Source organism: Variovorax sp. PCZ-1 (assembly GCF_018413605.1).
Lineage (GTDB): Bacteria > Pseudomonadota > Gammaproteobacteria > Burkholderiales > Burkholderiaceae_C > JANMDU01.
This window is the reverse complement of record NZ_JAHCDN010000001.1, coordinates 224,906-338,315: the sequence shown is the minus strand read 5'-3', so window position 1 is coordinate 338,315 and position 113,410 is coordinate 224,906. Positions and strand designations below refer to the sequence as shown.

116 protein-coding genes (2 of these 116 cut by a window edge) are annotated in these 113,410 nt (G+C 55.1%); 39 read left to right on the top strand and 77 right to left on the bottom strand.

Features of this window, described 5'->3' with window-relative positions:
- The 3 genes from KIH26_RS01730 to KIH26_RS01720 all read left to right on the top strand — a co-directional run.
- Positions 1–656 carry the 3' portion of a mandelate racemase/muconate lactonizing enzyme family protein gene (locus KIH26_RS01730; protein ID WP_213441834.1) on the top strand. It extends 541 nt beyond the left edge of the window, so 656 of the gene's 1,197 nt are visible here — the last part of the coding sequence; its start codon lies off the left edge, out of view; it ends in the stop codon at positions 654–656.
- A 15-nt stretch (positions 657–671) separates the two neighbouring features.
- Positions 672–1,832, top strand: a complete 1,161-nt coding sequence (locus tag KIH26_RS01725) for a fumarylacetoacetate hydrolase family protein (protein ID WP_213441832.1) — start codon at positions 672–674, stop codon at positions 1,830–1,832.
- A gap of 98 nt (positions 1,833–1,930) precedes the next feature.
- Positions 1,931–2,398, top strand: a complete 468-nt coding sequence (locus KIH26_RS01720; RefSeq protein ID WP_213441830.1) for an Mpo1 family 2-hydroxy fatty acid dioxygenase — start codon at positions 1,931–1,933, stop codon at positions 2,396–2,398.
- Here KIH26_RS01720 and KIH26_RS01715 read toward each other — a convergent pair whose 3' ends face one another.
- Both KIH26_RS01715 and KIH26_RS01710 read right to left on the bottom strand, forming a co-directional pair.
- Positions 2,399–3,376, bottom strand: coding sequence for a Bug family tripartite tricarboxylate transporter substrate binding protein (locus tag KIH26_RS01715; RefSeq protein WP_213441828.1), 978 nt, complete (start codon positions 3,374–3,376; stop codon positions 2,399–2,401).
- A 19-nt stretch (positions 3,377–3,395) separates the two neighbouring features.
- Positions 3,396–4,484 carry a CaiB/BaiF CoA transferase family protein gene (locus tag KIH26_RS01710; RefSeq protein WP_213441826.1) on the bottom strand — a complete coding sequence of 363 codons (1,089 nt, stop codon included), beginning with the start codon at positions 4,482–4,484 and terminating at the stop codon, positions 3,396–3,398.
- Positions 4,485–4,564: 80 nt separating this feature from the next.
- Here KIH26_RS01710 and KIH26_RS01705 point away from each other — a divergent pair, with 80 nt between their 5' ends.
- The gene (locus KIH26_RS01705; RefSeq protein ID WP_213441824.1) at positions 4,565–5,515 is read left to right on the top strand and encodes a LysR family transcriptional regulator; all 951 of its coding nucleotides are present in this window, start codon (positions 4,565–4,567) and stop codon (positions 5,513–5,515) included.
- Here the strand turns inward: KIH26_RS01705 and KIH26_RS01700 are convergent.
- Positions 5,512–6,294, bottom strand: coding sequence for a sulfite exporter TauE/SafE family protein (locus KIH26_RS01700; RefSeq protein WP_213441822.1), 783 nt, complete (start codon positions 6,292–6,294; stop codon positions 5,512–5,514). The two genes, KIH26_RS01705 and KIH26_RS01700, sit on opposite strands and share 4 nt — an antisense overlap.
- A gap of 12 nt (positions 6,295–6,306) precedes the next feature.
- Positions 6,307–7,194, bottom strand: a complete 888-nt coding sequence (locus KIH26_RS01695; RefSeq protein ID WP_213441820.1) for an alpha/beta hydrolase — start codon at positions 7,192–7,194, stop codon at positions 6,307–6,309.
- Between the two features lie 18 nt (positions 7,195–7,212).
- Between KIH26_RS01695 and nudB the strand changes: the two genes are divergently transcribed.
- Positions 7,213–7,674: a dihydroneopterin triphosphate diphosphatase gene (gene nudB, locus KIH26_RS01690; RefSeq protein WP_213441818.1), complete on the top strand. Its 462-nt coding sequence runs from the start codon at positions 7,213–7,215 to the stop codon at positions 7,672–7,674.
- Between the two features lie 65 nt (positions 7,675–7,739).
- Here nudB and serB read toward each other — a convergent pair whose 3' ends face one another.
- The 5 genes from serB to KIH26_RS01665 form a co-directional block, all read right to left on the bottom strand.
- Positions 7,740–8,462, bottom strand: coding sequence for a phosphoserine phosphatase SerB (gene serB / locus KIH26_RS01685; RefSeq protein WP_213441815.1), 723 nt, complete (start codon positions 8,460–8,462; stop codon positions 7,740–7,742).
- Between the two features lie 66 nt (positions 8,463–8,528).
- Positions 8,529–11,243, bottom strand: a complete 2,715-nt coding sequence (locus KIH26_RS01680; protein WP_213441813.1) for a DEAD/DEAH box helicase — start codon at positions 11,241–11,243, stop codon at positions 8,529–8,531.
- Positions 11,240–13,270: a site-specific DNA-methyltransferase gene (locus KIH26_RS01675; protein WP_213441811.1), complete on the bottom strand. Its 2,031-nt coding sequence runs from the start codon at positions 13,268–13,270 to the stop codon at positions 11,240–11,242. The genes KIH26_RS01680 and KIH26_RS01675 overlap by 4 nt, the downstream gene beginning before the upstream one ends.
- A gap of 104 nt (positions 13,271–13,374) precedes the next feature.
- Positions 13,375–13,770: a type II toxin-antitoxin system VapC family toxin gene (locus KIH26_RS01670; RefSeq protein WP_213441809.1), complete on the bottom strand. Its 396-nt coding sequence runs from the start codon at positions 13,768–13,770 to the stop codon at positions 13,375–13,377.
- Between the two features lie 9 nt (positions 13,771–13,779).
- Positions 13,780–14,034, bottom strand: a complete 255-nt coding sequence (locus KIH26_RS01665; RefSeq protein WP_213441807.1) for a hypothetical protein — start codon at positions 14,032–14,034, stop codon at positions 13,780–13,782.
- A gap of 193 nt (positions 14,035–14,227) precedes the next feature.
- Here KIH26_RS01665 and rpsT point away from each other — a divergent pair, with 193 nt between their 5' ends.
- A complete protein-coding gene (rpsT, locus tag KIH26_RS01660) occupies positions 14,228–14,527 on the top strand; it encodes a 30S ribosomal protein S20 (protein WP_213441805.1) in 300 nt (99 codons plus the stop codon).
- 185 nt (positions 14,528–14,712) lie between these two features.
- On the opposite strand, the gene KIH26_RS01655 is transcribed toward rpsT, so the two are convergent.
- On the bottom strand, positions 14,713–15,027 hold the full coding sequence (locus tag KIH26_RS01655) for a DUF3579 domain-containing protein (protein ID WP_213441803.1): 315 nt from the start codon (positions 15,025–15,027) through the stop codon (positions 14,713–14,715).
- Between the two features lie 221 nt (positions 15,028–15,248).
- Between KIH26_RS01655 and KIH26_RS01650 the strand changes: the two genes are divergently transcribed.
- The 4 genes from KIH26_RS01650 to KIH26_RS01635 all read left to right on the top strand — a co-directional run bounded on the left by KIH26_RS01650 (position 15,249) and on the right by KIH26_RS01635 (position 19,091).
- Positions 15,249–16,448, top strand: a complete 1,200-nt coding sequence (locus KIH26_RS01650; protein WP_213441801.1) for an aspartate aminotransferase family protein — start codon at positions 15,249–15,251, stop codon at positions 16,446–16,448.
- A 145-nt stretch (positions 16,449–16,593) separates the two neighbouring features.
- Entirely contained in the window at positions 16,594–17,526 is a 933-nt protein-coding gene (gene argF / locus KIH26_RS01645) for an ornithine carbamoyltransferase (RefSeq protein WP_213441799.1), read from the top strand.
- Positions 17,527–17,542: 16 nt separating this feature from the next.
- Positions 17,543–17,863: a YkgJ family cysteine cluster protein gene (locus KIH26_RS01640; RefSeq protein ID WP_213441797.1), complete on the top strand. Its 321-nt coding sequence runs from the start codon at positions 17,543–17,545 to the stop codon at positions 17,861–17,863.
- A gap of 91 nt (positions 17,864–17,954) precedes the next feature.
- Entirely contained in the window at positions 17,955–19,091 is a 1,137-nt protein-coding gene (locus KIH26_RS01635; RefSeq protein ID WP_213441794.1) for a GGDEF domain-containing protein, read from the top strand.
- Here KIH26_RS01635 and KIH26_RS01630 read toward each other — a convergent pair.
- On the bottom strand, positions 19,088–20,287 hold the full coding sequence (locus KIH26_RS01630) for an FAD-dependent monooxygenase (RefSeq protein WP_213441793.1): 1,200 nt from the start codon (positions 20,285–20,287) through the stop codon (positions 19,088–19,090). The genes KIH26_RS01635 and KIH26_RS01630 overlap by 4 nt on opposite strands.
- An 18-nt stretch (positions 20,288–20,305) precedes the next feature.
- A complete protein-coding gene (locus KIH26_RS01625; RefSeq protein WP_213441791.1) occupies positions 20,306–20,740 on the bottom strand; it encodes a DUF1841 family protein in 435 nt (144 codons plus the stop codon).
- Between the two features lie 20 nt (positions 20,741–20,760).
- Between KIH26_RS01625 and KIH26_RS01620 the strand changes: the two genes are divergently transcribed.
- Positions 20,761–21,519, top strand: a complete 759-nt coding sequence (locus KIH26_RS01620) for a sulfite exporter TauE/SafE family protein (RefSeq protein ID WP_213441789.1) — start codon at positions 20,761–20,763, stop codon at positions 21,517–21,519.
- A 9-nt stretch (positions 21,520–21,528) separates the two neighbouring features.
- Here KIH26_RS01620 and KIH26_RS01615 read toward each other — a convergent pair whose 3' ends face one another.
- From KIH26_RS01615 to KIH26_RS01600, 4 genes are read right to left on the bottom strand one after another with little or no spacing between them, the layout of a single operon-like run.
- Positions 21,529–21,831: a YbeD family protein gene (locus tag KIH26_RS01615; RefSeq protein ID WP_213441787.1), complete on the bottom strand. Its 303-nt coding sequence runs from the start codon at positions 21,829–21,831 to the stop codon at positions 21,529–21,531.
- Positions 21,828–22,757: an aminotransferase class IV gene (locus KIH26_RS01610; RefSeq protein WP_213441785.1), complete on the bottom strand. Its 930-nt coding sequence runs from the start codon at positions 22,755–22,757 to the stop codon at positions 21,828–21,830. The genes KIH26_RS01615 and KIH26_RS01610 overlap by 4 nt, the downstream gene beginning before the upstream one ends.
- A gap of 38 nt (positions 22,758–22,795) precedes the next feature.
- Positions 22,796–24,253, bottom strand: a complete 1,458-nt coding sequence (locus KIH26_RS01605; RefSeq protein WP_213441783.1) for an N-acyl-D-amino-acid deacylase family protein — start codon at positions 24,251–24,253, stop codon at positions 22,796–22,798.
- Between the two features lie 6 nt (positions 24,254–24,259).
- On the bottom strand, positions 24,260–25,243 hold the full coding sequence (locus KIH26_RS01600) for a Bug family tripartite tricarboxylate transporter substrate binding protein (protein WP_213441781.1): 984 nt from the start codon (positions 25,241–25,243) through the stop codon (positions 24,260–24,262).
- 133 nt (positions 25,244–25,376) lie between these two features.
- Here KIH26_RS01600 and KIH26_RS01595 point away from each other — a divergent pair, with 133 nt between their 5' ends.
- Positions 25,377–26,276, top strand: coding sequence for a LysR family transcriptional regulator (locus KIH26_RS01595; RefSeq protein ID WP_213441779.1), 900 nt, complete (start codon positions 25,377–25,379; stop codon positions 26,274–26,276).
- On the opposite strand, the gene KIH26_RS01590 is transcribed toward KIH26_RS01595, so the two are convergent.
- The 7 genes from KIH26_RS01590 to KIH26_RS01560 form a co-directional block, all read right to left on the bottom strand.
- Positions 26,260–26,850, bottom strand: coding sequence for a DUF2062 domain-containing protein (locus KIH26_RS01590; protein WP_213441777.1), 591 nt, complete (start codon positions 26,848–26,850; stop codon positions 26,260–26,262). The genes KIH26_RS01595 and KIH26_RS01590 overlap by 17 nt on opposite strands.
- Positions 26,851–26,978: 128 nt before the next feature.
- Complete coding sequence (locus tag KIH26_RS01585; RefSeq protein ID WP_213441775.1) at positions 26,979–29,744, bottom strand: PAS domain-containing hybrid sensor histidine kinase/response regulator; 2,766 nt, start codon at positions 29,742–29,744, stop codon at positions 26,979–26,981.
- A gap of 124 nt (positions 29,745–29,868) precedes the next feature.
- On the bottom strand, positions 29,869–31,605 hold the full coding sequence (gene ptsP, locus KIH26_RS01580; protein WP_213441773.1) for a phosphoenolpyruvate--protein phosphotransferase: 1,737 nt from the start codon (positions 31,603–31,605) through the stop codon (positions 29,869–29,871).
- Positions 31,606–31,720: 115 nt separating this feature from the next.
- On the bottom strand, positions 31,721–31,990 hold the full coding sequence (locus tag KIH26_RS01575; RefSeq protein ID WP_213441771.1) for an HPr family phosphocarrier protein: 270 nt from the start codon (positions 31,988–31,990) through the stop codon (positions 31,721–31,723).
- Positions 31,959–32,399 carry a PTS sugar transporter subunit IIA gene (locus tag KIH26_RS01570; protein ID WP_213441769.1) on the bottom strand — a complete coding sequence of 147 codons (441 nt, stop codon included), beginning with the start codon at positions 32,397–32,399 and terminating at the stop codon, positions 31,959–31,961. Before KIH26_RS01570 ends, KIH26_RS01575 begins: the two co-directional genes overlap by 32 nt.
- Positions 32,396–33,616 carry an MFS transporter gene (locus KIH26_RS01565; RefSeq protein WP_213444587.1) on the bottom strand — a complete coding sequence of 407 codons (1,221 nt, stop codon included), beginning with the start codon at positions 33,614–33,616 and terminating at the stop codon, positions 32,396–32,398. The genes KIH26_RS01570 and KIH26_RS01565 overlap by 4 nt, the downstream gene beginning before the upstream one ends.
- Positions 33,617–33,678: 62 nt before the next feature.
- Positions 33,679–34,095, bottom strand: a complete 417-nt coding sequence (locus tag KIH26_RS01560; RefSeq protein WP_213441767.1) for a hypothetical protein — start codon at positions 34,093–34,095, stop codon at positions 33,679–33,681.
- A 106-nt stretch (positions 34,096–34,201) separates the two neighbouring features.
- Here KIH26_RS01560 and KIH26_RS01555 point away from each other — a divergent pair, with 106 nt between their 5' ends.
- From KIH26_RS01555 to KIH26_RS01545, 3 genes are all read left to right on the top strand, one after another.
- Positions 34,202–34,945: an alpha/beta fold hydrolase gene (locus tag KIH26_RS01555; protein ID WP_213441765.1), complete on the top strand. Its 744-nt coding sequence runs from the start codon at positions 34,202–34,204 to the stop codon at positions 34,943–34,945.
- 98 nt (positions 34,946–35,043) lie between these two features.
- On the top strand, positions 35,044–35,436 hold the full coding sequence (locus KIH26_RS01550) for a thioredoxin family protein (protein ID WP_213441763.1): 393 nt from the start codon (positions 35,044–35,046) through the stop codon (positions 35,434–35,436).
- 68 nt (positions 35,437–35,504) lie between these two features.
- Positions 35,505–36,656 carry an aminotransferase class V-fold PLP-dependent enzyme gene (locus KIH26_RS01545; RefSeq protein WP_213441761.1) on the top strand — a complete coding sequence of 384 codons (1,152 nt, stop codon included), beginning with the start codon at positions 35,505–35,507 and terminating at the stop codon, positions 36,654–36,656.
- Positions 36,657–37,012: 356 nt separating this feature from the next.
- On the opposite strand, the gene KIH26_RS01540 is transcribed toward KIH26_RS01545, so the two are convergent.
- Together KIH26_RS01540 and KIH26_RS01535 are read right to left on the bottom strand one after the other, a co-directional pair.
- Entirely contained in the window at positions 37,013–38,506 is a 1,494-nt protein-coding gene (locus KIH26_RS01540) for an FAD-linked oxidase C-terminal domain-containing protein (protein ID WP_213441759.1), read from the bottom strand.
- 3 nt (positions 38,507–38,509) lie between these two features.
- A complete protein-coding gene (locus tag KIH26_RS01535) occupies positions 38,510–39,580 on the bottom strand; it encodes an enolase C-terminal domain-like protein (RefSeq protein WP_213441757.1) in 1,071 nt (356 codons plus the stop codon).
- A 141-nt stretch (positions 39,581–39,721) separates the two neighbouring features.
- Here KIH26_RS01535 and KIH26_RS01530 point away from each other — a divergent pair, with 141 nt between their 5' ends.
- Positions 39,722–40,183: a PaaI family thioesterase gene (locus tag KIH26_RS01530; RefSeq protein ID WP_213441755.1), complete on the top strand. Its 462-nt coding sequence runs from the start codon at positions 39,722–39,724 to the stop codon at positions 40,181–40,183.
- Between the two features lie 92 nt (positions 40,184–40,275).
- Here KIH26_RS01530 and KIH26_RS01525 read toward each other — a convergent pair whose 3' ends face one another.
- The 11 genes from KIH26_RS01525 to KIH26_RS01475 form a co-directional block, all read right to left on the bottom strand.
- Positions 40,276–41,148, bottom strand: coding sequence for a LysR substrate-binding domain-containing protein (locus tag KIH26_RS01525; protein ID WP_213441753.1), 873 nt, complete (start codon positions 41,146–41,148; stop codon positions 40,276–40,278).
- Positions 41,149–41,159: 11 nt separating this feature from the next.
- Complete coding sequence (locus tag KIH26_RS01520; protein ID WP_213441751.1) at positions 41,160–41,831, bottom strand: cyclic nucleotide-binding domain-containing protein; 672 nt, start codon at positions 41,829–41,831, stop codon at positions 41,160–41,162.
- A gap of 102 nt (positions 41,832–41,933) precedes the next feature.
- The gene (locus tag KIH26_RS01515; RefSeq protein ID WP_213441749.1) at positions 41,934–42,350 is read right to left on the bottom strand and encodes a F0F1 ATP synthase subunit epsilon; all 417 of its coding nucleotides are present in this window, start codon (positions 42,348–42,350) and stop codon (positions 41,934–41,936) included.
- A 13-nt stretch (positions 42,351–42,363) separates the two neighbouring features.
- A complete protein-coding gene (gene atpD / locus KIH26_RS01510) occupies positions 42,364–43,797 on the bottom strand; it encodes a F0F1 ATP synthase subunit beta (protein ID WP_213441747.1) in 1,434 nt (477 codons plus the stop codon).
- A 59-nt stretch (positions 43,798–43,856) separates the two neighbouring features.
- A complete protein-coding gene (gene atpG / locus KIH26_RS01505) occupies positions 43,857–44,741 on the bottom strand; it encodes a F0F1 ATP synthase subunit gamma (RefSeq protein WP_213441746.1) in 885 nt (294 codons plus the stop codon).
- 32 nt (positions 44,742–44,773) lie between these two features.
- A complete protein-coding gene (atpA, locus tag KIH26_RS01500; RefSeq protein WP_213441744.1) occupies positions 44,774–46,327 on the bottom strand; it encodes a F0F1 ATP synthase subunit alpha in 1,554 nt (517 codons plus the stop codon).
- Between the two features lie 48 nt (positions 46,328–46,375).
- The gene (locus tag KIH26_RS01495; RefSeq protein ID WP_213441742.1) at positions 46,376–46,906 is read right to left on the bottom strand and encodes a F0F1 ATP synthase subunit delta; all 531 of its coding nucleotides are present in this window, start codon (positions 46,904–46,906) and stop codon (positions 46,376–46,378) included.
- Positions 46,907–46,918: 12 nt separating this feature from the next.
- Positions 46,919–47,389, bottom strand: a complete 471-nt coding sequence (locus KIH26_RS01490; protein ID WP_213441740.1) for a F0F1 ATP synthase subunit B — start codon at positions 47,387–47,389, stop codon at positions 46,919–46,921.
- Positions 47,390–47,469: 80 nt separating this feature from the next.
- Entirely contained in the window at positions 47,470–47,718 is a 249-nt protein-coding gene (gene atpE, locus KIH26_RS01485) for a F0F1 ATP synthase subunit C (protein WP_213441738.1), read from the bottom strand.
- A 57-nt stretch (positions 47,719–47,775) separates the two neighbouring features.
- Complete coding sequence (gene atpB / locus KIH26_RS01480) at positions 47,776–48,657, bottom strand: F0F1 ATP synthase subunit A (protein WP_213441736.1); 882 nt, start codon at positions 48,655–48,657, stop codon at positions 47,776–47,778.
- 18 nt (positions 48,658–48,675) lie between these two features.
- Positions 48,676–49,179 (bottom strand): ATP synthase subunit I, encoded by a 504-nt coding sequence (locus KIH26_RS01475; protein ID WP_213441733.1) that lies wholly within the window; start codon positions 49,177–49,179, stop codon positions 48,676–48,678.
- A 107-nt stretch (positions 49,180–49,286) separates the two neighbouring features.
- Here KIH26_RS01475 and KIH26_RS01470 point away from each other — a divergent pair, with 107 nt between their 5' ends.
- Entirely contained in the window at positions 49,287–49,742 is a 456-nt protein-coding gene (locus KIH26_RS01470) for a CopD family protein (RefSeq protein ID WP_213441731.1), read from the top strand.
- An 84-nt stretch (positions 49,743–49,826) separates the two neighbouring features.
- Entirely contained in the window at positions 49,827–50,924 is a 1,098-nt protein-coding gene (locus KIH26_RS01465; RefSeq protein ID WP_249660906.1) for an MBL fold metallo-hydrolase, read from the top strand.
- 240 nt (positions 50,925–51,164) lie between these two features.
- On the opposite strand, the gene KIH26_RS01460 is transcribed toward KIH26_RS01465, so the two are convergent.
- From KIH26_RS01460 to KIH26_RS01375, 18 genes are all read right to left on the bottom strand, one after another.
- Complete coding sequence (locus KIH26_RS01460) at positions 51,165–52,763, bottom strand: GMC family oxidoreductase (protein WP_213441727.1); 1,599 nt, start codon at positions 52,761–52,763, stop codon at positions 51,165–51,167.
- Positions 52,764–53,115: 352 nt separating this feature from the next.
- Positions 53,116–54,240, bottom strand: a complete 1,125-nt coding sequence (locus KIH26_RS01455; RefSeq protein WP_213441725.1) for a 3-deoxy-7-phosphoheptulonate synthase — start codon at positions 54,238–54,240, stop codon at positions 53,116–53,118.
- 187 nt (positions 54,241–54,427) lie between these two features.
- Positions 54,428–55,009 (bottom strand): hypothetical protein, encoded by a 582-nt coding sequence (locus KIH26_RS01450; protein ID WP_213441723.1) that lies wholly within the window; start codon positions 55,007–55,009, stop codon positions 54,428–54,430.
- Between the two features lie 115 nt (positions 55,010–55,124).
- A complete protein-coding gene (gene tldD / locus KIH26_RS01445) occupies positions 55,125–56,597 on the bottom strand; it encodes a metalloprotease TldD (RefSeq protein WP_213441721.1) in 1,473 nt (490 codons plus the stop codon).
- Positions 56,598–56,634: 37 nt separating this feature from the next.
- Positions 56,635–57,282 carry a hypothetical protein gene (locus tag KIH26_RS01440; RefSeq protein ID WP_213441719.1) on the bottom strand — a complete coding sequence of 216 codons (648 nt, stop codon included), beginning with the start codon at positions 57,280–57,282 and terminating at the stop codon, positions 56,635–56,637.
- A 54-nt stretch (positions 57,283–57,336) separates the two neighbouring features.
- Positions 57,337–58,137 carry a hypothetical protein gene (locus KIH26_RS01435; protein WP_213441717.1) on the bottom strand — a complete coding sequence of 267 codons (801 nt, stop codon included), beginning with the start codon at positions 58,135–58,137 and terminating at the stop codon, positions 57,337–57,339.
- Positions 58,134–58,640, bottom strand: coding sequence for a BLUF domain-containing protein (locus KIH26_RS01430; protein WP_213441715.1), 507 nt, complete (start codon positions 58,638–58,640; stop codon positions 58,134–58,136). Before KIH26_RS01430 ends, KIH26_RS01435 begins: the two co-directional genes overlap by 4 nt.
- Before the next feature lie 89 nt (positions 58,641–58,729).
- Complete coding sequence (locus KIH26_RS01425) at positions 58,730–59,455, bottom strand: Crp/Fnr family transcriptional regulator (RefSeq protein ID WP_213441713.1); 726 nt, start codon at positions 59,453–59,455, stop codon at positions 58,730–58,732.
- A 252-nt stretch (positions 59,456–59,707) separates the two neighbouring features.
- A complete protein-coding gene (locus KIH26_RS01420) occupies positions 59,708–60,982 on the bottom strand; it encodes a multifunctional CCA addition/repair protein (protein ID WP_213441711.1) in 1,275 nt (424 codons plus the stop codon).
- Positions 60,983–60,998: 16 nt separating this feature from the next.
- On the bottom strand, positions 60,999–62,231 hold the full coding sequence (locus tag KIH26_RS01415) for a class I SAM-dependent rRNA methyltransferase (protein WP_213441710.1): 1,233 nt from the start codon (positions 62,229–62,231) through the stop codon (positions 60,999–61,001).
- Between the two features lie 50 nt (positions 62,232–62,281).
- Positions 62,282–62,833 (bottom strand): BLUF domain-containing protein, encoded by a 552-nt coding sequence (locus KIH26_RS01410; RefSeq protein ID WP_213441709.1) that lies wholly within the window; start codon positions 62,831–62,833, stop codon positions 62,282–62,284.
- A 144-nt stretch (positions 62,834–62,977) separates the two neighbouring features.
- Positions 62,978–63,964, bottom strand: a complete 987-nt coding sequence (locus KIH26_RS01405) for a tyrosine recombinase XerC (protein WP_213441708.1) — start codon at positions 63,962–63,964, stop codon at positions 62,978–62,980.
- A gap of 14 nt (positions 63,965–63,978) precedes the next feature.
- Positions 63,979–64,656: a DUF484 family protein gene (locus KIH26_RS01400; RefSeq protein ID WP_213441707.1), complete on the bottom strand. Its 678-nt coding sequence runs from the start codon at positions 64,654–64,656 to the stop codon at positions 63,979–63,981.
- Positions 64,657–64,699: 43 nt separating this feature from the next.
- On the bottom strand, positions 64,700–65,599 hold the full coding sequence (gene dapF / locus KIH26_RS01395) for a diaminopimelate epimerase (RefSeq protein ID WP_213441706.1): 900 nt from the start codon (positions 65,597–65,599) through the stop codon (positions 64,700–64,702).
- 7 nt (positions 65,600–65,606) lie between these two features.
- On the bottom strand, positions 65,607–66,149 hold the full coding sequence (locus KIH26_RS01390; RefSeq protein ID WP_213441705.1) for an NAD(P)H-dependent oxidoreductase: 543 nt from the start codon (positions 66,147–66,149) through the stop codon (positions 65,607–65,609).
- 7 nt (positions 66,150–66,156) lie between these two features.
- The gene (locus tag KIH26_RS01385; protein ID WP_213441704.1) at positions 66,157–67,095 is read right to left on the bottom strand and encodes an SDR family oxidoreductase; all 939 of its coding nucleotides are present in this window, start codon (positions 67,093–67,095) and stop codon (positions 66,157–66,159) included.
- Positions 67,092–67,586, bottom strand: a complete 495-nt coding sequence (locus KIH26_RS01380) for a HugZ family pyridoxamine 5'-phosphate oxidase (RefSeq protein WP_213441703.1) — start codon at positions 67,584–67,586, stop codon at positions 67,092–67,094. The genes KIH26_RS01385 and KIH26_RS01380 overlap by 4 nt, the downstream gene beginning before the upstream one ends.
- A complete protein-coding gene (locus tag KIH26_RS01375; RefSeq protein ID WP_213441702.1) occupies positions 67,570–68,595 on the bottom strand; it encodes a putative transporter in 1,026 nt (341 codons plus the stop codon). The genes KIH26_RS01380 and KIH26_RS01375 overlap by 17 nt, the downstream gene beginning before the upstream one ends.
- A 49-nt stretch (positions 68,596–68,644) precedes the next feature.
- Here KIH26_RS01375 and KIH26_RS01370 point away from each other — a divergent pair, with 49 nt between their 5' ends.
- The gene (locus tag KIH26_RS01370) at positions 68,645–70,444 is read left to right on the top strand and encodes an MBL fold metallo-hydrolase (protein ID WP_213441701.1); all 1,800 of its coding nucleotides are present in this window, start codon (positions 68,645–68,647) and stop codon (positions 70,442–70,444) included.
- Here KIH26_RS01370 and KIH26_RS01365 read toward each other — a convergent pair.
- A complete protein-coding gene (locus KIH26_RS01365) occupies positions 70,430–71,419 on the bottom strand; it encodes an alpha/beta hydrolase (RefSeq protein ID WP_213441700.1) in 990 nt (329 codons plus the stop codon). The genes KIH26_RS01370 and KIH26_RS01365 overlap by 15 nt on opposite strands.
- 126 nt (positions 71,420–71,545) lie before the next feature.
- Between KIH26_RS01365 and KIH26_RS01360 the strand changes: the two genes are divergently transcribed.
- Positions 71,546–72,598, top strand: a complete 1,053-nt coding sequence (locus tag KIH26_RS01360) for a YeiH family protein (RefSeq protein WP_213441699.1) — start codon at positions 71,546–71,548, stop codon at positions 72,596–72,598.
- 8 nt (positions 72,599–72,606) lie between these two features.
- Here KIH26_RS01360 and KIH26_RS01355 read toward each other — a convergent pair whose 3' ends face one another.
- From KIH26_RS01355 to KIH26_RS01340, 4 genes are all read right to left on the bottom strand, one after another.
- Positions 72,607–74,673 carry a hypothetical protein gene (locus tag KIH26_RS01355; RefSeq protein ID WP_213441698.1) on the bottom strand — a complete coding sequence of 689 codons (2,067 nt, stop codon included), beginning with the start codon at positions 74,671–74,673 and terminating at the stop codon, positions 72,607–72,609.
- Positions 74,674–74,836: 163 nt separating this feature from the next.
- Positions 74,837–75,190 carry a BTH_I0359 family protein gene (locus KIH26_RS01350; RefSeq protein ID WP_213441697.1) on the bottom strand — a complete coding sequence of 118 codons (354 nt, stop codon included), beginning with the start codon at positions 75,188–75,190 and terminating at the stop codon, positions 74,837–74,839.
- 110 nt (positions 75,191–75,300) lie between these two features.
- Positions 75,301–76,443 (bottom strand): DUF3108 domain-containing protein, encoded by a 1,143-nt coding sequence (locus tag KIH26_RS01345; protein ID WP_213441696.1) that lies wholly within the window; start codon positions 76,441–76,443, stop codon positions 75,301–75,303.
- Positions 76,440–77,246, bottom strand: coding sequence for an IclR family transcriptional regulator (locus KIH26_RS01340; RefSeq protein ID WP_213441695.1), 807 nt, complete (start codon positions 77,244–77,246; stop codon positions 76,440–76,442). Before KIH26_RS01340 ends, KIH26_RS01345 begins: the two co-directional genes overlap by 4 nt.
- A gap of 88 nt (positions 77,247–77,334) precedes the next feature.
- Between KIH26_RS01340 and KIH26_RS01335 the strand changes: the two genes are divergently transcribed.
- The 5 genes from KIH26_RS01335 to KIH26_RS01315 all read left to right on the top strand — a co-directional run bounded on the left by KIH26_RS01335 (position 77,335) and on the right by KIH26_RS01315 (position 81,930).
- The gene (locus KIH26_RS01335; protein ID WP_213441694.1) at positions 77,335–78,342 is read left to right on the top strand and encodes a fumarylacetoacetate hydrolase family protein; all 1,008 of its coding nucleotides are present in this window, start codon (positions 77,335–77,337) and stop codon (positions 78,340–78,342) included.
- Between the two features lie 170 nt (positions 78,343–78,512).
- On the top strand, positions 78,513–78,749 hold the full coding sequence (locus KIH26_RS01330) for a hypothetical protein (protein ID WP_213441693.1): 237 nt from the start codon (positions 78,513–78,515) through the stop codon (positions 78,747–78,749).
- Between the two features lie 44 nt (positions 78,750–78,793).
- The gene (locus KIH26_RS01325) at positions 78,794–79,732 is read left to right on the top strand and encodes a HAMP domain-containing protein (RefSeq protein ID WP_213441692.1); all 939 of its coding nucleotides are present in this window, start codon (positions 78,794–78,796) and stop codon (positions 79,730–79,732) included.
- 69 nt (positions 79,733–79,801) lie between these two features.
- Complete coding sequence (locus tag KIH26_RS01320) at positions 79,802–80,704, top strand: class I SAM-dependent methyltransferase (protein WP_213441691.1); 903 nt, start codon at positions 79,802–79,804, stop codon at positions 80,702–80,704.
- A complete protein-coding gene (locus tag KIH26_RS01315) occupies positions 80,701–81,930 on the top strand; it encodes a TIGR03862 family flavoprotein (protein WP_213441690.1) in 1,230 nt (409 codons plus the stop codon). Before KIH26_RS01320 ends, KIH26_RS01315 begins: the two co-directional genes overlap by 4 nt.
- A gap of 81 nt (positions 81,931–82,011) precedes the next feature.
- On the opposite strand, the gene KIH26_RS01310 is transcribed toward KIH26_RS01315, so the two are convergent.
- Positions 82,012–82,773: a Nif3-like dinuclear metal center hexameric protein gene (locus KIH26_RS01310; RefSeq protein WP_213441689.1), complete on the bottom strand. Its 762-nt coding sequence runs from the start codon at positions 82,771–82,773 to the stop codon at positions 82,012–82,014.
- Positions 82,774–82,839: 66 nt separating this feature from the next.
- On the opposite strand from KIH26_RS01310, the gene KIH26_RS01305 reads away from it, so the two are divergent.
- Both KIH26_RS01305 and KIH26_RS01300 read left to right on the top strand, forming a co-directional pair.
- Positions 82,840–84,153, top strand: coding sequence for a sulfatase family protein (locus KIH26_RS01305; RefSeq protein ID WP_213441688.1), 1,314 nt, complete (start codon positions 82,840–82,842; stop codon positions 84,151–84,153).
- A 178-nt stretch (positions 84,154–84,331) separates the two neighbouring features.
- Positions 84,332–85,510 carry a trypsin-like peptidase domain-containing protein gene (locus KIH26_RS01300; RefSeq protein WP_213441686.1) on the top strand — a complete coding sequence of 393 codons (1,179 nt, stop codon included), beginning with the start codon at positions 84,332–84,334 and terminating at the stop codon, positions 85,508–85,510.
- A 2-nt stretch (positions 85,511–85,512) separates the two neighbouring features.
- Here KIH26_RS01300 and KIH26_RS01295 read toward each other — a convergent pair whose 3' ends face one another.
- The 8 genes from KIH26_RS01295 to KIH26_RS01260 form a co-directional block, all read right to left on the bottom strand.
- A complete protein-coding gene (locus tag KIH26_RS01295; RefSeq protein ID WP_213441684.1) occupies positions 85,513–86,340 on the bottom strand; it encodes a D-hexose-6-phosphate mutarotase in 828 nt (275 codons plus the stop codon).
- A gap of 75 nt (positions 86,341–86,415) precedes the next feature.
- Entirely contained in the window at positions 86,416–86,844 is a 429-nt protein-coding gene (locus KIH26_RS01290; RefSeq protein ID WP_213441682.1) for a hypothetical protein, read from the bottom strand.
- A gap of 4 nt (positions 86,845–86,848) precedes the next feature.
- Entirely contained in the window at positions 86,849–87,607 is a 759-nt protein-coding gene (hisA, locus tag KIH26_RS01285) for a 1-(5-phosphoribosyl)-5-[(5-phosphoribosylamino)methylideneamino]imidazole-4-carboxamide isomerase (protein ID WP_213441680.1), read from the bottom strand.
- A gap of 45 nt (positions 87,608–87,652) precedes the next feature.
- Positions 87,653–88,312, bottom strand: coding sequence for an imidazole glycerol phosphate synthase subunit HisH (gene hisH, locus KIH26_RS01280; protein ID WP_213441678.1), 660 nt, complete (start codon positions 88,310–88,312; stop codon positions 87,653–87,655).
- Between the two features lie 69 nt (positions 88,313–88,381).
- Complete coding sequence (gene hisB / locus KIH26_RS01275; RefSeq protein ID WP_213441676.1) at positions 88,382–88,972, bottom strand: imidazoleglycerol-phosphate dehydratase HisB; 591 nt, start codon at positions 88,970–88,972, stop codon at positions 88,382–88,384.
- A gap of 26 nt (positions 88,973–88,998) precedes the next feature.
- The gene (gene hisC / locus KIH26_RS01270; protein WP_213441674.1) at positions 88,999–90,081 is read right to left on the bottom strand and encodes a histidinol-phosphate transaminase; all 1,083 of its coding nucleotides are present in this window, start codon (positions 90,079–90,081) and stop codon (positions 88,999–89,001) included.
- Positions 90,078–90,530 carry a PIN domain-containing protein gene (locus KIH26_RS01265; RefSeq protein WP_213441672.1) on the bottom strand — a complete coding sequence of 151 codons (453 nt, stop codon included), beginning with the start codon at positions 90,528–90,530 and terminating at the stop codon, positions 90,078–90,080. The genes hisC and KIH26_RS01265 overlap by 4 nt, the downstream gene beginning before the upstream one ends.
- Positions 90,502–90,747, bottom strand: coding sequence for a CopG family transcriptional regulator (locus KIH26_RS01260; RefSeq protein ID WP_213441670.1), 246 nt, complete (start codon positions 90,745–90,747; stop codon positions 90,502–90,504). The genes KIH26_RS01265 and KIH26_RS01260 overlap by 29 nt, the downstream gene beginning before the upstream one ends.
- Before the next feature lie 162 nt (positions 90,748–90,909).
- On the opposite strand from KIH26_RS01260, the gene KIH26_RS01255 reads away from it, so the two are divergent.
- Positions 90,910–91,407: a DinB family protein gene (locus KIH26_RS01255; protein ID WP_213441668.1), complete on the top strand. Its 498-nt coding sequence runs from the start codon at positions 90,910–90,912 to the stop codon at positions 91,405–91,407.
- A gap of 34 nt (positions 91,408–91,441) precedes the next feature.
- Here the strand turns inward: KIH26_RS01255 and KIH26_RS01250 are convergent, their stop codons facing one another.
- From KIH26_RS01250 to KIH26_RS01215, 8 genes are all read right to left on the bottom strand, one after another.
- Positions 91,442–91,927: a hypothetical protein gene (locus KIH26_RS01250; protein WP_249660904.1), complete on the bottom strand. Its 486-nt coding sequence runs from the start codon at positions 91,925–91,927 to the stop codon at positions 91,442–91,444.
- Positions 91,928–92,112: 185 nt separating this feature from the next.
- Entirely contained in the window at positions 92,113–94,284 is a 2,172-nt protein-coding gene (locus KIH26_RS01245) for a DEAD/DEAH box helicase (protein ID WP_213441666.1), read from the bottom strand.
- Between the two features lie 245 nt (positions 94,285–94,529).
- Positions 94,530–95,159: an HAD-IA family hydrolase gene (locus tag KIH26_RS01240; protein WP_213441664.1), complete on the bottom strand. Its 630-nt coding sequence runs from the start codon at positions 95,157–95,159 to the stop codon at positions 94,530–94,532.
- Positions 95,156–96,724 carry a glucose-6-phosphate isomerase gene (pgi, locus tag KIH26_RS01235; RefSeq protein WP_213441662.1) on the bottom strand — a complete coding sequence of 523 codons (1,569 nt, stop codon included), beginning with the start codon at positions 96,722–96,724 and terminating at the stop codon, positions 95,156–95,158. Before pgi ends, KIH26_RS01240 begins: the two co-directional genes overlap by 4 nt.
- 1 nt (position 96,725) lies before the next feature.
- Positions 96,726–97,685: a transaldolase gene (gene tal / locus KIH26_RS01230; RefSeq protein WP_213441661.1), complete on the bottom strand. Its 960-nt coding sequence runs from the start codon at positions 97,683–97,685 to the stop codon at positions 96,726–96,728.
- A gap of 34 nt (positions 97,686–97,719) precedes the next feature.
- Positions 97,720–98,766, bottom strand: coding sequence for an ABC transporter ATP-binding protein (locus KIH26_RS01225; protein WP_213441659.1), 1,047 nt, complete (start codon positions 98,764–98,766; stop codon positions 97,720–97,722).
- A gap of 46 nt (positions 98,767–98,812) precedes the next feature.
- The gene (locus KIH26_RS01220) at positions 98,813–101,047 is read right to left on the bottom strand and encodes an ABC transporter permease (protein ID WP_213441657.1); all 2,235 of its coding nucleotides are present in this window, start codon (positions 101,045–101,047) and stop codon (positions 98,813–98,815) included.
- 93 nt (positions 101,048–101,140) lie between these two features.
- Positions 101,141–102,151, bottom strand: coding sequence for an ABC transporter substrate-binding protein (locus KIH26_RS01215; protein ID WP_213441655.1), 1,011 nt, complete (start codon positions 102,149–102,151; stop codon positions 101,141–101,143).
- Between the two features lie 207 nt (positions 102,152–102,358).
- On the opposite strand from KIH26_RS01215, the gene zwf reads away from it, so the two are divergent.
- The 5 genes from zwf (at position 102,359) to gph (ending at position 107,223) form a co-directional block, all read left to right on the top strand.
- The gene (gene zwf / locus KIH26_RS01210) at positions 102,359–103,813 is read left to right on the top strand and encodes a glucose-6-phosphate dehydrogenase (RefSeq protein WP_213441653.1); all 1,455 of its coding nucleotides are present in this window, start codon (positions 102,359–102,361) and stop codon (positions 103,811–103,813) included.
- Positions 103,814–103,821: 8 nt separating this feature from the next.
- A complete protein-coding gene (locus KIH26_RS01205; RefSeq protein WP_213444583.1) occupies positions 103,822–104,670 on the top strand; it encodes a MurR/RpiR family transcriptional regulator in 849 nt (282 codons plus the stop codon).
- A gap of 101 nt (positions 104,671–104,771) precedes the next feature.
- A complete protein-coding gene (locus tag KIH26_RS01200) occupies positions 104,772–105,830 on the top strand; it encodes a PLP-dependent cysteine synthase family protein (RefSeq protein WP_213441651.1) in 1,059 nt (352 codons plus the stop codon).
- 13 nt (positions 105,831–105,843) lie between these two features.
- Entirely contained in the window at positions 105,844–106,524 is a 681-nt protein-coding gene (gene rpe, locus KIH26_RS01195) for a ribulose-phosphate 3-epimerase (protein ID WP_213441649.1), read from the top strand.
- A complete protein-coding gene (gene gph, locus KIH26_RS01190; RefSeq protein ID WP_213441647.1) occupies positions 106,525–107,223 on the top strand; it encodes a phosphoglycolate phosphatase in 699 nt (232 codons plus the stop codon). It begins immediately after the preceding gene.
- 51 nt (positions 107,224–107,274) lie between these two features.
- Here gph and KIH26_RS01185 read toward each other — a convergent pair whose 3' ends face one another.
- Entirely contained in the window at positions 107,275–107,895 is a 621-nt protein-coding gene (locus KIH26_RS01185) for a chalcone isomerase family protein (protein WP_213441645.1), read from the bottom strand.
- A 382-nt stretch (positions 107,896–108,277) separates the two neighbouring features.
- Here KIH26_RS01185 and trpE point away from each other — a divergent pair, with 382 nt between their 5' ends.
- From trpE to KIH26_RS01155, 6 genes are all read left to right on the top strand, one after another.
- Positions 108,278–109,777: an anthranilate synthase component I gene (trpE, locus tag KIH26_RS01180; RefSeq protein WP_213441643.1), complete on the top strand. Its 1,500-nt coding sequence runs from the start codon at positions 108,278–108,280 to the stop codon at positions 109,775–109,777.
- On the top strand, positions 109,774–110,235 hold the full coding sequence (locus KIH26_RS01175; RefSeq protein WP_213441641.1) for a GxxExxY protein: 462 nt from the start codon (positions 109,774–109,776) through the stop codon (positions 110,233–110,235). The genes trpE and KIH26_RS01175 overlap by 4 nt, the downstream gene beginning before the upstream one ends.
- 62 nt (positions 110,236–110,297) lie before the next feature.
- Positions 110,298–110,885 carry an anthranilate synthase component II gene (locus KIH26_RS01170; protein ID WP_213441638.1) on the top strand — a complete coding sequence of 196 codons (588 nt, stop codon included), beginning with the start codon at positions 110,298–110,300 and terminating at the stop codon, positions 110,883–110,885.
- A 60-nt stretch (positions 110,886–110,945) separates the two neighbouring features.
- The gene (locus tag KIH26_RS01165; protein ID WP_213441636.1) at positions 110,946–112,025 is read left to right on the top strand and encodes a GntG family PLP-dependent aldolase; all 1,080 of its coding nucleotides are present in this window, start codon (positions 110,946–110,948) and stop codon (positions 112,023–112,025) included.
- Positions 112,026–112,043: 18 nt separating this feature from the next.
- On the top strand, positions 112,044–113,066 hold the full coding sequence (gene trpD / locus KIH26_RS01160) for an anthranilate phosphoribosyltransferase (protein ID WP_213441634.1): 1,023 nt from the start codon (positions 112,044–112,046) through the stop codon (positions 113,064–113,066).
- A 10-nt stretch (positions 113,067–113,076) separates the two neighbouring features.
- On the top strand, positions 113,077–113,410 hold the 5' portion of the coding sequence (locus KIH26_RS01155; protein WP_213441632.1) for a hypothetical protein. The gene runs 113 nt beyond the window's last position; 334 of the gene's 447 nt are visible here — the first part of the coding sequence; the start codon lies at positions 113,077–113,079; its stop codon lies off the right edge, out of view.

Below are 113,410 nucleotides of genomic sequence, written 5' to 3'. Positions count from 1 at the left end.
CAGAAGCCAGCGATGGCCAATACATCAGTGATCGTGATCTGGACAAAGCGCTTGAGCCTTTCCGCAAAATTCGCTCAGCCGTGGGCAACTGCATGGACATCATGGTGGAGTTTCATAGCCTCTGGCGGCTGCCGATGGCGCAAAAGATTGCACGCGCTTTGAAAGAGTTCAACACCTTCTGGCATGAAGATGCGATTCGCATGGATTCACTCGATCTTCTGAAGCAATACGCGCCCCACACCGATGCACTCATCTGCGCCAGCGAAACGCTGGCCTATAAATTCGGCTTCAAAGATTATTTGCAAACTGGCGTGGCAGGTATCGTGATGCTGGATTTGAGCTGGTGTGGTGGATTGAGCGAAGCGCGCAAAATCGCCGCAATGGCCGATGCTTGGCAATTGCCCGTAGCGCCGCATGATTGCACTGGCCCCGTGGTGTGGGCAGCTTCTACTCAGCTTTCTTTGCACGCACCCAATGCACTGATTCAAGAAAGCGTTCGCGCGTTTTACAGCGGTTGGTACAAAGAACTGGTCACAGAATTGCCCATGGTCAACAAAGGCATGATTTCGCTCAACAACAAGCCTGGCCTTGGGCTAGAGCTGCTGCCCGATTTGCATCTGCGCAAGGATGCGACTGTGCGCGTTGCTAAACTTTAACGAGACAAGCATTTCATGACCTCCCCTTTCCCGCAAGACGCAGACCGTGCAGTGTTGATCGCTCGCGTTCATACGCCCAGCTTAGGCGCAGTACTCGCGCTAGCAACACCAGAGGCTTTGTACGATCTGAGCAGTATCGCGCCCACAAGTGCTGATTTACTGGCAATGAATGATCCAGCAGCCCAGATCGCGGCAAAGCGTTCGCAATTGCCCAAGCTAGCTGATATGCAAGCCGTGCTAGGCAACTCTCAACTCGCAGAGCCAGATCATTCCATTGCGCACTTGCTCGCCCCTTGCGATTTGCAGCCCATCAAAGCAGCTGGCGTAACTTTTGTTGCGAGCATGCTGGAGCGTGTGATTGAAGAGCAGGCGCGAGGCGATGCTTCCAAGGCTCTGGCCGTGCGTGAGAAAATATCCAAGGTGATTGGCGATAACCTTCGAGCCATCGTTCCCGGCTCAGACAAAGCCATGCAGGTCAAAGCGCTGCTGATGGAGATGGGCTTGTGGAGCCAGTACCTCGAAGTCGGCATTGGCAAAGATGCAGAGGTGTTCACCAAATCACAAGCCATGAGCGCGGTGGGCTATGGCGCTCAGATTGGCATTCATCCTGAGAGCCATTGGAACAATCCTGAGCCAGAGGTGGTGCTTGCTGTCTCGCCGCAAGGCATCGTGCAAGGCGTGGCGTTGGGCAATGATGTGAATCTGCGCGATGTGGAAGGTCGTAGCGCTTTGCTATTGGGCAAGGCCAAAGACAACAACGCATCTTGCGCGATTGGACCTTTCATTCGCTTGTTTGATGCGAATTTCACGATTGACGATGCGCGTCAAGCTGAGGTTCGGCTGGTGGTGACTGATGACAAAGGCTTCATGATGGAGGGATCAAGCTCCATGCAACAAATCAGCCGTGATCCTTTGAATCTGGTGGCGCAGACTCTGAATGCCAATCACCAATACCCTGATGGCTTCATGCTGTTTTGCGGTACGATGTTTGCACCCACACAAGATCGCTTCGCCAAAGGACAAGGCTTCACGCATGCAGTGGGAGATTGCGTCACCGTGAGTAGCCCACGCCTAGGTGAATTGACCAATTGGGTGAACACTTGCGATCAAATCACCCCCTGGACTTATGGCTCACGCGCACTGATGCGTGATTTGGCAAGGCGTGGCTTGTTATGAATTTGTGAAATCGTCTTGCCTGCTTAGAGACGAAAAATAAGCTGATTTTCTCAATTTCTCTTAGCATTTAGAATATTGGTTGTTTTTGAGAAACAGCCATGAACAACACCACAACACCGCTCCAGGAAGATGGCCTGCCGCAACGCAAAGTTGATCAGTTGCTTGCGCATTACGGCAGCAGTCACACGCACCCTACGAATGAGGTCATCCATTTCCTAGCGATTCCACTCATTATGCTGAGCCTCTATGGCCTCATGTTTGCGTTACACCCTTGGGTGGCCTATATCTTCGTCGCAGCAAGTATGGTTTATTACGCTCGATTGTCTGCCGTCTTCTTTATCAGCATGGTGATTTGGTCTTTGGTCATCGTTGCACTCGTACAAGCCATGGGTTCACATGTGTTGATTGCCTCATTAGCAATCTTTATCGGCTCTTGGGTGCTTCAATTCATAGGCCACAAGATCGAAGGCAAGAAGCCCAGCTTCTTTGAAGACATCCAATACCTGTGGGTTGGCCCGATATTTGTGCTCTCCAAGCTATTCCTCAAGCTTGGCATCAAATGGTGATCACTCTGGTTTGATGCCCGCGGCAATCACGATACCGCCGTATTTGCCACCATCAGTAGACATCAGTGTTTTCAATGCGGCAGATGCGCCGCCAACGGGTGTTGCACCATCCGCATAGACTGTGGTGCGTACGTCTTGTAATTTCAGGACTTCGTTAAACGCCTGGTTGATCACTTCAGCATGCGTCTTTGCCAAGTTCGATGCGATGAACACGCCTTGCCAATTGTCCAAATCCAAGTTGTATGGCGCACCCCCCATCAAAGGTGTAGTGGCTAAATCTGGTAGCGGGCGCTTACCAGCAACCGCCACCGCGCGAAGCTGCTGATTCTTGATAAATGGCAACACGGCTACCGCGGCCATCAGCGCAAAATCAATCTCGCCAGCAATCAGTGCATTGACCGCTGGGCCAGCACCGCGGTAGGCCACATGGCTGGCGGGCATTTTGAGTTGTTTGCTCATCAAAAAGCCGCCTAGGTGGCTGGTGGTGCCTACACCAGGCGAGGCGTAATTGAGACCACCAGATTTGGCGGCAGCAGCTTTCGGTAAATCTTCAATCGCCTTGATCGGCGAGTTGGCCCGGACCACCAGCACCAGCGGCGAAGAAGACACCTGAATCACGGGTGTCAGGTCTTTGGTTAGGTTATAGCCGGGTTTGCTGAACAGGAAAGGGCTCACGACGATCGAGGCTGTGGTGAAAAGCAATTGGTGCGGATCGTTGGCTTTGGCCACTTGCGCTGCACCAATATTGCCGCCTGCGCCTGGGCGGTTTTCCACCACAAAGGATTTTCCCGTTTTCTCAGACAAACGCTGCCCCATCAGGCGCGCCAAGCGATCCGTGCCGCCGCCAGCGGCAAAGGGTACGATGAGCTTGACGTTTTCTTTCGGCCATACCGAGCTTTGCGCCATCGCGGGCAAAGCTAGGCTGGCGCTCCAAGCTGCGCTGGCTTGCAAAGCAGTGCGGCGGGTGATGATGATCATTCGAGTCTCCTGAAAAAAATTAAACAGCTGTCTTATAGGGAACTGCAGCCTTTAGAGCTTTTGGCGATACACGCCCGCGCTCCATGCCAAATAAATCGGGATCATGCTGCGCGCCCAGGTGCTCAATGGATTGCGCGAGCGTGCGAACTGCAGCGGCAGCCACACCCGCCTCGCAAAGCTTGGCCTCCCAAGCCAGCGCAGCATCGGCCAGCAGACACTGCTCGACCAAAGCTTGCAACTCGTTTGCGTGCTGGCGGCGCATTTTGCTTGTGGCAAAGCGCTCATCACTCAACCATTGGGTTTGCCCGAGCACCAAGCATAGTTTTGCAAATTGATGCGGCTCATTCACGGCCAAAGCTAGAGAGCCTTGACCCGTTTCAAACACCCGAGAGAGGGGCTCGCCACTGTTGGCCGCATTCCCTTTGTAATGTGGCTCCTTGCCGGTGGCAGCAAGATCAAACCGCTGCGCCGTCATCAACTGATGCGCCACACTGAGCATGCTGATATGCACATGTTGTCCTTGGCCGCTCTTGGTGCGCTCAAACAAAGCAGCAAGTATGGCTGAGAGTGCTGCCATGCCGCATGCGTAATCAATGATCGGCGCACCGACTCGCGCGCCAACCTCGCCTTGACCATTCAGTGGCATCAAGCCACTGGCTGCTTGAATGGTGTTGTCATAAGCTGGCCAATCGGCGCAGCTATCGCTTTCTGCGGCATAGCCTGACAAGGTGCAGACGACCAGCTGAGGAAACAGATCACGCAAAGTCTCCACAGCCAAGCCCATGCGCGGCAACACATGCGCGCGCAGATTGCATACAAACACATCGGCTTGAGCAAGTAGCGCAATCAGCTCTTGCTGGCCGCTTTCGGTATTCCAATCCAGATTCACCACCGAGCGCCCACGCGCATGCGCTGCGTAATGGGTAGAGCAACCCACAGATGCTGCCCGCGTATCGCTGCCGCCACGCCAGCGCATCGGATCGCCGCTGGGTGCTTCCACCTTGGTGACATGCGCGCCCAATTGCGCCAATTGCATGGCGCAATAAGGGCCAGCGATCACTTGCGTGAGATCAACCACGCGCAGATCTTGTAGGCAAAGGGGATTCATGAATTAACTTTAGAGCTTATTTAAATACAAGTAAATTTGATTTTTATTGCATATCTTCAATTTTTACTTGAAGATAAGGTATGCCCGCTAATATCACTCCCGACATACTTTTCAAAGCCAATACCCATCGTTTGAGCCAACTGCGTATTCGCCAGCTGCGGCTACTGGTGTGGCTGAGTGATGGATTGACGCTCAGCGCTGCAGCTGCGCAACTTCATATCACGGCAGCGGCAGCTTCCCTGATGCTGCAAGAACTCGAGTCGAGTGTTGGCGCGGTCTTGTTCACGCGCGACAGGCGTGGCGCTCAGCCGACCGAGGCTGGCTTGAAGTTGGCGCAACGCAGCGCCGTCGTACTGCGAGAGTTTGAACAGTTTGAAATGAGCGTGCATACACTGAGCACCGAGCCCTTGACCATGAAGCTTGGCGTCATTCCACAAGCCATGATCGAGCGCGTCCCTGCCATCGCTTCACGCTTGGCGCGACAGTATCCGGGAAGCTTGCATGTGAGTGAAGGCACATCGCAAGCCTTGGTGGAAGCTGTGAAGTCAGGCACGCTGACCGCTGCCATCACACGCATGGGGCAAGTGCCTGACGCTCGCAATCAATGGGATGGTCTGCATATTGACTTGCTCGGCACAGAGCAAGCCGCCATGGCCGTGCCGACTTCGCACGCACTGGCACGCAAGCGACGCATCACGGCTCAAGAGCTTGCCCAGCTGTCGTGGGTGTTGCCAGAGCCTGGCTCCTACATCCGCAATCTGCTCGAGCAGCATTTCCAATTTCACAGGCTGGGCACACCGCATATGGCTTTGCAAGCCGGCACGACCGTACAAGCATTGTGGTGTGCCTCGCGAATGGGTTTGGCGGCGGCTGGGCCACTCTCCCTGATCAAGCGCTTTGCTTCAGATTGGGGCCTGAAGGCCTTGCCACTTGCGCTGGGTGAGCCGATGCAACTGGGCTTGTTCTATCGCCCCTCGCAGCTTGCCTTGCCACAATTTATGGCGCTACGCGAGGCCATCCTAGCGGCTTAGGAAGCAGCAGAGGTGAGCAAACCAAATGCCAGCACACACAAAGCCAGCATGGCCAACACAGCGACCAAATGCGTGAGCGCTTGGGAAGAGACGCGTTTAAAAATCAAACGCCCCAGAGGCATGGCCAGCAGCGAGCCTCCTGTCATCCACAGTGCCATCGCCAAATTCAAGCTGCCAGCAGCGCCGTAAAACAGCGCCGTGACAGACGACAAAATCAGCCCAATAATGAGCGACGTGCCGATGATGCGCTGCGTGCTTTCGCTACCTTCAGCCATGAGCGCTGGTACAACGAGCACACCGCCGCCTGTTCCTGTTGCGCCCACGAGCGCGCCTGTGACCAGAGCTGTGGTGCGGATCCGCAAACGCATCAGCGCTTGCTTGACTTGCGGCGTGTAAATTGAGGCCACAGCCAGACTGCCCACAGCCAGCACCAGCAGCTTCAAAAACAACTCCACCTGCGGCTTGCCCTGAGGCCACACATTGGGCAACGCGAGGCTGATCAGGGCCGCAAGCCACAGGCAGGCCACCACACTGGCTGGTAAAAAAGCTTTCAGCAAACGCCGCGAGACATTGCGCTGCTGAATATGCGATAGCCCCGCTGCAATTTTGCAAGCCACAGAAAACAAACTTGCTGTGCCGACCGCTGTGGCTACTGGCGTGCCAAACACAGTGACCATGACCGGCACGACGATCACACCCGCGCCTACGCCTGAGAGGTAAATCAGCAAACCGGCGGATGCGCCGAACAGAAGCCAGTAAATTTCTTGTGGTGAAGGCATGAGCGAAGGAGTTTAACCTTGGCGATCGAAGAGCTTGCGCGTTGCAACAAACAAGGCGGACTGAGGATCACCCAACTCATGCACGACATCAAAATGATTGCGCCCTGCGATCTCCAGCGTCTCGCATGCTTGCCCATTCGCGCGCAGATGCGAAGCAAGCGCCTTGCTTTGCTGCTTGAATGCCGCCGTCTCGATCTGCCCCCATGCAATCACGCCGGGCACAAGCGATGCACTCTTGGTAAGCGCTGATAACTCGGCAGCTTCTTTCATGCTCATGCCTAGAGCATCGTTGATCGATGTGCCCACCAGAGGCCGCAAATCAAAGATGCCTGAAATAGGCACCATTCCCAACAAATTCAATGACGCATCAGCAGCGCAAGCTGCCGTCAAATAGCCACCTGCCGAGCTGCCTGCTACCACGATGCGATTGGGATCATGCCCAAGCTGGGCAGCTTCATCCCGCAGATAAGCCAAGGCGGCGCAGCACTGCACCATGATCTCCCCCACCCGCGCCTGTGGCGCAAGTGTGTAGCCCACCACAGCATGTGCAAACCCGGCGGCATGCCAAGCAGGTGCGAGAAAAGCCGATTCGTTTTTAGACAACTCCTGCCAGTAGCCGCCGTGAATAAACACCAACAGTCCCGGTGCTTCGCCGTTTGTATTTTTAGGCGATGGAAAGTAATCGATCAAAGCGCGTTCAGCTGCACCATATCGCAAATCTTTGATGCATTTGATTTGGTTGTGAGCCTGCTTGCTTTGATCGATGTAGGCTTGAATAAATGGTTGGTAATTTCCGCCAATCGCCGAGCTTGGCGAGTATTCTTTCTCCCGCTCAGGAAGCGGCTGCAAAAGAGGCGAAGTGCTTGGATGTTCTGAAGTGAAGATATCGGTCTGCAGCATATTGCGATACTCTACCGCATGGTCTACAAAATCCCCCGCTCAGTGCTCGTCGTGATCTACACACCGCCGGGCGAAGTGCTGCTGATTGAGCGCGCCAACGAGCATGGCCTGGGCTCCGGTGTTTGGCAATCCGTCACCGGCAGCTTGGATCATAACAACGAGTCATTCACAGCATGCGCCGTGCGCGAAGTGATGGAAGAGACTGGCTTGGATACTCACGCGCCAGATCATCTACTCACGGACTGGCATTTAGAAAACACCTACGACATCTGGCCACACTATCTGCACCGCTACGAGCCTGGCATCACACGAAATACAGAGCGTGTGTTTGGTTTGCGCATCCCCAAGCCCGTCATCGTGAAGCTTGCGCCGCAAGAGCACGTGCGTCAAATCTGGCTGCCATGGCAGGAAGCGGCATTGCGAGTGAGCTCCGCATCGAATGAGCTTGCGATACGCCGTGTTGCTCTGCAGGCACCGTGATTTTTATGCTTTTTGAGCATATCGCCGGCTACGAACCTGCGCGGGGTGCTCATGAATTGATAGCATCAAGCCAACAGCGCGAGCACCCGATCCAGCCCGCCCGAGTTGATCGCCACCATGGCTTGCTCACGTACTTTCGGCTTCGCATGAAAGGCCACAGACAGGCCACCGGCCTCAGAGCAAGCATGCATCATCGGCAAATCATTCGCGCCATCACCCACGGCCATAGCCTGCTTCGGTGTGATGCCTAAATCAGCGCAAGTCGAAAGCAGCATCTTGCGCTTTTCTGCGCCATCGCAAATATCACCCCAAGCCTGATCGACCATGCGTCCGGTGAGCTTGCCGCCTTGCACTTCCAAAACATTCGAGCGCGCGAAATCCATGTTTAGTTTGTCCCGAATCCGATCCGTGAAAAACGTGAACCCGCCTGAGACGAGCAATAACTTGCAGCCTGCCGCCTTCAAAGCCGCCGTCAGCTCAGTTGTCCCCGGATTGAGTTGCAAACGATTCGTAAACACCTCTTCCATCGCACTCACAGGCACACCCGCGAGCAGCGCTACGCGGCGGCGCAACGAATCTTTGTAATCCGTGATCTCGCCGCGCATCGCAGCTTCTGTGATCGCCGCCACCTCTTCTTTGCGGCCTGCTGCATCGGCAATTTCATCCACACATTCGATGTTGATCAGGGTGGAATCCATATCAAACGCAGCGAGCTTGAAATCGGAGAGCTTCAAAGGCGGTACAAAGCCTTGGATCACCAAGCCGGGAGAGAATTCTGTAGAAGTCATGAATCAATCACTATAAATTTAGTAGCATCTTGCGCATATTCCATGCCGGGAACAGCCCATTTTTCCTTAAATACCTTGCCCCAAAGGCGGCGAGGCGCGCATCCAATCTTTGAGCGCGCCAAGATCGTCATAGTCCACCACTGCGCCTACGCTGCCATCGTCATTGACGATTTTGAATTGATCATTGTCTTTCGTCAAAAACAATACCTTCCCGTAAAAGCGAGAGACATGTTTGGATTTTCTACTGGCGTCTTTGGTGTCATGCTTGGGATCGACCAAACGCATCATTGGCGGCTCGCCCATCACGTGCTCCATGCAGACCACGAAATCGGGATAAAACATTTTTTCGCTGTCGGCTCGTATCAAACCCACACTGAAAGGTTTTCCATCCGGATTGCGATGCCACCAATGCACGAAGGGCGCGCGTTCCAATGCTTTGGCAAACTTGGTTTCTCCGTCATTCAGCTCATAAGTCGCATCCATCGCCGCCACGCTGAAAACATCGGGCGCCAGGATAAACACGCCACTTTCATAGCGAGCGCGCGCAGCAGCTTGCAGCGCCTCGCGTGCGGCTGTCACATGCCCCTTGAATGGAAACATGATGCCGTAGCTGTTTTTCTTCGCGGGTATCAGCTGCACGCTTGCCGGCAGCAAGAGCGCATCGGGCAAAGCTTGCGCCTCTTCTTCTCGTGCTTTTGTTGCCCATTGCGCATGAAGAAGCTCTTCAAATTCACGAAACCGCTTGTGAATCACCCAGCAGGCCGCCTGTCGCGCTTTGCTGCGAAGCCAGCCCGGCGCTGGCCGTGCGGCATCTTCTTGCATCATCCAAGCCTGCTCCACAGCGCCATGAAGCCGCTGCGCCATCGCCGCAATCGTGTCTTGCGCGCCTTGCTCTTCTAGGCCAATGCCTTGCAGCTTGTCCAAGGTGATATCCAGCAGCGAATCCGCATCCGTCATCACCTGCACATCTTCCTCATGCTGCTCTCCGGTAAACAGCTCGGTGTAAATCTCCCGCTCAGTCATGCGGTTAAGCGCAGCTTTAATCGCATTGGATTGCAAGGATGGCTCAAGCGGCAGAAGCTGCACAGCCGCCTGCACATCCAGCGCCATCGCCTCAAACACCGGCTTGACCTCGGTGATAAAGCGCGCAGGAATATTCAAAGCGGCATTGCGCTTGATCGTGCGAATACCCGCCTCTTCAAACGCTTCCATCAACTCTTGTGCGTTACTCGGCGCTTTAAGCTGCTTGGGCGCGATAGGTTTGCGCACAGCTACCGCAATGTCCGCTATGTCCATCAGCTCATCAGCCGCTTCTTGCTCGCCCAGCGCATCATCAAACAAACCGCCCGTTGTACCCAATGGCAATGCGTTCAATTCACCTGAAGGCTTGGCCTGCGCCGCCTCAGGTTGCAGCACTGCGCCATTCGCCGCCATCATCGGCAGCAAGCTCAGGTCATAGGTCAAAGGCGTCTGGTCTGTCACGCGATTGGTCAGCGCCACGCCGCCATAAGCCGTGCGCCGCAGATGCAAGGCCTCGGTTTGGCCTTCGAGCTCGCTTTTCACAGCTTTGATCGCATTAGCCGCCTCAGCAAAGCCAGCCTGCGCCTCTGCATTGGCCAGAAACACATAAGCCGTATCCAACTCAGCAGGCACAGCCGCCGCATCTGGAAACACCCGCTGCAACTCAGGCGCCACGCGCATCACGCGGCCAATAAACTGCGCCGCAAAATCCGGATCATTCACCGGCTTGGTAGAAGCTAACACAAAAGCGCGCGGCGCATCAAAGCCCGTGCCAGCCGATTGCTTAAAAATCAGAGCTTGCTTGCTCGAATCATTCGCAATCGCCGCCATCATCACCGGATCTGGCTCATCCGCGCTGTGCATGCCGATCGCATGCGCGGGCACACCCAGCTCGCGCATGAGGAAATCTTGCGCCTCGCCAATCGCTTCATCGCCATTGCCCACTTGCACGAGCAGCAAAGGCACAGTGGCCAAACCCCGCGCTTGCAGCTCTTGCGCAATGCGCTGATTGCGCCGCCAAGCCCGCCGCAGCACCGTGAGCTTCAAATCCGTGACGCTTTGCATCGAATCGCGCAGGTCATACACCACCGTCTCGATCCACGCTTTGTTCAGCCGCTCGCGCACCACATCGGCGCGGCTCACGCTAAAAGTTTCGTAATGGCTGTAGCCCGAAGCCGTGATGAATTGCGAGAGCTTGTCGTCCTTGGGCGTAGCCGTGGCCATCAGCAAATGATCTGGCGAGAGCCATTGCACAAACTGGCCAAATTCGGTGGTGGATTTGAGCGCGATATGCGCCTCATCCACCACACAGCCAATTTGCAGACCTTGGGCTTTTGCCCGGCCTATGTAGCTCGCCAAGCTGCGGCGCTCATCGTCTTCCGTGCTCGTGTAGCCTGCCTTGCGATCCTTGGCGCTCGCCACACCTTGCACAGTAGAAATCAACACAAGAGAAGCCGCTGGCTGCTCGTTCAACGCGCTGGTCAACTGCACGGCGATCAAACCTGCCCCCTCGCTGTCAATCGAATCCACCGTTTGCGCCACGAGATTTACATACGGCACAAACCACAGCCACAGCGTAGGCCGTGCGCTGCTGATCTGCTGCAAAGCACGCGTGAGCATAAAGGTCTTGCCTGAGCCCGTGGGGCTGCGCAGCAGGCAGGGCGGCTTGGCGGCAGACTGCAGCTTGGCCACCAAGCCGCCAATGATCTTGCTTTGAAATTCTTTGGCAATGCGCGTCTCGCCCTGCGGTGCGTTGATCATGCTACATCTCCCGCAGCACTGTCAGGCTGAGTTTTTGCATCATTTTCAGAGTTAAATAGGCCACTCGCCGGCATAGAATCTGCGCGAGGCGCTATTGAATTTATAGTATCGCCTGGTGCGGCGCTGCTTCTGCGCCGTGGTGCAATCTGCCCCTGCGTGAGCGCTTTGGCAAGAGACAAGCTCTCCACCGTGCGCCGCGTGCCATCCCAAGCGCGCTCCAAATGCTCGCGCACAGCCACCGGGCGGCTGGAGTAAACGCGCAAATGCCCAAAGCGCGGATTGTTGGATAGCGGCAAAGCCGCCAGCGCCTCTAGCGCCGCCGTCGAGAGCCGATGCACCAGCACCGTCATGCTGCCCTGCTCGGCGCTTTGAATGATGATCTTCACGCCACGATCCGCCTTGGGCACAGGCCGCGCCACCTTGCCCAGCCGCATCGTGAGCAACTGAAAAGCATGCCCACAATCGCTCTCAAACGGTGCATCTCCCGGCGCAATTTTGTCGAGCTGCAAATAGGCAAAACGATTGTGCGAGAGCTTGGCGTCTGATGCGATCACGCGGCGAATCCGCTCTGCACAGACATCGCGGCAAAGATTCTTCTCCGGCTCTTTGGCTGTGGCTTCCGTGCTGCTGCAGAGAATAAAGCTGCGCGGCGATTTATCGGCTTCCAGCGCATTCAAATTGAGCACAGCATGCCCCGTCGTGCCACTGCCCGCGAAGAAATCCAACACGATATCGCCGGGTCGGGAGGCTTGCGAGATCAGGTTTTGGATCAAGCTGCGCGGCTTGGCATAGTTAAAAGCGCGGTCTCCAAAAATTTCTGCAAGTTCGCGCGCGCCTTCTTGATTCGTTGCAGAGACAAAGCTGCCTTCCGATTCGTAATCACCATCTTCGAAAGTAGGAATCACCCAACTGCTCAGCGGCTGCGTGGCATTGCGTAAATCAGCTTTATAGCGCTTGAATTGTGGGCGGCCAAAGCCAATCGGCTTGCCGACCCATTGCTCTAAATCTGGCAAATCTCTGCGAAGAATCGGCGCTTTCCCTGATTTTGGAACATCGCCTTTATCAATTGCTTCAAGCAATTGATCCAAGCTATTCCAAGTTTCAACCCGCTGATCCTTGGGAAAAAGAATTTGGCCCAAGCGAATAAATTCATCCATGCTTTTGGCTTGCAAGGTTTGCCCAGCTTTCAAGCGCTGCTCGCTGGCATATACCCAGATGCGCTCAGGATTCGGTGGATAGTAGATCCCCGTGTTTTGATCAATGAGCGGATAGTAGAGATTAGGGCGATCTTTAAATGAAAAGCCCAAAGTCAAATCACTCGTACGCCAATCACCTCTTGGATCGTTGTCTGGATTGCTATACATCTCATAGCTTTTCTCAAAGCCATTGAATTTAAAGCCCGGATTGCCATACACCAGCACATGCTCATGATCTAAAGACAGAAAGCATTGCTGGTCTGCATTAGAGCCCTGCCGTGTACGCCAAGTGATAGTGCCCAAGCGTTTCCCCGGAAACACCTCATCCATCAGCAGCTCTAGCCGCGAGCGGTTTTCATCGTTGATGCTGACCATGATCACGCCGTCTTGCGTGAGCAAATCTTTGGCGAGCAGCAGGCGGCGATAGAGAAATTCAAGCCATTGGCTATGCCGCCAGCGGTCATTCGCGCCCACGTAATGGTCGTTATAGACCCAATCTTTGTTGCCGGTGTTGTAAGGCGGATCAATGTAGATCACGCGGATTTTGCCGGCATGCGTGCTCTTCAGAAGCCGCAGGCTGTCAAAGTTATCGCCCTCGATGATGAGATTGGCTGCGCCTTGCGCCAAAGCCTCGCCTTCCAGCCCCTGCGACCATTCACTCACGAGGCGCGGCAACACCACCTGCGCATTGAGCGCCTGATCGCGCTCAATCGCATTGCTCTCCCAATACAGCCCCAGCTTTTGCCGCGTGAGCTGCTCCACCAACAAACGCTTGAGCTGCTGTGCATTCAGGCCATCAAGGCTTTGGAGGAGTTGGGCGGAGGAGGCCATTAACTATAAATTTGATAGCACTCTGCGCATATTCTATGCCGGCGAGTAGCTGATTTGGCTAATAATTTTGAGGAAAAAAGGACGCGCTGCACTTAGGGCAAGTATCAAGCATACCAATCTTCCACCTGCAAACCCGGCACGCGGCTGAATTCGTTGGTGTTGTGCGTCACCACGGTGAGCTTGTTGGCCAAGGCGATACCGGCTATCAATTGATACACCGTACCAATCGGTTTGCCCACGGATTCCAGCGTATGCCGCAGCAAGCCAGCAGCTTTGGCAGCGGCGTGATCGAGCGGCAGCGTCTCATACACTTTCACAACATCATTGATTTGCTGTCGCTGCAAATCCGGGCGGCTTGATTTGGCTGTGCCGTATTCCAACTCAAACAAAGAGGGTGCAGCCAGCTTGATCAAATGCGCCGGCGTGCTGCGCAAGCGTTGCGCGACTTGCCCGCGCTGAGTGAAAAAATAGATGAGCGTATTGGTATCGAGCAAATACATGGTATTCGCTCACATCACTTCGCGCGGCAAATCGGGCACTTCCTTCGCACGAATCGCATCAAGTGATGGAAAATCTTCGAAAGCATGTGCATTGGCTTCGATACGCTCGAAGAATCCCAGCGGATAACCGTTCGCATCTTGCGCAGGAGCCTGCTCTTTCACGAGCTTGGCCATCCAGCTGCTGAGCGACATCTTGGCTCGCGCCGCCGATGCCTTTGCAGCGGCTAGCGTGTCTTCTTCCAGATAAATCGTGACTTGGGACATGATGAACTCCTTGCTTGCCTATGCAATTAGGCCAATAATTATAAGTGCGATGCACTTATATTGCAAACTCCCCCTCTGTGTTTGGCTCTGCCGCAAGAAGGGCGGCTCACAAGAACACAGGTTTCAGTGAGCGTTGTACGGTATATAATGCTAGGTTTCGCCGACATTCATCCTCAGACACAAGGAAATCATCATGGCATCAGCCAAACCCAAGAAAAAGAACCCCCGCCTGGCCTCTGGCCGCAAGCGCGTTCGTCAAGATCTCGTTATCAATGCCGCCAACACCAGCCTGCGCTCCAAATACCGCACCGCGGTGAAGAACGTGGAAAAAGCCGCTGCTGCTGGCGACAAGACCAAAGCAGCAGAAGCTTTTGCTAAAGCTCAGTCCGTGCTCGACACCGTGGCTGACAAAGGCATCTTCCACAAGAACAAAGCCGCCCGCGACAAGAGCCGCTTGGCTGCACGCGTCAAAGCTTTGGCTCTGGCCAAGTAATCATCAATTCACAGCCCTTGCAAGCCTGAACAACAAATTCAAAGCTTGCAAGCCGTTTGAAACGGGTGCGCTGTCAGCGAAAATGAATGAACCACCTCCGGGTGGTTTTTTCATGGGAATTTGAAGTGTTTTAGGCCGATTGCCGGCATAGAATCTGCGCAAACAGCTATTAAATTAATAGCGATTCAAATGAGCAAACAAGCTTCCACCACTTGCAAATCATTGTCTTTCGCAAAGTTCATCACGAAATCCCAAGCCATCACGTTGTCCTCGCGCAGATCGGTGTGTACCACCACGCATTTCACTTCGCCCTGATCTGTTTTCATCGTCGTGGGTAAGCACCATTCTGAATAGCTCAAATGCGAGCCGGGCACTGCACCGCCGGGGCGAAACTGGCTCATCACGCCCGCCAAGCGCTCCGCCCAGTCGCTGGGACGAAACTGTTTGCCATCCTTGGTGATGCCTTGGATGAAAAATTGCTTGGAAGTGGGTGGAGCCATATGAAGGGTTTATCGCCTTTTTAGGGCATTTCAACACACCAGAATGACGTATGCTGCGATGCAGCAAGAATTCTATCTTATATAAGACTTCGGGCTGAATGAGGGGGATTGTGTAGCGCATTGCTGCAATGCAAAAACAGCGAGAACGCTGTCATGCGAAGCCCCTAAAATCGTCTTCAAGGGCTCACTCAGAGCCATTTTGCTTTTTTGGAGATCCATCAATGACTGCCACCGCCGCGCCTTCTCAGCCACATGTCATGAACACCTATGGTCGCGTGCCGATTGAGCTATCGCACGGGCAGGGCTCGCGTGTGTGGGATGTGAATGGCAAAAGCTATTTGGATGCGCTGGGCGGCATCGCGGTAAACACCCTGGGGCATAACCACCCGAAGCTGGTGCCGGCCTTGCAGGATCAGCTCACCAAGATCATTCATTCGAGCAACTATTATTTTTGCCCTAACGCCGAAAAGCTGGCGGCATTGTTGGTGGAGCGCAGTGGGCTTAGCAATGTATTTTTCTGCTCTACCGGCTTAGAAGCCAATGAGGCAGCTTTGAAACTTGCACGGAAATTTGGCGTGAGCAAAGGTATCGAGAAGCCTGAGATCGTGGTGTACGAAAAGGCCTTTCATGGTCGCAGCATTGCGACCATGTCGGCCACTGGCAACCCCAAAGTGCGCGATGGCTTTGGCCCTTTGCTCGATGGCTTTATTCGCGTGGCGGTGAACGATATTGAATCGCTCAAAAAAGCGACGGAGGGCAATAAAAATGTGTGCGCCGTGTTCTTCGAAGCGATTCAGGGCGAAGGCGGCGTGAATCCGTTTCACATGGATTACCTGAAGCAAGTACGAGAGCTGTGTGACCAGCGCGATTGGCTGCTGATGATTGACGAGGTGCAATGCGGCATGGGGCGCACTGGCAAATGGTTTGCCCACCAGTGGGCAGGCATCAAACCGGATGTGATGCCACTGGCCAAGGGCTTGGGCTCAGGCGTACCAATTGGCGCAGTGGTGGCAGGCCCTAAGGCGGCGAATATTTTTTCGCCAGGCAACCACGGCACGACCTTTGGCGGCAATCCACTGGCCATGCGCGCAGGTGTGGAGACGATTCGCATCATGGAAGAAGATGGCTTGCTGGACAACGCAGCAAAAGTGGGCGCGCATCTGCAAAACGCTTTGAAGCGCGAGCTCGCTGGCTTGACTGGCGTGAAAGAAATTCGCGGCAGCGGCTTGATGATCGGCGTGGAGCTCAGCACGCCTTGCGGTGCCTTGGTGAATCAATGTGCAGAGAAAGGCTTGCTCTTGAGCGTCACAGCAGACACAGTGATCCGCATGGTGCCACCTTTGATTTTGACTGCTGCTGAAGCGGATGAGATCGTTTCGATTCTTGTGCCACTGATTCGGGATATATTGCAGGGAGCTTGAGTTAGCAATACTCAAAGAATAGAACGCAAAATTCGCAGAAATTACGCAAAAGACGCAGAAGAGTCTTCGTTTTTCCTTTTGCGAATTCTGCGTACTTTTGCATCTTTTGCGTTCTCATTCCAAGAGCAGTCAAACGCCATCCATCATGAAACATTACCTCCAATTCAACGATCTCGCTGCCGACGAATACGCGCACCTCTTCGCTCGCGCTGCAGAGATCAAGCGTAAGTTCAAGGCCTATGAAAAATACCATCCGCTGGCTGACCGCACGCTGGCGATGATTTTTGAGAAGGCTTCCACGCGCACGCGCGTGAGCTTTGAGGCGGGCATGTATCAACTGGGCGGCAGCGTTGTGCATTTGACAACCGAAGGCAGCCAACTCGGCCGCTCGGAGCCGATTGAAGACTCTGCCAAAGTGATCAGCCGCATGGTTGATCTGGTGATGATTCGCACTTTTGAACAAACAAAAATAGAAGCCTTTGCCGCCAACAGCCGTGTGCCCGTGATCAACGGCCTCACCAACGAATTCCATCCCTGCCAAATCCTGGCCGATATCTTTACCTTCATCGAGCATCGCGGTGATATCAAAGGCAAGACGGTGGCCTGGGTCGGCGATGGCAACAACATGGCCAATACGTGGTTGCAGGCGGCTGCACTCTTGGGCTTCAAAGTGAAAGTGAGCACACCTTCAGGCTATGAAATTGATCCTAAATTATTAGGGAATTTAGGTATTACCCGGCACAAATCAAGCGCAGAGTGCTACGCTTTTTATAGCGACCCGCAAAAAGCTTGCGAAGGCGCAGACCTTGTGACCACCGATGTGTGGACGAGCATGGGCTTTGAAGCGGAGAATGAAAAGCGCAAAGCCGCATTTGCCAACTGGTGCGTGGACGCGCGCTTGATGAAAGCCGCCAAGCCAGAAGCCCTCTTCATGCACTGCCTACCTGCGCATCGCGGCGAAGAAGTGAGCGCTGAAGTGATTGATGGCCCGCAATCTGTGGTGTGGGATGAAGCGGAGAACCGTATGCATGTGCAGAAAGCGTTGATGGAGTATTTGCTGCTGGGCAAGGTGGCTTAACTCTGCCCAACATCACGTGAGCGAAGCTGCCCACCCTTGCTTGAGTTGCGGCGCATGCTGCGCGAGTTTCCGCGTAGATTTCAGTGCGCAAGAATCCGAATCCTATGGTGGGTCTGTGCCAGAGGGTTTGAGTGTAGAGATCACAGGCAGCACTTGCCGCATGCGCGGTACAGACCATTCACCGCCACGCTGCGCAGCGCTTGTTGGGCAGATTGGCACGAAAGCAAGTTGCGGAATTTATGAATGGCGTCCTTCGCCTTGCCATGAATTGGAGCTGGGCTCAGATGCCTGCCAGCGAGCGCGGTTGCGACATGGGCTGGCTGCACTGCCTGCTTGATAAAACTATTGTGTTATTTACAGTGGCCTAGTTGCATCAATTATCGCAATGCCCACATGATTGCAGCACGTCTGAACGCTAGACTCTGCATATGACAAAAAAGAAAACATCGAATCGTCGCACACGTGCGCATGAATCATTGCAGCAGGTTGAGGAATCTGCCATCCTAGATCGCGTTTCTTTTCGCCTGCGCTCGCGCGAGCCCGTGCTGGGCTGGGCCTTGGGCGTATTCACAGCTTGGGTGGGTATCGTGATGTCACCTGGGCAGCTCATGCCATGGGCAGGTGTGCTGGTGGCCGTTTGCATTGCTTCATGGGCAAGAGCACGGCCTGCACGCCGTCCTGGCAAGGTGGTGATTCGCTACGTCTTGCTATCGCTGATGGCTGCTGTGCTGATGGCCGAGCCCAGCTCGGGCGGCAGCTTGGGGCCCATGCTTGTTTGGCCAGCGGCGATTTCTTGCGCCGCTGCCTTGATGCTGCGAGAGCGCTGGTCTGCGATAGTGGTGGCATCAGCGCTTGGCGCTTTCATCATCGCCAGCCTAGGGCAAGTGCCTCATGTGCCTTGGCTGCAAATGAGCACGGCATTGGTGGCGATTTTGACCATCGCTGGCATAGCCTATGCCTTTGGTGGTGCTCTGCGAAATACAGACGCGCAACTAGAAGCAGCGATGACCGATTTAAAAACCAAACTCTACAACGAGACCGGCTTTTTTACTTATGGCAACGAGCTGCTCGCGCAATGCCGAGCTCGCAAGAAACCGCTGTCCATGGTTTTGCTCAATGGCGCTGATTTGCATGATGTCCATGAACTGGTCGGCCGCATTGCGAGTGAGCGCTTGATCTCACAAGCCGTGCAGGGCATCACTGCGGCATTACCGCCTGGTGGCCTCGCAGCACACATGGGACAAGCAGAATTCGCCGTACTCGTGCCAGAAGCATCCGAGGCGCGCGCGCAAGAATTGGTGCGCTACAAACTAGGAAATCCGCCGGGGGTTCGCCTCAAAATTGCCAAGCGTGAGATCTCTGTGGTCTTCGACATGGTGGCCAGCGAAATACCGCCTGATGCGCACAACCTTGAGCCTATGTATGAGCGACTTTTCGCGCAACTGAGCAAAATGCGCAAAGGTTTGGATTCACACAGCACCATGACAGAGGCTGAATCTTTCATGCCCGATATGCAGCGCGCGATCAGCCCAACACTGCCCATGGCGCTGATGCGAAAGACTTAAGTCACATCACAGCCGTACAACCAAGGCATGCCCAGCACAGACGTGCCTTGCACAGCTAACACGGTATTTCGCGCCAAGGCCATCGCTCCCGAGAGATGAAAGATTCGGCCATTGCGTCTGGCGGTTTGCACAACGCGCGCATTGCGGTTCGCGCGTTGCGCCGCATAGGCTTGCAACGCCAGCGGTACTTGCGCATGAGACGACAAACACTTTGCCAGCACCCAGGCATCTTCGAGCGCCATGGCCGCGCCTTGCGCCAAATAAGGCAGCATGGGGTGCGCAGCATCGCCTAGCAAGGCAACACGCCCAAAGCGCTGATCAACCATCTGGGAAGCGCCCAAAGGCTGCCGATCAAACAAATTCCATCGCTTCCAGCCTTGCTGCTGCGCCCCCCCTGCTTCAAGCAAGGCTTGGAGCTCAGGCTCGGTGCGCTTGAACAATTGCATCACGTCACTGTGCGATGCCTTCAAAGCCCAACCGCTTTCATTCGCCGAAGGCATTTCAGCAAGTACCACCAAATTCCACAGACTGGTATCGCCTGATTGCTGGCGTATGGGATAGCTCACCACATGCACATCTCGCGCCCACCAAGTACGCACATGCGGTGTGCGCAGCGCTTCGGGCAATGCCGCTTTGGGCACCAGAGCGCGAAAAGCAGCATGCCCTGTCGCTCGCGGCGCACCATCTGCCAGCATCTGCTCGCGCACCTTGCTCCACAAACCATCCGCACCAATCAATACATCACTTTTATAAGACAAATCGGCATCTAGCCGGCATACAGACTGCGCAGAGTGCTCATATTTTAATAGTGCCGTATCTGTTTCCAATTGCACGCCCGCTGCCCGCGCTGCGCATAACAAGATGGCATGCAAATCCGCACGATGCATACTTGCATACACCTGTCCGTATTTTTCTCGCACGGCATCGCCAAGCAATATCCGGCTGATGTGCTTGCCGCTTTCTGCATCGATCATCACTATTGATTGCGGCAAACAAGCCTGCTGCAACACATCTTTGAGCAAACCCAATGCAGCAAGCACTTTCATCGCATTGGGGCCGAGCTGTATACCTGCACCAACTTCGCCAAACTCTTTTGCAGCTTCAAGCACAGTGACCTGCATTCCGTGCCTCGCGCACGCCAGTGCTGCGGCTAATCCGCCGATACCAGCGCCTGTGATCAAGATACGGTGCGACACAAGCCTTTGCCTCGGGGTTCAATCACGTGTCGCGCGTCGCTGCACACGATCAATATAAGCCTGCCCATCCGGCGGGCGACCTGCGCGCTGGCTTTCCCAAATCATGATGCCCAGCTCTTCCATCACTTCATGATGCGCTTCGTGTAAATCACCACGCCGCGCTGTGAGCAGCTCCACCGCTTGGCGAATACCGCGCGGTTGATCAATACTGCTTTGCTCGCTGATGCTCAAATGCATAGACAAGTGCAAAAACGGATTCGTCTTCGCGTCATTCACGTCATACATTTTTAAGAGCGCCGCATCCACATCGGCAAAATCCGCGTGGTATTCTGGGTGCTCATCCATCCACAAAGCGGCAAGCGTTTCTACGCCTTCCATGGGCAGATTTTTTTGATGCTTGGCATACACCGTACAGATAAAACGGCGCACATCTTCTTGGCTGGGCGTAAACATAAGCACAATTGTCGCATCCCATGAATTTCCCCATCATCACCGACCCTTGGTTTTATGCCGTGGCTATTCCCGCCGTGCTCTTGCTGGGTATTTCTAAATCAGGCTTTGGCGCAGGCTTTGGCTCCTTGGCTGTGCCGATGATGGCGCTGGTGATCACGGTGCCGCAAGCGGCCGCCGTATTGATGCCCTTGCTCTTGGTGATGGATGTGATGGGCATAGCCGCATACCGCAAAGATTTTGACAAGCGTTTGCTGAAATTTTTGCTGCCCTGCGGTCTGGTAGGCACTTTGATTGGCACCCTGCTCTTCAAGCTCATTTCGACACAACTCGTTGCGGGCATTGTTGGCGTGATCACGCTGGTTTTTCTTGCGCAGCGCCTCTTGTTTCCACCCAGCAAAGATGCCGCACCACCGCCACGCTGGTTGGGAGCGATTCTCACCAGCATTTCAGGCTTCACCAGCTTTGTTGCGCATGCCGGTGGCCCACCCTTCAATGCCTACATGATCGCGCAGCGCCTCTCGCCCGTGGTGTTCACCGCCACAGCAGCCTACTTTTTCTTCATCATCAATCTGAGCAAATGGCTCCCTTATGCCTGGCTGGGCTTGCTCGATCTGCGCAATTTCGCTACATCACTGGCGCTGATGCCATTTGCACCGCTGGGTGTATGGATTGGCGTGAAAATCGCCAGAAAAATTCAACCCACCTTGTTTTACAGGCTGGTTTATCTGGGCATGTTTCTCACTGGCTGCAAACTGGTGTGGGATGGATTTTTCAAATGATCACAAAGATCACATGACCCACTTGACCATCGGGTGCGTGGAGAGCGTGCGATACAGTTCATCGAGTTGCTCGCGGCTGGTTGCGGTAATTGTGATCGTGAGGCCAAGATAATTGCCGCCAGAGCTGTCTTTCTTAGCAATCGTGGCTGGATCAAACGTCGGATCAAATTGGCTGGCGACATGCGCAATTGCCGCCTCAAAGCCCTCCACTTTCGGCCCGAGCACCTTGATCGGAAAGAGGCTGGGGTATTTGATGAGGGATTGCTCTGGCGGAATATCCGCAGGATTCGAAGGGGGCTTGGGCGTGTTCACACCGCTATTTTCGCATCTTGGTAGCCAGCATACAGGCGCTGATACACCGGGCCCGGTTTGCCCTTGTGAGCCCCATTCCCCACAGGCTGGCCATCCAGCTGCGTGATCGGCAAAACTTCCTTGGTCGCAGAAGTGAGCAGCAGCTCATCAGCGGCAAATACTTCCTCTCTCGTGATGCGACGCAGAGAAAAGGGAATACCTTGCGCTTTGCAGATTTCTTCAATCAAACCAAAGCGAATGCCCTCGAGCACCAGATTGTCTTTCGGCACACCCATCAGCGCGCCGTCCTTGACGACCCACACATTGCTTGATGCCGCCTCTGACAAATAGCCTCGGCGAAACATCACCGTCTCCGTCGCGCCCACATCAAAGCTGATCTGCCGCGCAAAAACGCTGCCAAGCAAACTCGTGGATTTGATATGCGCCTTTTCCCAGCGGAAATCGTCTGCGCTCACACAAGCCACACCTTGTTCGCGCGCTTGCTGGGACGGCAAATTCAAAGGGCTACGCATCATGAAAACCGTGGGCTCAATGTCTTTGGGCATCACATGATCGCGTAAGGCCACGCCTCGCGTGATTTGCAGGTAAATCAGCGCATTTTTTGAAGAAATATCGGTATTTACCGGCATAGAATCTGCGCAGTCAGCTATCAATTCAGGAGCAACTAACTTCGCCACGAGTTCCTGCCACTGCTCGCGCGTATGCGGATTGGAGATACGCATTTCCTTGAGCGAACGCTCCAGCCGCGCCATGTGGTGCGGCAAACGAAACGGTTGACCCCCGTAAACGACAAACACTTCATACACACCGTCACCGAAAATGAACCCACGGTCCATCACACTGATCTTGGCCTGATCAATCGTGGTGAATTCGCCGTTTGTGCCACGGCCTAGATAACAAGGATAGGGAGGAAGATGCTCAAACATGCGGTGATTACATCATGAGTTTTGCGCCTCTGCTTACTCTACACACGGTGCAACACACGACCAGCATGACCATCCATGGTTTGACCATTCAAGGCAGCGAGGCGGCCATTGACATAAACACGCTCGATACCGATGCTGGGCGTCGTGGGAGCATCATAAGTGGCTTGGTCGTTCACTGTTGAGGGGTCGAACAGCACGATATCTGCCGCCATGCCAGGGGCGATCTGGCCGCGAGCGCGCTGGCCATTTTTTCCAACTCGATCCAAGCCAAAGCGACGTGCACTCAGCGCGGTCATCTTATGAATCGCCGTCTCTAGCGAGAAAAGCTTTTGCTCACGGCTGTAGCGCCCGAGCACGCGCGGGAAGCTGCCCCACAGACGCGGATGCGGGCTCTCATCATGCGCGAGACCATCCGAGCCCACGAGTGTGAGTGGATGCGCGAGAATGCGGCGCACATCGCTCTCATCCATCGCAAAATACACCGCGCCGGCGGGCATCAGCTCTTTGGCCAATTCAACGGGGGCCATGCCTCGCTCAGCCGCAAGTTCCATCAGCGAACGCCCTGCAACTTGAGACTGCGCACGAGACCACGTGATACGCACATCGCGCGAGCTGGCCACACGCTCAGGCAGCAGCATCGTGCTCGATGCGTCATACGGGTAGCAATCCATGCACACGCTCATCTGCTTGGCAGCTTCTTCAACCAATGACAGCGTTTGCGCCGAGCGACCATGGTTCGCTCGGCCAATCAGTTTGTGATGCGAAAGTACGAGTGGGCAGCCTACGGCCTTGCCCACAGCAAAGGCTTCGCGCAAAGCATCGTCTATGGCATCAGCCTCATCTCGCAAATGCATGGTGATGGGTGCTTGTACTGCACCCAGCGGCTTGGCCACAGCAATCATCTCTTGCGTGGTGGCTGCACGTGCAGGCGGGTAATACACACCCGTCGATAAGCCAAACGCGCCCGCATCCAGCGCTGCCTGCACATCGCGTGCCATCGCTTCGCACTGCTGCTGCGTCGCCTCATGCGATGTATCCGAAACATGCTTCACACGCAAAGTGGTGTGGCCTATCAGCGCTGCTGCATTGCAAGCTGGTTGTGCTGCTTGTAGCTCGGCCAAATAATCTGAAAACGAAGCAAAGCGAAATGCATCTGCGCCCAAAATATCCAGCGGTGCGGGCACATCTCGGCTTTGCAGCGGCGCAAGACTCACGCCGCAATTGCCTGTGATCACCGTCGTCACGCCTTGCGAGAGCTTGGGGTGTGCGCTGCCTTGGTTGACGGATTGCAGTAGCAGTGCATCATCATGCGTGTGTACATCGATGAAGCCGGGCGCGAGCACCATGCCATCGCAATCGACGGTTTCCTTGGCTCGGCCTTGCCCCGTAGGATAAATCGCTGCAATGCCGTCGCCATCAACGCATACATCTGCTGTGCGGGATGCCGCGCCCGTGCCGTCAATCAGGCGGGCATGGCGAAAGAGTAAATCGTGCATGTGGCTTTAGTCTACCTTTGCACCCGAACGCTGGATCACTTTCGCCCAAAGTGGCCGCTCGCGCAGAGCACGCTCAAACAAGCGATCAGGCTGCGCAATCGTGGTTTCAAAAGCAAGCTGGTTATACCGTTCTGCCACGGCAGGAAGTGCCAAGACCTTGTTGATCTCTGCATTGAGCTTACCGATGATCTCGCGCGACGTACCCGCTGGCGCAACGATACCGCCCCAAGCAGTGGTCTCGTAACCTGCCACGCCCGCTTCGGCAATGGTGGGCACATCGGGCAAAGCTGGGCTGCGCCGCGCGCCTGACACGCCTAGCACGCGCACGCGGCCAGCCTTGATGTGCGGCAAGATCGAGCTCAGGTTGTCAAACATCAAATCCACTTGCCCACCGATCAAATCCTGAATCGCCTGCGGGCTGCCGCGATATGGCACATGGGTGATGAAGGTGTTGGTCATGTTCTTAAACAGCTCGCCACCTAAATGCCCCGTCGTACCGTTACCTGCTGAACCCATGGTGAGCTTACCAGGGCGACTTTTGGCCAACGCGATCAGCTCTTTCACGGTTTTTGCGGGAACATTGTTGCCCACCACCAGCGCGTTTTGCACATAGCCCAGCAAAGCGATCGAGGCAAGCTGTTTGTCTGCGTCATAAGGCAGCTTGCTGTAGAGCGATTGATTGATGGCCAGCGTGCCTACATTGGCATAACCCAGGGTGTAGCCATCGGGCGCAGCACGTGTGACTTCTTGAATACCAATTGCACCGCCTGCGCCGGGCTTGTTGTCGATGATCACCCCCATACCCAGCGTTTTGGCCAGTTCAGTACCCAAGATTCGACAGATCAAATCAGGCGCACCTCCTGCAGCAGAAGGCACAACCAGTCGGATCGGTTTATCTGGCCAGGCAGCACGAGCCAGCATAGGCAGCGCCGCTGCGCATACGGAAAGAGCCTGGATCAAACTGCGACGATGAAGTAAAGATGATTTCATGATGAATCGCTTTCAATGTGCAACAAAGAATGGGCGAATGATCCGCTGCATGAACTGCACAGACAAGAGATAGTTCGATATTGATTCATGAGTTTTTCTCATGCAAAATGCGGGCAAACCCGAACGCCAATCCATGAATCGCATACCCTCCACACAAGCCCTGCAATGCTTTGAAGCCAGCGCACGCCTAGGCTCATTCACGCTTGCCGGGCAAGAAATGCATCTCACACAGGGCGGCGTGAGCCGTCAAGTGATTGCGCTTGAGCAACGTTTAGGCTGCGCCTTGCTCGCACGCCGGCGTGATGGATTACAGCTCACGCCATCTGGCCAAGCCTATTTGTCAGAAATTGAGCCAGCCCTGAGGCTACTGGAGCGTGCCACCTCGAATGTGATGGCGCTCAAAGGTTTGGGCGGCGTACTCAATCTCTCTATCCCCGCTTCATGGGGCAATCATTGGCTCATTCCCCGCTTGGGTGGCTTCACACATGCGCACTCACACATCAGTTTGAATGTCTTCACCAAGATTGGCGCTGCAGATTTCTCCAACCGGCAGATTGATGCTGCAGTGGAATATCGTAAGGCCGCACGTAGCGATATGGCATCTGAATTCGTCATGCCTCTCGTCCTCTACGCTTATGCCAGCCCAAGCTGGAAACGCCAGTACGGCAACCATATTCCGCCAGCATCTATGCTGCAACACACCACCCTGCCCTTGGCTTGGAACGGCTGGCTGAGCCAAGCGCGCGCCACGCAATTGCAATGGCCTGATCCACACCAAGAAGTGGCCAGTGGTCCGCGCTACGATTTGATGTTCATGGCCATGAATGCAGCAGCAACGGGTTTGGGAGCCGCTTTGTTACCCGATTTCATGGCAGCGCCATTGGTGGCTGCACGCCAGCTCACACGCCTATCCCCCACTGCTTGGCAAGCACCGGGGGGCTATTTTCTATCGCAATCACCGCTGATGCGAAGTGAAACTGCTTTCATAACCTTCAGAGATTGGCTGCGGGATCAGATCAGCGCAAGCGCCTGATGCGTTTTTTACGCCACACATTAAAACGCCATCCCAGCTTCACGAGCAAGTAGCCGGCAATCGCTCCGCCTACGGCAAAGATGCCCATGCCCAGCACTGCAGGCCAGCCGATGCTAGAGAGCCATTGAAACAAACCGCCCCCGTCCGACAGCTTGGCAGGCGGGGGAGCATCAATGAAATAGCTACCAACTTGATAAGCCAAATACAGCCAAAAACCCACCGTAAACGGGTTGGTGATGAAGGTCATCGCAGCAGCCACTGGAATATTCGCACGCCACCACACACAATTGGCGGCTGCAAAAATAATTTGGGCAAAAGGAATGACAAAGGCCCAAAACATGCCAATAGCCACCCCGCGCGCTACCGACTCATGCTGCGCCGTCCACAGCTTGCGATCCAAGATGCGATCCGCAATCGGCGCAAGCCAAGGCTGCTGCGCCAGTTCTTCACGCTTGGGCAAAGATTGGCGAAAGCGCTGGTACCAACCAGGTTTTGAAGTAGGCGGGAGGGAAGGCACAAGTGGCAGGGGGAAAAGATGCTGAAATGTGTTGATCACATAAGTATATCGACGCATTGTGACGAAAGTACAGTCACCTTGCTGCTGCGATGGACATACTGATATTCACATCAATATCTTGCTCACACCTTGATAAAACAAGCGTAATATGCTATTGATTTAATAGCATATCTTGGATATGCTGCTCACGACTTACGCCGCTTCGCCGCCTCTCCTAGCGCTTGCGAAAGTGCCGCAGGCTTGATCGGTTTGCTTAAATAATCATCCATGCCAGCCTCAATACAAGTTTCGCGATCGCCTTCCATGGCATTGGCTGTCATCGCCACAATTTGCGGCTGTTGATTCTTAGCAATATCTGCACGAATATGCCGCGTAGCTTCTAAGCCATCCATCTCGGGCATTTGCACATCCATGAGCACAAGATCAAAGGGCTCTGTTGCTAAGGCATCCTTCAACATTTGCAGAGCCACGACACCATTCGACGCTACCGCGATTTGATAACCCATGCCCTGCAAAATCAAGGTGGCCACGCGCTGGTTCACCAAATTGTCTTCTGCCAACAAGATGCGCAAGGGATAGGTGTCTGAGAGCTTGGCTTTGGCTGGCATCGCCACAGGTGCTATCGCGCTCAGTGGCGCGGGCATGCTGATGGGTACGCTCACGCCGCTGTGCGTCACACGGTTACCCGATGATGAAGGGCGATCTAACACGCGCGCTAGCGCGGCCATCAGCTGCGCCGATTTAATCGGTTTGGAAAGCGTTTGTGCCACACCCAGCTCACGGCTACGCACGCCATCCATACCCTGCGAAGTCAGCAAGAGCAAAGGCAGCTCTGTAGCAGGGTGTTTGAGCCTAATCTGCCGCGCCAATTCATACCCGTCCATGCCGGGCATCTGTACATCAAGCAGTGCCACATCAAAGTATTCACCATCGGCGAGCAGTTCCAGCGCCAAACTTGCACTTGCCACACTCACGGGATGCATGCCCCAGCGCGTGGTTTGTAAATCGACGATACGGCGGTTCGTGGCGTTATCGTCCACCACCAAAACGCGCTTACCCGCAAGCTTTTGATCGCCTGCGCTGCTCCAAGCAATCGGGCCCGTTTGCACGGCGTGCAGCGGAATTTCAAATTGAAAGTTGCTGCCCATGCCTACTTCAGACTCCACCCAAATACGCCCACCCATCAAGCTGATCAGGCGCTTGCAAATGGCCAAGCCTAGCCCAGTGCCTCCATAGTTGCGCGTGGTCGATGCATCGACCTGGCTGAATACTTGAAACAAGCGATTGAGCCGCTCTGCTGGAATGCCAATACCCGTGTCACGGACGCTGGCATGCAGCAGTGGATCACCACTCTCAGCCATGCGACGCGTGAGTGTCACAACGACTTCGCCATGCTGGGTGAATTTCACGGCATTGCTGATCAAATTCACAAACACTTGGCGCAAGCGAGTCGAATCACCCAGCACAGTGCGCGGCACCTCATCATCAATCCAATAGAGCAAATCCAGGCCCTTGGTAGTGGCGGGCTTGGCGGTCAAATCAAGTGCGGTTTCCACGCAATCGGCCAACGCTATCGGCACTTGTTCCAACGAGAGATGACCAGACTCAATCTTCGAGAAATCCAAGATATCGTTGATCAGTGAAAGAAGCTGATCGCTACTGGTGCGAATCGTGTCTGCAAACTCGCGCTGCTCATCACTCAGTGGCGTTTCCAGCAGCAAATCGCTCATACCGATCACCGCATTCATCGGGGTGCGAATTTCATGGCTCATATTGGCCAAGAATTCAGCTTTGGCGCGCTCAGCAGCCTCAGCACTGTCTTTGGCCTGCATCAGCGCCACTTCCACTTGTTTGCGCGGCGTGATATCGCGTGCAATCCCAACCAAGCCAATACACTGGCCCTGCGCGCTCAGCATGGGAGTCTTGATCAACTCCAAATACATGGGCTCGCCGGTTTGAGGGTGTGGCGCTACATCATCACGCACATGGCTGAGGCCACTGTCCATCACAGCAGAGTTGGAAGCCATATAGCGCTCCCCGCGCTCTTGGCCGAAGATATCTACTGGCGTTTTGCCCACCAGATCTTTATGCTGCAGACTGTGCGCCTCCAAAAATGCTTTGTTGCCAATTTGATAGAAGCCTTCGCGATTGATCACCCAAATATGATCTTGAATGCTATGAATCAGAGCCGACAGCTGCGCTTCTTGATGCCTGACCGCATCCTCTGCGCGCTTGCGAGCGGTGATATCTCTGGCGATACCCGCAAGACCGATGCACTCGCCTTGCGCATTAATCAAGGGGATTTTGGAGAGCTCAACAGTGATCGATTTGCCTGTGACTTGATCAATATGGGTATCTTCGCGTAATTCAGACTGTTTATCCTGCATCATTTGAATGTCAGCGGCTCTGAATCGAGCAGACACATCGGATTCAAATATTTCACTAGAGCTGCGTCCTATTACCTTCTGTTTTTCTATATCAACAAAGTGTAGAAATGCTGGATTGGCTACCACATACTTGCCTTGGCGATCCATCAACCAAATGTGATCGGTAATGGTGTCAATCAAAGCTTGCAATCGTTGCAACTGCTCTGAATCGTTACTTGCTTGCGCAGCTTGCACCGTGCCTTCATAACCGATGGCCACGCCTTGCGCATCCAGCAGCAACTTGGCTTGCTCTTTCACGCTCACATCGCCACTGACACCACGCATCACTGAATCAAATTCACGAACACCGCCTCCATAGAGTTGCGCCATGAATTGCCCATGTCGACCTGCTTGCGCGTAGCAGCGCGCATGTGAGGGCTGGGTCTTCAGCATGAACTCGGCGCTGCTGTAGCCAAGCAGGCGAGCCAGCGCAGTATTGACATAGGACAGGCGGCCATCCAGCCCAGCACGATAAGCACCTACTGGAAGCAAATCTAACAGCGAAGAAAAATCAGGCACGCTCATCAGGAATACCAATAAATAGTTCTGTTGTCATGCTAGCACAGCGTATTTCGGAGCCATGCAGCGCATGGCAATACAACTTTAGGCTTATTTCGGCATTTAGCCGGCATGGAATCTGCGCGAGATGCTATCTATTTAATAGTGATGCCGGATCATCGCTACGCAGCACTTTCCACGCCAGCTTGGCCAGTTGTTGCGTGTTGGCTGCCAGCACTTCTTTCTTTACCGCGAGGATCTGGCTCGGGTGCATGGAAAAGCAGCGCAGCCCCATGCCCAAGAGCAATGGTGTCATGCTCACATCGCCTGCCATCTCACCGCAGACGCTCACGCCCTTGCCAGCTTCGTTGCATTGCTTGATCGTGTTGGCGATCAAATGCAACACAGCGGGATGCAGCGGATCGTACAAATGCGCGACAGATTCATCCGCGCGATCAATCGCCAGTGTGTACTGAATCAGATCATTCGTACCCAGGGAGAGAAAATCAAAATGCTTTAAGAATAAAGGTAAGGCAATCGCTGCAGCGGGAATCTCGATCATTGCGCCGAGCTTGACGTTGCCATAGGCGATCCCACGCTGATCGAGCTCCTGTCGTGCAAGCTCAATTTGCTTGAGTGTGAGCGTGATTTCGCTGCTCGCGCTGAGCATCGGAATCAATAAATTGATTTGCCCATGCACTGCCGCGCGCAAGATGGCTCTGAGCTGCGTGCGAAACATCGCGGGCTCGGCCAAACACCAGCGAATGGCTCTCAAACCGAGGGCTGGATTGAGGTGTGATTCATCGCGCGCCGTCTGTGCGTCCAGTGGCTTGTCCGCCCCCACATCCACGGTGCGAATCGTTACTGGCAGGCCTTGCATGCCCTCCACAGCCTTGCGGTAAGCGGCGTATTGCTCATCCTCATCGGGCAGCTTGCCCGCACGCCCCATGAAGAGAAATTCACTGCGAAACAAACCTACGCCCACTGCACCAGCGGCTAAGGCTGCAGCCGCATCTTCTGGTCGCTCGATGTTGGCCAGAAGTTCTACCTTCTGCGCGTCTTGGGTGATGGTGAGTGTGTGCTTGAGCTGCTGCAGTTGCTCGCGCTCAAGCATCGTGATTTGCTGGCGATCCCTGTACTGCAAAAGGATCGTCTGCGAGGGATTGACCACGATCACGCCAGCATCACCATCGATGATGATCACATCGTCTTGCTGGATGAGTTGGCTGGCCGTGCGCGCGCCCACCACTGCGGGGATATCCATGCTACGCGCCACAATGGCGGTGTGGCTGGTCTTGCCACCCACATCGGTCACGAAACCCGCAAACACCGAGTCCTTGAATTGCAGCATGTCTGCCGGTGAAAGGTCATGCGCGACCAAGATCAAACCCGCCTCTTCGGCCTGCCCTGGCGTAACATGCGGCAAAGCAGATGGCTTGCCCTGCAAAACCTTCAGCACGCGCTCGACCACCTGATCGAGATCGCCCTTGCGCTCACGCAGGTATTCATCTTCCATCTCATCGAACTGCCGCGCCAGCACTTCCATCTGCGTCACCAGCGCCCATTCCGCGTTGTAATGCCGCTCGGTGATCCAATGCATCACACCATCTTGCAAGGTCTGGTCTTGCAAGAGCATCATGTGCACATCAATCAGCGCAGCGATCTCAGCAGGGGCATCTTTGGCCTCGCGCATCACCACGTTGTGCTGCAAGCGAATGAGCTCGTCTACCACCGTGTTCTTGGCATCCTTTACGCGCGCGAGCTCGGCCTCGACCTGCGCGGGCTCAATGAAGTAATGCGCCACATCCGCCCGGCCAGAAGCCACCAGCACGGCACGCCCGATGGCGATGCCGCTGGAGACTGCGAGGCCGTGGATGGAAAAGGTCATGGTTTCACCGCCGGGCCCGCCCCAATGTGAAACGCGCCCCCGGCAAAAGCAGCGCTGGAGCCTTTCTTCCAGCTTGGGGCAGCGATCCACGCGCAGCGGGAGAGCGCGGGGGCAATCATTCGCCTTCTCCGAACTTATCAGCGAAGAGCGCATTGATCGCATCCGATGCAGCCTGCTCTTGATCACCATTCGTCTCCAGCACCACATCCACGCCGATGCCCGCAGCGAGCATCATCACACCCATGATGGATTTGGCATTGACCTTGCGCTCACCACGCGAGAGCCACACTTCGCACGGGAAGCTACCAGCTAATTTGGTGAGTTTTGCAGACGCTCGGGCATGCAAGCCTAATTTATTGCTGACTTTGATGGTCGTTTGAATCATGATTTTTAAGAGTTTGATTTTGAGGAGCAGTCACGGCCACTTGCATCACGCCTTGCGAACCACCGGCCAGCGCGCGTTGCACGAGCACATCCAGAGACTCATGCCGATATGTGACGGCGCGCAGCAGCATGGGCAGGTTCACGCCCGTGAGCAAGCGCGTGCGGATGCCATCGGTGAGTTGCTTGGCGATGTTGCTGGGCGTGGCGCCAAACACATCGGTCAGCAGCAAGGCATCTGAGCCCTGTTGTGCGAGCAACACGCGCGCCTGCGCCACGCTTTCTTGAGGCGGCATATTAGGCGGCACATCCATTGCTGACACGTGCGGATTGCAATCTGGGAACACATGTAGCGCGCAGGCCTTCAAAGCTGAGGCCAGCGGCGCATGGGCGATGATAAGAATATGGTTCACGTGGGTTTGACAGTGCTGATGGCACGATTATCCAGAACAAATCGCAAATATCCGGCTGTAGAGCAAATCAGGAATACCCCAAGCGCCAGTCGGAAAGCATCTGTGGTGCTCAAGCCCCAGTTTTTGCCCAGATCAATCAACATGCCAATACCCCACTGCACGATAAACGTGCCCGAGAAAATCACCAAGTTGTAAGCACTGAGCGCGCGACCTGCGATTTCTTTGGGAAAGGCCATGGCGGTTGCCGGCTGCGCCAGTGACATGAAACTAGACGCCATACAAAACAAGGCCCAATGCCACCATTGCACCGCGCCACCAGCGTAGCAAATCCATGCAAGCACCGCCAAACTCAGAGGTATGCCGCGCGAAAGCATGGCATCCGCATGCCAACCGCGCGCGTTGAGCCAAGGATTGATCGCACCCCAGGTCCAGAAGGTGCAGAGCATGCAGACATTGAGCCAAAACAAGCCCTGCGCTGCTTGCCCAGGCGTCACGCCACTGACCTGTACCAACCACGGCCCCGCCCACAGCGTTTGAATCGCCATCAAACCGCCATAGCTGAAAAAACCCATCCACAAGTGTCTTTGGAAATACGGATGCCGCCAAATGGGCAGGTAGCTTACGAGTAAGCCTTCCTGTGATGCTTGTTTGGGCTTTTCAGGGCGCGGCAAGCGCAGCCAGAGCACCAGTATGGCGAGCAGCACTAAAACGGCCAATCCCACAAACAGCATGCGCCAACCCGTTTGCGGCAGCAGCCATTGCACAGGCAGCGTGGAGGCCACCATGCCGAGCGAACCCGTCATCAGCATCCAAGAATTGGCGCGCATTTGCGATTGCGGCGCAAACCACAGCCGATACGCAGTGAGCGGAGCCATCAAGCAAGCACTCACGCCCACACCACAGAGCACGCGAGCGGCCAACAGTCCTGCGAAATTCGGTGCCAGTGCAAACGCAATGCAACCCACCACCGCCACGCTCAAGAAACACAAAATCACGCGCTTGGGGCCATAGCGATCCAGCCAGCGGCCAAGTGGCAATTGCGTGAGCGCAAAGCCCAAAAAGTACCCTCCGGCCAGCAGTCCCAAATCGCCAGCGGTGAGCGCAAATTCCAGACGTAGCGTGGGCGCGAGTGTGGCTGTGATGGCGCGAATCAAGGCCGATAAAAAATACGCCAAGGCAAAAGCCAGAAATACTTGCACCGCCAAGCTGCGTGACATACTGACTGCCACGCTCGTCAACTTGTCCTGGGGCGCTTGCGTGATCGTGTTGCCTACCCCACTCATTTCGCACCCACCATCTTCAGATTGCTCAAAAACGTCTCCACCGCTTGGGATGAAAAAGCGCTCGGGCCATCGCTGCCCTGCGCAGGCTGCCCGTAAATCGCGGCCTGCGCGATGAAGCGGCCATGCGCGAGCTGGCGGCTGTGTGTGGCCTTGCTATTCGCTTTCAAATCCTCTTGAATAGCTTGCAACAAAGCATTTGCAGGCACTTCTACGAGCGAGACAGTAAACATCGCACCACCTGCCTCACAGCCCGCCATGCTCATCTGCATGGCCTGCCCAGCCAGCTGCACGGCACGTGAGCCACGATCAGGTTTACATGGCAAGAGCGCTGTCACGCCAGCCTGATCAAAGCCCACCTCGCGCCAGTTAAAAGCGGGCGTGCAGCTGGTGAGAGCAGCTGCAATAACTATCATTTTTATAGCTGTTCGCGCAATAGATACGCCGCCAAAGTGCTGATTTTTATCAAAAAACATACCGTATTATCGTTTGGAAGCACAATAACAGCTGGAGAGTCTCTTTATGGCAAATTTCGTTTTGGTTCATGGCGCCTGGCACGGCGCATGGTGCTGGTCTCGCGTACTGCCGCTTTTGCGCACTGGCTCGCACACAGCACATGCCGTCACCCTCACGGGCGTGGGCGAACGCGCGCATTTGCTCTCGCGCGAGATCACGCTCCAAACGCATATCACTGATGTGGCGAATCTGATCGAAGCGGAAGAATTGCAAGATGTGGTCCTGGTTGGCCACAGCTATGCAGGGATGGTGGTCACAGGGGCTGCCGACCACTTGATAGCGACGCAACCCACCCGTCTTCGCCATCTGGTGTATCTCGATGCCAGTGTGCCCAAGCCTGCTGAAGCTTGGGGCGATAAACATCCAGAAGCCACCCGCATCGCGCGCGCCGCCGCTGCGGCTGCGCACCCGCTAAATGCCCTGCCCCCACCCGATGCTAGCGTATTTGGCTTGGAAGGCAAGGATGCCGCTTGGGTCAACCGCCGCCAAACGCCACATCCCTTCGGCCCCTACACCGATCCGGTGCAGTTTGACATGGCGCGCTTAGGTGCCGTGCCACGAACATTTATTGATTGCGTCAATCCGCCCCTGGCCACGATCAACGCCAGCCGCGAGCGCGCTCGCAGTGCCGATACCTGGGATGGGCATTGGCTGCCCAAATCCAAGCTCGTGGTGATGAACACCGGACACGACCCCATGGTGAGCGCGCCAAAAGAGTTGGCTGGCATTTTGCTGCATTGCGCACAATGATTGAACGCCGCGTCTTCATCTTAAACGCTACAAATACAGTAGCACTCTGCGCATATTCTTTGCCTGCGATAGCCCAAAATGACACTCAAAAACCACTCTTGCCATGGCCTGCAGACCTGCGCCAAGCCGCAGCGCAGGCCAACGCGCACGGCGAGCCTTTGGTGCTCATGGTCAGCCTCCCCGGTTGCCCTTGGTGCGAGTTGCTGAGAAGAAATTATTTGATCCCTATGCAAAGCGAAGGCGTGGCAGCCTACGAATTCATGATCAATGAGCGCAGCCGCACACTGCTAGATTTCAAAGCCCAACGCATCACGCCCTCTGCATTCAGCGCGGCACTCAAAGTCACCAACACACCCACCTTGCTCTTCTTTGACAAAGCCGGCCAAGAACTCGCACCGCGCATCGAGGGCGTCGCTTCTGCGGATTTCCTTGGTGCGATTTTGGATGAGCGCTTAGCCACCGCGCGTGCGCGCCTCAAAGCTGCGCGTTAAGCCCGCGTGCAATCAAACACAGGCTGTGCTAACCTGATCGCCCCTTACGAATTACTGAGGAGCCCACCATGCCCGGATTACTGCCCAATGTTGACCCCAGCGGTCTGCTTGAATTTTCTGTGGTCTACACCGACCGCTCGCTCAACCACATGAGCCAACAATTCGGCGGCGTGATGCGCGATATCTCCAGCATGCTGAAAACCGTTTACAACGCACACAGCGTCGCCCTCGTGCCCGGCAGCGGCACATTCGGCATGGAATCTGTGGCGCGGCAGTTCGCGGGTGACAAACCTGTGATCATCATCCGCAATGGCTGGTTCTCCTACCGCTGGACGCAGATCATCGATATGGGCAAGATCACATCTCAGGCCACCGTGATGAAAGCTCGCCCCGTGCGCTCAGGCGTGCAACAGCCTTGGGCTCCCGCTCCAATAGCAGAAGTGGTTGCAAAAATCGCCGAACTCAAACCCGTCGTCGTCTTCGCACCGCACGTCGAAACCTCCGCCGGCATGGTCTTGCCCGATGACTACCTCAAACAAGTCGCTGATGCCGTGCATGCCGTAGGCGGCCTCTTCGTGCTCGACTGCATTGCCTCTGGCGCGATGTGGGTCGATATGAAAGCCACAGGTGTCGATGTGCTCATCTCCGCCCCACAAAAAGGCTGGAGCAGCTCCCCTTGCTGCGCCATGGTGATGATGAGCGAACGCGCTCGCTCCGCCATTGATAGCACCACAAGCAGCAGCTTTGCCGCCGACTTGAAGAAATGGCTGCAAATCATGCAAACGTATGAGAGCGGCGCGCACGCTTATCACACCACCATGCCCACGGATGCGCTCACGCGTCTGTGCGCCGTGATGAAAGAAACACAGCTCTATGGTTTTGCAAAAGTCCGCGAAGAACAAATCGAGCTCGGCACAAAGGTTCGCGCCCTCTTTGAATCACGCGGCATCCACAGCGTGGCAGCCGATGGCTTCAAAGCGCCCGGCGTGGTGGTGAGCTACACCAACGATCCTGAGTTGCAATCCAGCAAAAAATTCTTGGCGCAAGGTTTGCAAACTGCGGCTGGTGTGCCTCTGCAATGCGATGAAGGCGCGGATTTCAAAACCTTCCGCATTGGTTTATTCGGTCTCGACAAGTGGCATAACGTGGATCGCACGGTGTCGCATTTGTCGCATGCGCTGGATCAACTTGGTTTGACGGCTCAGCCTTTGGCGGCTTGAAGGTTTCTTTCTGGTTAGCACGGCCTCGGCTGCGCTTGGGCTGTTCCCCTCCGCGACTGTCCCCCGCCGGCTTCGCCGTCTCCTCCTTTATGTCGCTGCGAGAAACAACCCAATCACAGCCGAGGCCTCATCGGAATGCTGAAGTCTTTGCACTCCTGCATAGACTACTTCTAAGACCTTGCCGCGTTGAAATCAGAACTATCCACACCAATCAACTGCTTGCGTAAATCGCCAGTGATGATGCTGTCCCACGCAGCGAAATAAAGGGGGAGGTGGGCGCAGCACGCCGGAGGACATTCGCGGAGTGGGATAGCGTCAGCGCTGGCGATTTACACAAGCCACTTAGCGCCAAGAAACTAAAAACGCGGCAAATCAGGATGCTTGACCTTGCCAGCGCGAACTAACTCTCTTCCATACTCCGCACAGCGATTCAAAGTCGGGATCACCTTGCCCGGATTGAGCAAACCCAGCGGATCAAACGCGCGCTTGATGCCAAACATTTGCTCGTTCTCTGCTGCTGAAAATTGCACACACATGGAGTTCAGTTTCTCAACGCCAACGCCATGCTCACCTGTGACTGTGCCGCCCATGGCGACACTGGTCTCTAGGATATCTGCACCGAAAAGTTCACAGCGATGCAGTTGATCAGGATCGTTCGCATCAAACAAAATCAGCGGATGCAAATTACCATCGCCTGCATGGAAGACATTGGCGCAACGTAATTGGTATTTCTTTTCCATCTCCGCAATCGCCAGCAAGATATCAGCGAGGCGCTTGCGTGGAATCGTGCTGTCCATGCACATGTAATCCGGGCTCATGCGGCCACTCGCGGGGAAGGCATTTTTGCGGCCACTCCAGAATTTCAAGCGCTCTGCTTCGTTTTGGCTCACTGAGATTTGCGTTGCGCCCGCGCCTTTGAGCACTTCAGACATGCGGCCAATTTCTTCCTCCACTTCTTCTGGTGTGCCATCGGACTCGCAGAGCAAAATTGCTTCTGCGTTCAAGTCGTAGCCCGCGTGCACGAAATCTTCCACGGCTGCCGTCATCGGCTTGTCCATCATCTCCAAGCCTGCGGGGATGATGCCGGCTGCAATCACCGCAGCCACCGCATCTCCTGCCTTGCGCAAATCATCAAAGCTGGCCATGATGCAGCGAGCGAGTTGCGGCTTGGGTGTGAGCTTCACCGTCACTTCGGTTGTGATTGCGAGCATGCCTTCTGAGCCGACGATCAGGGGTAGCAGATCAAGGCCAGCAGTATCAAGTGCATCAGAGCCAAACTCAACCGGTTCGCCATCGACTGTGAAACCTTTGACCTTCATCACGTTGTGCAGCGTGAGGCCGTATTTCAAGCAATGCACACCACCAGAGTTCTCCGCCACATTGCCACCAATCGTGCAAGCAATCTGGCTGCTCGGATCAGGTGCGTAGTAAAGCCCATACGATGCAGCGGCCTCACTGATCGCCAAATTGCGCACACCACACTGCACCACCGCCGTTCGGCTGTATTTGTCGATCTTCAAAATCTTGTTGAATTTAGCGAGAGAAAGCGTCACACCCATCTCATGCGGCATCGCCCCGCCAGAGAGCCCCGTGCCTGCGCCGCGCGCGACCACTGGCACTTGCAACGCATGGCAAGCTTTGAGCACAGCGGCGATTTGTTCATACGTTTCGGGTAACACCACACACAGAGGCCTCTGGCGATAGGCTGTAAGCCCATCGCATTCATAGGGCGTTGTATCTTCATTCGCATGAAGAATCGCATGCGAAGGCAAAACAGCCTTCATAGCTTGCAGAATCTGCGCGATGCGCTCTGTTTTTCGTAGCAATTGAGGGTTGACAGGTACGTTCATAATTTAAACAGTGTACTTCTCGATGGCAGCTTGATCAAATCGCACGCCGCTGCCAGGTGCATCGCTCGCGATAGCCATGCCTTGCTCAATAGGCAGCGGCTCTTGCAAAATCGGATTCCACCAATCTGCATATTCCAACCAATGCGCCGTTGGCGTAGCGCATAGCAGATGCGCGCTGATCTCAGGCCAAAGGTGATTCGAGCAAGGCACGCCATACACACTCGCCATGCTCGCAATCTGCTGCCAGCCCGTCACGCCGCCGCACTTCATCACATCAGGCATCACCAGTGAGCGCACACCGGCATTGAACGCATGCCGAAAATCCAACGGCCCCCACCAGTTTTCGCCCACTTGCAAAGGCGTGCGCGTACCTTGCGAAAGCTTCACGAAAGCCGCGTAATCGTGCGCGAGCACCGGCTCTTCAATCCACTCCAAACCCTCGCCATCGAGCGCATGCAAGCGCTTCGCAGCCTCGGTGTGCGTGAGCGATTGGTTGTAATCCACCATGATCGCCACGTCTTTGCCTACAGCGGCTCGCATCGCGCGAATCGTGGCAAGGTCTTCCGCGAGCGTTGGATAGCCAATCTTCGCCTTCACACCTTTAAAGCCTTTCTTCGCCCAGCTCTCAGCCACTTTTGCGGAGCCTTCCACACCGTCATACCCCACCGCCCCATAAGCCTTGATCGGCTTGGCTTGCGCGCCCAGCAGAGCATACATAGGCAACTTTTGCGCATGTGCCAAAGCATCCCACAAAGCCATATCAATGCCAGAGAGCGCCATGCCCACTAAGCCCTGCGTGCCCAGCAAACGAAAGCGCGCATGCAGGCTCTGCCAAAGTGCAGCAGGCGCAAGCTCCTGCCCCACGATTAACGCTTCCATACCGCGCAGCAAATCCGCAGTGGGTTTGAGAGCCGCAGGCGTGTAGGTAAACAACATACTCCGGCCTTGCACGCCAGCATCCGTCTCCACAGTGAGTAACGCCAGCGGCGAAGCGGCCACCACACCAGAAGCCGTGCGATGCGGCTCGGGCAGCGGCACGAGCGCAGTTTGTACTCTTAATGCAGTGATTTTCATGGCTTCATTGTGACTCTAGATCCGTGAAGTGCGTTTGAGATTTTTTGTAGGGGCTGCATGAAATTCGCTCATGTTACCTGTCAGGCACGAGACTGACAGAGACAGCAGCAAACCAGATCATCCAATTTTCAGGAGCAAGCCATGAGCGCATTTCAATTACCTAACATTTCCCCTGATTGCCGCAAAGACTTAATAGCCAGTATCCACGCTATGCCTGCATCCAAATGGCTAGGCTTGCGAGTGCTCGGTTTTGACCTTGAAGGCATCTCGGTGATCGAGTTGCCCGTGAAACCAGAGCTCACTTTCGATGGCCGTGTGGTGCAAGGCGGCATCGTAGGCACGTTGGCAGACTATGCAGGTGTGAGCGCAGCAGCGTGCACCCTAGAGCCCGGCTGGATCGCCTCCACCACGGGCTTCGAGGTGCACAATCTCGCACCCGCAGCAGGAGCACGGCTGATCGCTGTCGGGCGCAACATGCAACGCGGTAGCACGCATGCTGTGTCTACTGCAGAAGTCTGGGCGCAAGCGGATGTGAACAACGACACATCCTATCGCCTGGTGTGCATCGCCACGACGACGTGTAAGCCTTTTCAGATCAAATGAATACTATAAAAATAGTAGCATGCTGCGCAGATTCTAAGCCGACGACATGCCACTTTTTGCTTTAAATCTAGCCCTGCAATCAGACCAAGTGATTAAGCAATACAAGCCTTCTTCAACCATTCAGCAAACGCAGCCACCTCCCAGCGATCCAGCGCACCCGTGCGCCAGCACAGGTAATGCGCATGCGGGCTAGGGATGTCTTCATCAAACAGGCGTTCGAGTTGCCCACTTGCGAGCCAAGGCGCGCCGAGCTTGAGGCGCACGAGGGCTACGCCCATGCCGGCAGCGGCGGCATCACACATGAGGCCAATGTCGTTGAAGCTGGAGCCATCCAGCGGCTCCGGCCAATCAAGCTGGTGCGCTGCAAACCATGTGCGCCAAGGCTCGAGCGGGCTTCTGAGCAGCTTGGCTTTCTCCAAATCTTGCGTAGCTTCAAACGGTCCATGCTCGCGGATATAAGCCGGTGACGCGAGCGGTGTGACTTTGTCCTTGAACAAACAAACATGCTCCACGTCGGCATAGCGCCCTGTGCCAAAGCGAATCGTTAAATCCGCATCCTCGGCCACCACATCCAGTAGCGGAATGCTCACCTGCAGTGTGAGATCAATCTCAGGATAGGCGTCTGTGAATGTCTTGAGGCGAGGCATTAAGATGGAGCGCGCAAAAGTAGGCGTAACGGCCACGCGCAGCTTGCGCTTGCCCTGCACAGCCTCGCTACTCGGAAATTTCTGCAGCGATTGCAAACCTTCGCGCACATGCGCGAGGTATTCGCTGCCTTCAGTGGTGAGCGAAAAGTCTGCGCGGCCAAACAGCTTCGCGCCAAGCAATTCTTCTAACTGCCGTACTCGATGGCTCACAGCGCTGGGCGTGACGCATTGCTCTTCAGCCGCTTGCGTCACGCTGCGCAGGCGCGCGAGGGCTTCAAAAGTCAGCAGGCATTGGATGGGAGGGATGCGAGAACTCACAGCTAGTGAGTTTAAGCTTTGCGAGCGAGGCTGCGCGCCTTTGCCGGCGAGATGTAAGCTTCCATCAGAGCTACAGGCCGAGTCTCCAAGGCCATTTGTTCGGTGGGCATTTCGCTGCGGCTTAATTTTTGTTTAGCACTTTGCCCATCCATCAAGGCATAGACTTCTTTTTGCAGCATGGCATTAAGCTGGATAAATTTTTTGAGCTTGGTGGTGGTGTCACGCAATCGCTCCGCCAAGCGGCTGGAGATAGCGAGCAGAAAGCGGGATGCAAGCTCAGCTTCTTCAGCCATCATTTTCTTCATACTTGCGCGTGAGAGCACGGCCACAGCGAGCTCGGTGGATGCAATACAAGTTGCAGAACGGGCGGTGTCGTTGATCATGCCCATCTCGCCAATCAAACTGCCTGCCCCCATGACGGTGACCACCACCTCTTCAGCAGCGCCCGCCGAGAGGCTTTCCACTCGCACATCGCCCGAGAGGATCAGCATCATGAAATCGTTGTGCACCTTCTCGCCTTCTCGTATCAATGCGCCGCCAGCCTTGATGCGCTTTGGCTTCATGTATCTCACGACTCGTTGTGCATCTTTGAAGCCCAATTGCCCCAATGCGGATTCCGTCACCAACAGGTGAGCGGCATCTTTTTCAGAGATGTTGTGGAGTTCGCCCAGATTGGTATGCATTGTTTATTCTATGTCTAGCCACAACTGCGATAAAAAGAAACCCCATGCACTTGGACAATGCATGGGGTGTTTTGTGAAATAAGTCAGATCGCTGACGTTTCTTTATTTCTTCTGGCGGAATTTGCGCAGTGCAGCAACTTGCGCTGCCAAGACAGCGAGTTCGCTCTGAGCTTTGGCCAAATCGAGCTCGCCTTTGGCATTCTTCAGAGCTTCTTCAGCAGCTTGGCGTGCCGTGTTGGCTTTGGCTTCGTCCAGATCGTCGCCGCGAATCGCGGTGTCTGACAAGACGGTCACGCAACCAGGTTGCACTTCGAGAATGCCGCCAGCGACGAAGACGAATTCTTCGCTGCCATCGGCTTTTTCAATACGCACCGAACCGGCCTTGATGCGGGTGATCAAGGGGGTGTGGCGTGGGTAAATGCCCAACTCACCGGCTTCGCCAGGCAAAGCCACAAATTTGGCTTCGCCCGAGAAGATGGACTGCTCGGCACTGACCACATCAACGTGAATGGTGCTCATGCTTCAGTTTCCTTTAGGCTGCGGCCAGTTTCTTGGCCTTTTCAAAGGCCTCATCGATGCCGCCGACCATGTAGAAGGCCTGCTCTGGCAGTGCATCGCACTCGCCGTTGACGATCATCTTGAAGCCGCGAATCGTCTCAGCCAAGGTGACGTATTTGCCGGGTGAGCCGGTGAACACTTCAGCCACGTGGAAAGGCTGGGAAAGGAAACGCTGAATCTTACGAGCGCGTGCCACGGCCAACTTGTCTTCAGGCGCCAAATCGTCCATGCCCATGATGGCGATGATGTCGCGCAGTTCGCGATAACGCTGCAAGGTACCCTGCACAGCGCGAGCGGTTTCGTAGTGATCTGCACCGACGACTAATGGATCGAGCTGGCGGCTGGTGGAGTCGAGTGGATCCACAGCAGGATAGATACCGAGCGAAGCGATGTCACGAGACAACACCACGGTGGAATCCAAGTGAGCGAAGGTCGTTGCTGGAGAAGGATCGGTCAAATCGTCAGCAGGCACGTACACGGCCTGAATGGAGGTGATCGAACCGACCTTGGTAGACGTAATACGCTCTTGCAAGCGACCCATCTCTTCGGCCAGAGTAGGCTGGTAGCCCACAGCGGAAGGCATACGACCCAAGAGCGCAGACACTTCGGTACCGGCCAAGGTGTAGCGGTAGATGTTGTCCACGAAGAACAAAACGTCTTTGCCTTCGTCACGGAAAGATTCAGCGATGGTCAGGCCGGTCAAAGCAACGCGCAGACGGTTGCCTGGTGGCTCGTTCATTTGGCCGTACACCATGGCTACTTTGGAGTTCTCAAGGTTCTCTAGATCCACCACTTTGGAATCCGCCATCTCGTGGTAGAAGTCGTTACCTTCACGGGTACGCTCGCCCACGCCAGCAAACACGGACAGACCCGAGTGAGCTTTAGCGATGTTGTTGATGAGTTCCATCATGTTCACGGTCTTGCCCACGCCAGCGCCGCCGAACAAGCCCACTTTACCGCCTTTGGCGAACGGGCAAACGAGGTCAATCACCTTGATACCGGTCTCGAGCAATTCCTGCGAAGGGCTGAGTTCGTCATAGGTTGGAGCTTTGCGGTGAATCGATGCAGACAGAGCTGCGCTCACAGGGCCGCGCTCGTCAATCGGATTGCCCAGCACGTCCATGATGCGGCCGAGGGTGGCTTTACCGACGGGCACAGTGATGGGGTTGCCGGAGTTGGTAACGACCATGCCGCGGCGCAGGCCGTCGGATGAGCCGAGAGCAATGGTACGCACAATGCCGTCGCCCAATTGCTGCTGCACTTCGAGGGTCAGCGCGGTGCCGTCCATTTTGAGCGCGTCATAAACTTTAGGCATTTTGTCGCGTGGAAATTCCACGTCAACCACAGCGCCGATGCACTGAACGATCTTGCCTTGAATGCCTGTAGAGGCTGTACCTGCTTGAGCCATTTTGCGTTGCTCCGATTAAATAAAACTAATTTGAGGGACTGTTGGATGGGCTTGAACGCTTAACCACTGATAGCAGCTGCGCCCGAGACGATCTCAGACAGTTCTTTGGTGATGGCGGCTTGGCGCGTCTTGTTGTAGACGAGCTTGAGTTCTGCAATCACGTTACCTGCGTTGTCTGTCGCGGCCTTCATGGCCACCATGCGAGCGGCGTGCTCAGAGGCCATGTTTTCTGCGACGGCCTGATAGACCAGTGCTTCCACATAGCGCACGAGCAGTTCGTCGATCACGGTTTGCGCGTCCGGCTCGTAGATGTAATCCCACGAGTGCTGGTTGCCCGCTGCTTTGGATTCCGCTTGCATTTGCTCTGCCGACAAAGGCAGGAGCAAATCGACCGTGGGCACTTGGCTCATGGTGCTGACAAACTTGTTGTAGCAAATATAGACCGCGCTGACTTCGCCCGCTGCATATGCATCGAGCATGACCTTCATCGGGCCAATCAGTTTGTCCAGATGCGGGCGATCACCCAAATGCGTGATATGCGAGACGACCTTTGCGCCGACGCGATTCAAAAAGCCCAAGCCTTTGCTGCCGATGGCAACTGCTTTTGGCGTTTTGCCGCTTGATTGCGCCTCGCGCAATTTCGCGGTCACAGCGCGGAGCAAATTGGTGTTCAAACCGCCGCACAAGCCTTTGTCAGTGGTCACCACAATGAAGCCGACCGATTTACCATCGTTCTTCTTCATAAAGGTGTGCACATACTCAGGATTGGCTTGCCCGAGGTTGTTGGCAATAGAGCGAATTTTTTCGCTGTAAGGCCGTGCTGCGCGCATCCGCTCCTGCGCCTTGCGCATCTTGGAGACCGAGATCATTTCCATGGCCTTGGTGATCTTCTTGGTGTTTTCCACCGATTTGATCTTGGTGCGTAGTTCCTTGCCTGCTGCCATTGTTGACTCCTAGGATGTGGTCAAAAATGGAATTAAGCGAAGGTTTTCTTGAACGCTGCAACAGCAGTCATCAACTCAGCTTCGCCGTCTTTGTCCAGCGCCTTGGTGCTTTCCACTTTGGCGAGCAGGGCAGCGTGCTTGTCTTTGAGGTAGCTTTGCAGGCCAGCTTCGAAAGACAGAATCTTCTTGACTTCCACATCGTCCATGAAGCCTTTGTTCACGGCAAACAGCGTCGCTCCCATCATGCTGATGGACTGTGGGCTGTATTGCTTTTGCTTCAAGAGCTCGGTCACGCGTGCGCCACGATCGAGCTGCTTGCGAGTGGCTTCGTCGAGATCAGAAGCGAACTGCGCGAAAGCGGCCAATTCACGGTACTGCGCCAAGTCGGTACGGATACCACCGGATTGACCTTTGATGATCTTGGTTTGAGCCGAGCTACCGACGCGGGACACGGAGATACCGGCGTTAATAGCGGGACGGATACCGGCGTTGAACAGGCTGGTTTCCAAGAAAATCTGACCGTCGGTGATCGAGATCACGTTGGTCGGCACGAAGGCAGACACGTCACCGGCTTGTGTTTCGATGATTGGCAGAGCGGTCAAAGAACCTGTCTTGCCCTTCACTGCGCCTTTGGTGAAGGCTTCCACGTAATCAGCGTTCACGCGAGCTGCGCGCTCGAGCAGACGGCTGTGGAGATAGAACACGTCGCCAGGATAGGCTTCGCGGCCTGGTGGGCGACGCAAGAGCAAAGACACTTGGCGATACGCCACAGCTTGCTTGGAGAGATCGTCATACACGATCAGCGCGTCTTCGCCGCGATCGCGGAAGTATTCGCCCATGGTGCAGCCAGAGTAGGCCGACACGTATTGCATCGCTGCAGACTCAGAAGCAGAAGCGGCCACGACGATGGTGTACTCCATCGCGCCAGCTTGCTCGAGAGCGCGCACCACGTTTTTGATCGACGAGGCTTTTTGGCCAATCGCGACATAAACGCAGGTCATGTTCTGACCTTTTTGGTTGATGATCGCGTCAATCGCCACAGCGGTTTTACCGGTCTGGCGGTCACCAATGATCAGCTCGCGCTGGCCACGGCCGACTGGAACCATCGAGTCAATGGACTTCAGGCCAGTTTGCATCGGCTGATCCACAGACTGACGCGCGATCACGCCGGGCGCAACCTTCTCAATCACATCGGTCATCTTGGCGTTGATTGGGCCTTTGCCATCAATAGGCTGACCGAGCGCGTTGACCACACGGCCAATCAGCTCAGGGCCCACAGGCACTTCCAAAATGCGGCCGGTGCACTTGACCACATCGCCTTCAGAGATGTGCTCATAAGCGCCCAAAATCACGGCGCCCACGGAATCACGCTCCAAATTCAGCGCGAGGCCGAAGGATGCGCTGCCGTCTGGTGCAGAGGGGAATTCAAGCATCTCGCCCTGCATCGCATGGGACAGGCCATGCACGCGGACGATACCGTCGGTCACGGAGACCACGGTGCCTTGGTTACGGACGTCTGTGTTACCAGACAGGCCTTCGATGCGGCTTTTCAGCAGCTCGGAAATTTCTGCGGGATTGAGTTGCATGGCACTTATCCTTTTCTTTCAAGTTACGTCAATGGCGAATTCTTAAATTCAAGCCATCAACGCTGTTTTCATCTGTTCGAGGCGAGATTTGACGGAGGTATCAAGCACCTCATCACCCACCACCACGCGAATGCCGCCGATCAGCTCGGGCACCAATTGCACTTTTGCATTGAGCTTGCGGCCAAAGCGTTTCTCAAGCAAGGCGCTCACATCGGCCAGCGCTGCACCTTCAATCGGGAAGGCACTTTGCACGATGGCGTCTGATGAACCGCTTTGCGCATTTTTCAAGGCGCGAAACTGGGCTGCAATCTCGGGCAAGGCACTCACGCGGCCATTGTCAATCACGGTTTCAAGGAAGTTTTTGCCATTCTCTGGCAGCGTGACTTTGGCCACGCCGCTGAGCAATTCAAACACTTGAGCGCTGCTGACTTTGGGGTTGGCGGCAAATTCTTGCAACTGAGGGTTGCTGGCAACTTGCGCCAAAGGCTGGAGCCAAGCGTCTGCGGCTTGCAGATCAGCGCGAGCTGCCTTGAACAGGGCTTCGGCGTAAGGGCGGGCAATGGTAGCGAGTTCGGCCATGGCGCGTTGTCCTTACAGCTCAGCCTTGAGGCGACCCAGCAAATCGGCGTGGACAGAAGCGTTCACTTCTTTGCGCAGGATTTGCTCAGCACCTTTGACAGCCAGCACGGCAACTTGCTCGCGCAAAGCATCTTTGGCGCGAAGCGTTTGCTGTGCAGCATCAGCTTGAGCGGCGGCAACAATTTTTGCGGCTTCTTCAGACGCTTTGCCTTTGGCTTCGTCAACAATGGCTTGCGCACGACGCTCGGCATCGGCCAAACGCTGCTGGGAAGCATTGCGAGACGTGACCAGCTCTTGCTCGACGCGCTGATTGGCCGAGGCCAGCTCAGACTTGGCTTTATCAGCCGCAGCCAAACCGTCAGCGATTTTGGCAGCACGCTCGTCCAGCGCCTTGGTGATAGGAGGCCACACATATTTCATGGTGAACCACACCAAGATCGCAAATACGATCGCCTGCAGGAACAGGGTGGAATTGATATTCATGACAAAAGAAACCCGTTAATGACTGAGATGTCCTGAGCACGCATAGACGTTACCCAAGGCAAGTGACAGACGTTGCGGAATTACTTCAACACGAATGGGTTGGCGAAGGCGAACAGCAGAGCGATAGCCACGCCGATCAGGAACGCAGCGTCGATCAAACCGGCCAAGATGAACATCTTGGTTTGCAGTTCGTTCATCAACTCAGGTTGACGTGCAGAAGACTCGAGGAATTTGCCGCCCATCAGAGCGATACCGATCGAAGCGCCAATAGCGCCGAGACCAACGATCAAACCACAAGCCAAAGCAACGAGACCGAGAACGTTTTCCATGATGATTCCTTAAAAGTTAGAAATGGAAGGTTGAGGGAAGTGAGAAACTTATTTTGATCAATGCGCGTCGTGCGCTTGACCAACATAGATCAGGGTAAGCATCATAAAGATAAATGCTTGCAGCGTGATCACGAGAATGTGGAAGAGCGTCCAGACTGTGCCGGCCACGATGTGACCAAAACCGAGCCAGAAGCCGCCTGTGAGGGGGTTGAAATTCCAAGCCCACACGCCGCCCATGAGCGCGATCAGCATGAACACGAGTTCGCCAGCAAACATGTTGCCGAAGAGTCGCATGCCATGGGACACGGTCTTGGCCAAGAATTCGATCATCTGCATCAAGAAGTTCACGGGGTAGAGGAACCACTTGTCGCCGAACGGCGCAGCAAACAACTCATGAATCCAGCCGCCAGCGCCTTTGATCTTGATGTTGTAGAAGATACAGACAAGGAGCACCGAGCAAGACAAGCCCAGAGTCGTAGAAAGATCAGCGGTAGGCACCACGCGCATGTAGTCTTTGAAACCTAGCGCTGGGCCGACGGTGTGCCATGCGTGTGGCAGCAGGTCCACAGGAATCATGTCCATCGCATTCATCAGGAAAATCCAGACGAACACTGTGAGTGCGAGGGGAGAAACGAGTTTGCGGCTGACGGGGTTCTTGATCACGCCCTTGGCTTGGTTTTCTACCAGCTCAGACAAAATTTCTACAGCGGCTTGGAAGCGGCCTGGCACGCCAGAAGTGGCTTTGCGTGCAGCTTTCCATAAGAGGAAGCAGCCCAAGATACCGAGGATTGTTGAATAAAAAACGGAATCTAGGTTGAAGAGGGAGAAGTCAACAATATTGGTTTGTTTGACACTCTCGAAGGAGAAATTCATCTGCAGATGCTGCAGGTGGTGAACGATGTATTCACTCGCTGTAGGTGGTGCTGTTCCGGAGGCCATACTTTGAATTGTCAAAAGTTAATTATGAAGATCACCAGCTGACTTCGTTGCCGCCTTGTAAGGCCACAACGCCGCCAAAAATATCACTTTGAGCGTCAGGATCAGGCCGATCAGCAGGGCAAACCAGTTGACCGTACCGAGCAGTTTGGGCGCTGCAATCAGCATCGCTGCACCCAAAGCCATCTTGACTAGCTCCCACACCATAAATCCCACCACAGGATTCCCACGCGAGAGCGCCGAGCGCATACCGCGTGCCAGAAGAGCCGAGGGCAATGCGGCACACAAAGCGCCGTATCCCGCCGACAGACCCGCAGTGACGCCAAACGCCGCAAAAGCCACCAGGGCCGTTACCGCACCGACGCCGAATTGGGCAAGCACCAAGAGCCACAAGGGCATCGGTTGCTGCGTTTGCCTCCAGGCCTGCGCTTGTTCAGCGCTCCAGGGGGCAGGCAATTCTTCTTCTGGACTCGATGTGTCTTCACTAACTTGAGCCATCACAGGGGAGTTCGCGGAGGATTTCACGGAAAGCACTTGTGACTGCACATTTAGCAAAGCCTTTGATTATAAGTTGAAACTACGTAGAAACCCACACGTACGTAGTGACTTGCCCCTAGGGGCACAATCCACCCATGATCACCTTCATCAAACTCCTTCATCTGGCAGCCGGCATCGTCTGGCTTGGCGGCATGGCCTTCATGCTCTTTGCACTGCGTCCCGCACTGCTCGCGCAGCTCGAAGGCGCAGCGCGCCTGTCCTTCCTGGCTCAAGTGCTGCAACGCTTCTTTGCTATCGTGCTCGGAGCAATTGCCGTGCTTTTGCTCAGCGGTTTGCATTTGTATGGCGCTGGCGCAAAAGCTGTGGGCATGCCCAGTATCCCCCTGGGCTGGCATCTGATGTTTGGCCTCGGGATCACGATGATGCTGGTGTTTGGCCACATTTATTTTGCGGGATTTAAAGGGCTCAAGCGTGCGGTTGATGCTGCGAACTGGCCAACTGCCGCAGCTAAAGCAGGGCAAATCCACAAACTCGTGGTGCTGAACTTCATTTTGGGCTGCGCTGCCGTGGCAGCTGTGCGCCTGCTCTAAAGGCTTTGTATCGTAGCTTATATGGCATTTTTTAAGCGAAATCATCGATTCGCCGGCGTAGATACTGCGCGAACAGCTATTCTTTTGATAGCATTTTCATCCCTTCTAGGCCTCAGCGCCTGCTCCACTGTGAACGAAGACTACAACGCCGCTAAAAAACACCACCGCCCCGATGGTTTCCAAAACAACTACACCGATGCCACCGACAAATCGCGCTTAGATCTGCTGCGCTGGCAATTCGAGCGCGCCCGCGCCGGCCTGCCCAAGCCGCCCGAAAAGCCCACAGCCGTCGTCGCACCTGATTTGAAGTTTGTAAGCGCAAACATTGGCAGTGCCCAAGCACCCGCCATCACTTGGATCGGCCATGCGACGATGCTGGTGCAAATGGGTGGGCTCAATATCTTGACCGACCCCGTGTTTTCAGAACGCGCTTCGCCTTTCAGCTTCGCAGGCCCCAAGCGCTATCAGCCTCCCGGCATCGCTTTGAAAGACCTGCCGCGCATTGACCTCGTGCTCCTATCCCACAACCATTACGACCATCTGGATACCGCCAGCGTGAAAGCACTGAATGCACAGCCCGGCGGCGCGCCTCTCTTCCTCGTGCCCCTTGGCGTAAAAAAATGGATGGCCGCCGAAGGCATCACGAACGTGCAGCAAATGGATTGGTGGGACACGCAAACCGTCAAGCTGCCCGCCGGCCAAGTCGAAGTGCATTTCACACCCGTGCAGCACTGGAGCGCCCGAGGTCTTTCCGACCGCCGCGCCACCCTCTGGGGCGCATTCGCTGTGTTTGCCCCCGATTTCCATTTCTACTTCGGCGGCGACACCGGCTACTCCCAAGATTTCATTGACACGCAAAAGCACTTCGCCGCGCGGCAGACTGAAAGCTTAGGCGGCGGTTTCGATATGGCACTCATCGCCGTCGGCGCATACGAACCCAGATGGTTCATGAAAGAGCAACACGTCAACCCCGAAGAAGCCGTGCAAATCCATCTCGATTTAAAAGCCAAACGCAGCATCGGCATCCATTGGGGCACGTTTGATTTGACCGATGAATCGCTCGATCAACCGCCAAAAGATTTGGCTGTGGCGCGCGATGCAAAAAAACTGCCACAAGAGGCCTTTGATGTGATGGCGATTGGGCAGACTTTGAAATTGCCTCGCCGAAAGCCAACACCTTGATTGCCAAGTCTTATTGAGCATTTTGGCCAGTTAGCCGGCATACTGATTGCGCAGAACGCTATTGAATTAGTAGCGTGATAGAGAAAAATGAGGGTCAAAGCCCAGCTTCATCTCGTCCTGAATGCGCGCCGGTTAGATCGTTGTCTTGAATTGGGATCTGACCCCAGTTTTTCTCTACTATTAATTCAATAGCACTCTGCGCAGTATCTATGCCGGCGATATGCTCAAAACGCTTCAAATTCAAGCGCTACGTGCATCTTCACGAATCATATCCACCGCCTTCTCCGCAATCATGATCGTAGGAGCATTCGTGTTGCCGCTGACCAGAGCAGGCATGATGGATGCGTCGATGACCCGGAGGTTTTGCATGCCGTGAACTCGCAGGCGGGCATCGACAACATCAAGCGCTCCATTGCCCATGCGGCAAGTGCCTACAGGGTGATAAATCGTGTCGCCGTTGTTGCGGATGAATTGCTCGATTTGCGCGTCGGTTTGCGATGTGCCTGAGAGCGGCAGCTCTTTGCCGGCAAAGCCTGCGAGTGCTGGCTGATTCATGAGAGCGCGCATGAGCTTGAAGCCTTTGACCATGCGTTGCACGTCATCCGCATCTTGCATGAATGCGGGATCGATGAGCGGCGCGGCGAAGGGATCTTTGCTCGCGAGCTGCACACTGCCTCGGCTCTTGGGGCGGAGCACGCAGACGTGGCAGGAGTAGCCATGACCCCAGGTGGGTGTGCGGCCGTGGTTGATGAGCTTGCCAATGACAAAATGGAATTGCAGATCGGGGCGCGATTCATCGGGCGAGCTTTTGATGAAGCCGCCGGCTTCGGCGAAGTTGGTCGTCATCATGCCGGTGCGCGTGTTGCGCCATTCCATGATGCCTTTGAAGCCATTGATCATGGCGGTGAACGAGAGGCCGAAGAGATCGGTGAGCTGCGGCGCGTTATACACCTGCACGGCATCCATGTGATCATGCAAATGCTGGCCAACGCCAGGCAGATCATGCAGCGTGCTGATGCCATTGGCTTGCAGATGCGCGCCTGCGCCCACGCCTGAGAGCATGAGGAGCTGGGGCGATGCGAATGCGCCGCCGCTGAGCAACACTTCGCCTGCGGCCTGAATCGTCTTAAGCTGGCCTTCATGGCGATACTCCACGCCAGTAGCGCGCTTGCCTTCAAACAGAACGCGCGTGGCATGCGCGCCGGTGATGACTTGCAGATTGGGGCGGCCTAAATTCGGCGTGAGATAGCCTTTGGCCGCGCTCCAGCGCTCGCCGTTTTTATGGGTCACCTGATACATACCCACACCTTCTTGGCTCGCGCCATTGAAGTCATGGTTGACCGGGTAACCGGCTTGGCGGCCTGCTTCGACGAAGATAGGGCCGAAGCGATTGGGCGTGGTGAGGTCTTTGACGTTGAGCGGGCCACCCGTGCCATGCAGATCACTCGCGCCGCGCTCGTTGTGCTCTGAGCGTTTGAAGTAGGGCAGCACATCGTTCCACGCCCAGCCAGCGTTGCCCTCTGCCGCCCAATCGTCATAGTCTTGATGCTGGCCACGCGCGTAGATCATCGCGTTGATCGAGCTGGAGCCGCCCAACACTTTGCCGCGCGGCTGATAGCCTTTGCGGCCATTCAAGCCTTTTTGCGGCACGGTTTCGTAAGCCCAGTTGGCAATCTTCGTTTGCGCCATCACTGCCAAACCAGCAGGGCAATGGATCAAGATGGAAGAATCTACCGGCCCCGCTTCCAATAGCGCCACACGAATAGCAGGATCTTCACTCAGGCGCGAGGCCAACACACAACCGGCCGAGCCACCACCAACGATCACGTAGTCAAACATCTCAATATCTCCTCGCACACATGGTAAGCCCGTGCGCGAAGAGTTTTTAGAGACCCACACCATAAATGATGCGGAATTACCCTTAAGACTAGCTTTGAGATAGAAAATGGCAGTTAGCCGGCGTATTTACTGCGTAAGATGCTATATATTTAATAGCGTTAAACGTTTATCTTTTGAGAGCACATGGCCTTAGTCCGCCGATTTCGGTTGGGCTATCTCCCGCAGAAAAATAAAGGGGGAGGCACGCGCGCAGCGCCAGCCGGAGGACATTTTCGGAGGGGGATAGCCCAACCGAAACCGGCGTGCCCAAACCAGAGCACACCGAGGAAAATTAATTAGGTTCTGACCCCAATTAATTTCGACGCGCCTTCACAGCTTGCGACAAGACTTGCAAAGCTGCCATCGAATCATCCCAACCCAAGCAAGCGTCGGTGATGCTTTGGCCGTAGGCAAGCTTGGCAACATCGTCTTTGCCGGGGGTGAATTTTTGAGCGCCGGCATTGAGGTGGCTTTCCAGCATCACGCCGAAAACGCTCTTGCTGCCACCTTGAATCTGCGTTGCAATATCGCGCGCCACATCGAGCTGCTTCTCATGCTGCTTGGATGAATTCGCGTGGCTGCAATCGACCATCAAGGTTTGCGGCAGCTTGGCCGCAGCTAAATCTTTGCACGCAGCGGCGACGCTTGCTGCATCGTAGTTCGGCGCCTTGCCACCGCGCAGAATCACATGGCAATCTTTGTTGCCATTGGTTTGCACCACGGCCACTTGGCCGTTTTTGTGCACGGATAGAAAGTGATGACCGTTGGCTGCGGCTTGAATCGCATCGGTAGCAATTTTGATGTTGCCGTCAGTCCCGTTTTTGAAGCCAATCGGTGCAGAGAGGCCAGAAGCGAGCTCACGATGCACTTGGCTCTCGGTGGTGCGCGCGCCGATTGCGCCCCAAGCGATCAGATCGCCGATGTATTGCGGCGAGATCACATCGAGGAATTCGCTGCCTGCAGGTAAGCCAATACGGTTGATTTCAATGAGCAATTGACGCGCAATGCGCAGGCCTTCGTCGATGCGGTAGCTCTCATCGAGGTATGGGTCGTTGATGAGACCTTTCCAGCCCACGGTGGTGCGCGGCTTTTCGAAATACACGCGCATCACGATTTCTAAAGTGTCAGCGTACTTCTCGCGCACATCCTTCAAGCGACGTGCGTAATCCAGCGCAGCAGCAGGATCGTGAATCGAGCAAGGGCCGATCACTACCAGCAGGCGATCATCTTTGCCGTGCATGATGTTTTGAATGCTTTTGCGCGTGCGCTCGATCAGCGATTCGATGGGCGTGCCGCGAATCGGGAAGAAGCGGATGAGGTGTTCAGGTGGAGGGAGCACGGTGATGTCCTTGATGCGGGCGTCGTCGGTTTGACTGGTGCGGTCTTGCGGTTGGCTGCCGGGTGGATACCACGCGTCTTGGTTGTTGGTGTTGGACATATTGCGCTCCTAGAAATAACAAAACATAAAAAAACCGCCTAAGCTTGTGAGCCCGGCGGTTTGATGAGGGGTGCAGGATTTACCTATGCATTTGCCTCTCGTCCGCCGGGGACTGAGAACCAAAAGTAAAAGTAAAAGAAATTTTGCATAGCTGAAATGTTAACACGGAATAGCCAAGGCTCAAAAATCACGCGTTGGAGTGCTCAAAGTCTTCCTGTTTGCCTCGCAATTGCCCCCACCAATTCTTGGCCTTGGCCAAGCGGGATTCATCGATATTGCCGAGTGCGGATTCTTGGTGAGCTTGCGAAAGAGCTTGCTCGTGAATATCGATCATCATCAAGCCTTCCCCCAAAGTGCGCCAGCCAATCATTTCGAAATCTTCAATCACCACCTCGTTATCTCCGCTGATGTTGCGTTCGACCAGCCATTGGCCGACCAACACGCGGAAGTTGTTCAATGCAGCAAGGTAAGAGGCGTATTCGTAGAGGCTGCGCCAGCTCTCCGACAGGCTCACAACAAGCTGGCGATGCTTGCGCAAAGCTGTGAGTAAATCAACAAGCAGCGGACCTACCGTAGCGCCGCGCTGATGGCTGGAGAGGGCTTTTCCCACACGCTCAATGGCTGCAGACAGCTCTCCCATGCCATCGGATAAGCGATGCGTCTCACCATCGGTGGACATGCTGCGCAGCGCTGCGCCAAATTCTGCAAAATCGCGAATATCAGGCAGCCCTGTTTCAGCGTTGAGTTGGAATCGTGATTGACCGAACATGGCGCGATTGTCAGCGCAAACAGCAACTCATTTTAGGGTCGTCCGACGAATAGTCGTTATCGCCGCAAGGGCGATGTAAGAATTTGCAGTTTTGTTGCGAAGCTGCACAGCAGCATCATGCTGTGCCACCTACTGTGAGCCCTTCCAGGCGCAATGTCGGTTGACCGACACCGACCGGAACACTCTGGCCTTCTTTGCCACAGACACCCACGCCAGAATCCAATGCGAGGTCGTTGCCGATCATCGTGACTTTTTTGAGCGACTCGGGGCCTGAGCCCACGATGGTTGCGCCCTTCACGGGGTATTGAATCTTGCCGTTTTCTACCCAGAAGGCTTCGCTGGCAGAGAACACAAATTTACCGGAGGTGATATCCACCTGCCCACCACCGAAATTCGTGGCATAGAGGCCGCGCTTGATACTGGCCACGATTTCTTCTGGTGTTTTATCGCCGCCGAGCATGTAAGTATTGGTCATGCGCGGCATGGGCACTGCAGCATAGCTTTCGCGGCGGCCATTGCCTGTGGGCTTGACCTTCATCAAGCGCGCATTCATGCTGTCTTGGATATAGCCCTTCAAGATGCCATCTTCGATCAGCACATTTTTCTGCGTGGCATGGCCTTCGTCATCCACATTGAGCGAGCCACGGCGATCTGCAATCGTGCCGTCATCCAGTACCGTGACGCCCTTTGCAGCGACGCGCTTGCCAATCATGCCAGCGAAGGCGCTGGAGCCTTTGCGATTGAAATCGCCTTCCAGGCCGTGGCCAACAGCTTCGTGCAAGAGCACACCTGGCCAGCCGGGGCCGAGCACCACGGTCATCTCGCCCGCAGGCGCAGGGCGGGATTCCAGATTCGTGAGCGCCGCTTTGACTGCACTGCTCACATACTCTTCGATGTGTGCATCATCAAAATAAGCCAGCCCAAAGCGGCCGCCGCCACCGCCTGAGCCCATCTCGCGCTTCATTTCGCCGCCAATTTTTTGCTCAGCAATCACCGTCACAGACAAGCGCACCAGGGGGCGCACGTCAGCCGCCAGCGTGCCATCTGCGCGCGCGATCAGCACCACGTCATATTCGCTGGCCAAGCCTGCCATCACTTGCACGATGCGCTTGTCCTTCGCACGAGCGAGCTTCTCAACTTTCTCCAGCAGCTTGACTTTTGTTGTGCTGTCTAATGTCGAGATCGGATCAATGCCACCATACAGTTGACGTGCAGACGCTATCTTTTTAGTAGCGCCCTGCGCTTTATTTTTGCCGCCAACAGCACCAATAGAGCGAACAGTTTGCGCTGCATCCAAGAGTGATGCCCAAGAGATGTCGTCTGAATAAGCAAAGGCCGTCTTCTCACCACTGACCGCACGCACGCCTACGCCCTGATCGATGGAGAACGAGCCGGTTTTTACAATACCCTCCTCCAAGCTCCAGCCTTCCGAGCGCGTGTATTGGAAATACAAATCAGCTTCATCCACACGATGCGCTTTGATCACATCAAGTGCTTTGAAAAGGTGGCTCTCATTCAGACCAAAAGGAGTGAGCAGGAGGGCTTGTGCTGTTGCCAAGCGTTCAATGGTGGGTTCGCGGGAGATCATTGGGCTATTTTAGGCCGATGTGGCCAAGCCCGTTGGGTCAAGCCTTACTCATGCGTAAAGTGCCTGTGAGGTGAAGTGATGCCAGATCTGGGCAAACAAAAGCGTGTGCATCGTCTTTCAAAAGCATCAGCAGTTGCTCAAAATTCGGCTCATGGTGGCTGAGCAGATGGATCAGATGCAATTGGCGCATCAGCAGGGCCGAAGGATCAATTGGGGGGAAACGCCGTATATGCATTCTGTGCTGAGCGAGTTTTGGCAAATGCTCGATTGCAGCGAGCGAGGCTTGTCCATAATGCCAATACAGCGCGCCAATAGGCCAAGTTTGAAAGCCTTGGGCCGCTGCGCCATCGAGTAGATCCGCAGAGCTTGGCATGATGCGTGAGCTCAGGACCATACCTCGCGCAATTTGCGCCAAAGCCGTGTTGTGTGCGCGCAGTTGAACCATGCGTTTGCTCGGGCTGTAAACCGCAAGCAAGCCAGCTGTGTTCTCAATATGAACCACGCGTCGCTCACCTATGCTGGCCAGCTCATCGCTGCGCTCAAGCAGCAGCTCGGCCACTGCCACGTGCAAGGCGCCAAAACTCGCAAAGTAGGCCGCGCGCGGATGGGAAATCGCCTGCCACGATTGCTCAGCATAACTGTCGCAGGCGGCTTGCCAAGCTGATGCATCAAGTGCGGAGTTCATAGAACATCAGTATGCGCCTGCCGGTTGCCTGCCACCATCGGTTTTTTAACAATGCTAGGGCAGCAGACGCAATGTGCCTGTGAAATACAGCGAGGCCAAATCAGCACACAGGTTGTGTGCCAGCTCTGGCGCAATTTGTTGTTGTAATTGCGTAAAGCTCAGTGCACCGCCACTGAAAATATGGATGAGCGCCAAATGCCGCATCTCCAAAGCTGCTGGCTCCACAGGTGGGAAACGGCGCAGTTGGATGAGTTGCAGACCCAGCTCAGGCGGTAACAAATCCGGCGCATGGCTGTATACCTGTCCGTAAAACCACAGCAAGCTATACATGGGATAACTCGCATAGGCTTGCTGATCAGGCAACTTGACCGACTGACCCAGCGGTAATTGATGCAAGGACAGAGGTGCGTTATTCTGATAAACCTCCGCATTCATCCGCACGCTTAATTTCTTTGGATGGATCACGGCCAACAACTTATCTCCGCTGTGAACAGTAGCCTCGCCCAGATGTAAGCGATCATGCTCAGCCCAGAGTATTTGCGCCACGGCCATGTGCGGCACGCTCCAGCCGGCGAAGTATGCGGGTTGGTCTGCAATTCGCCCACCCGACGATCGCATTTTGATGTAGGCCTCGCTGGCCAAAGCCCACGCATTTTGCGAGCCAGGCACAGTCTGCCCTGAACGGGCTGAACGGATTCGACCAGGCGCAGGATACGAGGTGCTGAAAGGATCGTGACAGCCAGCACTGGACAGCGAAGAAGGCTCGCCATGGCTGCCCACTGCGATCACCGATAGGGGTGGACGGCTAGGTGTCGCTTTACGGCTCGCGATACGACGAAGCAATTTGTCAATCATGCTGCTGCTTCCAGCATGGACTTGGACGGCGCAGCAGATTGAGAATAAAAGCGGGTGAGGTCAGGATCGAGCAAAATGCTCAGCGTGCTGATGGCGTGCTGCCATTGCAATTGCTCTGTCTCGGTGTCGTCGCTGGCTGCTTTGCTGGCTTGCGCTTTGGCCTCGCGCACGATCACCATCATGTCCTGTCGATGGGTCGCGCGCATTTGCCAATCCGCAAACAAGCGCTTGATTGAGCCCTGGCGATGAATCAAGCGCACCACGCAATGGTGATGCGGATCGTTCTGCACTTGCGACCAGACAGTCTGTACTTCGTGTTCCGGGCCTTCGATCCAATGGATGAGCAAGCGTCCTTCCCACATCAAAAGCCCTGTCAGCCCTTGCGGCATATTTTGGAGTTGCGAAACGATGCCTAAAGTTTTGACAGAAGGCGATGCCAAACTGCAATAAGCAATTTGCTTGATGAAGTGCGGGGACTCGGGCGGTGCTTGAACTGCGGTCATCGCTTGCGTGTGAGAAATAGTTTAATGATTTTGTATTATTTCTTTTGCAGGCAGAACATCACCGTTAAAAACTTAACATTCGAGCTGAACTATGCAGCCTCAGCCATCAACGCCACCATAGAGGAAATCTTCACTGAACCATAGGCTTGGCTGATGGCACCACGATCAGACAGTTGGCGCAGCTGGCTGGCCACCGATTGCCTCGTCATGCCCAGCATGGATGCCAAAGCATCTTGCGACACATCCAAAGTCGATCGATGCTGGCCACTCTCGGGCTCATCGTCGTAGGCCAGCATCACCAAGCGCCGCGCTGTACGCGACAGCGATGAGCGTAAGGTAAAGCTCTCAACCAAGTTGAGCAACATACGTGTGCGCGAAGCAAGCAATCGAGTGATTTGATGCGAGAGCTGCACGTCTTGCAACAGACTTTGCATCGCCTCGGACTCGATCACGAGAATCTCTGAGATGCCTACGCTTAAAAAATCGCGCTCTCGGCTTGTCCCGTCGAGCACAGAGAGCTCACCAAACCACTGGCCTGGCCGCACAAAGCTCAAAATCGCTTCGCGCCCATCGGTGGATGTAGAAGATACCTTGAGCAAACCGCTGACCAACACACCGAAGCCATCGCGTTTCTTGCGCAATGCTTGCCCTTGCGACGCAAAAAGCTGACCTTCACTCAGGCGGATGGCACGGCTCGCATCTAGCAAAGCTTTTTGCTGAGAGCCAGACAAGCTAGCGAACCAGCGATTGGCAAATAACGTACGCTTGTCTTGTTCTGAGAAATGTGCGGCAACTGATGCGGGCAGTGTCGTCATAAAAGTGATCGAGTGTATTTTTATATGAAGAAGAGCCAACTGAAATTGCCAAACCGCCCCCTGATTTGCTGCCAGTTGGCGCATGACAAGGCCATGACAAACCGATGACATACTAGCTAAGTTAGCTTACTAACTCTGCCCACAACTTTACATTTCAAACATAAAACTTGTAGCCGTGTATGAATTATGTACACGTGTGCTGAAAACCCAATGGATGCAGGGCTATTGCTGCTTTATCGTCGCACGAAGATTTCAGCGCTCTTTCAAATTCTCGGACAAGACTCGCACGCGGGCAGACGCAATGGCTTGCCCGATTTGCTCGGCTCGCATGCCCCGCTCAAGCGCATCGGCGGCAATGTCCGCCGTCGGCACAGCCAACACCAGCTCAAGCGCCCAAGCCAAGCGTTGCGCGGGCAGATAGGTCTGCTCTTGCAGCCCCAAGCGACCACGCGCATCACACTCACAGGCCTGCAAGACCTGCGCAAAGCGCTGCGGCTTGCGGATGGCATCACAGCGCTCCAGCAGGCGCAGCGTAGCCTTGGCATCGAGCTCATCACTTCTGTGGATATTTCCATGCTCTTTGGCCACCACCACAGCCAGCTCTTTGCACTCGGTGGGCACACGCAGGCGCTCGCACACGGGTAAGAGCAAATCCACGCTGCGGATTTCATGGCCAATGTGGCGCGGGAGCACATCTTGCGGCGTCGAGCCTTTGCCCAAATCATGCACAAGGCAGGCAAAGCGTACTGGTAGCGGCGCATTGAGCTGCGCCGCCATATCCAGCACCATCATGAGGTGCACACCTGTGTCGATCTCGGGGTGATACTCCGCGCGCTGGGGCACACCCCACAGCCGCTCCACCTCAGGCAACAACACTTGCAGCGCGCCGCATTGCCGAAGCACTTGAAACATGCGTGAGGGCTTGTCTTCCATCAGCCCTTTGCTGATCTCCTGCCACACGCGCTCAGCCACGAGAGCTTCCACCTCGCCCGCAGCCACCATGCGGCGCATCAAATCCATCGTGGGCTTAGCCACCGAGAAGCCCACATATCGCGCAGCAAAACGCGCCACGCGCAAGATGCGCACGGGATCTTCTTCAAACGCATAACTGGTGTGGCGAAGTAATTTTTCTTGAATATCCTTTTGTCCCTCAAAGGGGTCAATCACTGCATTCTTGGGTAGTTTTTTTATATCAAATATGCCATTTGCCGGCATAGAATCTGCGCAAAGTGCTATTGAATTAATAGTAAGATCGCGCCGCGCCAGATCCTGCTCAATCGTCACATCGGCTGCGGCGTGAAATTCGAAGCCATGGTATCCGGGTGCCGTTTTTCGCTCTGTGCGCGCCAGGGCGTATTCCTCTTTGGTCTGCGGATGCAAAAACACCGGGAAATCTTTGCCCACGGGCAGGAAGCCAGCATCGAGCATCTCTTGCGGGGAACTGCCCACCACACACCAATCACGGTCTTTCACTGGCCTGTCCATCAGCGCATCGCGCACTGCGCCGCCAACGAGATAGGTCTTCATTTCTTCGTCTCCGCTTTTATTTCTTCATAACCACGAGTCCTTTGAGGTATTCACCCTCTGGGAAACGCATGGTGATCGGGTGATCGGGCGCGGCATTCAAATGCGCGGTGATGTAGCCATCCACGCCCGCATCCATCGCCGCACCCGCGACGATTTTGTGGAACAGATCAGCATCAATGCCACCCGAGCAGCTGAAGGTGTAGAGCAATCCTCCCGGCTCCAGCAGCTTGAAGGCCAGACGGTTGATATCTTTGTAAGCCCGCGCAGCGCGCTCAGCATGCGCAGCGGATGGCGCGAATTTCGGTGGATCGAGAATGATCATGTCAAACGTGCGGCCTTCGGCGATGAACTGCCGCAGACTTGCATTCACATCAGCATCCATGAAGCTCGCACTGCCATCTGCGAGCTGCGCTTCAAATCCATTGAGGACGAGATTGGCCTTGGCCCGCTCAATCGCAGGCCCCGATGAATCAATGCTCGTGATTTGCGCGCCTTCCAAAGCACCCGCATCTCGCAAGCCCGTCAGCCCTGCCGCTGTGAAGCCGCCGGTGTAGCAATAGCAATTGAGCATGCGGCGAAATTTCAATCGCGCAGCTTCTTGCGCAAAGCGGTGGCGGTTATCGCGCTGATCAAGATAAAAGCCGGTCTTGTGGCCTTCAGAAATGCTCACTTGCAGCTTCCAAGCATGCTCTTGAATCACCACTTCTTCTGGCGCGCCCTCGCCGCCAGCGAGCCAGCCCGTCATCGCTGGCAGACCTTCCAGCGTGCGGCTGCTGGCATCGGAGCGTTCATAAAGCTTCTTCAAACCACTGGCTTGCAGCAAGGCGGCCGTGATGAGTTTTTTCTGCCGCTCTACTCCCGCCGACAGAAACTGCGCCACCAAGGTATCGCCATACTGATCCACGATCAAGCCTGGCAGACCATCGACTTCGCCATGGATCAAACGCACACCATCACTCTGAATCGGTTTTTCATAGCCTAATCGGCTTCTGGCGCTTATAGAAGCTGCGCAGAGTGCTACGAAAAAAGGAGCGTCGATGCGCTGAGCCTCATCAAAACTCCAAACCCGCGCGCGGATCTTGCTGCTGGGGCTGAAAGCCGCCCAAGCGAGAAACTTTCCCTCTGAGCTCACCACGCGCACCGTCTCGCCGCTGTCACCGCCGCCCGAAGCCAGGGCGTTGTCGTAAATCCAAGGGTGGCCGCGCAACAAGGCGCGCTCTTTGCCGGGGCGCAGGTGAATAGTTTTCATAGCCCCACATTGTCACGTATGTTGTCGAGGATGAATGCAAACACGGTGCATCAGACCGCTTTCTTCAAATCCAATACGAAGCTGTCCCAATTGGAGTTGCTCAGCAAGAAATCCATGCGCTCAATCGCGGGTGCCCATGCACTCTTGCGCCCAGCCGTCACTTCCTCTTTCGCCTCATGAATCAAGGTGCGCAAATCGTTTTGCGCCACATAACCCATATCCCAGTTCGCACAAGCGCGCTGCTCCACCTCTCGGCGGTGATAAAGCTGCACGATGCCCTTGTGGCGCTTGTCATTGAGCAACCTGGCCCAGAGATGATTCACTGCCTGACGCGGGCCTTCAATCAATTGCACAAACACACCATCGGCATACATCAGCATCCCCGTGATGTGGTCCATGCGATTAAGGTTGGCAGCGTTGTACACCAGTGCCTCGATATCCGCATCATCCATGGGTGCGTTGAGCAGGCTGCAATACAGGATTTGATCGACCTCAAAATCGCCGGCATCTCTCTCGAAAGAGTCGTCCGTAGCCGACCCTGCCCGCGGCTGATCCGAGGCAGGAGAAGGCAAGGCCGAGGAATACGAGGCGGACGGGCTCATGTATTTGCTTTGTCTAACTCAAAGCATCAATTTATCAAACGCGACCTCAACAAATGAGGTGTTTTGCCTTACTTTCCGCAAGGAATTGCGATGGATGATCGAAAATGTCGCTTGAATGTCGTTTGGAAGCGACGCTAGCAAGGGCTAGTTTCTTTTGGCACGCGGGTGCGCCGCGTCATAAGCTTTGGCCAGATGCTGAAAATCCAGCCGTGTATAGACCTGGGTTGTGCTGATGTTGGCGTGGCCGAGCAACTCCTGCACCGCACGCAAATCTTGGCTCGATTGCAGCAGATGGCTGGCAAAGCTGTGACGCAGCATGTGCGGATGCACAGCTTGCGAGAGGCTGGCTTGTTGGCTTCTTATTTTGAGACGCTGCCATACCATGGCACTGCTCATGCGCAGGCCGCGTGGCGCGAGAAAAAGTGCGAGATCGCCACTGGGGTCAATGCCCTTTTGCTCAGCTTGTTTCTCAGCCTTGATTTTGAGCAAGAGCTCAGGGCGCAACAGCAGCCAGCGCTGCAAGGCTTCTACAGCTTTGCTGGTCATCGGCACACTGCGGCTCTTGCTGCCTTTACCGATCACATGCACTTCTGCTGCGGCGAGATCGATGTAACCCTTGAGATGCTGTTGCCCTGCCTGGGAGGAGCGGATATCCAAATTCACCAACTCACTCACACGCAGGCCTGAGCCATAAAGCAACTCAGTCAGCGCTGCATCGCGTGCTTCTATGGCAGGATCGAAATCAGCCGCCTCGGGCAAGCCTTGAAAGCTGGCCAACTGCACCGCTTGATCCACCGGCAAGGCCTTGGGCAAGGGCTTAGGCTGCTTGGGTGCGCGCACATCCTGCACCGGGTTAGCCGCAATTTTTCCTTCACGTCCAAGCCAAGTGTAAAAACCGCGCCAACCCGAAAGAATCAAAGCGATGCCGCGCCCGCTGCGCCCACCGCTGTTCATCTGCGCCACCCAGCGGCGGATGTGCGCGTTGTGCACTTGCGTGATATCTACTTTGGCTTGAGCTGCGTTGGCTTGCAGCTTAGCCAAGTCTTCAGTGTAGAGAGCGAGCGTGCGCTCGGCGAGGCGTTTTTCGACGCGGCAATGCGTGAGGTAGGCTTCGATCAACTCGTGAGCCATCTCAAGCGGCTTTCTTAGCCCCTCAATCTCGACAGCGCAGCACTAGTGATTTCGCCAATGCGCTCCAAGAAATCTGTGCCCATACCGGCATTGAAGCGCTGCGGATCGGGCGATGCGAGCACCAGCATGCCAAAGGCTTCGAGCGCTGCGCCTGCACGCAAGGGAATAAGCGCGAGGGAGCTAGCCAGCTCAGGCTGATCCAGCCAATTCGCGGCTTCGAAATTGGAGTTCACACCGCAGTAGGGCAACTGCAGCGACGATGCAAAAGCCTTCGCGTCATCGCTCACGCCTGTGGCAAATTCTTCCTCAGAGAACAGGCCATTCACCGCCCAAATCTTGATCGCCACTTGCGGCACGAGAAATTGGCTCTTGAGCTCATGCGTCACCGTCACAGGCAGATCAATCGCCTGCTGAGTGAGCAGCAAGGTGCGCGTCCAGCGCTGCATCTTGTCGGCGATCATCACATTCTCATTGCCGTTGCGCACCATCTCCATGATGCGGCCTTCCAGCGACTTGATCTTCTCGCGCAGCATCTCCGCTTGGCGTTCTTGCAGGCTCACAGCGCGCTTGCCGTGCTGGGAGTACAGCTGAATGGAGGAGAGCGTCTCGGCATGGCGCTCGAAGAACTCTGGGTTGGCACTCAAGTAGTTGGCGATATCGTCTTCGGTGATGGGCGGCACGTCTTGCGACATAAGAGTAGCTCCTGAATTTGTAGCAGACGCTATCTTAAACCACTCAATCGGGAATATCTACCGACCCGTCAAATACTGTGACCGCAGGGCCTGTGAGCAGCACCTTGGCAGCCAGCCCTTGCGCGGCAAACGGCCATTCAATCGTGAGCAAGCCGCCGTGGGTATACACATCCACCTTGCTATCGAGCAAACCCAGTCGAATACCTGCCACCACGGCGGCGCATGCACCCGTGCCGCAGGCCAGCGTTTCGCCTGCGCCACGCTCATACACGCGTAGCTTGATCTCGCTGCGATTGAGAATTTGCATGAAGCCTGCATTCACACGGCGCGGAAAGGCGGGATGCGTTTGCATCCACGCGCCCACTTCATGCACTGGCGCTGTTTCCACATCTTCCACCACCATCACAGCATGCGGATTACCCATGGACAGCACGGTGATCGCAGCATCATTTACTATTGATTTAATAGCACCTTGCGCAGATTCTATGCGGACGATATGCCATTTTTGCCATAAATTTGCAGCCTCCGATGAGGCATGCGCTGCATCAAACGGCACATCGCTCAATTCAAAAAACGGCGCGCCCATATCCACCGTCACACGGCCATCGCTCTGCTCGGTCAGCGTCAGTGCGTTGTTCACTGTCTTCACCCGCACCGAGGTTTTAGCTGTGAGCCCTTTGCTGCGCACATAGCGCACAAAGCAGCGCGCGCCATTGCCGCAATGCTCCACTTCACCGCCATCGTTGTTGTGGATCACGTATTCAAAATCAAACTCGGGCGAAGGCGCGGCGCGCACAGAGAGAATTTGATCTGCGCCTACGCCGAAATGTCGGTCACCTAAAAATTTGTATTGCGCGGCGCTTAAGCCCAACAAGCCGCGCGTCTCGTCCAGCACGACGAAATCATTGCCCGCGCCTTGCATTTTGGTGAAGTTAATTCGCATCTTGCGATTATCCCGCGAGGAAATTCTTAGCCGCATCAATCGCAGCCGCATCAGATTCAACAGCCTTCGGTGGCCCGCCTTTGCCCCAGAGCACGCCGCCCCAAGTCATGCTGAGGAATTTGGCGCACAGTTCGGCGCTGTCAATCATGGGCTGAGCTTTTGCGCGGTCGCCGCTCGTCGTAATCAAGCGCAATGTTTTCTTCGCCATCGCGCCTTTGAAATCTACGCCGGGAATGCGCATCCAAGCGCTCCAGTGATCGAGATAGGTTTTCAGATTCGCAGGAAAGCTGTACCAATACACGGGAGCCACTAGGACGAGGTTGGAGCAGGCGAGCGTGGCATCGAGCAAGGTTTTCATGTCACCCGTGGGCATCGGGTATTGGCCTGCGGTGTGGCGCAGATCGACAAAAGCAGGCAACTGCATTTGTGCGAGATGCAGCCATTGCTGCTGATCAGTGGGCAACGTGGCAGCTGCTTGGCGAGCAAGCCATTCCGTATTGCCCAAGTGGCCAGCTTCGCGGGTGGAGGCGACGAGAAATAAAGTCTTCATCAAGTGTTCAATTCTTTTTGATCCATTTTTGCTGCATCCAGCGGATGAACGCACGAGAGAGGCGATTATCCGTAATCACCGAGCCTTTGCTCAGCACCTTGGGGCGCTCGGTCAAGTGAAAACCATTGAAGGCGGCATTGCTGCCGCCCATGCCTACCAGCGGCCAATGGCGGCGCGCTGTAGGCGCTGCGCCATCGACTTTCAGGCAAGTGCCGCTCGTGAAGGCTGCAGCTGGCGAGAGCAAAAAGCAAATCGCCGCAGACACTTCGCTCTCCGTGCCCAAGCGCTGCAACGGCACATCTTCATGAATGCGACGGATCAGCGGGCTCATGATGGGCGGATACTTGTCCATCCCACTGGTGGCGATGAAGCCTGGAGCCACAGCGTTCACACGCACAGGTGCCCACTCGAGTGCCATCGTCTCCGTGAGCGAGAGCATGCCCGCACGCGCTGCACCACTGTGCCCCATGCCAGGCACGGAGCCGTCAATATCCATGATGATGTTCACGATCGCGCCACTTTTTTGGCTGCGCATGGCTTGGTTGTAGCACTCACGCGCAATTAAGAAGCCGCCCGTGAGATTGCTACGCACCACGGCATCAAAGCCTTTGGCTGAAATACGATGCAGCGGCGAGGGAAACTGCCCGCCAGCATTGTTCACTAGACTGTCAATGCGGCCATGCTGCGCCACGATTTCTGCGATCACCGTTTTCACGCGCTCTTCGTCGCGGATGTCTGCGCTGTGAATGCTGGCCTTGCCGCCCGCGCTTTCAATCTCGGCTTTCACCGCTTCAAGCTTGGATTCTGTGCGCCCGAGCAGCGCCACCGTCGCTCCCAGCGAAGCCAACTCATGCGCCACGCAGCGCCCCATGCCTGAGCCTGCGCCGGTGACGAGTGCCACTTGGCCAGCAAACAAGTCGTTTTTATAAATACTGGCGTATGTCATTTCAAGTCATCAGCCGTCAATGAATAAGCTTTGCCAAAACCCGCATTCAAACTCGCGCGCTGAGGCACCAGCGCCCAAAAATCAAAGTCTGCGAAGTCGGCATACATCTCTGCACCAGGATGGCGCTTGAGAAACTGCTCTTTTGCTACAGCACGTTGATCGGATGGGATTTTTTGCGCGAGGCACACCACCGTGATACGAGGATGCCGAAGCGGATCGCCCTCACCTGCTTCACCCAACAGCAAGGAGCAACGCGCATCTGCTTCTAGCGCGCCATAGTGCGCCGACAAACGCGAAATCAAAATCAAAGGCGTGCCATCGGCATCCACAGCCAGCGACACACGCGAAGCCAACGGCCAACCCGTGCCAGGCTCCAAAGTGGCCAACGCGCCATGCGTGCTCTCGCGCACGAAGCTGCGCGCTTGCAGGCGAGCCGCATCATCCGTCTCGCGCAGAACTTGTGGTTTATCGGGGCTACTGGACTGTGACATGCATCACCACCTGCTCGCCCCCATCTGAAGAATCCGGTGTGTTGCGGATCACCATTTCAAACGCCTTCAAACGCTTGTACACCGAGATCAACTCCACGATCGTGCTCCAGCTGTTCACAAGGAACTGAAACGACCCCTCAACGCGCTCAAACACATTGGAGATCTGCTGCATCAATCCTAAAGTGATCGTGCCAGCAAGCAAGCCGGGCGACATCGCCAAAAGTGGGATCAAGCCGCTGTATTGCAAATAAAAATAGCGCGCCACATCGAAATACGCGTAGTGAAAAAACAAGCGAAAGTGATTGAAACGCACCTGGGTCCAGATATCAGCCAATGTGGGCGGTGTGGCACGATTGGGATCATCCTCACCGAGCACCAGCTCTTTGCGATACGCCGCCTCCACCTTTTGATTGTTGAACTCCAGCCCGGGCAGCTTCATACCCACAGTGGCCAACAACACCGTACCAAAAATCGCGGACATCAAGGCCGTCCACACCAGCGATTGACTCACCGCGCCAATAAAAGGCAGCTCAGGCACTTTGGCAGACAGCGTCCAAAGGATGGGTAGAAATGCGGCCAAAGTCATGATCGAGCGCATGAAGCTCACGCCTAAGCCCTCCATGATCTTGGCAAAGCGGTAGGTGTCGTCTTGCACACGTTGCGATGCGCCTTCGATATGACGCACCTTGTGCCAGTTAGCCGTATAAAAATCGGTGAGCGCGGTGCGCCAACGAAACACCCAATGCTTCACAAAATATTCGAGCAGCACCGCCACGCCAACGAAGATGCCTGCGATCTTGGCAAATACCAGCACTTGGCCATAGAACTCACTGGCCGAGCTGCTGCCCGGTTTTTGCAAAATACGTTGGATGTAATCGTAAAAAGAACCATACCAGCTGTTGAGCTCTACCGTGAGCTGCACCTTGTACCAAGTCACACCAAGAATCAGCGCGCCGCCCACCCAAGCCCAGAGCCACCATTTTTGGCTTCGAAAGAATGACTGAAACATAAAAGCGCTCCTTGTAGCAAAATGCTGTGCTTGACTGCGAATTTAACCCATGCCACGCGAAGCCGCATTACTTCACCCACCCAAGCCACTTGCTCCTTTGCTGCAAGCAGCCACTGTTTTGCTGCTGCGTGACGGTGCGCAGGGCTTGGAAGTGCTGATGACGCGCCGCTCGATACAAGCCAGCTTTGCGCCAGGGGCTTATGTCTTCCCAGGCGGTGGCATCGAGCCCGATGACGAAAAATATGCATCAAAACCGCCTATCGCCGGCATAGGATCTGCGCGAAATGCTACTGATTTTATAGCATCGCGCTCTACTCAAAGCCCCCAACTCATTGCCTGGGCGCTGGCTGCAATTCGAGAAAGTTTTGAAGAACTGGGCATCGTGCTGGCCAAACAGGCCGGTGGCGCATGGGTCAGCCAAGAGCAGGTAAATTTGCTGGATCGCCACGGCAATTTCTATGCGCAGATGCAAGAGAGATGCTTTCAGCTTGCAGCGAATGAGGTGGTTTTGCTCGCCCACTGGCTCACAGACCGGGACATGCCCAAGCGCTTTGAAGTGCCCTTCCTCGTGGCGCGTATGCCTGTAGGCCAAACCCCAGTCGCTGATGAAAAAGAGCAATTCGCGCCCGAGTGGGTGCGGCCGCAAGATGCCCTAGCTCGCCATGAGGCCAAACAGTTTTTCATGATCTTCCCCACGATCCGCACGCTGCAAAAGCTGGCGGACTACAACACTGTGGATGATGTCTTGCACGCCTGCGCGAGCGAGAAGCCGCTGTGGACAAGCTGCCCCCGCGCTGGTTTGCTCCATGGCAAAGAGGCGCGCTTCATGGAGTATGAGAGCGCCTATGGTGAGCTTGCTATGGTCTCGCCATATGGGCAAGTGGCACATGATCTGACTTGGCAGCATGACAAGCCTGTGCAACTGCTCAAGCATGTGTGGCGGCTCACTGCGCCCAACCCAAGCATGATGACCGGCCCTGGCACCAACACCTACATCGTGGGTACACCAGAAAAAGGCTATCTTGTGATTGATCCAGGGCCAGATATCGCTTCACACATCGAGCGCATCATGAGCGCAACCGATGGCGATATCGCCGCCATCATTTGCACCCATTCACATGCCGATCATTCACCAGCGGCCAAACCACTGCAGGCGCGTGTGGTGGAAGCCAGCAACACCGTCCCAATGGCGCTCACCGCTGAATTCGCTCAGCATATTTGCCCCATTCTCGGACTCGCCAGCTTGGCGACGGCGCGCGACAACGCATGGTTTGAACCTGATATCGCGCTACAAAATAATGAGCATCTCGCGCAGTATTTTCGCCGGCCATACGATGAAACACCATTTGAAATCAGCCTGCAAGTGATTCACACGCCTGGGCATGCAGCCAACCATCTTTGCATCATCCTGCCAGAAGACGGTTTGCTCTTTTCGGGTGACCATATCCTCAACGGCAGCACCACGGTGATTGACCCACCCGATGGCGATATGACGGCTTATCTCGATTCACTGGATACCTTGCACGCGCTTTGCGAGCAACATGATTTGCGCTTTATCCTACCCGCGCATGGCTATGTGCTCAGTGCCTGCAATGCGGCGCAGAACCCAGGAGATGCAAACAGCGATACACAAGGCGGCGCTGCTCGCGCCATTGCGGCATTGAAGGCGCATCGTCTCAAGCGCGAAGCGAAAATCATCTCGGCCATGCAGCTCCAGCCACAGGCTGAGGTGCAAGATCTCGTTCCCATCGCCTACAACGATGTCGACTCCAAACTTTGGCCGATTGCCGCGCGATCACTTTCAGCACATCTGCACCGCATCAAAAAGCTCAAGCTAGATCAAAGCTAAGAAAGCGTGTACGGCAGCCAGCACATGCACCCTGGCCGCTGGCACTGCGATGGATTGACGCAAATAGCCATGCGCCATATCTGGCGCCGATTGCATGATGACCTGAGCGCCTGCGGCCGACAGCAGCTGGGCATAGCTCACGGCTTCGTCGTAGAGTGGATCATGCCAAGCCGCCGCAATCACAGTATTTGGCGGGCGCTGCAGCCACACTTGCCGCATCGGTACGATGCGATGATCTTCGTTGGCTCGCAGCAAACTAGGCGGCTGCTGCGGATTTAAGAATTGCCCCCAAAACCACACCATGCCATCGCGCGTGAGCCCTGCACCCGCGCCGCGCTCGGTGTAGCTGCGGTTAGCAAACTGCATATCTGTGACTGGATAGAAAAGTAAGGCTCCGGCCAGTGGGATCGCGGCGTGGGTGTGCATCGCCACTGCGGCCAGATGTCCGCCCGCGCTATCACCACTGACGGCCAAACGCTTGCAGCCCCATGATGCCAAGCGCGCATGCGCCCAAGCGAGGACTGCTTCAGCGTCGTCGCACGCCGCTGGAAACACATGCTCTGGCGCTTTACGGTATTGCACACTGAGCAACTTCATGCCCAAGTGCTGCGCCAGAAATTGCAAACTGGCGTGGTGTGTATCCAGATCACCGATCACCCAGCCACCGCCATGAAAATACAGCACCAGCACATCGCTGCCGATGTGGTCTGGCGTATACAGACGCGCTGGCAAGCTGCGGCCTGGTAGGTGGATCAACTCATCTACGCTGCTCACCAGTGGCTTGAGCTCGGTTCCGACAAGCAGAGCCTGCGCTTCGTGCATGAGGCGGCGGCGGCGAGCTACGGTGAGCTCTTCTGCGGGCACTGCAGCGGTCAAAGAGGCGGTTTGCCGCAAAAGCTCAGCGCTCTGCGGATTGAGTTCAGCGCCATGGCTCAAGCCAGCGAGGTTCACATACGTAGGAAGGAGTGAGGTCATCGTCGAAATGTACATCTTTCATTGGCCTCAGGACGTCATGACGGCGTGCGAGTCGCGCTAGGCTACGGCCGCAACACATTTGGATGATGTAGCTGATGCTTGGCGGTCTGCGCTAAAGTGCATGTCATGCTTCACTGGCTCGATCCTTCTCGCGCACGCACTTGGGTGCACGCTCACTACCCTGGCTTGTTGTTGTGCGTGATGATTGCACTCGCAGCCACTTTTTTAGCCGAGCATTACGGCGGGCCGCAGCTGCTCTACGCTTTGTTGATTGGCCTGAGTTTTCATTTCATGGTGAAGAACCCTCAGGTCAAGCCTGGTGTGGATTTTTGCGGGCGTACTGTGCTGCGATTAGGTGTGGCACTGCTAGGCGCGCGTATCACGCTCTCGCAGGTGGCGCAACTCGGTGTGAGCTCGGCACTGTTGATCATCTGCGCCGTGGTGCTGACAGTGGCCTTTGGTGTGCTGATGGCACGATGGCTTGATCGCCCCAGAGATGAAGGTTTTTTAAGTGGTGGCGCAGTAGCCATCTGCGGCGCTTCGGCTGCATTGGCGGTAGCCAGCGTACTCCCGCAAAACCCACGTAACGAGCGCTTCACTTTGCTCACCGTGGTGGGCGTGACCGTGCTCTCAACGCTGGCGATGATTCTTTATCCCTTCGCCTTGAAATGGCTGGCTGCGTCACCACAACATGCGGGGCTGTTTCTGGGTGGCACGATCCACGACGTCGCTCAAGTGGTGGCTGCAGGCATGATGCTGGGGCCCGATGCGGGCGATACAGCCACCGTGGTCAAATTGTTTCGGGTGATGCTGCTCACGCCCGTGGTGGTGGTAATTGCGCTGATGTATCGCCGGCAAATGGCGGATGCCGCAGCCGCGGTGGCGGCAGACGGTCAAGCTGTGAGCTCAGCGCCAGCCTCCGTGCCTTTGATCCCCGGTTTTTTGCTCGCCTTCATCGTGCTGATGCTGCTGGCCAGCAGCCAAGTCTTTCCAAAAGCTTGGGTAGATACAGCCAGCAGTGCATCTCGCTGGTGCTTGGTAGCAGCCATTGCAGCAGCAGGCGTGAAGACAAGTTTTGAAGAACTGCTCAAGCTCGGCTGGCAGCCCGTGATGATGTTGGTGGCCGAGACCGTGTTTATAGCTGCATTTGTGGCAGCAGGGATGCTACTGCTTCGCTGACCGTTGCGCTATTTTCCCTTGGCAAACAAGTAACTCGCTGCACGCATAATGGCATCTTCCGCCTGAGAGTGAGCGCCCGATTTGTGAAGGTATCGAGCCAAAGATAAATCTGCGCGAAACAAAGCTCTGGCCATTTCCATTTGCTGCTCCAAGGGAGGCACACCTTGCGATGCTGCAATTAGCCGGCGCATCTCTTCCGCCTTTGGCTCATTGCCCACCGATGCAAAAGCCGCAGATAGCGCACCCAATCCTTGCACCCGAACCACGCCAGTGCTTTGCTCGACCGTTGGCTCAAGTGCTTGCAAGGATTTGAGCACACTAGGTACAGACATCGCGCCAGCAATCTCAGCCGCTGCTTGTAATGCCAAAGCTTTGCCAGCCAAGCTGTCTGCTTTATTGGCTTCCGCGATAGCAGAATCTAAAGCTTGCACTGCTGATGCATCAGCTGTCGTTACCAGTCTAGCCTGATACAGCATGGCATACAGCTGCGCTCCAGCCAAGGGCGAACGAGTTTGCTTGACAGAGTTTTGTAAACGCAAAGTCAGATCATTGGAACGCTCAAAATTGCCCAAGCGCGCTGCAGCAGTCACACCACTTAGCAACACATGACCCGAGGCCACGAGCAATTGATCAGTGGCAGCCTGCTTTAGCCCCGCATCGGCTACTTGTCCTGCCGACTCAGCCGCCTGCGCGAGCAAAGGCTGCGCTGTCTGTTCTGGTGTGCGCGATTGCGCAGCAAGTGCAGTTGCTGCGACACTGGCCGCTTTAGATTTAAAGGCTGGCTCACGCAGGCCAGCAATTCCTGCACGTACGCCATCTAGGAGCTTGCGTGATTTATCTGCACTTGCACTGCTCAAGCCCCAGGCATTGGCAGTTACATCACTGACTTGAACGGCTGCCGAAAGCGCAGGCGTCTGATTAGGTATGGCTTGGATTTCCCGCACAACCCCACGCGCACGCACGCTTTGCCCCATCATTGAAAGTTGATCTGCCAACTCTAACGATAACAGTGGCTTGAAATCTGCAGGCAGTGCCACTGGGACAAAAGCAGCCGTTCCAGTAGCACCCGCTGGCCCGCTAGCGCCCGCCATGGCGCGTTGCGCGCTCGAATTGCCAGCTACCTGCGCTAAGTTCATGGCTTTGGCCAAAGCCTGATCCATTGGAATACCTTTGGCGTTAGGCCCACCATTGCGCGCCAACTTCATCAAAGCTTCTTCTTGAGTAGCATCATCCAAAAGTTCGGCACCTGCCACATCCAAACTACCCGATGAAGGCAAGTTTTGCATGATCTGGTCTATATCACTACCCTTGGGTACGCTACCCGGCACTTGCGTAGCTGAAGATGAAGAGGCGACCGAGCTAGCAGCCTTATCTTCTGAACCGCCGCCGCCAAAACCAAAGCCTCCACCTCCCACAGCTTTGCCACCGATAAATGCTACGCCAGCTAGGCCCAAGGCTGCAACAGCCATCTTGATCTTGACCGCCGCCCCACCAGCTTGGCGGTCACTGATACCCATTTCCTCTTCAATTTCTTTGCGAATCTGCTCCCGCATCTCGCGCTCCATAGCTTCCCGTTTGGTTTTTTCACTGGCTTTTTTCTCACGGTCTTGCGACATCTCGGCACGGCGGCGCTCTTGCTCAATGAGTTTCTTACGAAGTATGAATTGCTCGTCCACCTTATCTACGAAAACATTGCAATTAGGACATTGGCGATTTTCAGGCAGGATCACTCGCACGTCACAAGCGGGACACATGGTCTTACCATCGGATTCAGCTGCCTTCATTTTGCTGATCGACAGCACAGGGGTGAGCGTGATTTTGAGGCCAGCTCTCGTGAAATCATCGCGAGCTTTCTCAGCACGGCTCTTTGGCACCGAGCTTCCAATGCGTGTTGCTGGCCCGCTTTGCAAAGCGCGCACCAAAGCCTCTACTTTAAGAGGCTCCATGCCTAACTCATTGATCGCCTTGTCCTTAACACGCTCGAGAGATGAACCGGGTGCCAATTGCACCACGATATCAAAAAGTGCCTCGTCTGATTCGACATCATTCCCTGCGGGTGCGGCTTGCACAGACATACCTTACCTCTTTATGAACTCGTTTTTACGAACTGACGTAAATATAGCTCAGAGACTGCGCACATCAACCTCATGAATAGAAAAAACGACTTTGTCGCCACAAAGATGTGTGACTCACACATCAAGAGATATAAATGACCGCAAAGCTTCTATCTACAAGATTTCAGTGCAACACAACGGGATTCTGCGCGAGCTGGGCATAGCGCTCTAGCGTTTCTTCTACTTCGTCTTGCGTGGGCGTTTTCACTTGCCAGGCGGTGATCTGCTGCTGAAAGAGCTCTGCCCATGAGCCATCGAGGTAGACCTCTTTGCCTGAGCGCTTGTCTACGATTTCGAAGCCGTGGCGGGCCAAGCGATATTCAGGCTGCTCATCTTTGTTAGGCGTTGTTTGCTCCATACCGTCCAAAGAAATGCCTTGCATGGCGACTTGCACTGCATCTTGTGCGCTGGCGTGCTCCTGCGGCTCGGCTTGGAGATGAACCACCACAAAGGAGTCTGAGTCATAGAGCATTTGCATGGAGGTGTTGCTTTCTTTGCTTTCAAGGATGCTGCATTTACTGTAGCAGCTTATCTATGAACGCATGAAAGTATTTCAAGGGCATGGGTATTAGCCCCTATTTGCAGCTTCTAATTTGCGGGAACCGTTGGCACTGGCAGCCTGCGAAGCACCAAATCATCAAAATCCTGATCGGGTGCAGCGGCTGAGCTTTGACGGATGCGTATAGGCAGATAGCCCAGCTGTGGCGAGAGCCAGATTTCCAAGCGCTGATCAAATTCATTGCGCGGTGTACGGGTGAGCTTTAAGGCTTGCATATTGGCTGCAGGCACATTGATATCACTGATACCTTGGAGATTGAATTCCCAGATTTCCGCGTTATCCAAGCCTGCAACCTGCATTTGAATGCGGTTCACAATTTTGTAACGCTCAGGATCACCGCCAATAATGCCCGCCAGCTGAATGATGGCACTGAGCCGATCTTGTGCACCCACGAGCAACACCTCATCAGGCTTGTTGTTACTGAACTGGATTTTTCCCATCTCAGCGCGGAAATGCGTGGCCTGTTCGCTGCGGCCTGTGCGCACGCTGCTGTAGCGCTGGGGGGTGAGGCCTTGCGGTGAGAGCGTACCCTCGCTCTTTTCTGTGCGGCTGAGTATGAGCATGGCTGTCGCTTCTAAGCTCAATTCATAATTACTGCCATCCATTTTCCAGCTCAGAACACCACTGCCGCTATTGGCAATGCCTTTGCGTACCACGGTGCCATCGAATTGCAGCCTCGCACTCGCTGGATAACTCAGCTTCAAACCAGGCGGAGCGGGTGCGCCGCTGGCTGGCGCTGTCGTTTGCGCGAGATAGCTATCTGCATTGGGTTCATCGCCTGCTACTGTTTCAGTAGCACTTTGCGCAGATTCTTTGCCGGCTACAGGCTGATTTTGCTCAATTTTTACTTCTTTGTTTGGGCTTGCAGCGCTGCTGTCAGCAAGCGCTGGCTTGGGTGCTTGGCTCACGGGCATGGCGCTAGATACTTTGTCTTTTGCTTTGCTGGGCTCTTTGGCGGCTACAGGCACAGGCGGGAGCAGCGAGACGGGCACGGGATCTATCATCCGCGTGCTGAGCGCAGTGTTATCCGCCGTGTTTTTAAAACTGAAAGAAAAGCGCTCGGTGGCCAATATCAAGGCCATCACATGAGCCAGCACAGCAGCCAGCAGGGCCCAAGCCAAGCCGCGCCATGGCCAGCTTGCCGAATAGCGGGGCGCTACTTGCGAATTCATTTTTTGCTGCCGAGCTCGCTACTGAGCTGCGCACTGCATTGGCGCAGCGCTTTCGCTATAGCACCTTTGTAATCCGCATCAAAGCTTGCGCTTGAACCCAGAGAGACTAGGCTTAAGCAAATGCGTTCGCCAGCATCCCACACTGGCACTGCAAAACCACTGATGCCGGGTAGCAGCGTATCCACCACCCGCGCCAAGCCCTGCTTGCGCGTTTCTTCCAAAATGCTTTGCGCCTCGCCCGCATTGCGCGGCATGCCTGCACGCTCGCTCTTGCCCAATTGCGCGATCTCCGTTTTGAGCAGCGGCTGCACGATGGCCTTGGGTGCAAACGCTGCAAAACAACGCCCCGTGGCGGAGCCGAGCAAGGGCATCACATCACCCAAGCGCAGATTCACCGTCACGGCTCTTGCAGGCTCTTGCCAATGCACGATCACAGGGCCGTGGTTGCCCCACACCGCAATCGCTACCGTATGCCCAATCTCGTCCATCAGCGCATCCATGCGCGAGCGCGCGAGCGCCACAGCATCCAGCCGCGAGAGCGTGGCCAAGCCCAGCTTCAAAGCAGCCGGCCCCAAGTCATAGCGCGTGCTGCTGCCATCTTGCTGCACCAGCCCCAAGCGCTGGTAGCTGACCAAATAGCGGTGCGCCTTGGCCGGGCTCATGCCGGCCGCTTGCGCCAGATCGCGCAGCATCATCGCACCCGCGCCCTTGGTGAGCGCATCCAGCAAAGCAAAACCCACTTCCACAGACTGAATGCCAGCTTGGGATTTGGGAACAACAGGGGATGGCTTTTTGTTGGGCATGACGGTTAGAAAGACAGGCTAGAATTACGCAATAGTAAACGCATTTACCTTATCGTAATTTAGATTCATTCGCCAAAGAAAGATTCCCATGAAACTCGCCACCCTCAAAGACGGCAGCCGCGACGGCGCATTGGTCGTTGTCTCGCGTGATCTATCGACTGCACATTATGCAACCGGCATTGCCGCCAAGATGCAGCAAGTTTTGGACGATTGGAATTTCATCTCACCCCAGTTGCAAGATCTCTACGACACGCTCAACAACGGCAAAGCTCGCCACGCCTTCCCCTTCGATCCCAAGCAATGCATGGCGCCTCTGCCCCGCGCCTACCAGTGGGCCGATGGCAGCGCCTACATTAACCATGTGGAACTCGTGCGCTTAGCGCGCAATTCTGAAGTGCCAGCCAATTACTACACAGAGCCCCTGATGTATCAAGGCGGCAGCGATGATTTCTTGGGCGCTTGCGATGATTCTGTCGTCGTTAGCGAAGATTTCGGCATTGATTTTGAAGCCGAAGTGGCTGTGATCACAGGCGATGTCAAGATGAGCAGCACAGCTGAAGAGGCTTTGGAAGGCGTGCGCCTGCTCATGATCGCCAACGATTGGAGCTTGCGCAACCTGATCCCCGACGAGCTGGCCAAAGGCTTCGGCTTCTTCCAGAGCAAGCCCGCTACCGCCTTCAGCCCAGTTGCTGTGACTCCCGATGAAGTCGGCGATGCTTGGAGTGGAGGCAAGTTGCATCTGACCATTCAAAGCCAATGGAATGGCCGCACCGTGGGCATGTGCGATGCCGGGCAAGAGATGACCTTCCACTTCGGCCAGCTGATTGCCCACATTTGCAAAACCCGCAATGTGCGCGCCGGCTCTATCGTCGGCTCAGGCACGGTGAGCAATCGTGCGATTGAGAAAGACGGCAAAAAGGAATGGATCAAAGGTTACAGTTGCATCGCCGAAAAACGCGCGATCGAAACCATTCTTGACGGCAAGCCCAGCACGGCCTATATGAAGTTTGGCGACACCATCCGCATCGAAATCAAGGGCAAAGACGGCCAAAGCGTTTTTGGCGTGATTGATCAGAAAGTGGCCTCAGCCCAGTAAATGACAAATTCTGTTCAATTTCCGAAAAGGAATTGAATCATTCCCGCAACAAGACCAGCGATAATTCACGACAAGCTCTAGACAAAGGCATTGTTTAGAGTAGGCTATCTGGACAAATCAATTCCTAAGTATTACATTGGGGCAGTTAATTCAGACCAAGTAGTACAACGATGCATCCACAATTAAGACCAGCTGCTATCTCTGCAGTGGCCGAATACATGGGCGTTGCCGCAGAGTTCGTTGTGGATGATGCCTTCGCTGATGTCAAGCTCAATACCGCTTTTGCGGGTAAACCCGAGTATCAGCAGATGTACTTTTTTGTTTGCTTAGGCAAACATTTACCGCCCGAGGTACCTTATGCCAAAGTCAAAGAGGCCATTCTCAAGGCAACTGGTATCAAAGCTTGAAGTCTGAAGCGTCATAACCCATCCAACACACTGAGGAGTCCATCATGAAATCCATCCGTTCTCGTCTGGTCTTAGGCCTTGGCCTGATCATCGTCTTCTTCTTGGCGCAAGCCGCGCTCGTGTGGTGGAGCCAATCCACCGCCAAGAGCGATGTGGTGGATACCGCTCGCAAAAACACGATCGCATCCTCTCAGCTGACCGATCTGGCCGTGTTTGCCCAACAAATCCGTCGCTATGAAAAAGAGTATTTCGTTTACGTCAACAACGAAGAGCGCCGCAACAACTACATCAAAGAATGGACTGGCACTTCCGACAAAATCACCAAGCTGCTCGCCACCATGCGCAGCAATGCTGATGGTGCTTTTAGCTCGGACGATGTCGCCAAGATTGGCAACTGGCAGAGCGCGGCAGATTTCTACGGTACTGAAATGAAAAAGATTTTCGGCTCGGTCAATGATCAAGCTGGCAAAGTCGCGCAAGCTGCCGCTGCGGCCGCAGCAGCACCTGCACCAACGGCTCCTGCTGCAAAGGCCGTAGCTGCCGCGCCAGCCGCAGCCGCTTCAGCCCCAGCGCCTGTCGTGATGTTCGCCCCTACTGAAGTCAACACCATGATCACTGCGGGTAAAGACCGCTTGAGCGGCGTATTGATCAAAGGCGTGTCGGAAATGTCCGCCGAGAAAACCAAACAAACGCTTGCACTGTCTGAAGTCGCTGCTGGCGGCTTCAACCAAGTGTTTGCAGGCGTGATGCTCACTGTGGCTATTGGTATCGTCATCGCTTTGTTGCTCATGATCAATTTACCTAAAGCCGTGACGAAGCCCCTGGCCAACCTGACTGCCGCCGTGGATGACATGAGCAAAGGCAGCTTGGACAAGAAAATTGATGCCGGCAATGTGGCCGAATTCGCAGGCTTGGCTACTGCGCTGGAGCGCATGCGCGTGGGCCAGCAAGCCCTCGTTGCACGGATGCGCCGCACGAGCTGATCTTTCTTTCTCTGATCAAACAACGGGAGCATCGCGCTCCCGTTTGTTTTTTTGGAGCACAATCTTTGTATGAAAAAACACGAGATCTCCGGCAAGAAATCTGCGCAAAGCGCTCCTAAAAAAGGAGCGCTATCTACAGCTGAGCAATTGGGGCTGCGCGAAGGGCAGAGCTTGGAGTTGCTCAAAGCTTTGCATATTTTGACGCGCGATGGTGCGATCAATCAAGATTCGCGGCGCAAGCTCAAGCAAGTGAATCATTTGCTGCAATTCATTGAGCCGCTGCTCGCTAAAGTGCAGTCTTCCAAAGGCTCTGTGACGCTGGTGGATCATGGCGCGGGCAAGTCGTATTTGGGCTTCATGTTGTACGACTTGTTTTTCAAGTCGATCACAGGAAAAGTGATTGGCGTGGAGGTGCGCGATGAGCTGGTAGCGCGTTCGCGTGAGCTGGCGGCGCAGTTTGGCTTCAAGGGCATGGAGTTTCTGAATCTTTCAGTCGATGCATCCAATACGGTCTTGCCCAAAGAAATTGATATCGTGACGGCGCTGCATGCTTGCGATACCGCCACCGATGATGCGATTGCGTTTGCTCTTTCTCATAACGCGCAGCATGTGGTACTCGTGCCTTGCTGCCAAGCGGAAGTGGCAGGCGCTTTGAAGGCAGGTAAGGCGAGTGCGCTGCAAAACAATCCGTTGGTGGAGCTGTGGCGCAGACCGCTGCACACGCGCGAGTTTGGCTCGCAGCTCACCAATGTGCTGCGCTGCTTGCAGTTGGAAGCGCATGGCTATGAGGTGACGGTGACGGAGCTGGTGGGCTGGGAGCATTCGATGAAGAATGAGCTGATCGTTGCTTCTAAGGGAGCGGCGCATGCGAAAAGTAGTGCAAAGCGCTTGAATGCGATGCTCGATCAGCTCGGTTTGAATGCAATGCGCCCACGCTTTTTCACACCTTTGCTTGAAAAAGAAGTGGCATGAAGAAAGTGTTTGTGATCGGTGCAGGGCCTGCGGGCTTGATGGCTGCCGAAGAGCTGGCGCTTGCTGGCGTGCAGGTGGATGTGTATGACGCGATGCCTTCTGTGGGGCGAAAATTTCTCCTCGCGGGGATTGGCGGCCTCAACATCACGCATGCTGAAGGCTTGGAGGCTTTTACTTCACGCTATGGCTCGCGTGCGCCACAGGTGGCAAAGTGGCTAGAAGCTTTGAGCCCGAGCGCTTTGCGCGAATGGGTGCATGCGCTGGGCATCGAAACTTTCGTGGGTACTTCGCAGCGCGTGTTTCCAGCTGAGATGAAAGCTGCGCCACTGCTGCGCGCTTGGCTCACACGATTACGCGGCCAGGGTGTACGCTTTCATGCAAGGCATCGGTGGCTCGGCTGGGCAGAGGATGGCGCACTTCGCTTTTCAAATCCGCAGGGCGAACTCACAGTGCGCGCAGATGCCACCGTGCTCGCGCTTGGCGGTGCAAGCTGGAAGAAGCTGGGCTCGGATGGCGCTTGGGCTGCTTGGCTGCAGGATGCCGGTGTGAAGATGAACGAGCTGCAAGCCTCCAATTGCGGCTTTGATTTGAAAGCGCCTTGGAGCGAGCATTTGCGCGGCCAGTTTGCGGGGCAGCCGCTCAAGCCTGTCGCACTGCATTTCACTGACTCTCAAGGCAATAGCTTTCGCAAGCAGGGCGAATTCGTCATCACTGAAACGGGCGTGGAAGGCAGCTTGATTTACGCGGCCTCCAGCTTGATCAGAGATGAAATCACGACAAGTGGCCAAGCCACGATGTATCTTGATCTGCTGCCTGCTTTCAGTGCAGACAAAGTGCTGGCCGAGGTGAGCCACCCGCGCGGCAGCAAATCACTCTCAGCGCATTTGAAAAGCCGCTTGAATCTGCAGGGTCTGAAATCCGCATTGCTTTATGAAGTTTTAAGCAAAGAGCAGATGCACGACCTGCCCTTGCTGGCGAAGACCATCAAAGCCTTGCCACTCACTCTAGGCGCTGCTCGCCCGATTGACGAAGCCATCAGCAGCGCAGGCGGCGTGGCGCTGGAAGCCATGAATGATCAGCTCATGCTTGAGCAAAAGCCGGGCACGTTCTGCGCAGGCGAAATGCTCGATTGGGAAGCGCCGACTGGGGGTTATTTGCTCACCGCATGCTGGGCTTCAGGCCGTGTCGCAGGGCGTGGCGCAGTGGCTTATCTAGCCACACAGTGAGTTGCCCTACTCCGTTCGGGCTGAGCTTGTCGAAGCCATACTAGCCCTTCGACACGCTCAGGGCGAACGGAAGTCAACATCTCAAGCGGGATTGTCAATATCCACAAACTCATGCGCCAAACCCAGCTGCTGCGCCACGTGTGCAGCTACAGCAGACGCGCCATAGCGCTCACTCGCATGATGCCCGCAGGCGATGTAGCTCACACCCATCTCGCGCGCATAGTGCGCTTGAGGCTCTGAAATCTCGCCAGTGATGTACACATCTGCGCCTGCAGCAATTGCCGCTTCAAAATATCCCTGTGCGCCGCCTGTGCACCACGCTACTTTTTTAATAGCATTCCGCGCAGTATCTACGCCGGCGATATGCCGATTCAGCTTTAAATTCAGATGATGCATCAAGCTGGGCATATCCGTGAAGCTTGTGCAACCCAGCCAGCCCAGCTCTTGCTCACCAAAGCGGCCAAACTCACCATTTTCCAAAGGCGTGAAGCCTAGCAGTTTGCCCAGCTGCGCGTTGTTGCCTAAAGTGGGGTGTGCATCCAACGGCAAATGGTAGGCATACACATTGATATCGTGCGCCAAGAGTTTTTGCAGCCTTTGCTTCATCCAACCTGTCACGCGCCCATCTTGCCCGCGCCAAAACAGGCCGTGATGCACAAAGATCGCATCTGCGCCGCGCTCAATCGCTGCGTCGATCAAAGCGCTCGACGCAGTCACGCCTGAAACGATTTTGCGAACCTCAGCCTTGCCCTCCACTTGCAAACCATTGGGCCCATAGTCTTTGAAGCGCTCGGGTTGCAGGAGTTGGTTGAAGGCGGAGCTGAGTTGATCTCGGGTGGTCATGGCTTGAACGGCTGGCAGGTAGTTTCACCATCTTAAACGCTGCGCCGCTTAAGACACAATGGCTTCATGCAACGTCCTAACATCATCTTCATCGTGGCCGACGATCTCGGTTATGCCGACTTGGGCTGCTATGGCGGGCGCGGCTTTGATGGCACTGGCAAACAATCCATCTCGCCGAATTTAGACGCGCTCGCTGCGAGCGGCTTGAGATTCACGCAGGGCTACAGCAATTCCCCTGTTTGCTCGCCCACGCGCTTTGCGCTCATGACGGCGCGCTGGCAATATCGCTTGCGCGGCGCGCTGGATGAGCCGCTCAAAACTGTCAAAGGCAGCGTCACCCTCGGCCTGCCGCCTGAGCTGCCCACGCTCCCCAGTATGCTGCGCGATGCAGGCTATAGCACGGCTTTGATCGGCAAATGGCATCTGGGCTACCCACCGCATTTCAGCCCTTTGAAGAGCGGCTACGAAGAATTCTTTGGCCCGATGAGCGGTGGTGTGGATTACTTCACCCACTGTGCCACCAATGGCAGCCATGATTTGTATTTCGGCGAAGAAGAAAAACACGAAGAAGGCTATTTGACGGATTTGCTTTCAAATCGCGCGGTGGATTACGTGCAGCGCATGAGCAAAGATGGCAAGCCGTTTTTCTTAAGCCTGCACTACACCGCACCGCATTGGCCTTGGGAAACGCGCGATGATGCACACATCGCTCCCGACATCGCCAAAAATCTCTTTCATTTAAGCGGAGGCAATATCCACAGCTACCGCAAGATGATCCATCACATGGACGAAGGTATCGGCCAACTCGTTCAAGCGCTAAGAGCAAACGGCCAACTCGACAACACGCTCATCGTCTTCACCAGCGACAACGGCGGTGAGCGCTTCTCAGACAACTGGCCACTGGTGGGCGGCAAGATGGATTTGACCGAAGGCGGCATTCGCGTGCCCTACATCGCGCATTGGCCTGCAGGTATCCAACCGGGCGGTGTGAGCCAGCAGCATTGCCTCACGATGGATTGGAGCGCGACGATGCTTGAAGCTGGTGGCGCACAACCCAAGCAGGCTTTGGATGGTGTGTCACTCCTAACCGTTTTGCATGGCGGTCCTGAATTCGAGCGCCCTTTGTATTGGCGCATGAATCACCGCAGCCAGCGCGCTTACCGCAGCGGAGATTGGAAATACTTGAAAGTGGATGAGAACGAATACCTCTTCAACATCCCCGCCGATGAACGCGAGCGCGCCAACCACGCAAGCCGTGAACCGCAGCGCCTCGCTCAAATGCGCGCGCAATGGGAAACCTGGGCAGCGAGCATGCTTGAAATTCCAGAAGATGCAACAGTGAGTCTAGGCTTCGGCATCAAAGATATGCCTTCGCGGTGATTTTTCAGCAATTCAGCCTGATCAGCCATCAACCTCAGAGCGAACGGGTCGAGTTTCTCAGACGCCCGGATAATCAAGCAATTTAGGCAGTTTGCCGGCGCGGAATATGCGCAAGATGCTATCGAATTTATAGTATCTCACTTGACAAATATCGAGACTGTTGGGCGATAATCACGCTATGCGTAAATTTTGGCTTCTCTTTTCTCAAGCAGTGACCGTCTTGCTGGCGGCTTATTTCGTGGTGGCCACACTCAAACCGGATTGGCTCGGGCGCGCACCACGCATCGGTTTTGGTAGCGCGCCTACCAATGGCGTCGTCCCCGTTATCCAAGCCCCTGCAGCAAACCCCAGCGTGGTTCCCGCAGGCAGCTACCGCGCTGCTGCGCAAAAAGCATCCGCCGCCGTGGTGAGCATCGCCACTGCAACTTCTGCCAAAGCCAATCCGCGCTCCAGTGACCCGTGGTTTCGCTTCTTCTTTGGCGATCAGCCCCAGCAACAGCAAAGCGGCTTGGGCTCAGGCGTGATTGTCAGCCCCAGCGGCTTTATCTTGACGAACAACCACGTGGTTGAAGGCGCAGACGAAATCGAAGTCACGCTCAACGATGCGCGTAAAGCCAAGGCCAAAATCATCGGCACGGATCCCGAAACAGATTTGGCCTTGCTCAAAATTGATTTAGACAATCTCCCCGTCATCGTGCTCGGCAGCTCAGACAGCATGCAGGTGGGCGACCAAGTGCTGGCCATCGGCAACCCCTTCGGCCTTGGCCAAACCGTCTCAGCTGGCATCGTGAGCGCGCTTGGCCGCAATCAGCTCGGTATCAACACCTTCGAAAATTTCATCCAAACTGACGCTGCGATTAACCCCGGCAACTCCGGCGGTGCATTGGTTGATGTGAACGGCAACCTGCTCGGCATCAACACCGCCATCTACAGCCGCTCCGGCGGCAGCATGGGCATTGGCTTCGCCATCCCCGTGTCAACTGCTCGCATGGTGATGGATGGTTTGGTGAAAGACGGCCAAGTGACACGCGGCTGGATCGGTGTCGAGCCGCAAGAGCTCACTTCCGAACTGGCAGAAACCTTCAATCTGAAATCTGCAGGTGGCTCGCTGCAAGGCGTGATCATCACAGGCGTGCTGCAAAACGGGCCGGCCGCTAAAGCTGGCATTCAGCCCGGTGATGTGATCACGCAAGTGGCAGGCGTCTCGGTGGCAAATGTGCCTGGCTTACTAGCCAACGTCGCCGCTCTCAAACCTGGCAGCACTGCCAAATTCAGTGTGCGACGCGCGGATAAAAGCTTGGAGTTGGATGTGACGCCAGCACCGCGTCCTAAGCGCCCCGTGCAGCAGCAGCGCTAAACCTAAGCCATCAATTCAATCTGCTGCCAGCCTTGCCAGCGCTGATTCGCAGACAAGTGCACAGGCTGCTCAATACACGCGGCCTCCACGCATAACATCTGCCGCCAGCCCTGCGCTGGCATATCTTTGAGCTGGGCGCACAAGCTTTGTCCAGGATTCCACACCACGGTATCGGGCAAGCTCTCGCTGTGCGTGATGCGTCGAACACGTGCGCCATCTTGCAGCCTCAACTCGCGCGGCGCGTTGGCATACACGCGATCTGTCTCTGTGCCGAATCTCAATGCGGCCGTATCCTTGCTGCGCGCCAATGGCTGATGAGGATCTTTCACTGCGTCCCAATATGCGCAGCCTTCCAAGCCATTCAGCGACGTATCATGAATATCGTTCACATGAAAATAGGTGTGCAGCGCCAAAGCAAACGAGAAAACCTCTTGCCCAGAGTTCACCACATCAAAGCTCACGCGCAGGCTGTTTTGCTCTAGCCGCACATCCAGCCCCGCGCGAAATGCATGCGGCCAGATGGCCAGCGTGGCCTCATTGCTGGCCAGCTCCATGCGCACGCTCTGCTCATCCTGAGACACCAGCGCCCAAGGCATATTGCGCGCAAAGCCATGCTTAGGCAAAGGCTTCGTGCCCAACACCCGCATATTGAACTGCGGAAAACACAAAGGCACCCCACCCCGAATCGCCGCCTGCCCATCCATCACAGCACGCGGACTCACATAAAGCTGCTCTTGCCCATCTGCGGTTTGCCAAGATTGGACTTGGCTTCCGTGTTCGGTGATGGTGGCGTTGCCTGTTTGGGATTGGAGTTTGATTTGAGGGAGCATGATGTGAGTTTCTTAAAGCAATTGGTTAACTACCTTATGCAGCCCATCGTCAACTGATTGGGTTTGGTATCGGCCCTAAAAGATACGGCCGGCTTGAGGTTGATGCCCGTCGATCTGAAAGCCCTCAAGATGGCAAGAATGCATCTGCGCAACTGTAGCAATCGACAACGCCTCACCGAATAAATAGTCTGGATGAAACACGGCTTGTCGTTTCAATAAAACTGCGTAGAAAGTATTTGCGACGACTTCGCCCGGAAGCTGTGCGTCTCGAATCAATAGCTCGGTCTTGAATCCAATCTCAGAGAACACCCAAGCCATATTCTCTGCTGTCGTTTGATCCAAAGAATTGACTGTCCAAGTGAATTCATACAGACCCAAACGGACAATCGAGTTTTTACCGCTGGTGTCTGGCCATCGAGAAATAGTTTCATCAACCAAGCCGCGAATCTGATCGATTTCCTCTTTTGAAAGAGGCTGAATTTTTAGCTCAAATCCATCTGCCATCGCATCAAGCGCCGAGCTCGTCCGCCCTCACCTGCGCCGCCGCAAAATCCAAATCCCCCGAATAAATCGCTCGGCCGCAGATCACGCCTTCTATGCCTTCGTGCTCAACCGCGCAGAGCTTTTCGATGTCTTGCATGTTGGAGAGGCCCCCTGATGCGATGACGGGGATGCTGCTGGCGTTGGCGAGTTTTACTGTGGCCTCGATGTTGATGCCTGAGAGCATGCCATCTCGGCCGATGTCGGTGTAGATGATGGAATTCACGCCGTAGTCTTCGTATTTTTTGGCGAGATCGGCCACATCATGGCCGGTGAGTTTGCTCCAGCCGTCTGTGGCGACTTTGCCGTCTTTGGCGTCGAGGCCGACGATGATGCGGCCGCCGAAGGCTGTGCAGGCGTCTTGCAAGAAGCCGGGGCTTTTGATTGCGGCTGTGCCGATGATGACGTATTCCAAGCCCGCGTCGATGTAGCGCTCAATCGTGTCGAGATCGCGGATGCCGCCGCCGAGCTGCACGGGGATGGGGTCGTTGCCTGCATCGGTGTGGGCTTGGATGGCTTTCAATATGCCTTTGACGGCAGCTAGGTTTTGCGGTTTGCCGGCGAATGCACCGTTCAGGTCAACGAGATGCAAGCGGCGTGCGCCAGCATCGATCCAGCGCTGCGCCATTTCTACGGGATCACCGAATACAGTAGATTGGTCCATATCGCCTTGCTTGAGGCGCACGGCTTGGCCGTCTTTGAGGTCAATGGCGGGGATGAGAATCATGATTGGAGTGCCCTTCGACTAAAGCTCAGGGCGAACGGGTGAAATTCAGGGATTCCAGTGGAGGAAATTGCGATAAAGCTGGAGGCCTTGGGCTGCACTTTTTTCTGGGTGAAATTGTGTGGCGAAAATATTATCGCGTGCGAGGGCGGCTGTAAAGCGGTTGCCATACTCGGTTTCACCTGCGCTGTGTGCAGCAATCGACGGTTTGGCGTAAAAGCTGTGAACGAAATAGAACCAACTTTCGTCGGGCACGCCTGCGTAGATCGGGTGCGGCTGGGTTTGAAACACGCGATTCCAGCCCATTTGCGGGACTTTGTAGCGGCTGCCATCGGGCTGTAAACGGCCTTGGAGCTCGAATTTATGCACCGCACCTTTGAAGAGGCCTAAACCGGGTGTGTTTTGCTCATCGGAATAGTCGAGCAGCATTTGCATGCCGACGCAGACGCCAAACATCGGTTTATTCGCCGCAGCTTCGAGCACGGCTTCTTGCAAGCCAGAATCTTTGAGGCATGCCATGCAATCTCGCATCGCGCCTTGGCCGGGGAGCACGATGCGCTGCGCTGCGCGCACTTCTTCGGGGCGCTGCGTGATGACGACTTGAAATGCCGTGCCTTGCGCGGAGGCTTTCACCGCATTGGCGACGGAGCGCAGATTGCCCATGCCGTAATCAACAACGGCGACGGTGGATTTCAAGGAATCAGACATACTATTGATTTAATAGCACTCCGCGCAGATTCTATGCCGGCGAACTGCCTAAAAGGCTTTAAAAATAGCTTACAAACTGCCCTTGGTCGAAGGGATCACCCCCGCGCTGCGCGGATCGAGCGTGAGTGCGGCGCGCACGGCGCGTGCGAAGGCTTTGAAGATCGTCTCGCACTGGTGATGCGCGTTGTCGCCCTTGAGGTTGTCGATGTGCAGCGTGCATTGCGCATGGTTCACAAAGCCTTGGAAGAATTCATACATGAGCTGCGTGTCAAACCCGCCGACCATGCCGCTCTTGAAATCCACATGCATATGCAAACCGGGGCGGCCAGAGAAATCCACCACGACACGACTCAGGGCTTCGTCTAAAGGCACATAAGCATGCCCATAGCGCCAAATGCCCGCCTTATCGCCCACAGCCTGCGCCACCGCTTGACCGAGCGTGATACCCACGTCTTCCACCGTGTGATGGCCATCAATATGCAGATCACCATTTGCTTTGATCGACAGATCAATCAAACCGTGACGCGCGATCTGATCGAGCATGTGGTCAAAAAAACCAATGCCAGTGTGCAGATCGGCCTTGCCTGTGCCATCCAGATTCAAAGCGACGGTGATCTGGGTTTCTTTGGTGTTGCGGGTGACTTCGGATTTGCGTTGCATGGGTGTATTGTCGCAGAGGCTGCGGCTTAGATTCCGCGCAGGGCAGAGAGCATTTGGGTGTTCTCATCGGGTGTGCCGACGGTGAGACGGATACAGTTCTTGAGCAGCGGGTGCATTTTGGAGATGTTTTTGACCAAGATGTCTTGGCTTTTGAGATGTGCGAAGGCCGCATCGGCGTCTGGTGTGCGCACCGTGATCATGTTGGCATCTGATGGGTAAGCCTTGAGCTTAGGCATTTGCCCAATCGCTCCTAAAAGATGAGCACGTTGCGCACATATTTGCTGGGCTTGGAGGCTAAAAGCATCTGAATTTTCGAGTGCAAAAAGGGCACATTCAGCGTTCAACACGCTGATGTTGTAGGGCGGGCGGAGTTTGTCGATTTCATGGATCAGCGCTTGCGGCCCCGTCATGTAGCCCAGGCGCACGCCTGCGAGGCCGAATTTGCTCAGTGTTCGCATGAGGAGCACATTGGCATTTGCAGCAGGCGCGGCTTTGATCTCATCCATCCAGCTTTTACTGCTGAAAGGCTGATACGCCTCATCCATCACGACCATGCCGCCATACGCGGCGCAGGCGGCAATGATTTGCTTGATCACGCCAGCATCCCACAAGTTGGCTGTAGGATTATTCGGGTATGCCAAGTAAGTGATCACTGGCTTTTCTTTGGCAATTGCAGCTAGCATCGCAGCCCCATCCAGCTCAAAATCCGCTGTCAAATCCACGCCAATGAACTGTAAGCCTTGCAGCTGCGCGCTCATGGCATACATCACGAAGCCGGGCAGCGGGGCGAGGATTTTGGCGTTTGGAATATCGCAAGCCATCGCCAACAAAGAAATCAATTCATCCGAGCCATTGCCCAGCATGAGGCCATAGTCAGCAGGCACCTGCGCATACGCACGCAAAGCAGTTTTCAGATCATCAATCCGCGTGCCGGGATAGCGATTGATTGCCACCTTGCCCAGCCGCTCGCCCAACTGACCTTGCAGCGCAGCAGGCAAAGTAAACGGATTCTCCATCGCATCCAGCTTGATGAAGCCCTTGCTGTCTTGCACGGCATAAGCGTGCATGGATTGCACATCTTGGCGAATAAATTTTAGAGGGGAAATCATGGCGTTTGAAAGAAAGATTCAGGAGAGTGCAAAAACGGATTCACGATGCGCACGGAGCCAATCAGCTGGCCGTCTTGCATATCTTCAGAGAGCAAATAAGCACAGCCCTGCTGCTGAGCAGAAGCCAAGATCAAGCAATCCCAGTAGTTGAAGCCATAGTTCGCCTCGATGCCCCAAGCCGTCTCGACAGTTTGATGATCCAACACCCAAGGCTTCCAAGCCTGATAGCGCCGCACTTTCGCTCGCGCATCACCTTGAGAAATACCTTCCAGCTTTCGCTTCGCCACCACATAAAACTCATTGAGCGTTTGCGTGCTCAGTCGCCCTTTGTGGTTTTGCCAAAGCCAATCCAGCCACTGCTTGGCCGCGCTTTGCTTGTGCGCATCCGCGCGATCCTCGGCGTAAATCAACACATTGGTATCAACGAATACGGGCAAGGCGCTCGGCATAAATTTCGTCTCGTTTTGGGTAGCCTGTGCCATCGCTTGTGTAGCTGCGCTGGTCTGATTTCCATTCTTGATAAGCGCGCTCATAGGCATCGTCGTGGCGCATCTTTTCCGCCAAGATTTCGCCCAGCATGCGAGATAAGCTCACATTCTGCTTAGCCGCCTCCACACGAGCCCAATCGGCCACGTGATCTTCCATAGTGATGGTGACGTTTTTCATGGCCAGAATATTAACACGGAATTCGTGCAACACTAAAATAGTGTTAATTCAATGCTCATTTCTTCATCAATTTTTATGCCGTTTTAAGCACTTCACCGGCATAGAATGTGCGCGAAGTGCTACTGTTTTTATAGTGAACCTATTCACCAAAGAGCCAACCTCATGAGCCTCCTACCCACCCTATTCGCCCAAAAGACTTGGGCCAACAACGAGCTCTACAACCAGCTCGCCACCGTCACAGCGCCAGAGCATGCAGATGCGCTGCACGCCGCCATCCGCATGCTCAACCACATCTACGTCGTTGACCGTATCTTCCGTGCCCACCTGCTCGGCCAAGCCCACAGCTACAAAGCCACCAACACCGATGAAACACCCGAGCTAGGCGAGCTGCAATTCGCCGTGGCCGAAACAGACGCTTGGTACGAGCAATACAGCACATCCATTACGCCCGAACAACTCAAAGAAAACATCGCTTTCAAATTCACAGACGGCGACGCAGGCCGCATGACCCGCGAAGAAATGCTCGCACACATCATCACCCACGGCGCTTACCACCGAGGCAACGTCGGCCAAATCCTCAAATCCATTTCAGTCGCAGCTCCGCGAGATTTGCTGACGAAGTTTTTGCATGTGAGAGAGCCAGGGAGACGTGCGGCGTAGTACCTCAACAGTTAAACAGTCGCTGTAGAGTGAATCACCACGCACTAAGCAAATGAGCTGGGTCATACTTTCTTGTGAATCGAACTCCGTTGAAAGTATGCGTACAGCAAGCGCATTGAGGCGCAAGGCTTTCAGCACTTATTTTCGAGTTCACTAACTGCAGCAAGCCCTCTTCGTCAACATAGAGCCCGCTGTAATAACTTGCCTCGCCGAGACGCACATATTCTTTTTTTTCTTCTGCACGGATCGCTACCAGCCAGAAAATCGGCTCTTCACTATCCAGTCTGGATATTGCCTCAGAATGAACGGCACTCCAGCTCTGTCCGATTTTTGATAAGAGAAATTTGAAGAGTGGTGTGTAATCTAAACCGCGCTGCTTTTTGCCATGCATCACTGAACGTTTAGATTCCATCAGTGTTGAAGTATTTGCTCGTCTCGAATCACTGAAATCCTTACTGTGCAGGTGAAATACACCTCTGGCAGTTGTGTTGACTTTGCGATAAAGCGGTTTCTTATCCATAGCGATACTCGTTGGCAAAATTTCTCAGCAATATAGAACCATACTTGCGTTATTGCGACAAGCTTTTAAGGTGCAAAAAATGCACGGCATTAAGTTTATGAGTGCCAACGAAAAAACCGCTCTTCCAGAAGGAACAGCGGCTTTACTTTTCAGTGAGCTTTCGCGCACCGGAGGTTTAGCTCAGATCAAGGCTTGCGAGGCGCTTTGCTGGCGAAGCTTTTGCCTGCTGGCTTGAAGCCGGATTTGGCGAAGGGCTTGGGGGCGGATTTGAAACCGTCTTTGAAGCCACCTTTGAAATCGCCGGCTGGTTTGCTGAAGCTTTTGCCTTCTTTAGCGCCGAATTTGTCGCCGCTAAAACCGTTGCCGCCGCCTGCACCGAAGCTTGGGGCGCGGGGCTTGAAGCCATTGCCTGCGAAACCATTGCCGCCACGGTCACCACGGTCGTTGCCTTGGAAGCCACCGCTGTTGCGTTCACCGCCGCCGAAGCTGCCTGCAGACTTACCTGCGAAACCGCCACCGAAGCTGCCTTCGCGGCCGCGATTGTCGTCGCCACGTGGGGCGAAGTTGCGTTGCTCGCCACGGTCATTGCCTTGGAAACCACCGCCGAAGCCACGGTTGTCGGAGCGACCACCGAAACCACGATCGTTGCCGCCACCAAAACCACCGGAGCGTGCGCCGAAGCCCTCACCACCACGATCCGCGCCGCGATCTCCGCCGAAGCTGCGTTGTTCGCCACGGTCGCCACCAAAACCGCCAGAGCGGCCACCGAAACCACCGCCGCCTGATTTGCCAGCGAAGCCGCGATCTCCACCACGGTCGTTGAAACCGCCACGACGGTCACCGCCGAAGCCGCCGCCGTTGGAGCGCCCAGCGAAACCGCCACCACTATTGCCGAATTTGCCAAACGGCTTCTTCTCGCGCACGCGCTCGGTCGGCTCGAGGCCGGGGATCACGTCGGGGCGGAATTGCTGGCGTGTGTAGTCTTCAATATCGCGGATACGGAAACGATCACGCGGCTCGGCGAATGTGACGGCCATGCCGTCGCGGCCTGCGCGGCCTGTGCGGCCAATGCGGTGCGTGTAATCCTCGGCCTTCATGGGCAGGCCGTAGTTGAAAACGTGGGAGATGGAGGGCACGTCAATGCCGCGTGCGGCAACGTCTGTCGCCACGAGGAATTGAATGTGACCATCGCGCAGCGCTTTGAGGCGTTTGTTGCGCAGGTGTTGGCTCAGAGCGCCGTGCAATGCTGCGGCATCAAAGCCGGCATCGGCCAGATCTTGCGCGAGCGCGTCGCACTCGATTTGCGTGCTGGCAAACACGATGGCTTGCACGATGCTCGTCTCGCGCATCCAATGGTCAAGCAGCTTGCGCTTGTGCACCAAGTTGTCGGCCCAGAAAAGTTTCTGGGTGATGTTGGCATGCTTTTCTTGCGGGCTGTCGATGGTGATGCGCTGCGCGGCTTTGCCGTTGTCGCGCATCACACGGGTGGCGAGCTGCTGAATGCGCGCAGCGAATGTGGCGCTGAACATCATAGTCTGCTCGCGCTTTTCGGTGAGCTGGTGAATCGCGGCGAGATCATCAGAGAAGCCGAGATCGAGCATGCGATCTGCCTCATCGAGCACGAGGCATTTCACGCCTTCGCATTTGATCTGGCCATTGCGCTGCAGATCGAGCAGGCGGCCAGGCGTGGCGACCACGAGATCAGCGTTTTGCAATTTGGCGATTTGAATTTGATACGGCAGGCCGCCGATCACGTTGGCCACGCGCACGCCTGTCATGTGGCGAGCGAGTTCGATGGCATCGTTGGCAACCTGCTGAGCCAGCTCGCGGGTCGGGCAGAGCACGAGCGCCTTGGGCGTGGCGGCTTTGAAATTGCGTGGGTCAATCGGGTTTTTGCGCTTGGCCTTCTTGGGAGGGGCTTCGCCTTTGGCAGCAGCTTCTTCAAGCACTTTGGCCCAAGCCAAGCTTTCTTCGCGCTCACGATTGCGCTGCTCGCTCTCCAAGCGGTGCAAGATAGGCAGCAAGAAGGCGGCTGTTTTGCCGGAGCCGGTTTGGCTGGAAACCATCAAATCGTTGATGTTGTTTTCGCCTTCGCTGGTGGCAACGGTCATGGCCAAAGGCACAACACGCGCTTGCACGGCGGTGGGCTGGGTGTAGCCGAGGTCTGCAATCGCCTTAACGATGGAAGGAGCGAGGCCGAGCTCTTCGAAGGGGTTGGGGCCGGCAGGCACAACAATGGCCTCTTCAGCCAAGTCTTCGTTTGCTATTACTTCAATAGCAATTGGGGCAGATTCCATGCCGGCAACATCGTTGTTTTCAGCGGAAACAGATTTAAATTCTTCAGTAAAGTCGTTCATGCGAGCGTTCTCCGCGCAAAGCTGTAGCTCTGGCGCGGAGTCCATAAATGTCTGAAGGGTCGGGGGTATTGACCACTTTCGGACGGATTGATATCACATCAACCATCCAACAAGTGTCACGCGGATCAGATACTGCAATGAGCTCTGGCGCGGTGGCTAATTAAACGACAGTGTTAATGCGTTTTAATTGCCCAAGGTGTTTGGCGATGCACAAAATTCGGATCAGGGAAAACCCGAAAGACGGATTATGGCATGGATTGGGCGAGCTTGGCAAGTAACAGCTCTGGCAACTTAGAGGGATCGGTCAAATGCAGAGTACCCCAACCTTCTTTTTGAGCAGCCGCAATGTTGGCGGGGTGATCGTCGATGAAGAGGATTTGTTGGCCAGTTTGTTGATTTCTTAGGCCATACATCGCTTCGAGCTTGTGGAAGATTTCAGGCTGCGGTTTGACAAGGCCATGATCGCCAGACCAGATACCGCCATCGAAGCAGCGCATGAAGGCATGGCGCTCTAGGCCGCGCGCGTAGAGGACAGGCATGTTGGAGAGGAAATAAAACTTGTGCACTTTTGTGGCGTACAAACTCTGCAACACCTGCACAGATGATGGAATCGGTGTGATATGGTCTTCAATGTCGTACACCATCTGCTGCACAGCTTCTAAACCGAGTTTCAAACGCTTTGCTGTGAGTTGAGAAACTTCTTCGGGGCTCAAGCGGCCTGCGTCGAACTCTTGCCAGTCAAAATGCGCGAATAAATCATTAGCGAGCCGCGCTGCTGTTTCGGGCGAATGCGCGAAGCCAGGGAAATGCTTGCGTACCACTTCTTGCGGTCGCCAGTTCACGAGTACGGCGCCGAAATCGAAAACGATGTTCATTTCAATTTTGTGATCAAAGCTGCAGTAGATGCATCAACACTTAGCACATTGCCCGAGTGCAAACGCGCCTCCACATCTTTGGCTAAGACTTTGCCCAGCTCGACACCGAATTGATCGAAGCTGTTGATGCCCCAGATCGCGCCGCTGACGAAGACGCGGTGTTCGTACAAAGCGATGAGTGCTCCGAGAGATGCTGGCGTGAGTTCGTCGAGCACGAAGAAAGAGCTCGGGCGATTGCCAGGGAAATGGCGGTGACCATCTTCACTCACTTTGCCTTGCAAGAAGGCTTGAGATTGCGCGATGGCATTGGCCAGCAACTTGGTGTGATGATCTAGCATGCTATGCGCAGCGCGCTTCACGGCGATGAATTCGAGCGGGATGACTTCTGTGCCTTGGTGCAGCATTTGGAAGAAGGCATGCTGGCCGTTCGTGCCGGGCTCGCCCCAGACGACGGGGCTGGTGTGAAAAGGCAGCGCTTGGCCGCCCTTGTCTACTCGCTTGCCATTGCTCTCCATTTCGAGCTGCTGCAAATATGCGGGGAAGCGGCGCAGCGCGGAATGGTAAGGCGCGACACAGCGGCTGGTGAAACCGTGGAAATTGCGATACCAAACATCGAGCAGGCCAAGGCGTACGGGGAGATTTTTCTCTAAGGGCGCGGTGGCGAAATGAGCGTCCATCTCGGCTGCGCCGTTGAGGAATTGGCGGAAGTTATCTGCACCAATCGCTATCGCCAGCGGCAGCCCAATGGCTGACCACAGGCTGTAGCGCCCGCCAACCCAATCCCAAAAGCCGAAGGTGGTGGTGATGCCGAATTCGTTAGCGGCTTTCACATTCGTGGTGAGCGCCGCGAAGTGGCGTGCAGTATCCGTGCCGCCCTGCGCCGTGAACCACGCTTTGGCAGATTGCGCATTCGTCATCGTCTCAATCGTGGTGAAGGTTTTGGAGGCGATGAGGAAGAGTGTGTTTTTGGCTTTGAGCGTTTTGAGCGTGGCGGCGAGCTCGTGGCCATCAATATTCGATACGAAATGGAAACGCTTCTTCGGAGTGACGAATTCATCCAGCGCAATCGTGGCCATCGCAGGGCCGAGATCAGAGCCGCCAATGCCGATGTTGACGACATCGGTGATCTCATCGTCTGCGCGAATCGTTTCTGCATAGGTCAGCATCGCAGAAAGCACTGAATGTACGTCTTGCAGTTTGTCTGCATTTACTCCTGAATTAATAGCACTTTGCGCAGATCCTACGCCGGCGATATGCAGTTTTTGCCTTAAAAGTGTGTGTAAAACTGCTCTGCCTTCCGTGCTGTTGATTGCTTCACCGGTGAGCATCGCATCGCGCTGCGCTTCCAGCCCGCACTCGCGCGCGAGTTGCATGAGGAGCGCTTCGGTCGCTGCATCTATTCGGTTTTTAGACAAGTCAGCAAAGATATGTGGCGCAGTTTGGCTCAGCGTACTCACTCTTTCCGCATCTAGCGCGAATGCAATGCGTGCGTCGAAGCTTTTGCCTTGCGCATTGAAATGCTCGCCAAGCTTCTTCCATGCGGTAGTTTGATCGCAACGCGTCATCTCAAGCCGCCTTGATCAAAGCTTCAAGCTTGATCGCATCGGCGGCAAAAGCCCGAATGCCTTCGGAGAGTTTCTCCGTACCCATGGCGTCTTCATTCAATGCAAATCGGAATGCAGCTTCGTTGTAGCTCATGGCAGGCGCTTCCAATTTCATAGCTGCTTGCGCAGATAATACGCCGGCCAGTGGCTCATTTGATGCTGATAATTGCTGTAAAAGCTCTGGGCTGATGGTGAGTAAATCACAGCCTGCCAGCGCAGTGATCTGGCCGACATTGCGGAAGCTTGCACCCATCACTTCGGTTTTGATACCGTTCTTTTTGTAGTAGTTGTAGATGCGAGTGACGGATTTCACGCCGGGGTCGTTGTCTAACGCGTTATCAGCTTCCACCCAAGCTGCGCCAGCAGATTTTTTGTACCAATCGTAAATCCGGCCGACGAATGGGCTGATGAGTTGCACCTTGGCTTCACCGCAAGCCACGGCTTGGCAGAAAGCGAAAAGCAAGGTGAGATTGCAATGAATGCCTTCTTTTTCTAACTCACCCGCAGCTTGAATGCCTTCCCAAGTGGAGGCCAGCTTGATCAAGATGCGCTCTTGCGGAATGCCTGCCGCAGCAGCCATGGCGATGATGCGCTTAGCGCGTTTCACGTTGGCGGCTTGATCAAACGAGAGCCGAGCATCCACTTCCATCGACACGCGCCCTGGAATGATGCTGACGATCTCTTGGCCGAAGCGCACAACGAGGCGATCAATCAGCTCATCCATCGGCGCATTCGGGTGCGCTGCTTTGACTTGTGCAATGAGTGGCGCGTATTCTGGCTTTTGCACGGCCTTCAAGATGAGCGACGGATTGGTCGTGGCGTCTTGCGGCTGAAATTGCGCGAGCTGCTTGAAATCGCCGGTATCGGCGACGACAGTGGTGAATTGTTTGAGAGCCGTTAATTGATTGGTGGGTTGGTTCATATCGCCATTATCCAACTTGAAAGTGGCAAATCAGTTACGACACGGCAACAACTGACACGCCGTGCGAACTCAGCGAAAGCGACACATCTGCCCCCACGGTGAGCACATTCACCAAATCTGGCGACACCACAAAGATCGAGCCGAGCTCGCTCTCAAAGGTGTATTCATAAAAGCTGCCCAAATACGCGCTCTTAGCGAGCTTGGCCGCCATGCCCGAGCCGGGCGGATTGATCTGCCAAGCCTCAGGGCGCACAGCCACTTTCACCTTGCCCGCAGCCACAGGCTTCTTCGGCGTGAGCTGCAAAGGCCCGAGCTTGACTTGCCCTGTAGCCAGCGATTCAGCGGGGAACAGCATCGCCTCGCCCATGAAGCCTGCAACGAATTCAGAGGCTGGGAACTCATACAAATCCTGGGGTGTTCCGCGCTGAGCGATGATGCCGTGATCCATCACAATGATCTGATCGCTCACTGCCAACGCCTCGCTTTGATCATGCGTGACGTATGCCACGGTCAGCCCCAAGCGCTGCTGCAGGCCGCGAATTTCTTCGCGCATTTCTCGGCGCAGTCGAGCATCGAGGTTTGATAGTGGCTCATCAAATAGCAGCACCGCAGGCTCAAGCACCAGCGCTCGCGCTAGCGCCACGCGCTGCTGTTGGCCACCCGAGAGCTCGCTGGGCAAGCGCTCGTTGTAGCCCACCAAGCCGACGTTTTTCAAAGCATCGGTGGCGCGTTGAAGCGCCTGCGCTTTGGGAACATTACTCATCTTCAAGCCATACATCACGTTTTCAATCACGTCCATATGCGGGAAGAGCGCATAACTTTGAAACATCATGCTCACATTGCGCTGCGCGGGGCCGAGCGTGGTCACGTCTTGGCCATCCATGATGATTTGGCCGCTAGTGGGAGATTCCAAGCCAGCGATCATGCGCAGCGTGGTCGTCTTGCCGCAACCGGAGGGGCCAAGAATGGTAGTGAGCGAGCCTTTTTTGATTTCGAATGTGATGCCTTTGACGGCCAGAGGCGCGGAGGCATCCGAGCCGTATCGCTTGGTGATGTTTTTAAATTCAACGCCGTGGTTCATGGTGTTTCCTTGTTTTTCAAATATTGTTGTTAGTTCAATGTGCTGCCTAATGTGCAGATATGGGCGCAGCCGCGCCCTTGCGCCGCCCTAGCTTGCGCTCGCCCACGAGGAATTGGATGAGTGCCGTGGCGCAGCTCATCAAAATGATCAACACCGTGCAATACGCCAGTGCGATGCCGTAATCACCATTGCCCACGCGGCCAATGATGTAGGTGGTGGCCAGCTCGTTTTCAGCAGTCACCAAGAAGATCACCGCACTCACTGTGGTGATCGCGCGCACAAAGCTATACACCAGCGCGGCCACCAAAGCCGGTTTGAGCAGCGGCAACACCACATGGCGCAGCGTTTGCACGGAGCTGGCGCGCAGCATCATGGAAGCTTCATCGAGCGATTTATCCAGCTGCTTGAATGCCGCTGTGCCCGCGCGCACGCCCACGGGCAAGTTGCGAAACATAAAGCAGAGCACGATCACCAGCGCTGTGCCAGTGAGCTCAATCGGCGGCACGTTAAACGCCAAGATGTAGCTCACGCCGAGCACCGTGCCAGGGATGGCGAAGGCGAGTAACGCGGAGAACTCGAAGGCGCTCTGGCCTTTGAATTCGGTGCGCGCGAGCAGATAGGCGATCATCAGGCCGACTGTTGCCGTGAGTGGCGCAGAAATCGCAGCGAGCTTCAAAGTCGTCCACAAGGAATTCCAAGCTGTGCCCGCCCACACGAGGCCGAATTCACCCATCTCTATGCCGAAAGCATTTTTAAAGTGAGAGAGCGTGAGCGTGTAATCACGCCCCCAGGTTTGCACAAAGCCGCCAGCGAAAGCAAACAAATACACGATCACGGTAAAGGCCATCCAAGGCAAGGCGGTGGCATACACAATGCGCTTCACGCTAGGCGGCAGTGGCATCGCAATGCCTGAATCACCTTTGCCGCTCACGGTGGTGAAGTTTTGTTTGCCGAGCAAGCTGCGTTGAATGGCGAACACGGCTAAAGCGAAGCCCGTCAAAATCCAAGCGAGTGATGCGGCGCGGCCTTGATCGTATTGCGCGCCGACGATAGCGAAAAAGATTTCAGTAGAGAGCACGCTGAATTGCCCGCCCACCACAATCGGGTTGCCGAAATCAGCCATGCTTTCAATGAAGCCCACCAAGAAAGCATTGGCCAAGCCGGGCTTGAGCAAAGGCAATGTCACCGTCATAAACGTGCGATGCGGATCAGCGCGAAGCGTTTGTGCCGCTTCTTCTAATGACGGTGCAATGCCCTGCACCACGCCGCGCATGATCATGAAGGCAATCGGCGTGAACGCAAAGGTCTGCGCCACCCACACGCCGAACCAGCCGTAGAACCAACGCGTGGGCTCAATGCCAAACGCCCATTCCAAGCCTTGATTCACCACACCTGCGCGGCCAAAGAGCAAGATCAAGCCGAGGCCCACCACGAAAGGAGGCGTGATGATCGGCAGCATGGCCAAAATATTCAGCGGCTTGGTATAGCGCTTGTTGGCGCGCTCAGCCATCAGTGCCATGAGCGTGCCGAGAATCGTCGTCGATGTCGCCGTCATGATGCCGAGGAAGAGCGTATTCCATGCCACACCGCAGCGCTGGCCGCCAACGAAGCAGCTGAGGCCAAAGTTACGCTCGCTTGCGATGCGCGCCCACATGGAGGTCGGCGCGAAACTGCTCGTTCCATCATCTGCTTGCGCGAAGAATGCGGCACTGAGCGCTTTGAGCACCGGAAACATGATGAAGAGCGCAAGTAGTGCTGCGCAGCCAAAAACGGCTGCCGCAATGAATAAATCGCCTTTGAAATAGCCGCGCCGCGCTGCACCGAATGCTGTGAGCACGACTAGCGCCACGAGCGCGATCACCGCGCCCCAACCGATACCAAACTGATTAGAAGCCAGCTCGCCAAAGCTCGCATTCATCCAAGCAAACGACCAGCCCTTTGCGCCGATGCTGAAAGCCGAGCCGAGAAGCCCGAGCAAACCAAATGTACCGCCCGCGATTAACACGGCGCCTTGTTTGCGTGTCGGCAGCATCACCGCTGCAATACCTGCAAGCAGCAAGCCACCTAAGCCAAGCCACAACCAAGGCCTACCATGCGTACTCGCTTGCATCAATCCATTGCCAGCTTCAGAGCTGCTGAAGACATTCGGGATTTGCAGCAAACCATTGCTGTCTTGAATCGCATACCAAGGCAAGGCGAGATAGGCCAGTAAGCCAATCACGAGCCAAGCCACAATGGCACGATTGGGGTGGGCGCTGGAGTCGGTGATGTTTTGATTCATAGTCTTGATGTCACGCGAAAACCTAGAACATTGCAATGAGCCGAAAAAAATGCGCTACGCACTGATGCGCAGCGCATGAGTCGCTAGCTCAAATCAACGCGGCAGCGAATTCACTTCTTTTTCCCACTTCGCAATCAAGCGGCGGCGCTCAGCAGAAGAGCCGTATTTCGCGTAGTCGTAATTAATGAATTTGATTTTCTTGAAATCAGGAATTCGCGCGTCATTCTTGGCTGATTTGTTTGATGGCACTTGGAATTGCTTGGCAGCCACGGCCATTTCTTGCGCGCCAGGCGTCAAAGCCCATTCGTAGAATTTCTTTGCCGCTTCCAAATTGCGTGTGCCCTTGATGATGCTCATCGAGCCGATTTCAGCGCCCGTGCCATCGCTAGGTGTCACGGTCTCAATAGGAAAGCCAGCCATTTTCTCGCCCACGCCATCGTGCACGAAGCTAATCGATACCGCCGTCTCGCCGCGCGCTGCAGATTTGATCGGCCCCGTACCCGAGCGGGTGTATTGGCTGATATTTTTATGCAGCGCTTTCATGTAGTCAAAGGCTTTGTCTTCGCCCATGAGTTGCACGAGCGTGGCTACCATGGTGTAGGCCGTGCCGCTGGAGCCGGGGTTGGCCACCTGAATATCGCCTTTGTATTCAGGCTTCACCAAATCTGCCCAAGCTTTAGGCGCAGGTAGCTTTTTCTTAGCCAGCAATTCGGTGTTGTAGCCAAAGCCAAGCGGGCCAGAATAGATGCCCACGGTTTTAAATTTGGATTGCTCAGCTTGCTGCTGCGCCCAGCTATGCAACTGCCCCATAGCAGGCGATTTGTATTCCATCGTGAGATTCTGTTCAGCGGCCGCCAAATGCGGATCGCCTGTGCCGCCAAACCAAATATCTGTTTTTGGATTGTCTTTTTCCGCAATGATTTGCGCCAGCGCCTCTCCCGAGCCTTTCATCGTCACGTTCACTTTCGTACCCGTGGTCTTGGCATACACCGTGCTGATCATGTTGCACCACTCGGCCTGCACCGAACAAATGATGTTGATGGTTTGTGATTGAGCAGCGCCAGCAGCCACGGTCAAGAGCGACAGGGCAAATAGTTTTTTCATGAAATCTCCGATTTAAGAGGAATTTAATTACGGTGTACATGACTGTAATGAATTTGTCATAAAAATCACTACAGGGGAAGTACCTAGCAAGTGGCGCACTAAAGGCTTACTAAAACTAAGCAGAGCAAGATGGCTTGATTGTTTGCTTGAGTTACGAAATTGAGTTACATTATCGTAACTAAATAACATAACTCAATTCACTTGATCATGGCTTTCAATCTGGTTTTATTTGGCGGCACAGGCGACCTCGCATGGCGCAAACTGATGCCCGCGTTATTTCAGGCATTTCGTCATGGCACGCTGCCTGAGGGCGGGCGCATCATCGGTGTGGCGCGCGATGAAATGAGCGATGTGCAATACCGCGAGTTGATCCGCTCGCGCTTTGATCAAGTGGAGCTGGCCAAGCGGCCGTCCACGGAAGAGTTTGATCGCTTTGCCAGCCTCTTGCATTACCAGCGCATGGATTTGAGCAAGCCAGATGCTTACGCTACCTTGAAGGCGCGCTTGGATGAGCGTGCCGCAGAAACGACGGTGATGTATCTGGCCGTCTCGCCGCATCTCTTCACAGCCGTGGCTGAGCAGCTCGGCGCAGCAGGCCTGAACACACCAAGCACTCGCCTCGTGCTGGAAAAACCGCTGGGGCATGATCTGGCGAGCAACCGAGCGATCAACCAAACCGTGCTGAAGTTCTTCAGCGAAAAACAAGTCTTCCGCATTGATCACTACCTTGGCAAGCCAAGCGTGCAAAACCTCATGGCGCTGCGCTTTGCGAATGCGCTGTTTGAACCGGTGTGGCGGCGCGAGCATATTGCGAACATTCAGATCACGATTGCCGAAGACCTCGGTGTAGAAAAACGCGGCGGTTATTACGATGGCATTGGTGCGCTACGCGATATGGTGCAAAACCATGCGCTGCAATTGCTTTGCGCGATTGCGATGGAGCCACCGATCAATGCGCATGCCGATGCAATTCGCGATGAAAAACTCAAAGTGCTGCGCTCGCTCAAGCGCTGGACACCTGCAACACTCGCCAGCCACGTGGTGCGCGGCCAGTATGCAGAAGGCAATATCGGTGGGAATAAAGTGCCCGGTTATTTGCAAGAGACGGGCGTGAATACTGCGAGCCAAACGGAAACCTTTGTAGCTCTGCGCGCCGAGATCGCAAATTGGCGTTGGGCGGGTGTGCCTTTCTACATCCGCACTGGCAAGCGCATGGCGGGGCGCGAGGCGCATATCGTGGTGAATTTCCATGCCACTCCGCATGCGATTTTTCAAACGCCGAACGGCGGTGCAAACAAACTCGTGATTCATCTGCAGCCCAAAGACGGCTTGGAGTTGCATCTCATGGCGCAGGCGCAAGCGAATCGGCGCGATACCAATTCACTCAGCCTCACGCAGCTTGACTTGGATTTCGACAAGCGCTTCGGCACCGAGCGCGTTGGCGCGTATGAGCGCTTGCTGCTCGATGTGATTGATGGCCGCTTGAATCTCTTTGTGCGCAGCGATGAGCAAGAAGAAGCTTGGCGTTGGGTAGAGCCTGTGCTCACGCACTGGCAGCAAGATACCAACTTGCCACGTCAATACACCGCAGGCAGCTGGGGACCAAGTGCGGCCAGCGGCATGATTGCCAAAGATGGATTTTGTTGGGAAGAGGAAAGCTAATCATGAGCATGCTTGAACGCATCAAGGCATCACTGCCTTCCCTCGCACCCGCCGAGCAACGCGTAGGCAAACTCGTTTTACTCGACCCTCGTGCCTTTGCCAATCTACCAGTGAGCGAGCTCTCAGATCGCGCGCATGTGAGTAAGCCCACGGTCGTACGCTTTTGCCGAAGCATGGGTTATGACGGGCTCTCGGATTTCAAACTCAAGCTAGCGGGCTCTGTCAGCGAGGGTGTGCCCTTCATTCACCGCAGCGTGGATACGGATGACAAAGTATCCGATGTACTCGTCAAAGTGATCGACAACACGGTTGCAGCCTTTTTGAAATACCGCAACGATGCGAGCAGCTTTGCCTACGAGAAGGCCTCTGAAGCACTGGCAGAGACCTACAAGCAACGTAAACGCATCGAGTTTTATGGCGTAGGTAATTCAGGCATCGTGGCGCAAGACGCGCAGCATAAATTTTTCCGCCTTGGCGTGACGAGTATTGCTTATAGCGATGGCCATATGCAGGTGATGAGCGCCTCCACGGTGGGCCCAGGCGATTGCGTGGTGGTGATCAGCAATTCAGGCCGCACACGCGATTTGATGGATGCCTGTGATATTGCGCGCAAAAACGGTGCCACAACAATCGTGATCACAGCCAGCGGCTCACCACTGGCCTCGGCTGGCCACGTGCATTTGGCTGCTGATCACCCCGAGGGGTACGACCGCTACAGCCCTATGGTCTCGCGGCTGCTGCACTTGCTGATGGTGGATATTTTGGCGACCAGCGTGGCATTGCGGATTGGTAGTGCGAAGTTGCAGCCTGCTCTGAAAGAGATGAAGAACAATTTACGGAGTAAGCGTTACGCTTAATTTTTAAGCGTTTTTGGGAGATCACCGGCATAGAATATGCGCAAAATGCTATTGATACTATAGCAATTAGATGAGGTGCTCGGCGCTGCGACAATCTACGTATGAACACCTCGCAAAGAAACTGGTCTCATCAAGCCATTGAGAAAATCGAATCCGATTTTCAACGTAGCGCCGATACGCATTTGATCGCCCTGCCGCTGGCCCATTTCAACCAAGCTGGCATTGATTTTTACTTCAAGGACGAATCCACACACCCCACCGGCAGCTTGAAGCACCGCTTGGCACGCTCGCTTTTTCTCTACGCGCTGTGCAACGGCTGGCTGCATGAAGGCTCGACCGTGGTGGAAGCATCCAGCGGATCAACTGCGGTGAGCGAAGCGTATTTCGCGCGATTGCTTGGGCTTCCCTTCGTGGCCGTGATGCCTAAAAGCACTTCGCCCGAGAAGATCGCACTGATCGAGTTCTACGGCGGTCGCTGCCATTTTGTGGCGTCTGCTGGCGCTGTGTATGAAGCGGCGCAACAGATTGCCCAAGACAGCGGTGGGCATTACATGGATCAGTTCACCTATGCCGAGCGCGCCACCGATTGGCGCGGGAATAACAACATCGCGCAAAGCATGTTTGAGCAAATGGCACGGGAGCGGCATGCGGTGCCCAGCTGGGTGGTGGTGGGCGCAGGCACGGGTGGCACGAGTGCCACCATTGGCCGCTTTTTGCGCTACAGGCAATTTCCCACGCAGCTTTGCGTAGCCGATCCTGAAGGCTCGGTGTTTGCGAGCTATCACGCCACTGGCGACACGCAGCTCACAGGTGCTGGCTCGCGCATTGAGGGCATTGGCCGCCCACGCGTGGAGCCCAGCTTTATTCGCGGCTTGATTGATCAGATGCAAATCGTCAGTAATGCCGAATCCATCGCGGCGATGCGAATGCTCTCTGGCCTGCTCGGACGGCGCGTGGGGCCATCGACGGGAACGAATTTCGTAGCGATGCTCGGACTTGCCGCACAGATGAAATTCACAGGGCAAACAGGTTCAATCTTGTCGCTGATTTGTGACGCCGGCGAACGCTACTTGCCCACGTATCACAACGAAGCTTGGGTGAAAGATTGCATGGGCGATTGCGCAGAGGCACAGCGAAGGCTAAGCGCCTTGCTGGCGTGAGAAAATTACGATCATGACACGCCCTTTTTACATTTCCCCCTCCATTCTCTCTGCCGATTTCGCTCGATTGGGCGATGAAGTGAAAAACGTCCTGGCCGCTGGCGCAGATTGGGTGCATTTCGATGTGATGGACAACCATTACGTACCCAACCTCACCTTCGGCCCGATGATCTGCCAGGCCATTAAGCCGTATGCGGTGAAGCCCGATGGCAGCAAAGCCATCATGGATGTGCATTTGATGGTTGAGCCTGTGGATGCACTGGCAGCTGCATTTGCTGATGCGGGCGCGGACTACATCAGCTTTCACCCTGATGCTTCACGCCATGTGCATCGCAGCATTCAAGTGATCAAAGGCAAAGGCTGCAAAGCAGGCTTGGTGTTCAATCCCGCAGAAGAGCTTGATGTGCTCGATTGGGTGATTGAAGATATTGATCTCATCCTGATCATGAGCGTGAACCCTGGCTTTGGTGGGCAATCCTTTATTGATAGCGCTCTGCGCAAGATTGAAGCCGTTCGCAAACGCATTGAAGCTTCAGGTAAAGATATTCGCTTGGAAGTCGATGGTGGTATCAAGCCAGACAATATTCGCCGCATCGCCGATGCGGGCGCAGATGCTTTCGTCGCAGGCAGCGCGATTTTCGGCAAGCCGGATTACAAGGCCGTGATCGACAGCATGCGCGCTGCATTGAAATAAATGCTGAAAAACATTCAAGCCGTGATCGTCGATCTCGATGGCACGATGGTGGATACGCTGGGCGATTTTGAAGTCGCGCTCAATCGCATGCTGGCGGATGTATCGCTTCCTCCAGTGGATCGCGCTTTCATCGAGGCAACCGTCGGCAAAGGCAGCGAGCATTTGATTCGCAGCACCCTGGATTATGTGCAAAAACAGCAGTTAGCCCACATAGAATCTGCGCAAAGCGCTATTAAATCAGTAGCATACCAAACTGCTTGGGCGAGTTATCAATCGCACTACTTAGCCTGCAATGGCGAAGCGAGCGCGGTTTATCCAGGTGTCTTGGCAGGCTTGCAGACGCTTCGCAACAGAGGTTTGAAGTTGGCATGCTTGACCAACAAGCCGCTGGCCTTTGCCAAGCCTTTGCTCAAAACAAAAGGCTTGGATGGTTTTTTCAGCCATATCTTTGGCGGTGATTCTTTCGAGAAGAAAAAACCCGATCCACTGCCGCTGATCAAGACTTGCGAGGTACTGGGTGCCGCACCACAGCACACATTGATGATCGGCGACAGCAGCAATGATGCACAAGCTGCGCATGCTGCCCATTGCCCTGTGGTCCTCATGACCTATGGCTACAACCATGGGCATGACATCCGCGCTACGCCTGCAGTAGCGCATCTGAGCTCACTGCAAGACATCGACGCTTTGCTCGGTTAAAGACACAAAAAAGCCCGCATCAGGCGGGCTTTTTTGATCAGCGCAGACCCATCAATTCACATTGGTGTTCGCGGTACTCTGCTCCCCGAGCAAGGCTTTACGCAGGGGCTCATCTGCTGGTTTTTTGCCAAACCAAATTTGCATCAGGGCTTGTCCAAATTCTGGCTCTTTGATCGGCTCACCTTGCTGCTTGCCGCGGAAATTGATCAATGAGCCCGTTCCCGGAATGACATCAATCAAGATGACATCGCCTTTTCCAAATTGCTTGGCCTCAGCGAAGAGATTGCCCATCCGAATCACGCCATTGATGATCTTTGAGAAATCTTCTTTAGACATGTTCTCCTCGATCGCACGCGTAAAGAGTTTGCCGAATTCATCACCCTTCACATCGCGTTGCGCCACCAAATGCATGCGCTTTACGATGTTAGGTTTGAGTACATCTTCATTCTTGGTGAGCTTGGTCGGCGTGTAGAGCGCGGCGGTGTAGACGCGAAAGCCAAAACGAAAGCGCATGCCATAGCCATTAAGCAGCAGCTTTTGCCCGCCAACCGTTACTTCGTTAGGGTAAGTCACATCGCCCAGCTTCGATTGCGCCCAAGACAAAGCAGGCATCAGGCTGGCGCCAAGAGAAGCGAGCGCTGTGCCCAAAAACTTCGGCCGAGATAAATTCATCGCTGCTCCTAAATGCTAAAAATAAAACGACCGTTTGAAATATTTCTAAAAGTATCTACAAAAACCGCTATTGCCTCAACAGGGTTTTCACTGCAAACATTCACTCTATAACGCGGGCGCAACCAAATAGCGTTGACATAAAAGTTGCAACAAGCCGCTCTGCTACACTCATAACATGTTCAATATTTGCTTTTCTGCCCAAACTGCCCACGCCACCGCGCGTGCTGCCGCATGGCGGGGAGCCTGGTTGTGGCGTAAGCCAACCAGCTTGCTTTGATTTTTGCGGCGCAAAGCCGCATTCGTGGCATCCAGCCTTGGATGCCGAATAAATTGAACTGATGCGCACCTAACTCGATGCGCTGACCTGTGGAAACCCTCCGTCATGATGACCGAACTTGAATTCAAATCTTTGCGTGATGCTGGCTACAACCGTATCCCACTCGTTGCAGAAGCTTTTGCTGATCTCGAAACACCTTTGTCTTTGTATCTGAAACTCGCTCATGGCAAAGCGCAAGGCAAGCACAGCTTCCTCCTTGAATCCGTTGTTGGCGGCGAGCGCTTTGGCCGCTACAGTTTTATTGGTTTGCCAGCACGCACGCATTTGCGCGCGAGTGGTTTTGGCAGCAATGCAAAGACTGAAGTGGTAACTGAGGGCAAAGTTGTCGAAACATTGCCCGGCAATCCTTTAGACGCGATTGCGACATTTCAATCGCGCTTCAAAGTGGCGCTGCGCCCTGGCCTACCTCGCTTCTGTGGTGGATTGGCTGGCTATTTTGGCTACGACACCGTGCGCTATATTGAGAAAAAACTCGAAAACTCATGCCCCCCCGATACGCTTGGCCTGCCAGACATCATGCTCTTGCTCACCGAAGAGTTGGCGGTGATTGACAACCTCTCGGGCAAGCTCTACCTCATCGTCTATGCCGATCCATCGCAAAACGAAGCCTATGCGAATGCCAAGAAGCGTTTGCGCGAACTCAAAGATCAGTTGCGCTACAGCGTGACCGCCCCCGTTGTTAAGCCCTCGCAGGATTACCCGATTGAGCGCGAGTTTGCCAAGGCCGATTATTTGAAAGCTGTGGATCGCGCCAAAGGCTTGATCGAAGCGGGCGATTTCATGCAAGTGCAGGTCGGCCAGCGCCTCAAGAAACGTTACACCGAATCGCCGCTTTCGCTCTACCGCGCGCTGCGCTCACTCAACCCATCGCCCTACATGTATTTCTACAACATGGGTGACTTCCATATCGTTGGCGCTTCACCAGAAATTTTGGTGCGGCATGAACAAACGAATGAAGGCGCGAAGATCACCATTCGCCCCCTCGCAGGTACCCGCCCGCGCGCAAGCACACCCGAAGCAGACAAAGCTGCAGAGCAAGAGCTACTCACTGATCCGAAGGAACGCGCCGAGCATGTGATGCTGATCGATCTCGCGCGCAACGACATTGGCCGTATCGCCAAAATCGGTAGCGTGAAAGTGACTGAAGCTTTCGTCGTCGAGCGCTACAGCCATGTGATGCATATCGTGAGCAATGTCGAAGGCATCCTGAAAGACGGCATGACGCAAGCCGACGTTTTGAAGGCCACTTTCCCAGCCGGCACTCTCACAGGTGCGCCGAAGGTGCATGCCATGGAACTCATCGATCAGCTCGAGCCCAGCAAACGCGGCATTTACGGCGGCGCATGCGGCTATCTGAGCTTCGCAGGCGACATGGATGTGGCGATTGCTATCCGCACCGGCATCGTCAAAGACGGCATGCTGTATGTGCAGGCGGCGGCTGGCGTGGTGGCAGATTCTGTGCCTGAGCTGGAGTGGAAAGAGACTGAAGCCAAAGCGCGTGCTTTGCTGCGAGCTTCTGAGCTGGTTGAGGAGGGCTTGGAATGAGTAACTCAAGCGCTTCACGGCTCCATCAAAAGAACGCAAAAGACACAGAAGAAACGCAAAAGACGCCAAAGGAAGTCCAATGGCTCAATGCGCTTTCGCACCGGGTGATTGGAGCATGCGTTGAAGTACAGCAGCATCTTGGTGTTGGTTTACTAGAAAGTGCTTACTCGAACGCTTTAGCGATTGAACTAGAAAGCTTAGGCATCGAGTTTGAAAGGGAGTGGGCTATTGAGGGCAACTACAAAGGCAAACCACTGGGCGTTATTTATCGCGCAGATTTTTTGCTGGAGTCATCGTTGATATTGGAGCTAAAAGCGGTTGAGAGCATTCTCGAAGAGCACCGAGCACAATTACTAACTTACCTACGAACAAGTGCTAAGCCTCTAGGCCTGTTGTTGAATTTTCATGCGCAGCCAATTGCAAAATTTGGTGTGAGGAGACTCGTTCATGACCTCTAATTTTGCGTCTTCTGCGTACTTTTGCGCCTTTTGCGTTCTATTGGTTGAATGAAAGAATCCCCATGAAACTCCTCATGATCGACAACTACGACAGCTTCACTTACAACATCGTCCAATACTTCGGCGAGCTGGGTGCTGAAGTCATCGTTCATCGCAACGATGAAATCACCGTCAACGAGCTGGATGCACTGTTCAAAGCCAAAGCATTTGATCGCCTGTGCATCTCCCCCGGCCCCTGCTCACCCAAAGAAGCGGGTATCTCAGTGGCAGCGATTGAGCATTTCAAAGGCAAACTGCCGATCCTCGGCGTTTGCTTAGGCCATCAAGCCATCGGTCAAGCCTTCGGTGGCAACATCATCAGAGCGCAAGAACTGATACATGGCAAGACGAGCGTGATCACCACAAGCCAAGAAGGTGTGTTCAAAGATCTGCCCAAGCAATTCACCGTCAACCGCTACCACTCCCTCGCCATCGAGCGCGCTACTTGCCCGAAAGAGCTGGTGATCACCGCGCAGACGGATGATGGCGAGATCATGGGTGTGCGCCACAGCGGCTATGCGCATGAGGTGCGGATTGAAGGTGTACAGTTTCACCCAGAGAGCATCCTCACCGAACATGGCCATGCGATGCTCAAGAATTTTTTACTATGAATTTAATAGCACTTCGCGCAGTATCCATGCCGGCAAAGTGCTCAAAAAGCCTCAAAAATAATGAAGATGATTGACCTGCGTAGCGATACCGTCACCCAACCCACACCCGCCATGCGCGCGGCCATGCTGGCTGCGCCGCTGGGCGATGATGTGTTTGGTGATGATCCTACGGTGAACGCGTTGCAAGAAAAGATTGCGGCCTTGCTCGGTTTTGAGGCGGCGCTGTTTGTGCCCACCGGCACGCAGAGCAATTTTTGCGCTGTTCTTTCTCACTGCCAACGCGGGGACGAATACATCGTGGGCCAGATGGCGCATGCTTATCGCTGGGAAGGCGGTGGCGCAGCGGTCTTGGGCAGTGTGCAACCGCAGCCGATTGCGCACGCGCCCGATGGCACATTGCCGCTGCCTGAGATTGAGGCCAATATCAAACCAGACGACGCGCACTTCGCTCGCACGCGATTGCTCTGCTTAGAAAATACGATTGGTGGCAAACTGCTGCCGCTGGAATACGTGATAGCGGCTACGGATTTAGCGCGAAGCAAAGGCCTGGCGACGCATTTGGATGGTGCTCGACTCTTCAACGCAGCCACTGCGCAGTCCATGAATTTAAGGCCAAATGAGCCAATTGCCGTCGTGTCTACTGCGCAAGATGCTATTCTTTTCGAAGCAAGAAGAATTGCCGAGAATTTTGATTCCGTGAGTGTCTGCTTTAGCAAAGGTTTGGGCGCACCTGTGGGCTCAGCGCTTTGCGGCTCGCGCGAGCTCATCAAAAAGGCTCACCGCATCCGCAAAATGGCTGGCGGTGGCATGCGGCAAGCCGGCATCTTGGCCGCTGCAGCCATCTATGCGCTAGATCATCAAGTAGAGCGTCTGCAAGCGGATCATCGCCTAGCACGCATGCTGGGCGATGCTTTGTCGCAGATTGAAGGTGTGCGCGTTGATCCAGTTCACAGCAATATCATCTTCGTTGATCTGGATGGCGCTGCCAAGGCCAATGCGGAAGGCTTGCTGCCGCATCTGAAGAATCACGGCATCTTGGCCACTGGCTTGTATCGCCTTCGCTTCGTCACGCATCTGGATCTGAACGAGGCAGATATCTCACATACGATTGATGTGATTCGCAATTATTTCAAACACTGATTTTCTGAGGAGAGCACCATGCCCATCACCCCACAAGAAGCCCTGCAGCGCACCATCGAGCACCGCGAAATCTTCCACGATGAGATGCTCAAAGTCGTGCGCCTCATCATGAGTGGCGAGATGAGCCCGGTGATGATGGCTGCGCTGATCACTGGCCTGCGCGTGAAGAAAGAAACCATTGGCGAGATCACCGCAGCCGCGCAAGTGATGCGCGAGTTTTCTACCAAGGTGAATGTCGCCGATAAGAAGCACCTCGTTGATATCGTGGGCACAGGTGGCGATGGCTCACACACCTTCAATATTTCCACCTGCTCGATGTTTGTCGCCGCAGCCGCTGGTGCGAAGGTGAGTAAGCATGGTGGACGCAGCGTGAGCAGCAAATCGGGCAGTGCAGATGTGCTCGAATCGCTTGGCGTGAACATCAACTTGAGCCCTGAAAAAATCGCGCAGTGCATCGCGGATGTTGGCATCGGATTCATGTTTGCCCCGAATCATCACACCGCGATGAAGCACGTCGCCCCCATCCGCAAAGAGCTGGGCGTGCGCACCATCTTCAACATTCTCGGCCCGCTCACGAATCCCGCCAGCGCCCCCAATATCTTGATGGGCGTCTTCCACCCCGATCTCGTAGGCATACAGGTGCGCGCCTTGCAACGCCTGGGCGCAGAGCATGCGCTGGTGGTGTATGGGCGCGATGGCATGGACGAAGTGAGCCTAGGCGCAGCCACGCTAGTGGGTGAACTGAAAAACGGCGAGATCACCGAATACGAGATTCACCCGGAAGATTTTGGCCTCATGATGAGCAGCAACCGCGCATTACGCGTCGAAACGCCCGAGCAAAGCAAATCCATGATGATGGCTGTGCTCGACAACCACAACAGCCCCGCCAGAGACATCGTCGCGCTCAACGCAGGTGCAGCGCTTTATGCAGCCAATGTGGCTGATTCGATGAAAGCTGGTTTGGTATTGGCGCAAGAGGTGCTAGCCTCCGGTGCGGCAAGAAAAAAGCTCGACGAGTTTGTAGCGGTGACTGCGAAATAAGGGGCAGCTCATGCGGCTCATTCAGCTAGTCTTGATCGCAGCGATTGGCTATGGCGCCTACAATTATTTGTCGGGCAAAGACGCACAAAAGAAGTCAGCGAACAGCAGCTTAACTGGTGCTTCCACAGAGGCATCACATTCGTCAAATGGCTTCATCGACATGCCAACACCACAAGGCTTTGATGCAAAGAGCGTGATCGTTTTCGCACCACCCAATTGTCCAGAGGCCGCAGGGCAGAGAGCTGATGAGATGATGCGACGCTTAACGCAAGCTGGCATTCCCGCGGTACGTGCCAGCAGCGCGAACTTCAGTGGCAGCAATATCACTCCTGAGACTGTAGGCC

Coding starts and splice junctions, on each gene's coding strand:
- KIH26_RS01725 (WP_213441832.1), top strand. CDS start 672: ATGACCTCCCCTTTCCCGCAAGACGCAGACCGTGCAGTGTTGATCGCT.
- KIH26_RS01720 (WP_213441830.1), top strand. CDS start 1,931: ATGAACAACACCACAACACCGCTCCAGGAAGATGGCCTGCCGCAACGC.
- KIH26_RS01715 (WP_213441828.1), bottom strand. CDS start 3,376: ATGATCATCATCACCCGCCGCACTGCTTTGCAAGCCAGCGCAGCTTGG.
- KIH26_RS01710 (WP_213441826.1), bottom strand. CDS start 4,484: ATGAATCCCCTTTGCCTACAAGATCTGCGCGTGGTTGATCTCACGCAA.
- KIH26_RS01705 (WP_213441824.1), top strand. CDS start 4,565: ATGCCCGCTAATATCACTCCCGACATACTTTTCAAAGCCAATACCCAT.
- KIH26_RS01700 (WP_213441822.1), bottom strand. CDS start 6,294: ATGCCTTCACCACAAGAAATTTACTGGCTTCTGTTCGGCGCATCCGCC.
- KIH26_RS01695 (WP_213441820.1), bottom strand. CDS start 7,194: ATGCTGCAGACCGATATCTTCACTTCAGAACATCCAAGCACTTCGCCT.
- nudB (WP_213441818.1), top strand. CDS start 7,213: ATGGTCTACAAAATCCCCCGCTCAGTGCTCGTCGTGATCTACACACCG.
- serB (WP_213441815.1), bottom strand. CDS start 8,462: ATGACTTCTACAGAATTCTCTCCCGGCTTGGTGATCCAAGGCTTTGTA.
- KIH26_RS01680 (WP_213441813.1), bottom strand. CDS start 11,243: ATGATCAACGCACCGCAGGGCGAGACGCGCATTGCCAAAGAATTTCAA.
- KIH26_RS01675 (WP_213441811.1), bottom strand. CDS start 13,270: ATGGCCTCCTCCGCCCAACTCCTCCAAAGCCTTGATGGCCTGAATGCA.
- KIH26_RS01670 (WP_213441809.1), bottom strand. CDS start 13,770: ATGTATTTGCTCGATACCAATACGCTCATCTATTTTTTCACTCAGCGC.
- KIH26_RS01665 (WP_213441807.1), bottom strand. CDS start 14,034: ATGTCCCAAGTCACGATTTATCTGGAAGAAGACACGCTAGCCGCTGCA.
- rpsT (WP_213441805.1), top strand. CDS start 14,228: ATGGCATCAGCCAAACCCAAGAAAAAGAACCCCCGCCTGGCCTCTGGC.
- KIH26_RS01655 (WP_213441803.1), bottom strand. CDS start 15,027: ATGGCTCCACCCACTTCCAAGCAATTTTTCATCCAAGGCATCACCAAG.
- KIH26_RS01650 (WP_213441801.1), top strand. CDS start 15,249: ATGACTGCCACCGCCGCGCCTTCTCAGCCACATGTCATGAACACCTAT.
- argF (WP_213441799.1), top strand. CDS start 16,594: ATGAAACATTACCTCCAATTCAACGATCTCGCTGCCGACGAATACGCG.
- KIH26_RS01635 (WP_213441794.1), top strand. CDS start 17,955: ATGACAAAAAAGAAAACATCGAATCGTCGCACACGTGCGCATGAATCA.
- KIH26_RS01625 (WP_213441791.1), bottom strand. CDS start 20,740: ATGTTTACGCCCAGCCAAGAAGATGTGCGCCGTTTTATCTGTACGGTG.
- KIH26_RS01620 (WP_213441789.1), top strand. CDS start 20,761: ATGAATTTCCCCATCATCACCGACCCTTGGTTTTATGCCGTGGCTATT.
- KIH26_RS01610 (WP_213441785.1), bottom strand. CDS start 22,757: ATGTTTGAGCATCTTCCTCCCTATCCTTGTTATCTAGGCCGTGGCACA.
- KIH26_RS01605 (WP_213441783.1), bottom strand. CDS start 24,253: ATGCACGATTTACTCTTTCGCCATGCCCGCCTGATTGACGGCACGGGC.
- KIH26_RS01600 (WP_213441781.1), bottom strand. CDS start 25,243: ATGAAATCATCTTTACTTCATCGTCGCAGTTTGATCCAGGCTCTTTCC.
- KIH26_RS01595 (WP_213441779.1), top strand. CDS start 25,377: ATGAATCGCATACCCTCCACACAAGCCCTGCAATGCTTTGAAGCCAGC.
- KIH26_RS01590 (WP_213441777.1), bottom strand. CDS start 26,850: ATGCGTCGATATACTTATGTGATCAACACATTTCAGCATCTTTTCCCC.
- KIH26_RS01585 (WP_213441775.1), bottom strand. CDS start 29,744: ATGAGCGTGCCTGATTTTTCTTCGCTGTTAGATTTGCTTCCAGTAGGT.
- ptsP (WP_213441773.1), bottom strand. CDS start 31,605: ATGACCTTTTCCATCCACGGCCTCGCAGTCTCCAGCGGCATCGCCATC.
- KIH26_RS01575 (WP_213441771.1), bottom strand. CDS start 31,990: ATGATTCAAACGACCATCAAAGTCAGCAATAAATTAGGCTTGCATGCC.
- KIH26_RS01565 (WP_213444587.1), bottom strand. CDS start 33,616: ATGTCACGCAGCTTGGCGGTGCAAGTATTTCTGGCTTTTGCCTTGGCG.
- KIH26_RS01560 (WP_213441767.1), bottom strand. CDS start 34,095: ATGATAGTTATTGCAGCTGCTCTCACCAGCTGCACGCCCGCTTTTAAC.
- KIH26_RS01555 (WP_213441765.1), top strand. CDS start 34,202: ATGGCAAATTTCGTTTTGGTTCATGGCGCCTGGCACGGCGCATGGTGC.
- KIH26_RS01545 (WP_213441761.1), top strand. CDS start 35,505: ATGCCCGGATTACTGCCCAATGTTGACCCCAGCGGTCTGCTTGAATTT.
- KIH26_RS01540 (WP_213441759.1), bottom strand. CDS start 38,506: ATGAACGTACCTGTCAACCCTCAATTGCTACGAAAAACAGAGCGCATC.
- KIH26_RS01535 (WP_213441757.1), bottom strand. CDS start 39,580: ATGAAAATCACTGCATTAAGAGTACAAACTGCGCTCGTGCCGCTGCCC.
- KIH26_RS01530 (WP_213441755.1), top strand. CDS start 39,722: ATGAGCGCATTTCAATTACCTAACATTTCCCCTGATTGCCGCAAAGAC.
- KIH26_RS01520 (WP_213441751.1), bottom strand. CDS start 41,831: ATGCATACCAATCTGGGCGAACTCCACAACATCTCTGAAAAAGATGCC.
- KIH26_RS01515 (WP_213441749.1), bottom strand. CDS start 42,350: ATGAGCACCATTCACGTTGATGTGGTCAGTGCCGAGCAGTCCATCTTC.
- atpD (WP_213441747.1), bottom strand. CDS start 43,797: ATGGCTCAAGCAGGTACAGCCTCTACAGGCATTCAAGGCAAGATCGTT.
- atpG (WP_213441746.1), bottom strand. CDS start 44,741: ATGGCAGCAGGCAAGGAACTACGCACCAAGATCAAATCGGTGGAAAAC.
- atpA (WP_213441744.1), bottom strand. CDS start 46,327: ATGCAACTCAATCCCGCAGAAATTTCCGAGCTGCTGAAAAGCCGCATC.
- KIH26_RS01495 (WP_213441742.1), bottom strand. CDS start 46,906: ATGGCCGAACTCGCTACCATTGCCCGCCCTTACGCCGAAGCCCTGTTC.
- KIH26_RS01490 (WP_213441740.1), bottom strand. CDS start 47,389: ATGAATATCAATTCCACCCTGTTCCTGCAGGCGATCGTATTTGCGATC.
- atpE (WP_213441738.1), bottom strand. CDS start 47,718: ATGGAAAACGTTCTCGGTCTCGTTGCTTTGGCTTGTGGTTTGATCGTT.
- atpB (WP_213441736.1), bottom strand. CDS start 48,657: ATGGCCTCCGGAACAGCACCACCTACAGCGAGTGAATACATCGTTCAC.
- KIH26_RS01470 (WP_213441731.1), top strand. CDS start 49,287: ATGATCACCTTCATCAAACTCCTTCATCTGGCAGCCGGCATCGTCTGG.
- KIH26_RS01460 (WP_213441727.1), bottom strand. CDS start 52,763: ATGTTTGACTACGTGATCGTTGGTGGTGGCTCGGCCGGTTGTGTGTTG.
- KIH26_RS01455 (WP_213441725.1), bottom strand. CDS start 54,240: ATGTCCAACACCAACAACCAAGACGCGTGGTATCCACCCGGCAGCCAA.
- KIH26_RS01450 (WP_213441723.1), bottom strand. CDS start 55,009: ATGTTCGGTCAATCACGATTCCAACTCAACGCTGAAACAGGGCTGCCT.
- tldD (WP_213441721.1), bottom strand. CDS start 56,597: ATGATCTCCCGCGAACCCACCATTGAACGCTTGGCAACAGCACAAGCC.
- KIH26_RS01440 (WP_213441719.1), bottom strand. CDS start 57,282: ATGAACTCCGCACTTGATGCATCAGCTTGGCAAGCCGCCTGCGACAGT.
- KIH26_RS01435 (WP_213441717.1), bottom strand. CDS start 58,137: ATGATTGACAAATTGCTTCGTCGTATCGCGAGCCGTAAAGCGACACCT.
- KIH26_RS01430 (WP_213441715.1), bottom strand. CDS start 58,640: ATGACCGCAGTTCAAGCACCGCCCGAGTCCCCGCACTTCATCAAGCAA.
- KIH26_RS01425 (WP_213441713.1), bottom strand. CDS start 59,455: ATGACGACACTGCCCGCATCAGTTGCCGCACATTTCTCAGAACAAGAC.
- KIH26_RS01420 (WP_213441711.1), bottom strand. CDS start 60,982: ATGAAGACCTATCTCGTTGGCGGCGCAGTGCGCGATGCGCTGATGGAC.
- KIH26_RS01415 (WP_213441710.1), bottom strand. CDS start 62,231: ATGAAAACTATTCACCTGCGCCCCGGCAAAGAGCGCGCCTTGTTGCGC.
- KIH26_RS01410 (WP_213441709.1), bottom strand. CDS start 62,833: ATGAGCCCGTCCGCCTCGTATTCCTCGGCCTTGCCTTCTCCTGCCTCG.
- KIH26_RS01405 (WP_213441708.1), bottom strand. CDS start 63,964: ATGGCTCACGAGTTGATCGAAGCCTACCTCACGCATTGCCGCGTCGAA.
- KIH26_RS01400 (WP_213441707.1), bottom strand. CDS start 64,656: ATGTCGCAAGACGTGCCGCCCATCACCGAAGACGATATCGCCAACTAC.
- dapF (WP_213441706.1), bottom strand. CDS start 65,599: ATGCGAATTAACTTCACCAAAATGCAAGGCGCGGGCAATGATTTCGTC.
- KIH26_RS01390 (WP_213441705.1), bottom strand. CDS start 66,149: ATGAAGACTTTATTTCTCGTCGCCTCCACCCGCGAAGCTGGCCACTTG.
- KIH26_RS01385 (WP_213441704.1), bottom strand. CDS start 67,095: ATGACATACGCCAGTATTTATAAAAACGACTTGTTTGCTGGCCAAGTG.
- KIH26_RS01380 (WP_213441703.1), bottom strand. CDS start 67,586: ATGTCACAGTCCAGTAGCCCCGATAAACCACAAGTTCTGCGCGAGACG.
- KIH26_RS01375 (WP_213441702.1), bottom strand. CDS start 68,595: ATGTTTCAGTCATTCTTTCGAAGCCAAAAATGGTGGCTCTGGGCTTGG.
- KIH26_RS01370 (WP_213441701.1), top strand. CDS start 68,645: ATGCCACGCGAAGCCGCATTACTTCACCCACCCAAGCCACTTGCTCCT.
- KIH26_RS01365 (WP_213441700.1), bottom strand. CDS start 71,419: ATGACCTCACTCCTTCCTACGTATGTGAACCTCGCTGGCTTGAGCCAT.
- KIH26_RS01360 (WP_213441699.1), top strand. CDS start 71,546: ATGCTTCACTGGCTCGATCCTTCTCGCGCACGCACTTGGGTGCACGCT.
- KIH26_RS01355 (WP_213441698.1), bottom strand. CDS start 74,673: ATGTCTGTGCAAGCCGCACCCGCAGGGAATGATGTCGAATCAGACGAG.
- KIH26_RS01350 (WP_213441697.1), bottom strand. CDS start 75,190: ATGCAAATGCTCTATGACTCAGACTCCTTTGTGGTGGTTCATCTCCAA.
- KIH26_RS01345 (WP_213441696.1), bottom strand. CDS start 76,443: ATGAATTCGCAAGTAGCGCCCCGCTATTCGGCAAGCTGGCCATGGCGC.
- KIH26_RS01340 (WP_213441695.1), bottom strand. CDS start 77,246: ATGCCCAACAAAAAGCCATCCCCTGTTGTTCCCAAATCCCAAGCTGGC.
- KIH26_RS01335 (WP_213441694.1), top strand. CDS start 77,335: ATGAAACTCGCCACCCTCAAAGACGGCAGCCGCGACGGCGCATTGGTC.
- KIH26_RS01330 (WP_213441693.1), top strand. CDS start 78,513: ATGCATCCACAATTAAGACCAGCTGCTATCTCTGCAGTGGCCGAATAC.
- KIH26_RS01325 (WP_213441692.1), top strand. CDS start 78,794: ATGAAATCCATCCGTTCTCGTCTGGTCTTAGGCCTTGGCCTGATCATC.
- KIH26_RS01320 (WP_213441691.1), top strand. CDS start 79,802: ATGAAAAAACACGAGATCTCCGGCAAGAAATCTGCGCAAAGCGCTCCT.
- KIH26_RS01315 (WP_213441690.1), top strand. CDS start 80,701: ATGAAGAAAGTGTTTGTGATCGGTGCAGGGCCTGCGGGCTTGATGGCT.
- KIH26_RS01310 (WP_213441689.1), bottom strand. CDS start 82,773: ATGACCACCCGAGATCAACTCAGCTCCGCCTTCAACCAACTCCTGCAA.
- KIH26_RS01305 (WP_213441688.1), top strand. CDS start 82,840: ATGCAACGTCCTAACATCATCTTCATCGTGGCCGACGATCTCGGTTAT.
- KIH26_RS01300 (WP_213441686.1), top strand. CDS start 84,332: ATGCGTAAATTTTGGCTTCTCTTTTCTCAAGCAGTGACCGTCTTGCTG.
- KIH26_RS01295 (WP_213441684.1), bottom strand. CDS start 86,340: ATGCTCCCTCAAATCAAACTCCAATCCCAAACAGGCAACGCCACCATC.
- KIH26_RS01290 (WP_213441682.1), bottom strand. CDS start 86,844: ATGGCAGATGGATTTGAGCTAAAAATTCAGCCTCTTTCAAAAGAGGAA.
- hisA (WP_213441680.1), bottom strand. CDS start 87,607: ATGATTCTCATCCCCGCCATTGACCTCAAAGACGGCCAAGCCGTGCGC.
- hisH (WP_213441678.1), bottom strand. CDS start 88,312: ATGTCTGATTCCTTGAAATCCACCGTCGCCGTTGTTGATTACGGCATG.
- hisB (WP_213441676.1), bottom strand. CDS start 88,972: ATGCAACGCAAATCCGAAGTCACCCGCAACACCAAAGAAACCCAGATC.
- hisC (WP_213441674.1), bottom strand. CDS start 90,081: ATGATTTCCCCTCTAAAATTTATTCGCCAAGATGTGCAATCCATGCAC.
- KIH26_RS01265 (WP_213441672.1), bottom strand. CDS start 90,530: ATGCCGAGCGCCTTGCCCGTATTCGTTGATACCAATGTGTTGATTTAC.
- KIH26_RS01260 (WP_213441670.1), bottom strand. CDS start 90,747: ATGAAAAACGTCACCATCACTATGGAAGATCACGTGGCCGATTGGGCT.
- KIH26_RS01255 (WP_213441668.1), top strand. CDS start 90,910: ATGAGCCTCCTACCCACCCTATTCGCCCAAAAGACTTGGGCCAACAAC.
- KIH26_RS01250 (WP_249660904.1), bottom strand. CDS start 91,927: ATGGATAAGAAACCGCTTTATCGCAAAGTCAACACAACTGCCAGAGGT.
- KIH26_RS01245 (WP_213441666.1), bottom strand. CDS start 94,284: ATGAACGACTTTACTGAAGAATTTAAATCTGTTTCCGCTGAAAACAAC.
- KIH26_RS01240 (WP_213441664.1), bottom strand. CDS start 95,159: ATGAACATCGTTTTCGATTTCGGCGCCGTACTCGTGAACTGGCGACCG.
- pgi (WP_213441662.1), bottom strand. CDS start 96,724: ATGACGCGTTGCGATCAAACTACCGCATGGAAGAAGCTTGGCGAGCAT.
- tal (WP_213441661.1), bottom strand. CDS start 97,685: ATGAACCAACCCACCAATCAATTAACGGCTCTCAAACAATTCACCACT.
- KIH26_RS01225 (WP_213441659.1), bottom strand. CDS start 98,766: ATGAACCACGGCGTTGAATTTAAAAACATCACCAAGCGATACGGCTCG.
- KIH26_RS01220 (WP_213441657.1), bottom strand. CDS start 101,047: ATGAATCAAAACATCACCGACTCCAGCGCCCACCCCAATCGTGCCATT.
- KIH26_RS01215 (WP_213441655.1), bottom strand. CDS start 102,151: ATGAAAAAACTATTTGCCCTGTCGCTCTTGACCGTGGCTGCTGGCGCT.
- zwf (WP_213441653.1), top strand. CDS start 102,359: ATGGCTTTCAATCTGGTTTTATTTGGCGGCACAGGCGACCTCGCATGG.
- KIH26_RS01205 (WP_213444583.1), top strand. CDS start 103,822: ATGCTTGAACGCATCAAGGCATCACTGCCTTCCCTCGCACCCGCCGAG.
- KIH26_RS01200 (WP_213441651.1), top strand. CDS start 104,772: ATGAACACCTCGCAAAGAAACTGGTCTCATCAAGCCATTGAGAAAATC.
- rpe (WP_213441649.1), top strand. CDS start 105,844: ATGACACGCCCTTTTTACATTTCCCCCTCCATTCTCTCTGCCGATTTC.
- gph (WP_213441647.1), top strand. CDS start 106,525: ATGCTGAAAAACATTCAAGCCGTGATCGTCGATCTCGATGGCACGATG.
- KIH26_RS01185 (WP_213441645.1), bottom strand. CDS start 107,895: ATGAATTTATCTCGGCCGAAGTTTTTGGGCACAGCGCTCGCTTCTCTT.
- trpE (WP_213441643.1), top strand. CDS start 108,278: ATGATGACCGAACTTGAATTCAAATCTTTGCGTGATGCTGGCTACAAC.
- KIH26_RS01175 (WP_213441641.1), top strand. CDS start 109,774: ATGAGTAACTCAAGCGCTTCACGGCTCCATCAAAAGAACGCAAAAGAC.
- KIH26_RS01170 (WP_213441638.1), top strand. CDS start 110,298: ATGAAACTCCTCATGATCGACAACTACGACAGCTTCACTTACAACATC.
- KIH26_RS01165 (WP_213441636.1), top strand. CDS start 110,946: ATGAAGATGATTGACCTGCGTAGCGATACCGTCACCCAACCCACACCC.
- trpD (WP_213441634.1), top strand. CDS start 112,044: ATGCCCATCACCCCACAAGAAGCCCTGCAGCGCACCATCGAGCACCGC.